Consider the following 103336-nt stretch of genomic DNA (forward strand, 5'->3'; position numbering starts at 1 on the left):
CTCGATATCGACCTGGCGTAACGCCTGTTCGATCATGCCTTGTCGTGTCAGTTGTTGAAGGTGGGAAGGTGTGAGCATGAACGTTTACCCCCCAGTTACCCAACCATAGGCAATAGGAGCGGTGTTTTTTGACCTGTAACGACAAATAAATGCTGGGTGCTTCTCAAGCGCGGGTACCTGCAGGCACCAAAAATCAATCGCATTTTCCGGCAGGCATAATTTTCGGCGTCCATGGGAAAATTCCTTAGCAATTCAACATCGTTCAGATAGTCAAAAAATGACTATACTGAAATTGGCTAGAAAATAATAGCAATCTAGCCTTTTTATGATCTTCCTGGGGAGGTGAATAGGTGTAAGCATTTGATTTTAAGTGATATTTCAGATGAAGCAAAGTGCCACTATACGTATAGGCAAGCGAATCAAGCACTTACGACTAGACAATAAATGGACACAGGCCGCCCTTGCCGAAGCACTGGGGTGTGAGTCGATGACAGTGAGTCGTTACGAGAGGGGCGAATACGCCCCTAGCATCGAGATGTTGGAGCGAATCGCTGACGTCCTGGGCGTGGGACTGGATGCTTTTTTCACGAGCCGGGATCACGCTGAACCAACCGCCGCGAACCTTCGCCACTGCCTATGCGACATTGCCTATCAAGCAGATGAAACGTCGCTGAAAGAAATTATTGGCGCCGCAAAAAGGATCCTGAAGAATCGAGAGCCATAGCAGTACTCGGTTCAATTCACCTAATAGGTGGCGCAAAACACTGAGTAGAGTCAGGCGCGGTTTATTATTTTTTGAAGGTGGTTGTTTAAGCTTTATTAAGTATAGGAACGTATAATGTTATTTCTGTTCCCGCTGCTAGATGAGTGCATCAGAGATGTGTTCGTTGGTATTGATGAACTTTTTTAAAGTTTGGCCTGGCCGGTGTGACAGGTGTCATTAATTGGCGAAGCAAAAACAATGTTTTCAACGAGCTGAACTTTAGTTGACGAGGAAAGAGTCTACAAAGTTCGCCGAAGTCCAGGATGAACAAGCCAAGGCCCTATTGAGTTCGCCTGAGAGAACCGTCTGATAAATCGCTGAATACATTCGACTACCGCGCCAGACGAGCCAGCAGACTGTCGATAAACACTGTTTCTGCGCGACTCATCTTCTGCTCCCGATGCCACAACACATGGATATCCACATCCGCAATCCCCTCGTCCGGCGGTAATCGCCAGAGCAGTCCATTCTGCACATCCTCCGCCACCACATGAATCGGCAGGCAGCCCAGGCCAAACCCGGCGATGACCAGGCGGCGCACTTCTTCCAGGCTGGATGACGACGCCACGATCCGCCCGCTGAACCCCTGCTGATCGCGGAATATGGTCAACGGCGAGAGCATCCCGCCGATCTGGTCGCTGGTAAAACTGACGAAGTTTTCCGACTGCAAGTCCCCTTCGGCCAAGCCGCTGCGGCCGAACAGTGGGTGGTGTTTGCCGCAGAAAAAACCATAGCGCTGGTGCAGGAACAGATGTTGTTCCAGGCGCGGCTGTGGCCGGCGGTTGAGGCTCAGGCCCAGGGTGGCGGTTTTTTCCAGCAGGGCGGCGACGATGTCGGAGCTGCGCATTACCTCGACCTCCAGGTCGACCCGCGGGTGTTCGCGGTGAAAGTCGGCCAGGAACTCATCGAAGGTGTTGGAGTTGATGCGGCTGATCATCAGCAGGCGCACTTTGCCGATCACTTCATCGCCGGGTTTTTGCAGGGCGTTGCTCATCTGCGAGACCTGGCCGTACATCTCGCCGGCGATGGCGAAGATCTGTTCGCCGGCCTCGGTCAGTACGAAGCGCGGGCCACGGCGGGCGATGAGTTGGCAGTCGAGTTGTTCTTCCAGGCGTTTGAGGGCCTGGCTGATGGCCGGCTGAGTCAGGTGCAGGCGTGCGGCGGCGCGGCTGATGCTCAGTTCCTGGCCAATGACGCGGAAGGTGCGCAGCAGGTTCCAGTCCAGGCGGTCGTTGAGCAGCGGGTGAATATCGCGACGGGTTTCGGGCATGGCGCGGCTCAATAATAAGCAGTATTTATAATTGGAATAATAAATAGAAAATTGACTAATCATAGCCCCGCGACGATAAATCACCCTCAACAAGCGCCATCAGAGCGCATGCGTTCGACCTTTCTCCTGCCAAAAAAATAACCAAAGGAGCCCACCCCATGAAGCCTTCCGCTTCGCCCCAGCCTCGCCGTGCTGCGGCCGCCGCTTTCATCGGCACCATGATCGAGTGGTACGACTTTTACATCTACGCCACCGCCGCCGCGTTGGTGTTCGGTCAGCTGTTTTTCCCTTCCGAAGATAAATTGTTCAGCACCATGGCCGCGTTCGGCACCTTTGCCGTAGGCTTTTTCGCGCGGCCGTTGGGCGGCATTGTGTTCGGGCATATCGGCGATCGCATCGGCCGCAAGAAGTCGCTGGTGATCACTCTGGTCATGATGGGCGTGGTCACGGTGTGCATCGGGTTGTTGCCGAGCTACGCACAGATCGGCGTCGCGGCGCCGGTCCTGCTGGTGCTGTTGCGCATCGTGCAGGGCATCGCCGTCGGTGGCGAGTGGGGCGGGGCGGTGTTGATGGCCGGCGAGCATGCGCCAAAGGGCCGCCGCAATTTCTTTGCCTCCTTTGCTCAGTTGGGCAGCCCGGCGGGGCTGATTCTGTCGCTGCTGGCGTTCAGCGCGGTGACCCGTTTGCCCGAAGAAGACCTGCTCAGTTGGGGCTGGCGTCTGCCGTTCCTGGCCAGCGCCTTGCTGTTGATCGTTGGCCTGGCGATTCGCCTGGGGGTGAACGAGTCGCCTGAGTTCCTCGAAGACAAAGCCTTGGCCGAAAAGGCACGGGCGCTCAAGCCGGACCAGGCCCCGGTGATCGAGGTGCTGAAAACCGCCTGGCGCCCGCTGCTGCTGTGCATCGGTGCCAACACCCTGGGCATCGCCGGCGTGTATTTCACCAACACTTTTATGATTGCCTACAGCACTCAGCAACTGGGCCTACCGCGCTCGTTGATTTTGGAGTGCCTGTTCGTCGTCGCCATCATCCAGTTCTGCGTACAGCCCCTGGCGGCCTGGGTCGCGGAGAAGGTCGGCGCCACGCGTTTCCTCTGCGCGATGACGGTGCTGGCGATGGCGTCGCCTTACCCGATGTTCGTACTGGTCAGCAGCGGTGAGGCGCCGTTGATCATCCTCGGCATCGCCCTGGCGGTGGTGTGCATGGCCTCGTTTTATGCGGTGATCGCGGGCTTTGTCAGCGGCCTGTTTGAAACCCGCGTGCGCTACACCGCGATTTCCCTGGCCTATCAGGTGTGCGGTGCGCTGGCCGGTGGCCTGACGCCGTTGATCGGCACCTGGCTGGCCCACGAATACCAAGGCCAATGGTGGCCGATGGCAGTGTTTTACAGCCTGATCGCGGCGGTCTCGCTGGTGAGCGTATTGGCCTTGTCGCGCCGCCACGCCACTGCCCACCGTCTGGAAATGGCCCCTGGTGTTTAATGGAGCGGGTGCAATGTTGAAGATTAAGGGTGAGCGTTTATGGGCCAGCCTGATGGCCATGGCCGAAGTCGGCGCGACCGCGCGCGGCGGCAGTTGCCGCCTGGCGTTGAGCGCCGAAGACCACGCCGGTCGCGAGCTGTTCAGCCACTGGTGCAAGGCCGCCGGGCTGACCTTGAGCATGGACGCCATCGGCAACCTGTTCGCCCGGCGTGCCGGTACGGATAAGGACGCCGCGCCGGTGATGATCGGCAGTCACCTCGACACCCAGCCGGAAGGCGGCCGCTTCGACGGTGTCTACGGCGTGCTGGCCGGCCTGGAGGTGATGCGCAGCCTCGACGACCATGGCATCCAGACCCGCAAGCCGCTGGAAATCGCGGTATGGACGAACGAGGAGGGCGCCCGTTTCACCCCCGCCATGCTCGGCTCCGCCGTGTTCACCGGTACGTTGGCGCTGGACCAAGCCCTGGCCACCACCGATGCCGACGGCATCAGCGTGGCCGACGCCTTGCGCACGCTCGGCTGCCACGGCAAGCGTGCTCTGGGCGGGGCGGTGGATGCGTATTTCGAAGCCCATATCGAGCAAGGCCCGATCCTTGAGGACCACGCCAAGAGCATCGGCGTGGTCAGTGGTGGCCAGGCGATTCGCTGGCTCGATGTGCGGGTCGAAGGGCTGGCCGCGCATGCTGGCACCACACCGATGCCGCTGCGCAAGGACGCGCTGTATGGCGCCGCGAAAATGATCCAGGCCCTGGAATGCCTCGCCATGGATTTCGCCCCCCAGGGCCTCACCACCGTCGGCGAGTTGAGCATTGCCAAGTCTTCGCGCAACACCATTCCCGGTTTGCTGACCTTCACCGTCGACCTGCGCCATCACCGCGACGCCGACATTGAGGCGATGGAGCAGCAGGTCAGGGCGCGCTTGCAGGCCATCGCGCAGAAGCGCGGCCTGAGCGTCACCATCAGCCCTCACTGGATCAGCCCAGCGACGCCGTTCGACGCCGAATGCGTGGCCTGCGTGCAAGCGGCGGTGGACGCCTTGGGTTACAGCCAGCAGCCCATCGTCAGCGGCGCCGGCCACGATGCCATCCACCTCGCACGCTATTGCCCGACGGCGATGATCTTCATCCCCTGCGTCGGCGGCCTCAGCCACAACGAAGCCGAAGACGTACTGCCCGAGGATGTGCGCCAGGGCGCCGATGTTTTACTCAACGCCGTGTTGAAACGTGCCGGCCAAGCCAACTGACCGCCTCATTCAGGACGACTGAAGACGACCTGCCGGGCCGCAGGCAAGCCAGCGCCCACCGGCAGCGTGTTCACTCAGGAGATTCCCATGCAAACATTCTTCCACCCCGAACAACTCCTGCATCATCCGCGCAGCTACTACTCCCGTGGCCAGATGCGAACGCCGCAGGAAGTCCCCGAGCGCGCCCGCAACCTGCTGCGGGCCGCGCAAACCCTGGGGTTTGAGATTGTGTCACCCGAGGACCACGGCCTTGAGCCGCTGCTGGCGGTACACGCTGCGCCCTACCTGACCTTCCTTCAGGAGGCTTACCCGCGCTGGAAGGAAATCCCTGAAGAGTGGGGCGACGAAGTCATGTCCAACATCTTCGTGCGTGAACCCAACGCCCTGCGCGGCATCCTCGCCCAAGCCGCACGCTACCTGGCGGATGGCAGTTGCCCGGTCGGCGAACGGACCTGGCGCTCGGCCTATTGGTCGGCCCAAAGCGCCGTCGCTGCCGCCAAGGCCGTCCTCGATGGCGCGCCCGCCGCCTACGCGCTGTGTCGCCCCCCCGGTCATCACGCGCGCTTCGATGCGGCGGGCGGCTTCTGCTACATCAACAATGCCGCGGTGGCGGCGCAGGTGTTGCGCGAAGGCTTCCAGCGCGTCGCGGTGCTGGATACCGATATGCATCACGGCCAAGGCATTCAGGAGATTTTCTACGACCGCGACGACGTGCTCTACGTGTCGATCCACGGCGACCCGACCAACTTCTACCCGGCTGTCGCCGGTTTTGCCGACGAGCGCGGCAACGCGGCCGGCGAAGGTTTCAACCTCAACCTGCCGATGCCCCACGGTGCCAGCGAGGCGGTGTTCTTTGAACAGCTCGAACTGGCCCTCAAGGCGCTGAAGGACTTTTCTGCGGATGTGCTGGTGCTCTCCCTGGGCTTCGATATCTACGAACTGGACCCGCAAAGCAAAGTCGCGGTGACGCGGGACGGGTTTGCGCGCTTGGGTGAGCACATCCGCGGCCTGGGGTTGCCCTGTGTGATCGTGCAGGAGGGCGGGTATCACCTGGAGACGTTGGACAGCAATGCGCAGGCGTTCTTCAGCGGCCCGCAGGCTTGGGCGAAGTAACCGAGTATCGGTTTTGTGGAGGTGTGATATCTTTGTGCCATCATATGTCGTGACGATCACGGAGGATGGTATGAAGAAGCTGTTATTGGTCGGGGTTTTGGTGGTGTTGGCGTGTAGCCCGTTTTTTGCCGCAGCGTGTCCGAAGGGGACACATCCGGTCGGGGGCACGGGGTCGCACCACAAAGGTGGGACTTGTCAGTAGTCGATGGCTCGACAAGGCGTGTGAAGTCGCGGTTCGAGCGTCAACCCCGTGCGGGTGCGCTTGAGGGCGGTTAACCGATGCCCGCAGCGAAAAGCCTGCTGAACCGAGCGTTCTGCAGGCTTTTTCGTTTCGGATGGAGAGATCAGGTTCTTTCCCGTGTAGGGATTTTTCCGCATACGCAAATCTCCCTGTAATCCTGCATGACTGATCGCAGGCGCACGCGGGGAAATGGATGACGTCTCTAAAGTCCTGATCCTGGCGGCCGAAATGCTCTTGTATGACATCTGATCACTAATAAAAGAGCCTCGAAAAATGTCCTTACGTAGCCTGTCCATCGCCCGTCGCGCGGGCCTGGGTTTTGCCCTGATTGCTTTGCTGGTGGCTGTACTCGGTTTTTTTGCGCTCTCGAACATGGCCAGCATTCGTGAAAGTGCGGTCCAGGTCGAGCGTGGGCTGGTGCCTAAAATGCGTCTGGTCTCGGATATCCGCGAGATCATGTTGCGCATTCGGACCATCTCTTTGCGCATGGCGCTGGACCCGAACCCGGCAAGCATCCCGCAATACCGCAGCCAGATGGACACGCGCAGCCAGGACCTGAGCAAAAAGCTGGCCGACCTCGAGGCCGTGATCGACAGCCCCGAAGTGCGCGCGTTGTATGAGCAGTTCCAGGTCTCGTTGCGCCAATACCAGCAAGGGCTGACCCGCTCGTTTGCGCTGGCCGACCAGCAACAGGGGGCTGAGCTCAACAAGTTGCTGTTGGTGGATATGAAAACCGTGGTCGATGGCTCCGGTGCCCAGCTCAACGCATTGGCCGACTACTACAACGCGCAGATCAACCAACAAGGGCAGGCGGCCGAGGCGCAGTATGGCCGTTCGCGCACGATGGTCTTCGGCTTTGTGCTCCTGGCCGCCTTGAGTACCGTGGCGCTGGCCTGGCTGCTGACACGCAGCATCGTCGGCCCGCTGAGCCATGCGGTGCGGGCTGCGGAAAACGTCGCCCGTGGCGACCTGACCGAAACGGTGGCGGTGACCGGCGACGACGAAGTGACCCGCCTGCTCGTGGCGCTGCAGAGTATGCAAGCCAGCCTGCGCGGCACCTTGCAGCTGATTCGCCAGTCGGCCGGGCAGTTGGCGTCGTCGGCTACCGACCTGAACGGCATCACCGATCAAAGCAGCCGCAGCCTGCAAAAGCAGACCGCGGAAATCGAGCTGGCCGCCACTGCCGTCAATGAGATGACTTCCGCAGCTGACGAGGTGGCGCGCAACGCGGTGTCCACCTCCGAGTCCACGCGGGTGTCCAATGAAACGGCGCGCGAAGGCCAGCATCGCGTGGGCGAAACGGTCAGCGCGATTCAAGCCCTGAGCAGCAACATCGGCGAGACCTCGACCCTGGTGCAACACCTCGCCGAGCAATCGCGGGATATCGGCAAGGTACTCGACGTGATTCGCTCCATCGCCGAGCAGACCAACCTGCTGGCCCTCAATGCCGCCATCGAAGCGGCGCGGGCCGGGGAGTCCGGACGCGGTTTTGCGGTCGTGGCCGACGAAGTGCGCGCCCTGGCGCACCGCACCCAGCAATCGACCCTGGAAATCGACCAGATGGTCAGCGCCATGCGCGCGGGTTCCGACCACGCACTGACCTCGATGCAGTCGAGCACCGCACGCGCCACCGACACCCTGGCGTTGGCGGAAGGCGCCGGCGGCGCCTTGAGCCAGATCACCGATTCCATCGACCAGATTCACCAGCGCAACCTGGTCATCGCCAGCGCCGCCGAGGAGCAGGCCCAGGTCGCCAAGGAAGTCGATCGCAACATCGTCAACATTCGCGACTTGTCGGCGCAATCGTCTTCCGGCGCCGGGCAGATCAACGGCGCGAGCCGGGAACTGGCGCAACTGGCGGTCGCACTGAACGAGGCGGTGGCACGCTTTCAGCTGTAGTGAAGTGCGCCGCGAGTGGCGGCGCGCAGGATGGCGCTAATTCAGCGTCGGTTCTTCCACGATCCTGATATTGACCGCTTGCCACTCGCCCCCCGGCCCCCGTTCCAATTCGTAGGTGACGGTTTGCCCTTCGCGCAGCACCTGACCACCCTGGGCGGTGCTGCTGCGAAAGAAAACGTCCTGTGCATCGTGGGCGGCAGTTTCGCTGCTGATGAAGATTGCAGTCTGTGGAGTCTTTCTGGACATGGCCGTTCTCCATTTTCAGTGCAATACATGGCCCAGGGTGGGCGGGGTGACGCGGTGAGTCGCAGGCTTATCAGCTGATCAATTGGACTTTGTCCGCCTGCATGCCTTTTTCCCCTTTTGTCGTTTCGAAGCTGACTTTCTGTCCTTCTTTCAATGATTTGAATCCAATGCCCTCAATCGCCCTGAAGTGTACGAACAGGTCAGCCCCGCTATCCGGAGTGATGAACCCATAGCCTTTTTCATCGTTGAACCACTTCACCGTACCGTTCTGTCTGTCGCTCATTGTTCGTATCCTCTAAACCCTGATGTCCTACTGCGCACCGACGCAGTGCGACATGCTTAATAAAAGCCCCGCGCCAGCCCGTCGTCAACACTGCGCTAGACCAGCGGTACTGTCATTCCTGACAGGTTCGCAGGCCGTCGAAACGCGCCATACTGCGCAGTTTCATGCTGACAACCTGGCGTATCCGGGCGCCGGTCCTTACGCACATGGCGCCCCGTCACCTGCCATACGATAATGCCCTCCATCCCGATTCCCACTGGCTTCCTACCGTGATCATCAACTTCGACCTCAACGACCTCCAAGCCTTTCGCGCCGTAGTAGACAAGGGTAGTTTTCGCGGCGCCGCCGATGCCATCCGGATCTCGCAGCCGGCGCTCAGCCGGCGCATCGAAAAGCTCGAAACCGCCCTCGACGTGAAGCTGTTCGAGCGCACCACGCGCCGCGTCAGCCTGACCATGGTCGGGCGCGCCTTCCTGCCGCAGGTCGAGCGTATCCTCGACGACCTCGACATCGCGCTGATGGGCATCAGCAACGTCGCCTCCACGCGGATGGGCGATGTGACCATCGCGTGTGTGCCGTCCACCGCGTATTACTTCATGCCTCACGTGATCTCGGCATTCCACAAGCTCTACCCCAAGATTCGCCTGCGGGTGCTGGATGCCAGTGCCGGCGAGGTGTGCAATGCGGTGGAAAGCGGCGAGGCGGATTTCGGCGTGAGTTTCAGCGGCAGCCTGGCCGATGAGGTGGAGTTCGAGTTGCTGTTTCAGGAGCGTTATGTGCTGGCCTGCCGCCGCGATCACCCGCTGGCCGAGCGCGCCAGCGTGAGCTGGGCCGAGGCCTACGAGCATGACTACATCACGGTGGACAAAACCTCGGGCAACCGTTTTCTGCTGGACCAGGCCCTGCGCGGCGTGCGGGTGAAAAAGCCGAGTATTTGCGAGACGCACCACGTGACCACCATGATCGGCTTGGTCGAGGCGGGGCTGGGTGTGGCGATGGTGCCGTCGATTGCCATGCCGGGCACTGAACACCCGATCCTGCTGAGTGTGCCGCTGGTGGAACCGCAGGTGATGCGCAATGTGGGCTTGATCAAGCGCCGCGGGCGGACGTTGCCACCAGCGGCGCTGGAGTTGGAGCGGTTGGTGCGGGAGCTGCCGTTTCGGTCAGCGTGACACCGAGTCCAGGCCGGTGGATTGCACCACCGCTTGCGCCTCGGGCGAGGCCAGGTAGTGCAGCAGCGCCCTGGCCTGCGCCGGGTGTTCGGCGTTGACCGGAATACCCGCGGCGAAGCGCGTCACCGATTGCACGTCTTCAGGGATCTTGCCGACGTAAGTCACCCCCGGCACCGGTAACAGTTCCGCCACCTGCTGCAAGCCCACCTCGTAGTCACCCTTGGCGACCTGCTCGGCCACGGGGATGCGTTCGATCATGGTGCCCTTGGCCGGCATGCCGAGTTTCTTGAACAGTTCCTTCTCGACATACACGCCGCTGGCGCTGTCCGAATACGCCACGGACTTGGCCTTGAGCAACACCGCTTTGAGTTCGGCATCGGTGCCGATGGCCGGTTTGGCCGCGCCTGCTTTCACCACCAGGCCGATTCGCGAATCCGCCAGTTCCACGCGGGACGCTTTGTCGACCTTGCCCTGTTTGATCAGCTCATCCAGGGCGTAGCCGACCATGATCACCACATCCGCGTGTTCGCCACGGGCCAGGCGGTTGGGAATCGCTTCCGGCGCCTTGCCCATGGACGGGCCGAGGACGGTGTCGAGGGTGTCGCCGCTGCGCTGGGCGTATTGCGGGCCCAGCAGCTTGTAGGCAGCGGTGAAGCCACCGGAGGTCATCACCTTGAGTTGTTCGGCCTGGGCCGTCAGTGCCAGGGCACCGAGGGCCAGGGCCGTCAGGGTTTTCGACAGCGCTTTCATTGCGCCGCCTCTTGCATGACCTGCCCGCGGGTATTGGCACGGTGATACAGCGCGAGGGTCGAGCACAGGGCGCACAGGGCGGCGAACATCAACCAGTAGGCCGGCGAGGCTTTGTCGTCGGTGACGTGAATGAACCAGGTGGAGATCGCCGGAGTGAAACCGCCGAAGACCGCAGTCGCCAGGCTATAGGCCAGGGAGAAGCCCGCCACGCGCACTTCCACCGGCATGATTTCGGTCAGCGCCGGGATCATCGCGCCGTTGTACATGCCGTACAGGAAGGAGAACCACAGCAGGGTTTCCAGCATATGCGCAAAGCTCGCAGCGTTTACCACGTAGGACAACGCCGGATAAGCCGTGAGCACCGTCAGCGCGGTCATCGCGACCAGCACCGGTTTGCGCCCGAAGCGGTCGCTCAGGCTGCCGCCGATGGGCAGCCAGACAAAGTTCGAGATCGCCACCAACAGGGTCACCAGCAACGCATCGGACGTGGTCAGTTGCAGCACGGTCTTGCCGAAGGTCGGCGCGTACACGGTGATCAGGTAGAACGCGGTGGTGGTCATGGCCACCATCAACATGCCGCCGATGACCACGGACCAGTTTTTCGCCAGGGTCGCCAGCACTTCACGCATGCTCGGGCGATGTTTGCGGTTGGCGAACTCTTCGGTTTCCTCAAGGTTGCGCCGCAGCACAAAGATGAACGGAATGATCACGCAACCGACGGCGAACGGAATGCGCCAGCCCCAGTCGGCCACGACCGACGGTTGCATCCACACGTTCAGGCCATAGCCCAGCGCGGCGGCGACCACGATGGAGATCTGTTGGCTGCCCGACTGCCAGCTGGTGTAGAAACCTTTGCGGCCGGGGGTGGCCATTTCTGCGAGGTACACCGACACCCCGCCCAGTTCCGCACCGGCCGAGAAGCCTTGCAGCAGACGGCCGAGCAACACCAGCGCCGGAGCCCACAGGCCAATGGTGTGATAACCCGGCACCAGCACAATCAGCAGCGTACCGCTGGCCATGATCGACAGCGTCACGATCAACCCTTTGCGCCGCCCCACATCGTCGATGTAGGCACCCAGGATGACCGCACCCAACGGACGCATCAGGAAGCCCGCGCCGAACACGGCAAAGGTCATCATTAATGACGCAAACTCATTAGCGGCGGGGAAGAACGCGGCAGCGATGTAGGTGGCGTAGAAGCCGAACAGGAAGAAGTCGAACTGTTCGAGGAAGTTGCCCGAAGTAACGCGGAAAACCGCACCAATTTTCGAACGGGCAGAGTCGGGGCGGGTAGGGCTAGTCATGCTTTTGTGTCTCCAGCGTTCTTTTTAAAGTGCTTGTTTCGCTTAAGGCCAAGGATAGTGGCTGACACATTTAGAAATGATAAGTGAATATTTTTGATCTATTGATGCGTTTTGATTATCAGTGGTCGGTGCAGACCCACGGCGGCGTCCTTGTTCTATGCTTGCAGGCGTAACCAATTCTTACGGTCGGGGGTGCCTATGACTGACGAACAGAAACAGCGGGACGAACGGGAGCAGGAGCGACGCAGGCGGCAATTGGAGGAAGAAAAGCCGCAGACCTGGAAGCATCCCGACGACGGCACGGAGCTTTCGGAGCGGGATCGGGAAATTCCGCTGAAACCCTGAAGCGTGATCGGTGGGAGCGGGCATGCCCGCTCCCACATGTGCAACGGGCGTTTCTCGGGAATAGGCAAACTATTTGACATATTTGATTTGTGATCACATATTGGAGGCATAAGAACCACAACACAGGTTTGCCTCATGACAGATGGTCCGCTCCTCCTGCCCACCCTGCGCCAGGTGTCTCGCGATACCTTGCAAGACCAGGTCTACCGCCAGATCCGCGAAGCGTTGATGAGTGGCCGTTTCCAGCCTGGCCAGAAACTCACCATCCGTGGCCTGGCCGAAGCGCTCGGCTCCAGCCCGATGCCGGTGCGCGAAGCCCTGCAACGCCTCAGCGCCGAAAACGCCTTTGAAGTCACCGAAACCTCGCGTCTGCGGGTCCGCATGATGACGGTCGAGCGCCTGCGCGAAATCCGCGATGCGCGGGTTGCTCTTGAAGGCTTGCTGGCCGAGAAGGCGGTATTGCTCCTGAAAAAAACCGACCTCGACGAAATCACCGACCTGTGCCAGCAAATGCAGCACGCCGCCGACGAAGTCGATGTGTCGCGCTACCTATGGACCAACTTCGCCTTCCACCGCCGGATTTACGCAGTGGCCCAGGCCGAGCTGACCATGGCCGCCGTGGAGAATTTCTGGCTGCACATGGGGCCGTGCTTTGCCCTGGTCGCCCCCGATAAAGCTCACCTGCAACGCTCGATGGAGGCGCATACGCGCATCGTCGAAGCCCTGGCCGCCCGCGACGGCGCTGGCGCACGGGCGGCGGTGACCGATGACATCATGCAGGCCGCCGATTCCCTGGCGCGCCTGCTCGTCAAGAACGACCGTTCGCGGTCGTCTGCTTCAGGAGGTAAACGTGCATGAGTGTCCTACAGCGGCTACAGCCCTATCCTGGGTTACGTGTATTGATTTCCGGCGGGGCTGCCGGCATCGGTGAAGTGTTGGCCGCGGCGTACCTGGAGGCCGGTGCCCAGGTGCATGTGTGTGATGTCAGCGAACCGGCCCTGGCGGCGTTTCGCGACAAATACCCAGGCAGCGTCGCCACCCGCGCCGATGTCAGTGATGCCGCGCAGATCGCGGCGGTGTTCGAGGTGCAGCGCGAGCATTTCGGCGGCCTCGACGTGTTGGTCAACAATGCCGGCATCGCCGGCCCCACTGGCGGTATCGACGCGATCAGCGACGCCGAATGGCAAGCCACCATCAACATCAACCTGACCGCGCAATACCGTTTTGCCCACCATGCGGTGCCGATGCTCAAGCAATCGTCCCACGGCCATCTGTTGCATATCGCCTCGGTGGCCGGGCGTCTGGGCTACGCGTGGCGCACGCCGTATGCGGCGACGAAGTGGGCGATTGTCGGCCTGATGAAATCCCTGGCCTCGGAGTTGGGCGAGAGTGACATCCGCGTCAATGCCTTGCTGCCCGGCATCGTCGAAGGCCCGCGCATGGACGCGGTGATTCGCGCCCGTGCCGAGCAGGTCGGCGTACCCGAACCCGAGATGCGCCAGGAATACCTCAACAAAATCTCCCTCAAGCGCATGGTCACCGCCGAAGACGTCGCGGCCATGGCGCTGTTCCTCTGTTCGCCCGCCGCCCGCAACGTGACCGGCCAGGCGATCAGTGTCGACGGTAACGTCGAGTACCTGTAGGACGCGGAGCCAGTCGCCAAGGAAGAACCCAGAGCTGTACCCAGGATTTTTTTCATAAGAATAAAAGTCGGAGAATCGTCATGTCCAAAAAACGTCCTGTGATCATTACCTGTGCCGTGACCGGTGCCATCCATACGCCGTCGATGTCGCCGCATTTGCCCATCACTGCCGAGGAAATTGCCGCCGCCGCCATCGGCGCCGCCGAAGCCGGCGCGGCGATTGTTCACTTGCATGCCCGTGACCCCAACGACGGCCGCCCCAGCCAGGACCCGGCGTTGTTTGCTGAATTCCTGCCGCAGATCAAGGCCGCCAGCGACGTGGTGATCAACATCACCACCGGCGGCGCGCCGACCATGGGCGTGGAAGAACGCCTACAGCCGGTGATGCAGTTCAAGCCGGAATTGGCCTCGCTGAACATGGGCTCGATGAACTTCGGCCTGTACGAAATGCTCAACCGCTTTACCGAGTTCAAGCACGACTGGGAGCGTCCATACCTGGAAGAGAGTGACGACCGGATCTTTCGCAACACCTTCCGCGACATTGCCCACATCCTCAATTCCTGCGCCGAGAACCGCACCCGTTTTGAGATCGAGTGCTACGACATCGGCCACCTCTACACCGCCGCGCACTTCCTGGAACGTGGCCTGCTCAAGCCGCCGCTGTTCATCCAATCGGTGTTCGGCCTGCGCGGTGGCATCGGCGGGCACCCGGAAGACCTGGCGCACATGCGTCGTACCGCCGATCGCCTGTTTGGCGACGATTATGTGTGGTCGATCCTCGGTGCCGGGCGTGGGCAAATTCCGCTGGCGACCATGGGCCTGTCTATGGGCAGCCATGCCCGGGTCGGCCTGGAAGATTCGTTGTGGGACGGGCCGGGCAAATTGGCCGCTTCGAACGCCGATCAGGTACGGCGCATTCGCAGCGTGATCGAAGCCCTCGGCCATCGCGTCGCCACGCCGGATGAAGCGCGGGACATCCTCGGGCTCAAGGGGCGCGACCAGGTCAATTTCTAACCGACGACACGGCCGCGTGCTGGCGCGGCCCGAATCCCGCACAACAACAATAAGGGGATCACACCATGCGTATCGAAGTGCTTGTGGACGTCAAGACCACCCTGGGCGAAGGCCCGGTGTGGGACGTCGAACAACAGCGGCTGTATTGGATCGACAGCGCCGACGGCCGCATCCTGCGTTGCACCGACGACGGCCGCGAACTGCGTGCCTGGGACGTGGGCCAGAAAATCGGCTCCATGGCCCTGCGCCACAACGGCGCGGCGGCCATCGTCGCCTTGCAGAATGGCGTACACACTCTGGACCTGGCCAGTGGCGAACTGGCGCTGATCGAAGACCCTGAACCGCACCTGCCGAACAACCGTCTCAACGACGGCAAGGTCGACCGCCAGGGCCGCTTTGTCTTCGGTTCCATGGACACCCAGGAAGACCGCGCCAGCGCCAGACTCTACCGCCTGGACCCGGACCTGCGCCTGCACACCCTGGACGAAGGCATCATCGTCTCCAATGGCCCGTGCTGGAGCCCGTCCGGGGACACCTTGTACTTTTGCGACACCTGGTCGGGCGAGATCTGGGCCTATGACTACGACCTCGCCAGCGGCAATGTCAGCAACCGGCGCACCTTCGCCAAGGTCGACACCTCGGGTGGCGGCGCCGCGGACGGTTGCACCGTGGACGCCGAAGGTTGCCTGTGGCAGGCCCTGGTCTATGCCGGGAAGCTGGTGCGTTACACCCCCGATGGCCACGTCGACCGGGTCATCCAAATGCCGGTGAAGAAGGTCACCAGCCTGACCTTCGGCGGGCCGAACCTCGACACCCTGTTTGTGACCTCCATGGCCAAGCCGCCGCTGCCGCGTTTTCCGCACGACGGCCAGCAGCGCGGCGCGCTGTTCGCCATTACCGGGTTGGGCGTGCAAGGAATAGCCGAGCGACGGTTCGCCAGCTAGCGCGTGTGTTCGATCAGCAACATTCCTTCGCAACCTTGTGTCAGTGCGCGCCTTCGCGCGCCTGGAGAGGCCCATGGCTACTTTAAAAAAAGCGTCGCTGCGCAGCATTCACCGGCATTCCTGGGTGTCGCTGCTGGTTTGCTGGATGATCTGGATTCTCAACGCCTACGACCGTGAGATCGTGTTGCGCCTGGGGCCGACCATCTCCAAGCATTTCGATTTGTCCGCCGATCAGTGGGGCACCGTGGCCACGGTGATCATGCTCGCCCTGGCCCTGCTGGATATCCCGGGTTCGATGTGGAGCGACCGCTACGGCGGCGGCTGGAAGCGCGCGCGGTTCCAGGTGCCGTTGGTGCTGGGCTACACGGCGATCTCGTTTCTGTCCGGGTTCAAGGCGTTGAGCGGCAACCTCGCGACGTTTATCGCCCTGCGTGTCGGGGTCAACCTCGGCGCGGGCTGGGGCGAACCGGTGGGCGTGAGCAACACCGCCGAATGGTGGCCGGTGGAACGCCGCGGTTTTGCCCTCGGCGCGCACCACACCGGTTACCCGATCGGCGCGATGCTCAGCGGCATCGTCGCCAGCTTTGTGATCAGCACCTTCGGCGAGGACAACTGGCGCTACGTGTTCTTCTTCGCCTTCGTGGTGGCCTTGCCGCTGATGATCTTCTGGGCGCGGTATTCCACGGCCGAACGCATCACCGCGCTGTACGTCGACATCGCCGCCAAAGGCATGACGCCACCGGACAATGCCCCGGCCAGCCAGATCAAGGGCGACGCCTGGCGCACCTTTGTCGCCACCCTGCGCAACCGCAATATCGCGCTGACGGCGGGGAACACCCTGCTCACGCAGGTGGTGTACATGGGCGTGAATATCGTGTTGCCGGCCTACCTCTACAACATCGTCGGGCTGTCGCTGGCGCAGTCGGCGGGGATGAGCGTGGTGTTCACCCTGACCGGGATTCTCGGGCAACTGGTGTGGCCGTCGTTGTCGGACATCATCGGCCGCCGTACCACCCTGATCATCTGCGGGCTGTGGATGGCCGCCAGTGTCGGCGCGTTCTACTTCGCCAGCACCCTGACCCTGATCATCGTCGTGCAGTTGCTGTTCGGCCTGGTCGCCAATGCGGTCTGGCCGATCTACTACGCGGTGGCCTGCGACTCGGCCGAGCCGTCGGCCACCTCCACGGCCAACGGCATCATCACCACCGCGATGTTCATCGGCGGCGGCCTGGCGCCGGTGTTGATGGGCAGCCTGATCGCGATGGGCGGCGGCTGGACCACGCTGCATGGCTACACCGTGTGCTTTTTCGTGATGGCCGGCTGCGCCCTGGGCGGCGCGCTGCTGCAACTGTTTTCCCATCGCCCGCAGGCGTTGGTTGTGCAACTCGAACCCTAGAACAACATTGATGCGCCCCCCAGCCGCGCTGGCGGGGCGCCAAGAGGAACTGCCCGATGACTACCGCCACCCAGGCCCGCGAACCGCAGGTGCTGAACAAATTGATGTTCGCCAAGTTGATGCCCTTGTTGATCATCGCCTACATCCTGAGCTTTCTGGACCGCACCAACATCGCCCTGGCCAAGCACCACCTGGACGTCGACCTGGGCATCTCCGCCGCGGCCTACGGGCTGGGCGCGGGCTTGTTCTTCCTCACGTATGCACTGTCGGAAATCCCCAGCAACCTGATCATGCACAAAGTCGGCGCGCGCTTCTGGATCGCGCGGATCATGGTGACTTGGGGCCTGATCTCGGCGGCCATGGCGTTTGTGCAGGGCGAGACCTCGTTTTACGTATTGCGCTTGCTGCTGGGCATCGCTGAAGCGGGCCTGTTTCCCGGGGTCATGCTCTATCTGACCTACTGGTTCAACCGCGAACAACGCGCACGGGCTACCGGCTATTTCCTGCTCGGTGTGTGCTTTGCCAACATCATCGGTGGCCCGGTGGGCGCGGCGTTGATGCGCCTGGACGGGCTGCTTGGCTGGCATGGCTGGCAGTGGATGTTCCTGCTCGAAGGCTTGCCGGCGGTGGCGTTCGCCTGGGTGGTGTGGCGCAAGTTGCCGGACCGCCCGAGCCAGGCGCCGTGGCTGACGGCGGCGGAAGCGCAGGGTATCGAACAGCGCATTGCCCAGGAAACCGAGGAAGGCGCCGGGGAGGGCGGCCACGCGTTGAAAAACTGGCTGACCCCGCAGATCCTGCTGGCGATCTTTGTGTATTTTTGCCATCAGATCACGGTCTACACGGTGATCTTTTTCCTGCCGAGCATCATCAGCAAATACGGTGAATTGAGCACCATGAGCGTGGGGTTGCTGACCTCGCTGCCCTGGATCGCCGCCGCCTTGGGCGCAGTGTGGCTGCCGCGTTTTGCGACCACACCCACCCGCGCGCGGCGCCTGTTGATCACCGGGTTGCTGACCATGGCGCTGGGGTTGGGCATCGCGTCGGTGTCGGGGCCGGTGTTCAGCCTGCTGGGCTTTTGTCTGTCGGCAGTGATGTTTTTTGTGGTGCAGTCGATTGTGTTCCTCTACCCGGCCTCGCGTCTCAAGGGCGTCGCCTTGGCGGGCGGGCTGGGTTTCGTCAATGCCTGCGGGCTGTTGGGCGGGTTTGTCGGGCCGTCGGTGATGGGCATGATTGAGATGAGTACCGGCAACGCGATGAATGGCCTGAAGGTGATTGCCGTGGTGCTGGTGGTCGCGGCGTTGGCCGCGCTGCGTTTGCGCCAGGGCCAGGAACAGGCGCCGGCCCCTCGGGTCGTTATGAGACCAGCAACGAAATAGGATAACCCGACGCCAAGACCAGGTACGCCACCACCGCCGCCAGGCACAGGCCGACGAATACCCGCAGCAACGTGCGGGCGGTGGGGTGCGCGATAAACTGGATGACCCAGATGCAGAACCCGGCCAGGAGGAAGGCCGCGGCGAGAATAACCAGCACGATAGTGTTCCTGCGACCGTGAAGAGCTGAATATATAGTCGTAAAGCCGCCCAATGAACAGTGCGCGCATAGACGCAGCCCCTCGGGCTTTCTAAACTGCGGCTTGTCGTGGGGAAAGGGCAGGTGCCGATGAATCGCAATGAATTACGCAAGGCCGACATCAACCTGATGGTGGTCTTCGAGGCACTGATGCTCGAGCGCAATGTGACGCGGGTGGCGGAGAAGTTGTTTCTCGGCCAGCCGACCATCAGTTCGGCGCTCAACCGGTTACGCACCTTGTTCAACGATCCGCTGTTCATTCGCGTCGGCCACCGCATGGAACCTACCGCGCGGGCCGAGGAAATCATCCGGCACCTGTCGCCGGCCCTGGACTCTCTTTCATCGGCCCTGAGCCTGACCCACGATTTCGACCCGTCCGTCAGCACCATGACCTTCCGGATCGGCCTGTCCGATGACGTCGAGTTCGGCCTGTTGCCGCCGTTGTTGCGCGCCTTGCGCCAGGAAGCGCCGATGGTGGTGTTCGTGGTGCAGCATGTGGATTACTGGCGGATTCCCGATCTGCTGGCATCCGGTGATATCACCGTCGGCATCACCCAGACCCGTGGCCTGCCGGCGAATGCCAAGCGCAAGTTGCTGCGCCATATCCACCCGCGCTTGCTGCGCGCCGACGCGTCCGACCGGCCGCTGACCCTCGATGAATATTGTGCGCGGCCCCATGTGCTGGTGTCCCACACCGCCAACGTATCCGGGTTTGCCGATGAGTGGCTGGCGGAAATCGGGCGCAAGCGCCATGTGGTGCTGTCGGTGCCGCAATACAGCGCGCTGCCGGCGCTGCTGGCCGGCACCGACCTGATCGCCAGCCTGCCGGACTACACCGCCGAAGCCATGACGCTGTCGGGCAATCTGTTTTGTGAGCCCTACCCATTCGAGACGCCGACCCTGGATCTGTCCATGGTCTGGCTCAGCCATGTGGACACTGATCCGGCCGAGCGCTGGGTGCGTTCGCGGCTGGAGGCGTTCATGAGCGACCGCGGGCTGGCGAAAAAGGTCTGATGCTTTTATCCGTGGTATATCTAGGAATCTTCCTATCGATACTTCGGAGACTCCCATGCCACACCTGCACCTGGAATACACCGCCAACCTGACGCAACTGGACACCGACAAGGCCCTGTTGCGTCTGAACCATGCATTGGTGGCCTCCGGTCAGTTTGGCGCCGAGCTGGATATCAAGAGCCGTTCACTCAAGGTCGAGAGTTTTCGCGTGGGCACTGGCATGAACCCGCGGGGTTTTGTCGCCGTGCGCCTGGCGTTGCTCAGTGGACGCTCGGCGCAGGTCAAGAAGCAGCTGTCAGAAAGCCTGCTGGCCGTGGTGCAGGAACTTGGGCCATGGCCGGAAGGTGTGCAGGTGCAACTGAGTGTCGAATTGCTGGATATCGATCGCGATTCCTACAGTAAGGTCGCGATCGGCTAAGCGCTTCCATCCACCACAACCGTCGATGCGTAAGGTCAGAGTAATCCCTGTTCAGCGCAGACTTTGACCACCTGCTCCCTGAACCAGGTGTTGGCGCTGTCCTGTTCACTGGTTTCGTTCCACTGCATATCCAGGGTGAACCCCGGCAACCCGTGGGGCGCCTCGCAGTGGCCGAACACCGACGCCGGGGCCAGCAGTTTGTGGACGCGGCGGGGCAGGGTCACGATGAAGTCGGTGCCGGTGATCATCTTCAACGCCGCGCCATAGCTGTTGGCCCGTGCGACCACCTGGCGCTTGTGGGCCTGACGCGCCAGCCAGCCGTCGACCATGTTGGTGTCGGAGGTCCACGGCGTGGGAAACACGTGGCGCCGCTCGACGAACGACTGCAGGCTGAACGCCGCCTCGCGGGGCGCCGCACGCTTGTCGAAGACACACACCAGATCATCTTCCAGCAACATCTGGGTCTTGAAGTCTTTATGCGCGCGGTGAAAGTGCGGGCCAAAGCAAATCACCAGGTCGAGGCGGCCTTCGCGCAGGTCGTCGGCAGGGATCTCGGTTTCCAGCTTGCGCACATTGACGATCACCGGCAGGTTCGCGCGGTCGAAGTGTTTCAACAGGCGCGGCAGGATCAGTTGCTCGAAATACTCCGGGGCGCACACGTTGAAGGTCACGGCTTTCTGGGTGGGGTCAAAAGCTTGGCCACCGGCGTGGCACAGGTTGATGCTTTCGAGGATTTTCTGCACATGGCCGTACATGGTGCTGGCCTTGTACGTCGGACGCATACCCGCCCGCGTGTTGATGAACAGCTCATCCTCGAAGCTGGTGCGCAGCTTCTTCAAGCTGTAGCTCACGGTCGACTGGCTGACGAACAGCGTTTCTGACACCTCGGTAACGCTGCTCTGGTCGTAGACGGCGATAAACACCATCAAATCCTGCATATCGAGCTTTCTGAGCAAGTTACTGTTTAGCATCCATTCCATCCGGTAAGCCTTGGCACTGTGGCAGCGCGCGACAAGGGCAAAAGCTTAACGGAACGGGAGTGCCAATAGAAAGCTCTGTAGGGTATTTCAGTGTTGTGCGTGGGACAAAAAGTGTTTGCAACACGACGTCAGCGGATGTGGTCTGCGTAATGCTTCGGATTGAAGCGCGTGACGATCAGCAGCATCACCCCGATCACCGTCGCCAGCGACCACCATGCCCATTCGAAACTGCCCAATTGATCGCGGATCATCCCGGCGATCAGCGGCGACAGGCCGGCAATCAGGTAACCGATGCCTTGCACGAACGCCGTCAGGCTACCGGCGCGGCGCGGGTGGTCGAGGTGGTCGAGGGACAGGATCAAACTCATCGGGAACAGGCCGCCGATGCCCAGGCCGAGCAGGCAGGGCCACAGCAGGCTCAGGTGTTGGGGCGCGAGGATCAGGCCGCAGAACCCGAGGATGATCAGCACCAACAACACGGCCAACGCTCCGCGTTTATCCCGGCGGCGGTTGGCGAGGGCGGGGGTGACCAGGCCCGAGATGACTTCCATCGCGGTGAGGAAACCCAGGAGCAAACCGGCATGCTGTTCGCTCCAGCCTTGTTCTACGTAGTACGGCGCCAGCCACGCCAGTACGCAGGTGTAGGAGGCTGTACCGAGGCCAAAAAAGATCGCCAGCAACCAGGCGCGGCCGTTGCCGAAAAATCCTTCCTGCTTGTCAGAACCTGCCTGGGGCAGAACCGGCAGCGCCGCACGCTGGGCGGACCAGCACACCAGGGCGAGCACGGCCAGCCCCGCCCAGATCGCCAGGCCGATGCGCCAGCTACCGGTCTGCACCAGTACGAACGGGGAGAACGACGCCGCCAGCGCCGCGCCGCCCATGATCGCCGTGACGTACAAGCCCATGAACAATGAAACGTCAGCGCTGAAGCGCGACTTGATCAGCGCCGGCATCACCGCCTGGATCATCGCGATGCCGACCCCCGCAGCGATGGCGCTGACGATCAACTCCAGCGCCGAATCGAGGAACAACCGCGACAGCGTCGCCACGCCGATCACCAGCAGCGACACCGCAATGCTGCGATGTTCGCCGAAGCGCTTGGCCAGGCCCATGCCGAAAAACATCGCCAGGCCCATGGCCATGACCGGCAACATGGTCAGCAGCGCCGCGCTGCTGAAACTCAACGGCACCTCGCCGCGAATCGACGCTAACAACGGCCCTACGGCCGCCATCGACGGGCGCAGGTTAAGCGCGACCAGCACGACGCTGATCATCAGCCATACGGCGGTGGTGGGTTTTGCGTGAACGTTTTCCATGGGCCTGCCTTGAGTGAACAAGGGCGAATCAGGCCACGGGCGGGGTAGTGGGGCAAATGAGAAAGTCGCAGGGGCTATCTAAAAAATGCAGTTAACTGAAATACCGCACATTGGTCCACATTCCATCGGGAGGCTGCGTCGTCAGTTAGACCGGATTACATGCTTGATCTCCTGAAACGTCGCCAGCCCCCAAGGGCCCAGTTCGCGGCCGATGCTGCTCTGCTTGTAACCGCCCCACGCCGTTTGCGGGAAGATCACCTGCGGCGCGTTGATCCACACCATGCCGGCCTGCAAGGCATTGGCCACGCGTTCGGCGGTTTCGTCGTTGCGGCTGACCACGCTGGCCACCAGGCCGAAATCGCTGTCGTTGGCCAGGGCGATGGCCTCGGCCTCCGTGGTAAAGCGTCGTACACACAGCACCGGGCCGAAGATTTCTTGCCGCCACAACGTGCTGTCCAGCGGCACGTCGGTGAACAGCGTGGGGCGAATGAAATAACCCTTCGCCAAGTGCGCCGGGCGCTCACCGCCGCACAGCAAGCGGGCACCGTCCTGCACGCCGCGCTGGATATGCGCCAACACCCGTTGGTACTGGGCGCGGTTGATCAACGCGCCCATTTCCACGTCGTCGGCAAATGGGTCGGCGACGCGAATCCCTTCAGCCCGCGCAGTTAAACGCTGTAGGAATTCATCCGCGAGACTGTCAGCCACCAGCACACGACTGGTCGCTGAACACATCTGCCCGGCGTTGAAAAAGCCACCTCCACAGGCCAGCTCAAGCGCCAGGTCGAGGTCGGCATCTTCCAGCACCAGCAGCGAGGATTTGCCCCCCAGTTCCAGGCTCACGCCCTTGACGGTTTCGGCGGCGCGTTGCATTACCTGCACGCCCACCGCATTGCTGCCGGTGAAGGAAATCTTCGCCACGCGAGGGTCCGCCGCCAGCGGGGCGCCCACGGCCAAGCCGGTGCCGCAGACCAGGTTGAACACCCCCGCCGGGAAGCCGGCCGCGGCGATGATCTGCGCCAGTTGCAACTCCGCCAGCGGCGTCACTTCCGACGGTTTGAGCACCACGCAACAGCCGGCGGCCAGCGCCGGGGCGAGTTTCCAGGCGGTGGTGACCATGGGGAAATTCCACGGCACGATCAGCCCCACCACGCCGCTGGGCTCGCGGCGCAGGCGGGCGCTGAAGGCATCAGTGGGCAGCGCCACCGCGCGGTCTTGCTCTGCGTCCAGCGCCTCGGCGAGACCGGCGTAGTACTCGAAGGTGGCGATGACGTCGTCCACATCGATTCCCGCTTCGAACAACGGTTTGCCGCTGTTGCGCGACTGTATGTGCATCAACGGTTCGCGCTGCTCGCTCACGCCTTGAGCCACTTTGCGCAGCAGGGCGCCGCGCTCGCGGCCGGTGCTCTGCGACCAGCCGACACACGCCGCGCTGGCGGCGTCGACCGCCTGGGTCACGGCGCGGGCATCGCCGACGCTGACCTGGGCGAGTATTTCCTCGGTGGCCGGGTTGATCACGTCCAACACGTCATGGCCCGCACGCCACGCACCATTGATATACACACCGTTTACGACCGCACTCATACCGCTACCTCCTGCATCCAACGTTCTTGGTCGATTTCAATCAGCGTCGGCCCCTGGCGATCCGCGGCGGCACGCAAGGCCACGCGCAGTGCGTCCAGGCCCTGGATGCGTTCGGCGGCGCAACCGAGGGCCGTGGCCACGCCGATGAAGTCCGGCGTGTAAATGTCGACGCCGACCGGTTCGATGGCCCGGTTGACCATGTACTTCTTGATCTCCTCGTAGCCCTGGTTATTCCACAGCAGCACGATGATCGGCGTGCGCGCCTCCACGGCGCTGGCCAGTTCCGGCAGGGTGAATTGCAGCCCGCCGTCGCCGATCAGGCACACCACCGGCTGGCCATCGCCACGCCCCAACCAGGCACCGATGGCCGCGGGCAGGGCATAACCCAGGGTGCCGTAGCCGGTGGACGCGTTGAACCAGCGGCGCGGGTGGTCAAGGTTCAGGGTCAGGTTGCCGCTGTACACCGGCTGTGTGGAGTCGCCCACCAGCACCGCGCCGGGCAGTTCCTCCAGCACGGTGTGGAGCATGCGGGTTTGCGCGCGGGTGGCGGCGTCCCAGGTCGGCGTCAATTCGGCCCACAGGCGGGCGACGCGCTGGGCGCCCCAGGCACTGTGGCGAGGTGCCAGCGGTTGGCGCTGGAGTTCGGCGAGCAAGGCGTCGGCGGCGATCTGCGCGTCGGCCACCAAGGCCAGCTCGGGCGGGTAATTGCGCACGGTCTGGTCGGGGTCGATATCGATGCGCAGCAGTGCGCCGGGAATCTCGAAACCGCCGGCGAAGGTCACGTCGTAGTCGGTCTCCGCCAGCTCTGTGCCGATCGCCAGCACCACATCGGCTTCGGCGACCAGGGCGCGGGTGGCGAGCAGGGACTGGGTCGAGCCGATCAGCAGCGGGTGGGCCGCGGGCAGCAGGCCTTTGGCGTTGATGGTCAGCGCCACGGGGGCGCCGAGGGTTTCGGCCAGGCGGGTCAACGCCGCGGCGGCCTCGATGGCGCCGCCGCCGGCCAGGATCAGCGGGCGTTGGGCGGCGGCGAGCCGTTGGCTCATCTGTGCGACCGCCACTGGCGCCGCACCGGCACGCGCCACGCTGATGGGGGAGGTGCCGAGCAACGCATCGGCGTTTTCCACCAGCACATCCAGCGGGATTTCGATGTGTACCGGGCGCGGGCGCCCTGCCTGGAACAGTGCAAACGCCCGCGCCAGCACGCCGGGCAATTCTGCTGCCGACATCACAGTGTGGGAGAACGCCGCCACGCCGGCGACCAGCGCGCTTTGGTTCGGCAGTTCATGCAACTTGCCGCGCCCGCCGCCCAGCTGGCTGCGCGCCTGCACGCTGGAGATCACCAGCATCGGGATCGAGTCGGCATAGGCCTGGCCCATGGCCGTGGTGATGTTGGTCATGCCGGGGCCGGTGATGATCAAACACACGCCGGGCTTGCCGCTGGTGCGCGCATAGCCATCGGCCATAAAACCCGCGCCCTGTTCGTGGCGCGGGGTGACGTGGAGGATGTTCGAGCGCGCCAGGCCGCGATACAACTCCACGGTGTGGACGCCAGGAATACCAAACACCTGGTCCACGCCGTAGCTTTCCAGGAGCTTGACCAATACTTCGCCGCAGGTCGCCATACATGTCGCTCTCAGGTTGAGGTGAGGCGGTATTGGACCGGCTGGCCCGTAGCGGCAACAATCGATAAAAAGTCATACTAGCCATGTCCTCACGTCATGGCTGCTTGCCCTATGAAACGCCTCCCGCCGCTGCCCGCGCTGCACACCTTTTGGGTCACCGCCCAGTGCTGCAACTTCACCCACGCTGCCGCGCAGTTGCACATCACCCAAGGCGCGGTGAGCCGGCAGATCGCCGGGCTGGAAAGCCATTTGGGCTATGCCTTGTTCCAGCGCCAGGCACGGGGCCTGAGCCTGACCGAAGAAGGCCGCGAGTGGTCGCTGCGGGTGCAGCAGGTCTTCGGCCTGATCGGTGACGCGCTGGAGCAGATCGGCCGCCGCCGCGACACCTTGCAGCTCAAGGCCTCCACCTGCGTGATGCGCTGGCTGCTGCCGCGCTTGATGCAATGGCAGCGGGAGCGCCCGGATGTGCCGGTGGAGCTGACCACGACCGTGGCCTACACCGTGGACTTTCGTCGCGAGCAATTCGATGCCGCGGTGATCTATGCGCCCAGCGCCGAACAGTCGGCCGAGGCTCGGCATCTGTTCGACGAACACCTCACCCCGGTGTGCGCGCCGGCCTTGCTGGGCGCGTTGAATACGCCAGCGGACCTGCAGCAACAGGTGCTGCTGCACCCCACGCGGGACGAGCGGGACTGGGCGTTATGGCTGAACGCGGCGAAGACGCGCTTGAGCAATGTGAGCCAGGGCCATCATTTCGAGACGCTGGATCTGGCCATGACAGTGGCGTCCCAGGGTTCAGGCGTGGCGATTGGCGACAGCGCGTTGATTGGCGAGGATGTGAGCGCGGGGCGCTTGGTGACGCCGTTTGAATTGCGGGTGCCGACGGGGATGGGCTATTACCTGGTGTATCCGCCGGGGACAAAGCCGTCCGCCGGGCTTGACGCGTTGATGGAGTGGTTGGTTAACCAGGCGCAACAGGCGTAACGCTGAAGATCCACCTGTGGGAACCGGCAAGCCAGCTCCCACAGGTTGATCGTGTCGGCTCAGTAGCCGACGGTGAAACGCTGGCGCGAATGCTTCGCTGTTTCCACTTCATCGATCATCGCGATGGCGAAGTCGGCGAAGCTGATCCAGCTGCGGCCTTCGCGGCTCACCAGCAAATCATCCTGGCCCAGGCGGAAGGTGCCGGTGCGCTCGGTTTCAACGAATTCGGCCGATGGCGACAGGAAGGTCCAATCCAGTTCCTGCTCCTGACGCAACGCCTCGAGGAACGTCGCGCCGGCACTGGCTTCAGCCTTGTACGCCTCTGGGAAACCCTCGCTGTCGATCACCCGAGTGCCGCCCGGCAGCAGCAGCGAACCCGCGCCGCCCACCACCAGCAGGCGTTTGACCCCGGCTTTTTTCACCGGGCCGATCACCGCGCTGGCGGGCAGGGTGGCGAAATGCGCCGCGCTGATCACCACATCGCTGCCGCTGATGGCCTGTTGCAAGGCCTCGGCATCCAGCGCATCGACCTGTTTGACGCTGACGCCAGGACGCACGGCGAGCTTGTCAGTGTTGCGCGCGATGGCGGTGACGCTGTGCCCGCGTCGCAGCGCTTCTTCCAGCAGTTGGCTACCGGCGCGGCCGGTGGCCCCAATGATTGCGATCTTGCTCATGACATTCTCCAGTACGGTTAAGGTTTGAAACGCTTCACCACTTCATTTCGCCCTTGGCGACTTTGGCGCTCAGTTCCAGCGAACTTTCGTCGGCGAGGGTCGGGTAACGCTTTTTCATCGCCGCGATCAGGGCGGCGGAGTCCTTGGCCTTGGCGGCTTCTTCGTCAAAGGCCTGGATGTAGTCGGCGGTAAAGGCCACGGATTGCAGCGACGGGTTGCCGAGGAAATGCCCCGGAACCACCGTGCGCGGCTGCAGTTCGGCGATGCGTTGCAGGGTAGCCAGCCAGTCTTTGTGGGACTGCGCGCTCTGAGTATCGGCCATCCACAGGTGGATGTTGTCGGCGACGACCACACCGCCGACCACGGCCTTGATCGACGGCACCCACACAAAGCTGCGTTCCGGCTGCGGGCCGTCGAGGCCGATCACTTCCAGCGGTTGCCCTTCAAGCGTCAGGCGGTGGCCGTCGAGCACCTGCGGCACGATGGTTTTGCCTGGCTTGTCGGCGCCCATTTTCGGGCCCCAGAACGCCAGTTTGCCGGCGACGGTGGCGTTGATGTGGTCGACCACCGCTTGCGGGGCCAGCACCTTGGCGTCGGGGAATGCGGCGGTCAGGGTGTCGAGGCCGAAGTAGTAGTCCGGGTCGCCGTGGCTGATGTAGATGGTCGTCAGGTGTTTGCCGCTGGCGCGGATCTTCTGCACCAGGTGTTCGGCCTGGCTTTTGCCGAACTGTGCGTCGACCAGGATCGCGTCTTTCGCGCCGCTGACCAGCACCGAACTGACCGGGAAGATCGCGGCCTCGCCGGGGTTGTACACGTCGAGGGTCAGCTCGGCGGCGGCCGCCTGGGCGGCGAAGGCCAGGGCGGCGGTCGCCAGGGTCAGGCGCTTGAGGGTGGACAACATCGGGCAACTCCGGCAATCGGTAAGGGATGCACAGAGCTTAGTTGCACCAAACACAACAAAAAATGCGATGCTGGGACATAGTTTGTTTCTAAAATCGGGCAGATCATGGATCGTCTTCAAGCAATGCGCGTGTTTGTGACGGTGGTGGATCTGGGCAGCCAGTCCGCCGCCGCCGACCATCTGGACCTGTCGCGCCCGGTGGTCTCGCGCTACCTGGCCGAGCTGGAAGACTGGGTCGGCGCGCGCTTGCTGCATCGCACCACGCGCAAACTCAGCCTGACGGCTGCCGGCGGGGAAACCCTGCCACGTTGCCGGCAATTGCTGGAGCTGTGCGGCGACATGCAGGCCGCCGTCAGCGAACCGGATGACGCGCCCCGTGGCCTGCTGCGCCTGAGTGTCAGCACCTCGTTCGGCCAGGCGCAGTTGGCCGAGGCCATCGCCGAATACGTCAGGCGCTACCCCTTGGTGACGGTCGACCTGCAGATGCTCGATCGCACGGTCAACCTGGTGGATGAGCGCATCGACCTGGCCATCCGCACCAGCAACGACCTGGACCCCAACCTGATCGCGCGGCGCCTGACGGTCTGTCGCTCGGTGGTGTGCGCGACCCCGGCCTACCTGCTTGAGCATCCGGCGCCGCAAAAGGTCGAAGACCTGGCGCGGCACAACTGCCTGACCCACTCGTACTTCGGCAAAAGCCTGTGGCATTTCGAGGAAGGCGGCGAACACGTTTCGGTGCCGGTCCACGGCAATATCACCGCCAACGAAGCCAGCACGCTGTTACGCGTGACGCTCGCCGGGGCGGGGGTGGCGATGTTGCCCAGTTATCAGGCCGGCGAGCACATCCGCCGTGGCGAACTGGTGCGCCTGTTGCCCGCGGCCGAACCGCGGCAGATGAACATCTACGCGGTGTACGCGTCGCGCAAACACATGCCGTCGGCGCTGCGTAGCCTCCTGGATTTCCTGGTGCTGAGGTTTCCGGAAACGCCGGAGTGGGACCGGGGCCTGTGACCCGACATACAGATGTTGAATGGCGTCCAATAATGGCAACTCGCCCTGGCTGACCTATGCTTTAAACAGCACCGAGTAGGTCCTTCAGAGGTCTGTGCCATGACCGTCAAAACCAGAAAGTACCTGAAAATTTTCATCCTTTGCGCCTTGGTCAGCGCGCTGTACGGCACCGCCGCCTATCGCGTCGAGCAGACCCGCATGCAGCCGAGCTTTGCGATCAGTTGCCATCAGGATCAATGCATTCCGCGCACCGGCAGTTTCAGCGCGTTGCGCTAATGGCCAACCAAGGACGATCCCGCGTTTAATCCTCGGGTGTTTCGGCCTTGAGTCGTTCGCGAAATGCCTTGGGCGAAAACCCGACCCGGCGGCGGAATAGCCGCGAGAAGTTGGTCGGGTCGGAAAAGCCCAATACCTCCGACATTTCATTGATGGTCATGCTGGTGTAGGTCAGCAGGCGCTTGGCTTCCAGCAATTGGCGGTCGTGCATGATCTGTAGCGCGGGTTGCCCACCCAATTCCCGACATGTGCCGTTCAGGTGTGAGACCGAGATACCCAGCTTGTGGGCCAGGTCTTCAATCTTCGGGTGTTCGCGATACTGCTGTTCGACCAATTGGGTAAAGCGCCGGAAATACTCGCGCCCACGCGGTGCCCGCGGGTGGCGGCGCTGGATGGCCTGGCGGCTGATCCACACCAGCAGCACGCTGACCAGGGCGTGCATCAGCATGTCCCGGGCCGGCTGCTCATCGGCGTATTCGTCCTGCAGGCGGGCGAACAGGTTGTTGAGATAGTCGCTGTCCTTGCCTGCCGGGTAACTGCCCAGCACCTGCAGGCCGTCCACCGTTGCGCCCAGCTGCGCTTGCAGGTGGCTGACCAGCGGTGCCGCCAGGGTCAGCACGTAGCCTTCGACATCTTCCGCAAACCGAAACCCGTGCACACACAGCGGCGGCAGCACCTGCAAGGTCGCTTCGTTGAGGGTGGTGCGCTGGCCTTCGATTTCCAGTTGCGCCTGGCCTTGGTGGACGTACAGCAACTGGCACAGATCCGCGTGCCGGTGGGGCTGGATTTCCCACTGGTAGTCCCGGCTGCGTCGGGAAATCGTTTCGCAGTGCAACAAATCCGGCGTCGGCCATTGCTGGTTTTCCCCGTACAGCTTGAACACCGGAATCGCGGAACTGGCAGTTTTGGTCATAGTTTCAATCCGATACTCAGGCAAGTGGTTCGGTAATCGCCCCGATTGGCAAAAAGCGCAGGCTTTGGCGCAGTTTTCACCTTCTTATAGCGCCCACTCAAGTGAAAAATGTCAGCAACAAGACCAATGACAACTCTTTCACCTTATCCGTTCGGGTGAATTTTTCGGGCCATAAAAATAATGAAAACGCTGAAAACTCAAGTCGCCATCATCGGCGCCGGTCCTTCGGGACTGTTGCTCGGCCAACTGTTGCAGCAGGCCGGTATCCAAACCCTGATTCTAGAGCGCCAGAGCGCCGATTACGTGCTGGGGCGCATCCGTGCCGGGGTGTTGGAGCAAGGCATGGTCGACCTGTTGCGCGAGGCCGGCGTCAGCCAGCGCATGGACGCGGAAGGCCTGGTCCATGATGGCTTCGAACTGGCGCTTAATGGCCAACTGACTCACATCGACCTCAAGGCGCTCACCGGCGGTCAATCGGTGATGGTCTACGGCCAGACCGAAGTGACCCGCGACCTGATGGCCGCACGCGCCGCCACCGGTGGCGTCACCTTGTATAACGCGCGTGAGGTGCAACCCCACGGGCTCAAAACTGATCAACCCTGGCTGACGTTCGAACATGAAGGCGAAGCCTATCGCCTGGAGTGTGATTACGTGGCCGGTTGCGACGGTTTTCACGGTGTCGCCCGGCAATCGATCCCGGCCGAGTCGCTGAAGGTCTTCGAGCGGGTGTATCCCTTCGGCTGGCTGGGCATCCTGGCCGACACGCCGCCGGTCCATCCTGAACTGGTGTACGCCAAGCATGCGCGTGGGTTTGCCTTGTGCAGCATGCGTTCGCCGACGCGCAGCCGTTACTACCTGCAAGTACCCGTCGAGGAGTCGGTCGATGAGTGGTCGGACCAGCGTTTCTGGGCTGAACTGAAAACGCGCCTGCCAAGCCAGTTGGCCGAGCAGTTGGTGACCGGGCCGTCGATCGAAAAAAGCATCGCGCCGCTGCGCAGCTTCGTGGTCGAGCCGATGCAGTACGGGCGTTTGTTTCTGCTGGGGGATGCGGCGCACATCGTCCCACCCACCGGGGCCAAGGGCTTGAACCTGGCGGCGAGCGACGTGAGCACGCTGTTTCGCATCTTGCTCAAGGTCTACCGCGAGGGGCGCGTGGAGTTGCTGGAGAAATATTCGGAAATCTGCCTGCGACGCGTGTGGAAGGCTGAGCGGTTTTCCTGGTGGATGACGTCGATGCTGCATCAGTTTCCCGAAGCGGACGGGTTCAGCCAGCGCATTGCCGAGAGCGAACTGGCGTACTTCATCCACTCGCACGCCGGTCGCACCACCATCGCGGAAAATTACGTCGGGCTTCCTTACGAAGCTATCGAATAGCCTGCTATCGTATCGAGCATGCCCGCAGGTCGCCTTTTCCTGCGGGCCTTGCTCGAAGGTTTACCGTGACTCAGCTCAATCAGCCTACTCCAGCCGTACCTGCCGTGCGCAGCATCCTCGTCTCGTTGATGATGGCGATCTTCCTCGGTGCCTTGGACCAGACCATTGTCGCCGTGTCCATGCCGGCCATTTCCGCGCGGTTCCACGACGTCAACCTGCTGGCCTGGGTGATCTCCGGCTACATGGTGGCGATGACAGTGGCGGTGCCGATCTACGGCAAGCTCGGCGACCTGTACGGGCGGCGGCCGATGATGCTGATCGGCATGGGCCTGTTCACCCTGGCGTCGCTGTTCTGTGGCATGGCGCAAAGCATGGAGCAACTGGTGCTGGCGCGGGTGCTCCAGGGCATCGGCGCCGGCGGGATGATTTCGGTGAGCCAGGCGATCATCGGCGACATCATCCCGCCGCGCGAGCGCGGGCGTTACCAGGGCTATTTCAGCGGCATGTACGCGGTGGCCAGCGTGGCCGGGCCGGTGCTGGGCGGTTATATGACCGAGTACCTGTCCTGGCGCTGGGTGTTTTTGATCAACCTGCCGTTGGGCGCCGGCGCCTGGTACGTGGCCCATCGCAGCCTGGTCGGGCTGCCGTTGCCGCAACGCAAGCCGATCATCGATTACCTCGGTACCGTGCTGCTGATCATCGGCTTGAGCGCCTTGCTGCTGGGCGTCACCGAGATCGGCCAGGGCCATGATTGGCGCAATGACTCGGTGCTAGCGTTGCTGGCCTGCGCGCTGGTGGCGCTGAGCATATTTGTCTGGCATGAGCGGCGTGCGCGGGAACCGTTGTTGCCGATGCACCTGTTCGCCAACCGCAGCGCGGTGCTGTGCTGGTGTACGATGTTTTTCACCAGTTTCCAGGCGATTTCCCTGACGGTGCTGATGCCTTTGCGCTTTCAGACCGTGACCGGTTCCGGCGCCGACAGTGCCGCGCTGCACCTGCTGCCACTGGCGATGGGCTTGCCGATGGGCGCCTACTTTGCCGGGCGCATGACCTCGGTGACCGGGCGCTATAAACCACTGATCCTCAGCGGCGCCGTGTTGAGCCCCTTGGCGATTCTCGGCATGGCCTACAGTGCGCCGCAGGCGATGGGGCTGACGGCGATGTTCATGCTGCTGTGCGGCATCGCTGCCGGCATGCAGTTCCCGACCTCGCTGGTGGGCACGCAGAACTCGGTGGACCAGCACGATATCGGCGTCGCCACCAGCACCACCAACCTGTTCCGTTCCCTGGGCGGGGCGGTCGGGGTGGCGTGCATGTCGGCGTTGTTGCTGGCGCTGTTGCAGGACTCCAGCTTTGCCCACCTGGCCAGCGGCGCGCTGGTGGTCGAGGGCGGTTCCGGCAGCGTTTTGCTCGACGGCCTGAACGCCGCCCCAGGCCCGGCGCAGGATGCCCTGCGCGGGGAACTGGCGGTGACGTTCCGGCATTTGCTGATGGTCAGTGCGGCGGTGTCGTTGCTGGGGTTGGCGGCGGCGATTGCGATGCCTGATCGCATGCTGCGCGGCCGTGAAGACAAGGCCCGCTGACGGGCCGGCTGGACATCCAAATGTGCGAGCGGGCTGGCCCGCTCCCAGCGGTTTGACCGCCTGTGCAATTCAAGGGCTGTAATAACCGACCGCCACCATGAAATGCCCGGTTTTGCGCAAATACGCATGCTTGTTCTCGACCTTGCCGGTCACCGGGTTTTTCCAACGGTACTTGTACTCACCCTGATCCTGCTCCGCCATCAACTTGAGGATCGGTGCGCCCACCGGCTTGCCGTCGGGGTCCTTGATCTTGCTGAAGTCGGTGTTGATCAGCCGCAGGTTGGTGCCATGGGCGACATAGCGCCGGGTATCGAGGTCGACCACGAACACGTAGAGATCGTCCTGCAGGAAACCGCCCTGCAATGAGTTGATCGCCTTCAGCGTGCCGGCTTCATCCTTGACCAGCGCCTTGACGGCCTGGTCCCGCAGCGCTCGCGCCTGTTCCGGCGTGGCCCGTGGCAGGTAATAGCCCACCGCGAGGATGCGTTCGCCGACACGCTGATAAAACACATGCTTGTGTTCGATCTTGCCGTCGTTCCAGTTCTGCCAGCGGTAGTCGGCCTGCTGGATGCCCTGGCCTTCCGGCGCCTTGAGCGCGTCCTTGAACGACTGGCGCAAATCCGCCCCGAGCACTTCGGACACATCGCGGCCGATCAAGGCGGAGGAGGGCCCGCCGCTGGCCAGCAACACGCCCTGGGTGTCGACCACGAACACATAGCGGTCATGGTCGACGAACTCGCCCTGGCGGCTGAAGGCGGCGAAGGCCTTGTCGCCATTGCTCTGGTAGTAGGCCAAGGCTTTCCCCAGCAGAGCCTTGGCCGCCTGGGCGTCCTCCTCCGGCAAGGTGGCGGCGTGTACCTGGCTGAAACCCAACAGCAGCAGCCAGCTGAATCGGAGCAGTCGCTTCATTATCCGTGCCTCGTTCTTATAGATGTGAGCACAGCTTAGACGGCTGCGGCTCAGGGCGCCGCCAGCCATTGATTGACGATGCCGTCGTACACCCCGGTGGCCACGCTCAGGTGCAACCACTGGTCGACGTAACTTTTCCAGGCCACATCGTCGCGGGGCAGCAGGAAGGCTTTCTCGCTATATTGCATCTGCCGCTGCGGGTTGACCGCGCACAGCCCCGGCTTGAGTTTCTGCTGGAAGCGCGCCTCGCTGGCGTCGGTGATCATCACATCGGCCTTGCCCGCCAGCAGTTCGTCGAAGATGGTCACGTTGTCGTGCAGGCGCAGTTGCGCCTGGCCCAGGTGCGCCCGGGCGAACACTTCGTTGGTGCCGCCCGCCGGTTCGATCACCCGCACCTGTGGCTGGTTGATCTGCTCGACGCTCTGGGAACGCTGCACATCGGCGCAGCGCACCAGCGGGATCTTGCCGTCGACGCCGAGGGACTGGCTGAAGAACGCCTTTTTCTGGCGTTCCAGCGACACCGAAATACCGCCCACGGCGATGTCGCAGCGGTGCGCGAGGAAGTCCGGCATCAGGCTTTTCCAGGTGGTGGGCACCCAGGCGATCTTGGCGTTGAGGCTCTTGGCCAGGGACTCGGCCATGGCGATATCGATGCCTTCGTAGCGGCCATCGGCACGCAGGAAGGTGTAGGGCTTGTAGTCGCCGGTGGTGCAGACGGTGAGCGTGCCGCTGTCGAGCACGTTGTCCAGGCGCGAGGGGGGCGTGTCCGCGAGGGCGGGTGTCGCCAGACTCACCAATACACACAGGGCTAAAGGAGCTTTCATGCGGTCGAGTCCTTGGGCATGATCGGGCGGCCATTATTTCCAGCAAGATGGTGGGGTGGCAAGGACGGTGAATGTTTAGCCAACGTGCAACCAAACTCCGTCAACCCTGAATTGACGCCCCTGACCCGGCGTGTGACGCTGCCGGGCATCTCCCTCACGGTGATTCGCCCATGGACGGTTACCCCGACACTTACCCCGAGACACTGCCTGGCGTCGTCGCGCCGAGCGGTCCCGCGGATGTCGAGGCGTTGCCCTCCGCGCTGGCTTTCTGGGCCCTGTTCCACTGTCGACATGCGCGCCCACCAGATACCTCTCTCTTACGTTGATCTACCCGATGGATGACGCGCACCTGCGCGCATCCGCCCGGCGGCGCCTGTGCGCCTGCCTGACGCAAACGTATGAGAATTGCCATGAGTGTTTTTGCCAGCCTGCACGAAGCCCGCTCTTTCCTTGAGCAGAACCCGGACATCGAGATGTTCGAGCTGTTTATCCTCGACAACAATGGCGTGCCGCGCGGCAAGTTGCTGCATCGCGACGAACTGCTGGCGGTGTATGAAAGTGGCCGCCCGCTGCCCAGCACGATCCTTGGCCTGACCATCCATGGCGATGACGTGGAAAACTCCGGGCTGGTGTGGGAGGTGGGCGATATCGACTGTCGCGCCTACCCGATCAGCGGCAGTTTGCAGCGCATGCCATGGCGGCTGATTCCGACGGCGGCGGTGCAAGTCAGCATGCACCCCACCGAAGGCTTGCCCGCCACCGTGGCCGACCCCCGGCACGTGCTGGCCAGGGTGATCGACGGGCTCAAGGCCGATGGTTATTACCCGGTGATGGCGGCGGAACTGGAGTTCTACCTGCTCGACCAGAAACCCGACCACAACGGCCGCCCGCAACCGGCGCGCGACATGGACGGCGGCCGCCCGCGTGCGACCCAGGTCTATGGCCTGCGCGAGCTGGAGCAGATCGAACCGTTTCTCGCCGACCTTTACAGCGCCTGCAAACTGCAAGGCATCCCGGCGCGCACGGCAATTTCCGAATACGCGCCGGGCCAGGTCGAAATCACCCTCGAACACCGCACCGATGCCCTGCAAGCGATGGACGAAGCGGTGCGCTACAAACGCCTGGTCAAAGGCGTGGCGCACAAGCACGGGATGACGGCGTGCTTCATGGCCAAACCGTTCGACGACCTAGCCGGCACCGGCATGCACATGCACGTCAGCCTGGCGGACGCCGAGGGCCATAACCTGTTCGCCAGCGAAGCCGCCGACGGTACGCCGCTGCTGCGCCAGGCCGTGGGCGGTATGCTCAGCACCTTGCTCGATTCGCTGCTGATGTTCTGCCCCAACGCCAACTCCTATCGCCGCTTCCAGACCAACAGCTATGCGCCGCTGGCCGCCACCTGGGGCGTCGACAACCGCACCGTCAGCCTGCGTGTGCCGGGTGGTCCGGCGCCGTCGCGGCACATCGAACACCGCCTCTGCGGCGCCGACGCCAACCCTTATCTGGCGGCGGCGGCGATCCTCGCCGGTATCCACCGCGGCATCCGCGAACGACTTGACCCCGGCGCTCCGGTGGAAGGCAACGGCTACGCCCAGGCCAACGCGTTGCTGCCCACCGATTGGCTCACCACCCTGCGCGCCCTGGAAGACTCCAGCTGGGCACGGGAGGCGTTCGGCAGTGAGTTTCTCGGCGTGTACCTGGCGGTGAAACGGGCTGAATATCGGCAGTTCATGGGCGAGGTGGGCGAGCAGGACTGGCGCTGGTATCTGCACTCGGCGTGAACGGATTGACGGTGGTGGTTTTTTCGACCTTTTTTTCACGTTGCACTGGTTAAGCTGCGAATCAAGGTCATTCACTACCGTTCCACTCACATGAGCCCGTGATGTTGTCACCACCACTTTCGTCCATCGAGATTGAATACGCCGAACGCTGTGACCGTGAGCACGCCAGGGTCTGCGGCGATACGCGCCCGCCTGGGCTGCGTCAGCGTCTGGCGGCGTGGCGTGACGGGCGGCTGGTGCGCAATGCCCTCAAGGTCGCCGGCGAGCCCGGTCTGATCCTCGACCTGGCCTGCGGTTCGGGGCGGTTCTGGCCGGTGTTGGCCGAACACGTCAACCGGGTCATCCTCGCCTCGGATAACTCCCAGGACATGCTCGACCATGCCCGCACCCATCACCCGGCGGCGCTGCTCAAGCGGGTCAAGACCTTTCAGGGCTCGGCATTTTCCATCGGTTTGTCGGCGAACGCGGTAGATTGCATTTTCTGTCTGGAATTGTTTCGCCACGTGCCCAGCCGCGAAGGGCGCCAAGCGCTGCTGCAGGAGTTTCATCGGGTCAGCCGCGACACCGTGATCGTGTCGGTCGCCTCCCGGACGCCAGTGGAGGAGGAGTTCTGCCAGGCGGGGTTCCAGGTCCTGAATCACCAGGAGTTCATTCCTGGCTCCAGCGTATGGCGTGTCTACGTTCTACGTAAGATGGGATAACTCCAATCTGTCGGACTATTCTTTACATGCTGTCGGAGTTTTCATGATTGCGTGTGCACTGCGGATGCTCGCAAGTCCCTTCCGCGATATATACTGCGCGCCATTCTTCAAGGGAGAGCCGTGTGGCCATCGATATTCACTGGATCTGCGACAACGATAGCCTCGGCCAGCATTGCGCCGAATGGCAGCAGTTGCCATTCGTCGCCCTCGACACCGAATTCATGCGGGTCGACACCTTTTATCCCATTGCCGGGCTGATCCAGATCGGTGATGGCGTTCGCGCTTACCTGATCGACCCCCTGACCATCGACAACTGGCAACCGCTGGCGGCGTTGCTGGAAAACCCGGCCGTGATCAAAGTGGTCCACGCCTGCAGTGAAGACCTGGAAGTGTTGCTGCGCCTGACCGGCAGCCTGCCAGTGCCGTTGTTCGACACCCAACTGGCCGCGGCTTACCTGAACCTCGGCTTCTCCATGGGCTATTCGCGCCTGGTGCAAGCCGTGCTCGATATCGACTTGCCCAAGGGCGAAACCCGCTCTGACTGGCTGCAGCGCCCGTTGTCCGAGACCCAGGTGAGCTACGCCGCCGAAGATGCGGTCCACTTGGCCGAGGTCTTCATTCGCCTGCGCCCGCGGCTGTCGGACGACAAATACGCCTGGGTCCTGGAAGACGGTGCCGAACTGGTGGCCAACCTGCGCCGCGAAGTCGACCCTTACGAGGTGTACCGCGAGGCCAAGCTGGCGTGGAAACTGTCCCGTGCCCAACTCGCCGTGCTGCGTGAACTGTGCGCCTGGCGCGAGCAGCAAGCGCGTGCCCGTGACCTGCCGCGCAATCGCATCATTCGTGAACACTCGCTGTGGCCCCTGGCCAAATCCCAGCCGGATAACCTCGCCGCCCTGGGCAAAATCGAAGACATGCACCCGCGCACCGTGCGTCAGGATGGCCAGTTTCTGCTGGACCTGATCAAGCGCGCCGGCAGCGTGTCCATGGACCAATGGCCGCCCGCCGTGGCTGAACCGCTGCCGGTGGATGCCGCGACGCTGATCAAGCACCTGCGCGCCTTGGGCCAGGCGCAAGCCGAACGTCTGGAGATGGCGCCGGAGCTGATGCTGCGCAAGAAAACCCTCGAAGCCCTGGTCAAAAGTGGCTACCCCGACGGGCCTTACCAATTGCCAGACTCGCTGCGTGGCTGGCGCCGCGAGTTGATGGGCCAGGCGCTGCTCGACAGCCTGGCCACTGCCGGAGAACAGCCTTGAAACGTATTTGCTCCATCTATCGCAGCTTGAAACGCAACGAAATGTATCTCTACGTGCTGAAAAGCGATGCCCTGGAGCGCGTGCCGGAACCCTTGATGGAAGCCTTCGGCAAGGCCCATCACGCCTTCGACATGGTGCTGACGCCCGAGCGCAAGCTGTCGCGCGAGGACATCGCAGTGGTCCTGGAAAACCTCGAAAAGCAGGGCTACCACCTGCAAATGCCACCGGCCGAGGACGAGTACATCGAACACTTGCCCGAAGAGCTGCTGCGCCGCAACGACCCGATGTGATCGCGGCGTGCCCTGCCCGGGGCGCATTCTTTTCCATGGAATCGTATTAATGGATGGTGGCCGTAAGGATGCGGGCGGCCGTCCGCATTGTTTTTGAAAGGTTTGAACCATGCGTGTTCTGATTGCTGAACAGGATCACCCGCTCTACGCCCGGTTGCTGAGCGAAGCGGCCCCGGACCTCGAGGTGTTGACCAGCGGCGACTCGGCCGAACTCTCGCGCCTGGCTGCCGATTGCCCGGTGTGGCTCGGCCAGCCGGACCTGCTCGCCACCCTGTTGCGCCAGGGGCACCAGCCGCAGTGGCTGCAATCGACCTGGGCCGGCATCACGCCGCTGCTGGCTGACGGCCTGCCCCGCGACTATCGCTTGACCCGTGCGGTGGGGATTTTTGGCCAGGTCATGGCGGAATTTATCCTCACCTACATGCTCGGCCATGAACGCGAAGTCTTGGCGCGCCTGGTCAGCCAGGTCGAGCGCAAGTGGGACAACCGCATGGGCCAGAGCCTGGCGGGGCGCACGGTGCTGATCGTCGGCTGCGGTGATATCGGCCAGCGCGTGGCGCAGTTCCTCGTGCCGTTTGGCGTCAAGCTGTACGGCATCGCCAGCCAGGCGCGCGAGCAGGCGCCGTTTGTCGAAGTGGCCGCGCTCGATCAACTCGGCCGGCTGGTGGGCGAAGCGGACTACGTGATCAACCTGTTGCCCAACACGCCGAACACCCACGACCTGTACGACGCGGCGCTGTTCAAGCAATTCAAGCCGAGCGGGTTGTTTATCAACGTCGGCCGCGGCGTCGCGGTGGTTGATGCGGATCTGGTCGAAGCGTTGAAAGAAGGGCACCTGGCTGGCGCGGTGATCGACGTGTGCCGCCAGGAACCGTTGCCGCAGCGCCACCCGTTCTGGACCGCCTGGGGCTTGCTGCTGACCGGGCACAGCTCGGCGCCGACCTCGCCGTCGATGATGGTGCAACTGTTTCTGGAAAACGTGCGCGCCTACCAGGCCAAGCAAGTGTTGCGCGGTGAAGTGGATTTCGAGCGCGGCTACTGACACCGCGTCGAACCACAGGTGGGGGCTGGCGAGCCAGCTCCCACGTCAGTCCTAGAGACTGAAATCGCCTTGCGAAACCAGCTCGCTCAACGGCTTGCGCGGGCTTGGGGTCTCACGGCCTTGCAGGTACTCGGGCAAGCTCGACTTGTCGCCCAGCTTGCCAATCGCGACCGCCGCATGCAGCGCATAACCCTCGGGAATCTTCAGCTCCTTGCGCGTCAGCGCCTGATCGAAGCCGGCCATGCCATGGCTGTGCCAGCCGCTGAGGCTGGCCTGCAGCGCGAGGTAGCCCCAGGCCGAACCGGTGTCGAAGGTGTGCCACAGCGCCGGGGTTTCTTCGCTGGCGCCGGGGGCGATGAAGTCGGTTTTCGAGGCGATGATCACCAGGGCCGACGCATGCTGCGCCCAGTTGCGGTTGAATTCGTTCAACAGGCCGAGGAAACGCTCCCAGTCCGGCGTGTCACGGCGCGCATAGAGAAAACGCCAGGGCTGCGAGTTGTAGGCCGATGGCGCCCAGCGCGCGGCTTCGAAAAAACTCAGCAGGGTTTCCTGCGGGATGCTCTCGCCGGTAAAGGCGCGGGGCGACCAGCGCTCAGTGAACTGGGGGTTGATCGGGTAATCGGCAGCGCGGGGGTTGGTGCTCATGGGCAGTTCCTGATCGTCAATTCGGCGCTCAAAGCTACTGCGCTCCCGCTAGACTGACAAGTCTTGCAACACCGCCAGTCGTAAGCGCTTGGCCCCAGTGGCCTTGGGCACTAGACTGGCGGCCTTTTCACCCACCGATACCGATGTAGAGCCATGGCCGCCAAAGTCGAACCTTTCTGGATACGCAAAACCCTTGAACACCTCGATCAGGAGGAGTGGGAGTCGTTGTGCGACGGCTGTGGCCTGTGCTGCCTGCAAAAGCTCGAGGATGAAGACGACAACAGCGTCTATTACACGCGCATCGCCTGCAAACTGCTCGACCTGAAAACCTGCCAGTGCACCGATTACCCCAACCGCCGCGCGTCGGTGCCCGACTGCATCCAGCTCACCCCGGGCCAGGCCGACCAGTTCAAGTGGTTGCCGCCCACCTGCGGTTACCGCCTGGTCAGCGAGCGCAAGGACTTGCCGCTGTGGCATCACCTGGTCTGCGGCGACCGTGACGCCGTGCATCACGAACGCATTTCCCAGTCCGGACGCATGCTCCGCGAAGGCAGCGTGCCCGAAGAAGACTGGGAGGATTACCTGATCTTCCGCGCTGGCTGAACAAGGAGCGAGTATGAAGGGGCTGACCCGGCTGGCGGCAAGCCTGGTGTTGCTGGCGCTGAGCACACCGGCGTGGTGCGCGAAGAAAGTCGACCTGGACTATCACGTCAAACTGCTGCCCCAGAGCGATCAGGCTGAGGTGCGCGTGAGCCTGTCCCAGGGTTCGGCGGTGCGCAGCCTGGATTTCGAGCTGGGTCGCGACGGTGACTACAGCGATTTCAAGGCCGATGGCCAATGGAAAGTCAGTGGCCATCGCGGCCTTTGGCAACCCAGCGCCGACAAGGCCAGCCTGACCTACCGTGTGCGCCTCAGCCATGCGCGCAAGCCGGGTATCTATGAAGCGCGCATGACGCCGGGTTGGGCGCTGTTTCGCGGGGAAGACCTGGTGCCGACCGCGCACCTCGACCAGCAGGACGGCGTCGAGCTGGTCTCGCGCCTGGTGTTCGAGCTGCCGACGGGCTGGAAAAGCGTCGAAACCGCCTGGCCGCGTATCGGCAAGCACACCTTCCGGATCAACAACGTCTCGCGCCTGTTCGACCGCCCCACCGGCTGGATGCTCGCCGGTAACCTCGGCAGCCGCCGTGTGCGCCTGGGCGAAACCGACGTCACCGTGGCCTCGCCCAAGGGCCAGGCCACGCGCCGTATGGATGTGCTGACGTTGCTGACTTTCGTCTGGCCGCAGGTGGAAGCCGCGTTCCCGCGTCACCCCGCCAAGCTATTGATTGTCGGCGCCAGCGACCCGATGCGCCGTGGCGCCTTCTTGGCGCGCGACTCGGTCTACCTCAACAGCCGCACGCCGCTGGTCAGTGAAAACGGCAGCAGCCCGTTGATCCGCGAAGTGGTGCATGCCATCGGCCGCTTCAGTGACCATGATGCCAGCGACTGGATCAGCGAAGGCCTGGCGGAGTATTACGCGATCGAGTTGCTGCGCCGTGGCGGCGGGATCACCGATGAGCGCTATGCGGCGATACAGGCGCGGTTGACCCGCGAAGGCAAGGACGTCACCAGCCTGCGTGGCGAGCACGTCAGCGGCGCAACCGTGGCGCGGGCAGTGGTGGTGATGCAGGAGCTGGATCGCGAGATCCGCGTGAAAACCCACAACAAGCGCTCGCTGGATGATCTCGCGCAAGTGGTGATGCGGGCGAACAGCGTCAGCACCCCAGAGTTTGTGCGACTGGCTCAGAGCATCATCGGCGAGTCGTCGGTGGTGTTGGACTCCAAGCTGTTGCGCTGACCCAGAATAAAGGTGGGAGCAAGCCGCCTCCCACATCTGGATCAGCAACAGACAGAAGACTTGGCTCAGCCGGTGGTTTTTGTGGCCTTTTCGGCCCCCGTTTGCGCCTTGGTCTTCAGGTTCTTCAACTCGTCACCGGCCCGCTCGATTTTCGTGCGCAGGCTGTTCATTTCCTGGCGACCTTGTTCCAGCTTGTCCTTGAGCGAACTGTGCCCGGTAAATCCACGCGTCAGCGCCACGCCGCCAATCGCCACCTGGAGCAGCCCGAAAATCCCGCCACGGCGCAGGCCTTTGCCGACCATGATCACGCCGCCGGCCACCGAGCCGATGCGCTCCCAGCCGTGTACGTTCTGCGTGGGGCGGGCCTGGCGTGGGGTGGATTCAATGACAGGTCGCAGGGTTTTGCTGTCGCTCATGATCGGTCTCCAACAAGGGCTAGTGATACGCAACTGACTGTGTGCAGGCGCCGGATGTTCCCGGCAACTCAGTATTTGGGCCCAGAGCGGGTGTTATTGCCCTTGGCCAGGCGGTCGTAGAGCACCACGTTGACGGTGGCGGCGAGGTTCATGCAGCCGGTGGTCGGGATGTACACCACGTCTTCACACCAGTCGCGAATCTCTTTGTCGAGGGAGCCGTCCTCGGGGCCGAAGATGTACAGCGCGCGGTCGGGGTGGGTGTATTCGGGCAGCGGGCGGGCGCCGTCCACCAGTTCGACGGCGACCGGGATGCAGCCCAGCGGCAGGATTTTTCTCAGGTCATCGATGCCGATCAGCGGAATGTCGTGGTGGACCTTCTTGGTGTCGGTGATGAAATCCCGGGCGCGCTCGTAGCGTTTGCCGGTGTAGAACACCGAGGCCACGCCGTAGCAACCGGCGGCGCGCATCACCGAACCGACGTTTTCGGGGGATTTGGGGTTATACAGACCGATGCAGCTGTAGCGTTTATTGCCCACGGGGAAGGGTGCCTTGGAGAAAAGCGGCGATTATACGGGGATTGGTGGGGCTGTGGTCGCTATCGAGCGCTGCGCCGCTGGCACTGCTGCCTTCGCGAGCAAGCCCGCTCCCACATTGGTCCGTGTCCATGCTCTGGAATGCGGTTAAGGGTAGGAGCGGGCTTGCCCGCGAAGAGGGCGGGGCAGCCCGCGCGCAACTTCAGTCGTCTTTTTTCATCAACCCTGCCAACGCCGCGAACGGGTTGTGCGTGGCCTTGGCGATCGTCGGGCTGCTGGTGGAGCCTTCGCCGAAGTACTGCTGGTCGGTGTAGCGCGAGTGCTCGTTGTCGTGGCAGTACAGGCACAGCAACTCCCAGTTGGACCCATCCTGAGGATTGTCGTCATGGTTGTGGTTGCGGTGGTGTACGGTCAGTTCGCTCAGGCGCTTGCCGGCGAACTCACGGGCGCAGCGGCCGCACACGTGGGGGTACATTTTCAGGGCTTTGTCGCGGTAGCCCATTTCCCGGTCGCGCTGGGCATCGGCGAGGATGCGGTCGAGCTTGGCGGTGTGGGAGGGCGGGTTGGTCGAGCTCATCATGGCTCCTGTCTTCGGGTGGTTCACGGATAGGGTTGATTCTAGCCAATCGCGGCGCAATTAGCCCTTGAGCTTTTCCGCAATCCAGATGGTGTGCCGCGTGCCCTTGTTGCCATGGGCGAACACTTGCACTTCCTCGGCCTTGAAACCGGCCTTGCGCAGCTTGTCGCTGAACAGCTTGTCGGCGCTGGCCGACCACACCGCAAGTACGCCCTTGGGGCGCAGGGCCTTGGCGCAGGCGGCCAGGCCACCGGCGGAGTAGAGCCAACTGTTGGCTTTTTGCGTAAGGCCTTCGGGGCCGTTGTCCACGTCGAGCATGATCGCATCAAAGCCCTGGGGCTCGGCTTGCAGCACCTTGGCCACGTCTTCCATGCGGACCACGGTGCGCGGGTCAAGCAGCGGGCGCCCGGCCTTTTCGCCCAAGGGGCCACGGTTCCATTCCACGACACCGGGCACCAGTTCTGCCACCACCACTTCGGCGGTCTTGCCCAGGTGCTTGAGGGCCGACGCGAGGGTGAAACCCATGCCCAGCCCGCCGATCAATACCCGCGAACCGGGGCGGCCGGCGACTTTGCGACAAGGGATTTCTGCCAGCGCGTCTTCGGAGCCGTGCATGCGCGTGTTCATCAACTGGCCGCCGTCGCCGCCCTGGATCTTGATGACAAAGTCCTCGCCGTATTCGAACAGGCACAAGGCACCGCCGTTGTCGGGGATCGGGGTGGTGTCCAGCAGAACGAAACGTTTCATGGAGATCTCATTGGGAAGGGCATTCTTGCGCGGTTGGGAGTAGCCTTACGACATTCCGGTCAGGCCATGGAGCCATCGATGAAGTGCAGCATTCTAACGGTCATTGTGTTGGGCGCGCTCACATTGGGTGTGGCGCAGGCTCAGGAGTTGCAAACCGTACCGGTTGCGCCGGCGCCAACCCCAGGCGCGCCGGGCACCCCCACCCCGACGCTGTATCCGCAAGTCACCCCGCCGGCGGTGCCCAAGACGAACGGCTCGCCGCCGCTGGTGCCTATCGTGTTACCTGCGCCACCGAAGGACCAGACGGTCCCCGGCGTGCCGCCGAACGACAGCAAGCCGAAGACGCCCGGCGGTTAACCGCGTCGAGCCTCCAGCGTTCAGCCAGGACCGCTAAACCAGCCCCAGCGCCTTGAACACAAATGCATATTCGAGCGCTACGTCACGTAATCCCTGGTAACGCCCGCTCATGCCGCCATGGCCGGCCCCCAGTTCGGTCTTGAGCAGCAGCAGGTTGTCGTCCGTCTTGGTGTCGCGCAGCTTGGCCACCCACTTGGCCGCTTCCCAGTACTGCACGCGGCTGTCGTTGTAGCCGGCGATCACCAGCAGGGCCGGGTAGGCCTGGGCGCGCACGTTCTCATACGGCGCATACGCCTTGATGCGCGCATAGACCTCGGGCTCCTGCGGGTTGCCCCACTCGTCGTACTCGGTGACGGTCAGCGGCAGGTCCGGGTCGAGCATGGTGTTGAGCACGTCGACGAACGGCACTTCGGCAATCGCCGCCTGGAACAGCTCCGGACGCTGGTTGAGCACTGCGCCGATCAACAGGCCACCGGCGCTGCCGCCGCTGATCACCAGCTGTTTGGCGCAGGTCAAACCCTGTGCGATCAGGTGTTCGGCGCAGGCGATAAAGTCGTTGAACGTGTTCTGCTTGTGTTCTTGTTTGCCATTGCGATACCAGGCTTCGCCCAGCTCGCCGCCGCCGCGCACATGCGCAATGGCAAACGCGACGCCACGGTCCAGCAGGCTCAGGCGCGCGTGGGAGAACCACGGATCGAGGCTCTGGCCGTAGGCGCCATAGCCGTAGAGGTACAGCGGCGTCGGTTTGCCAAGCTGGTCGCGCTTGACCACCAGGCTGATCGGCACCTGGGTGCCATCGGCGGAGGTTGCCCACAAACGCTGGCTGACGTAATCGTCGGCGTTGAAGACGCCGAGTACCGGGGTTTCCTTGAGCACCTGTTGCGCGCCGCTGGCCAGTTCCAGCTGGCGCACCTGGGCCGGACGGTTCAGGGCTTCGTAGCGCAGGCGGATCTTGTCGCTGGGGAATTCCAGGCTGTTTTGTACGTAGAGGCTGTAGGCAGCGTCAGGCAATTCCACACGATAGGTCGGTAGACCCTGGGGATGCACTTCGATGACCGGCAGGCCGCCGATGCGCAGGCTCAAGGTCATGGCGCCGGCATTCAGGCTCACGCCGTCGAGCATCACCTCATCGCTGTGGGGGATCAGGTTTTTCCAGTCGGCCTGGGTCGGCACGCGGCCGGTGTCGGCGGCGACGAACAGGGCGTAGTTGATGCCGTCGCGGTTGCTGCGGATGAACCAGGTCCACGCGCCGTCGAGCTGGCCGTGGTCGACGTCGTACTCGTGGTCTTCGACCCGTGGCGCCAGGCAGGTGAAGTCCAGGTGCGGCTGGTCGGCGTCCAGCGCCCAGATTTCACTGGTGGTCTTGCTGCCCAGGGCCACCAGCAACTGGCGCTCGGAGCTGGAACGGTAGCAGTGCAGGAAGAAACGCCCGTCGGTCTCGTGGAACACTTCCTGCGCGGCGGTGCCGTCCAGGCGATAGCGGTAGAGTTTGTGCGGACGATGGGTATCGTCCAGTTCGCCGAAAAACAGGGTCAGGCTGTCATTGGCCCAGGTCATGCTGCCGTCGCAGTTATCGAACGCCAGTTCGCTGACTTTGTCGGTGGCCAATTCCTTCACGTACAGGGTGTAGATCTCTTCGCCATTGGTATCGAGGCTGTAGGCCAGGCGCTGATGGTCGGGGCTGATGCTGAACGCACCGAGGGAGAAAAAGCCGCCGTTGGCCAGCACGTTGGGGTCGAGCAACAGCTCCTCGCTGCTGTCATCCACCTGGTTGCTGTCGTCGGCCGGGCGGCGGCAGCGGTAGTGGCGGGCGTATTCGTCGCCGGCGGTGGTGCGCGTGTAATACAGGTACGGGCCCCAGGGGGAGGGCAGCGACAGGTCGGTTTCGAGGATACGGCCCTTGATCTCTTCGAACAGGGTTTCACGCAGCGCCTGTTGCCCGGCGAGTTGGGCTTCCTGCCAGGCGTTTTCGGCTTTCAGGTAATCCATCACTTCTGCGCTGTCACGCACTTGCAGCCAGGCGTAAGGGTCCTGGCCTGGGGCCTTGCGGGCAATCGGGGCGGCAGTGATGGGGGTCGATGGCGGCATGGATCACTCTCTGTCTGGCGGATGGTGGCAGGCATTGCAGCCGCGACACGCAAAAGCCGTTATCATAGCGGCCTGTTTGCCTACCTTGCCATGGACACCATGACCGAGAACGATTATCTGACCGCTTGGGGCCTTTACGCCTTCGCCGCTTTGGGCTGCCTGTTGGTGTGGTGGCGCATGACCCGCTGGATCTGGCGCTGGTTGCGCGAGCCACTGCAATTGCTGATGGCCGTGCTGCTGTTGAGCCCGACCATCGTCGACCCGGTCAAGACCCAGTTCGCGCCGGCCGTGGCGATTACTGCGCTGGACCTGGTGCTCAAGGTCGGTAACAACGCCTGGCGGGCCGTCTCCGATTTGTTCATGTACACGATGATCGCCTTTGGCGTGTACCTCGTGTTTGTGTTGATCCGCTGGCCCATCGAGCGCGCCGCCAATGCCCGCCGTGAGCGCAAGGCCGCCGCTGATGCCGCCTTGGCCGCCGAGCCCGAAGACGATGACGAGCCGTTCCGTCGCCCGGCGCCTGTGGGCGGTATGCGGGTCGAACCGCGCCTTTAACGTTGTCTGCCCTGCAGCGAGAGCCCTGGCATGTGTGAATTATTGGGCATGAGTGCCAACGTCCCCACCGATATCGTGTTCAGCTTTACCGGGCTGATGCAGCGCGGTGGGCGTACCGGCCCCCACCGCGACGGTTGGGGCATCGCGTTCTATGAAGGTCGTGGCCTGCGCCTGTTCCAGGACCCGGCCGCGAGCAGCGAATCGGAAGTCGCGCGGCTGGTGCAGCGTTATCCCATCAAAAGTGAAGTGGTGATTGGCCATATCCGCCAGGCCAACGTGGGCAAGGTGTGCCTGTCCAATACCCACCCGTTCGTGCGCGAGCTGTGGGGGCGTAACTGGTGCTTTGCGCACAACGGCCAATTGGCCGACTTCACCCCGCGCGCCACGTTTTACCGGCCGGTGGGCGACACCGACAGCGAAGCGGCGTTCTGCGACCTGCTCAACCGCGTCCGCGAAGCGTTCCCGGAGCCGGTGGAGATCGAGCAGATGCTGCCGGACCTGATCGCCGCCTGCACCGAATACCGCAGCAAAGGCGTGTTCAACTGCCTGCTCAGCGACGGCGATTGGTTGTTCTGCTACTGCACGACCAAATTGGCCCAGATCACCCGGCGCGCTCCGTTCGGCCCGGCACGCTTGAAAGATGTCGACGTGATCGTCGATTTCCAGGCCGAAACCACGCCCAACGATGTGGTAACGGTGATCGCCACCGAACCCCTGACCGACAACGAAAACTGGACCCGCTACGAACCGGGCCAGTGGAGCCTGTGGCGGCGCGGTGAATGCGTCAGCCAGGGCATTACCGAGTAAGGAAGTCGACTATGTTGCTCAGCTATCTGCGGTTGGTGTTGTTTGCCATTGGCTTGTTGGTCGGTGTGCAAGTGCCGGGGTTCATCAATGACTACGCCAAGCGCGTCGAAGCCCACCTGATCGAGGCCCAGACCGGCCTGCGCGGCTTTGAATCCACCGCGCAACAGTTCTTCAACGGCGACTTGCAGGCCCTGGTCGCCCACTACCGCGCCAGCGACGACCCGGTGTTTCGCAGCGATGCCAACAGCCTCGGCACGTTGTTGGATCGTCAGTTGGCGCTGGACAAGCAATTCCAGGCCATGCAAGGCCCCTGGTACATTCGCGCATTGCAGGTAGCGGTCGCGGCCGACCCGGCGATCCGCCTGGAAACCTGGAACGGCTACAGCTACCAGATCCTGCTGACCCCCGAAGCCATGGGCTGGGGCCTGGGCGGGGCGATGTTGTTGTCGTTCGGCCTGGAGTGCCTGTTCCGCTTGATCGACTGGGTGGTGCTGGGCGGCAAGCGCCTGCGCCAGAGCCGGCCGATCGAAGAGCGTGATTTGAAAGGGCTGTAGAAAGGCCTGTAATGGTGGGAGGGGGCTTGCTCCCACCGTTTTAATCGCGTTACTTCAACTTCATGGGGTCGACCTTTATGGGTTGGACGCCGTCCCGGACACACGCCAAAAATCGCGCCGTTTCACGATAAGTGTCGCTGGGACGGTGGGATAAGTTGCGAGTCTTGTGTAAAAGATCCCACACTACAAAAAAACAAAGCCTACAGGAGCACTCAGCGTGAGCCGTCTGCTATTGAATTGCGACATCGGCGAAAGCTATGGCAACTGGAACCTGGGTCTGGACGCTGAGGTCATGCCGTTCATTGATTGCGCCAACGTGGCCTGCGGCTTCCATGCCGGCGACCCGAGCGTCATGCGCAAGACCGTCGGCCTGGCGCTCAAGCATGGCGTGCTGGTCGGGGCGCACCCGGCGTATCAGGACCTGCAAGGTTTCGGCCGCCGTTCCATGGCCTACACGCCCGAAGAAATCCAAGACCTGTTGCACTACCAGATCGGCGCGCTCGACGGCATTTGCCGCGCCCAGGGCGGACGGGTCAGCTACGTCAAACCCCATGGCGCGATGTACAACGACATGATGGCCAACCCCGCGCAGTTGCGTGCGGTGATCCAGGCCGTTGCCGCTTACGGCGAACTGCCGCTGATGCTGCTGGCCACCCGCGACAACCGCGCGGCCCAGGCGCTGGGCGACGAATACGGTGTGATCCTGTGGTTCGAGGCGTTCGCCGACCGCGCCTACGACAACAAGGGGCACCTGGTTTCCCGCCAATTGCCCGGCGCGGTACACCACGATACCGAAGCCATCATCCAGCAATCCCTGACCATTTCCCGTGGCGAACCCTTGACCGCCAGCGATGGCAGCCCCTTGGTCCTGCGGGCCAATACCTTGTGTGTGCATGGCGATAACGCCAGTTCGGTGGCCTCCGTGCAGCGCATTCGCGAGGCGTTGAAGTGCCAGTGACGCCACGCCTATGGGAGATATCGGGTTACTTGGAAAGGAACCGCATGCCTTCTTCCAGCCCGCGCAAGGTCAGCGGATACATCTGGTCTTCGACCAACTCCCGCACGATCCCGGTCGACGCCGTATAGCCCCAGGTGTCCTTCGGATACGGGTTTATCCAGATCAGCTTCTTGTACTTGGCCATGAAGCGCTGCATCCACACATACCCCGGCTCCTCGTTCCAATGCTCGACGCTGCCGCCGGCCTGGGTGATTTCATACGGCGCCATCGAGGCATCGCCGATAAAGATCACTTTGTAATCGGCGCCATATTTGTGCAGCAAGTCTTGGGTGGAGGTGCGCTCCGACGTGCGGCGCTGGTTGTTCTTCCACACCGACTCGTACACGAAGTTGTGGAAGTAGAAGTACTCCAGGTGCTTGAACTCGGTCTTGCACGCGGAGAACAGCTCTTCGCAGATCTTCACATGGGCGTCCATCGAGCCGCCGATGTCGAACAGCAACAGCAGCTTGATGGTGTTGCGCCGTTCCGGGCGCATCTGGATATTCAGCAAGCCGGCATCGCGGGCGGTGTGGTCGATGGTGCCGTCGATGTCCAGCTCTTCCGCCGCACCCTGGCGCGCGAACTTGCGCAGGCGGCGCAGGGCGATCTTGATGTTGCGCGTGCCCAGTTCCACCTGATCGTCGAGGTTCTTGTACTCGCGCTGGTCCCAGACTTTCACCGCCTTGCCCTGGCGCTTGCCCGCATCGCCGACGCGGATGCCTTCCGGGTTGTAGCCGCCGGAGCCGAACGGGCTGGTGCCGCCGGTGCCGATCCACTTGTTGCCGCCGGCGTGACGCTCTTTCTGTTCTTCCAGGCGTTTCTTGAACGCTTCGATCAACTTGTCCAGGCCGCCGAGGGACTGGATCTGCGCGCGTTCTTCGTCGCTCAGCGAGCGTTCGAACTCCTTGCGCAGCCAGTCTTCGGGGATCAGCGCCTGCAGGTGGTCGTCGAGCTTTTCCAGGCCGTTGAAATAGGCGCTGAAGGCGCGGTCGAACTTGTCGAAATGGCGTTCGTCCTTGACCAGGATCGCCCGGGCCAAGTAGTAGAACTCGTCCATGTCGGCGAAGATCACCCGCTGTTTCAGGGCGTTGATCAAGTCGAGCAGCTCGCGCACCGACACCGGCACCTTGGCTGCACGCATTTCATTGAACAGGTTGAGCAACATGGCAGGCGCCCTTATCGGTTACCGCGACGGCTCATGAACGCCAGGCGTTCGAGCAATTGCACGTCCTGCTCGTTCTTCACCAGCGCACCGGCCAGGGGCGGGATGGCCTTGGTCGGGTCGCGTTCGCGCAGTACCGCTTCGCCGATATTGTCGGCCATCAGCAGCTTGAGCCAGTCGACCAGTTCGGAGGTGGAGGGCTTTTTCTTCAGGCCCGGCACTTTGCGCACGTCGAAGAACACGTCCAGCGCTTCGCTGACCAGGTCTTTCTTGATGTCGGGGTAATGCACATCGACGATCTTCTGCAGGGTGGCGCGGTCGGGGAAGGCGATGTAATGGAAGAAGCAGCGGCGCAGGAACGCATCCGGCAGTTCTTTTTCATTGTTGGAGGTAATGATGATGATCGGGCGTTTCTTGGCCTTGATGGTCTCGTCGATTTCGTAGACGTAGAACTCCATCTTGTCGAGTTCTTGCAGCAGGTCGTTGGGGAATTCGATGTCGGCCTTGTCGATTTCGTCGATCAGCAGGATCACCCGTTCCTCGGCCTCGAAGGCTTCCCAGAGCTTGCCCTTCTTCAGGTAGTTGCGCACGTCATGCACCTTGTCCACGCCCAGCTGCGAGTCGCGCAGGCGGCTGACCGCATCGTACTCGTACAGGCCCTGGTGGGCCTTGGTGGTGGACTTGATGTGCCAGGTGATCAGCTTGGCGCCGAAGGATTCGGCCAACTGCTCGGCGAGCATGGTCTTGCCGGTGCCCGGCTCGCCCTTGACCAGCAGCGGCCGCTCCAGGGTGATGGCCGCGTTGACGGCCAGTTTCAGGTCATCGGTGGCAACGTAGGCCTGGGTGCCTTCGAACTTCATCGGTCATTCCTCGAATTCATCAATGCCCGACTATACCGTGCGGCCCCGGCGACTGTGAACGCAGACGGGTTATTCAGTCTCTGAATGACCAGTCACGCGTGCGCTCAGTCGATCGAAGGCGTGGTCGTTCCCGGGGCCGATCTGCGGGCTTGTAGGAGATTGACTATTGCGATGTCTCCGACGTTCCTCTGACTGGACGCTTTGGAAGACGAGGCATACCCTTGGGGCTTTCTTCAAGCCGCCTCAAGGACCCGTCATGAGCCGCATTTTTGCAGACAACGCGCACTCCATCGGTAACACGCCTCTGGTTCAGATCAACCGCATCGCACCGCGTGGCGTGACCATCCTGGCCAAGATCGAAGGGCGTAACCCGGGTTATTCGGTGAAGTGTCGCATTGGCGCGAACATGATCTGGGACGCGGAAAGCACCGGCAAACTCAAGCCGGGCATGACCATTGTCGAACCGACCTCGGGCAACACCGGTATCGGCTTGGCGTTCGTCGCCGCGGCCCGTGGCTACAAACTGGTGCTGACCATGCCTGCGTCGATGAGCATCGAGCGCCGCAAAGTGCTCAAGGCCCTGGGCGCCGAGCTGGTGCTGACCGAACCGGCCAAGGGCATGAAGGGCGCAATCGACAAAGCCGCGGAAATCCTCGCCAGCGACCCGGCCACCTACTACATGCCAGCGCAGTTCGAAAACCCGGCCAACCCGGCGATCCACGAAAAAACCACCGGCCCGGAAATCTGGAACGACACCGACGGCGCCGTCGACGTGTTGGTGGCGGGCGTGGGCACCGGCGGCACCATTACCGGGGTGTCGCGCTATATCAAGAACACTGCGGGCAAGCCGATTCTGTCGGTGGCCGTCGAGCCGATCGTCTCGCCGGTGATCACCCAGGCGCTGGCCGGTGAAGAGATCAAGCCGAGCCCGCACAAGATCCAGGGCATCGGCGCCGGGTTCGTGCCGAAGAACCTCGACCTGTCGATGGTCGACCGCGTGGAACTGGTGAGCGACGACGAATCCAAGGCCATGGCCCTGCGCCTGATGCGGGAAGAGGGGATTCTGTGCGGGATCTCCTGCGGCGCGGCGATGGCGGTCGCCGTGCGCCTGGCCGAGAAGCCGGAGATGCAGGGCAAGACCATCGTGGTGATCCTGCCGGACTCCGGCGAGCGCTACCTGTCGAGCATGCTGTTCAGTGATTTGTTTACCGATCAAGAAAACCAGGCTTGATGCAAATCAGCGTGAGAGCGGGGGCCTTATGCATAATTGGCCTACCCTCGCGCCGTTTTAAACGCTGATTGTTGGACTGCGCGGGTTTTTCCCGAGGTCCGGAGTGTTTATCATGGCCGGCTGCTACGCCTGGTTTCCCCTCGACGGGAGGTTGTTGGCCAGGCGCTTATTTCCAGGAGTTGCTGCATGACCTTTTCTTTGGCCGCCAAACTGTCGGTGTTGCTGGTGTTTATCGGCAGCACGCTGTACGTACACCTGCGCGGCAAGGCCCGTTTGCCGATGTTGCGCCAGTTCGTCAACCACTCGGCGCTGTTTGCCCCGTATAACGCCTTGATGTACCTGTTCTCGGCCGTGCCGTCCAAGCCGTACCTGGACCGCAGCAAGTTCCCGGAACTGGACGTGCTCAAGGACAACTGGGAAGTGATCCGCGAAGAGGCCATGCACCTGTTCGACGAGGGTTACATCCGCGCCGCCGAAAAGAATAACGACGCCGGCTTCGGCTCGTTCTTCAAGAAGGGCTGGAAGCGTTTCTACCTTAAGTGGTACGACAAACCGCTGCCCTCGGCCGAGGCCCTGTGCCCGAAAACCGTGGCCTTGGTCAGCAGCATCCCCAACGTCAAGGGCGCGATGTTCGCGCTGTTGCCGGGCGGCAGTCACCTCAACCCGCACCGCGACCCGTTTGCCGGTTCCCTGCGTTATCACCTGGGCCTGTCCACGCCGAACTCCGACGACTGCCGCATTTTCGTCGACGGCCAGGAATACGCCTGGCGCGACGGTGAAGACGTGATGTTCGACGAGACCTACGTACACTGGGTGAAGAACGAGACGGAAAAGACCCGCGTGATCCTGTTCTGTGACATCGAGCGCCCGCTGAGCAATCCGCTGATGACCCGCATCAACCGCTGGGTCAGCGCGCAACTGGGCCGCGCCACCGCGCCGCAGAACCTGGACGACGAACGCGTCGGCGGCATCAACCAGGCTTATGCCTGGAGCAAGTCGTTCAGCGACAAGATCAGCAGCGTGGTCAAGCAGTGGAAGCGCAAGCATCCCAAGGCCTACCGCATTGCGCGGCCGGTGCTGGCGGTTGTCGTCTTGGTACTGCTGTGGAAGTGGCTCTTCGGCTGACTTGAAGTTTTAAATGCGGTCAAAACTGTGGGAGGGGGCTTGCCCCCGATAGCGGTGTGTCAGTCATCAGATGTATCGACTGATCCACCGCTATCGGGGGCAAGCCCCCTCCCACATTGGACCTCCATTGCTTTTGAGATCGCCTTATGACGCGATCAACTGGCGCAGCACATAGTGCAGGATGCCGCCCGCTTTGAAGTATTCCACTTCATTGAGGGTGTCGATCCGGCACAGCACGTCGATCTTCTCGCTGCTGCCATCCTCGCGGGTAATCACCAGGGTCAGGTTCATGCGCGGCACGAGCTGCGCGTCGCTGAGGCCCAGGATGTCGATCTTCTCCTTGCCGGTGAGCTTGAGCGCCTTGCGGTTCTGGTCCAGCTTGAACTGCAACGGCAGCACGCCCATGCCCACCAGGTTGGAACGGTGAATGCGCTCGAAGCTTTCGGCGATCACCGCCTTGACCCCTAGCAGATTAGTACCCTTGGCCGCCCAGTCGCGGCTCGAGCCGGTGCCGTATTCCTGGCCGGCGACCACCACCAGCGGTGTGCCGGCGGCCTGGTACTTCATGGCGGCGTCGTAGATCGGCATTTTCTCGCCGGTGGGCACATACAGCGTGTTGCCGCCTTCCTCGCCGCCGAGCATTTCATTGCGGATACGGATATTGGCGAAGGTGCCGCGCATCATCACTTCATGGTTGCCGCGGCGTGAGCCGTAGGAGTTGAAGTCGCGCGGTTCCACGCCTTGTTCGCGCAGGTAATGGCCGGCGGGGCTGTCGGCCTTGATGTTGCCGGCGGGGGAGATGTGGTCGGTGGTCACCGAATCGCCCAGCAGGGCCAGGACGTTGGCGCCGTGGATGTCCTTGATCACTGGCAGCGGCCCGGCGATGTCGTCGAAGAACGGCGGATGCTGGATGTAGGTGGAATCCTTCTGCCACACGTAGGTCGCAGCCTGCGGCACTTCGATGGCTTGCCACTGTGCGTCGCCGGCGAACACCTCGGCGTATTCCTTGTGGAACATACCGGTGCTGACCTGGGCGACCGCGTCGGCAATCTCCTGGCTGCTTGGCCAGATGTCCTTGAGGTAGACCGGATTGCCGTGTTGATCGTTGCCCAACGGTTCGCGGCTGATATCGATGCGTACCGTACCGGCCAACGCATACGCCACCACCAGCGGCGGCGAGGCCAGCCAGTTGGTTTTCACCAGCGGGTGGACGCGGCCTTCGAAGTTGCGGTTGCCGGACAGCACCGACGCCACGGCCAGGTCGGCTTTCTGGATGGCTTTTTCAATCGGCTCGGGCAACGGGCCGGAGTTGCCGATGCAGGTGGTGCAGCCATAACCCACCAGGTCAAAACCGAGCTTGTCCAGGTATTGGGTGAGGCCGGCCGCCTTATAGTAGTCGGTGACCACTTTGGAGCCGGGGGCCAGGGAGGTTTTTACCCAGGGTTTGCGGGTCAGGCCTTTTTCCACGGCCTTTTTCGCCACCAGCCCGGCCGCCATCATCACGCTGGGGTTGGAGGTGTTGGTGCAGGAGGTGATCGCGGCGATCACCACGGCGCCATTTTTCAGGCGATAGGTCTGGCCGTCGTACTCGTAGTCGGTTTCGCCCACCAGATCGGCATTGCCCACGGCCACACCGCCGCCGCCTTCGCTTTCCAGGCGGCCTTCTTCCTTGTTGGTCGGTTTGAATTGCAGGTCGAGGAAGTCACTGAACGCCTGGCCGACATTCGGCAGCGACACGCGGTCCTGCGGGCGTTTCGGCCCGGCGAGGCTGGCTTCGACGCTGCCCATGTCCAGGGCCAGGCTGTCGGTGAACACCGGCTCCTGGCCGGCGTTGCGCCACAGGCCTTGGGCCTTGGTGTAGGCCTCGACCAGTTTGACGGTCTGCGCCGGGCGACCGGACAGGCGCAGGTAGTCCAGGGTCACCTCATCCACCGGGAAAAAGCCGCAGGTGGCGCCGTATTCCGGGGCCATGTTGGCGATGGTGGCGCGGTCAGCCAGGGGCAGGTCGGCCAGGCCGTCGCCGTAGAACTCGACGAATTTGCCGACCACGCCTTTCTTGCGCAGCATCTGGGTGACGGTCAGCACCAGGTCGGTGGCGGTGATGCCCTCTTTCAATTTGCCGGTGAGCTTGAAGCCGATCACTTCCGGAATCAGCATCGACACCGGCTGGCCGAGCATCGCCGCTTCCGCTTCGATCCCGCCCACGCCCCAGCCGAGCACGCCGAGGCCGTTGATCATGGTGGTGTGGGAATCGGTGCCGACCAGGGTGTCGGGGAAGGCGTAGGTGCGGCCGTCTTCGTCCTTGGTCCACACGGTGCGGCCGAGGTATTCGAGGTTGACCTGGTGACAGATGCCGGTGCCCGGCGGCACCACGCTGAAGTTGTCGAAGGCGCTCTGGCCCCAGCGCAGGAAGGCGTAGCGTTCGCCGTTGCGCTGCATTTCGATGTCGACGTTTTGCCCGAACGCGGCGGTGGTGCCGAACTTGTCGACCATCACCGAGTGGTCGATCACCAGGTCCACCGGCGACAGCGGGTTGATGCGCTGCGGGTCGCCACCGGCCTTGGCCACGGCGGCGCGCATGGCGGCCAGGTCGACCACGGCGGGCACCCCGGTAAAGTCTTGCATCAGCACGCGGGCTGGGCGGTACTGGATCTCGCGGTCGGACTGGCGCTCTTTGAGCCAGGCGGCGATGGCCTTGAGGTCGGCGCCGGTGACAGTTTTGTTGTCTTCCCAGCGCAGCAGGTTTTCCAGCAGCACCTTGAGGGACATCGGCAGCTTATCCAGGTCACCCAGGCGCTTGGCGGCTTCGGGCAAGCTGAAATAGTGATAAGTCTTGTCGTCGATTTGCAGGGTTTTAAGGGTTCTCAGGCTATCAAGGGATGACATTACATGACTCCTTATGGTCCGCACGGCTACGGACCTGACGGGACGAACAGAACTATCAAACTAGCCCTGTTTTCAGTAGCTGGCTAATTACTGGACTCTATGGACAGATCCAAGGTTCCGAAGTCAGTTATCATGCGCGCGTTTTCATGACAGACATTGCGATAGCGCAAGTCCGTCGGGTCGCCAGGAGAGTCGATGAACACCCTTTTTATGCACTGCCGCCCGGGTTTTGAAGGCGAGGTCTGTTCCGAGATCGCGGAACACGCCGCGCGCCTGAACGTTTCCGGCTACGCCAAGGCCAAGACCGGCAGCGCCTGCGCCGAATTTGTCTGCACCGAGGAAGACGGCGCCCAGCGCCTGATGCACGGCCAGCGTTTTGCCGAGCTGATCTTCCCGCGGCAGTGGGCGCGCGGGGTGTTCATCGACCTGCCGGAAACCGACCGCATCAGCGTGATCCTCGCGCACCTGCGCGAATTCCCGGTGTGCGGCAGCCTGTGGCTGGAGATGGTCGACACCAACGACGGCAAGGAGCTGTCGAACTTCTGCAAGAAATTCGAAGTCCACCTGCGCAAAGCCCTGCTGAACGCCGGCAAGCTGGTGGACGACCCGAGCAAGCCGCGCCTGCTGCTGACCTTCAAGAGCGGCCGCGAAGTGTTCATGGGCCTGGCCGAGTCGAATAACTCGGCGATGTGGCCGATGGGCATCCCGCGCCTGAAATTCCCCCGCGATGCGCCCAGCCGCTCGACCCTGAAGCTGGAAGAGGCCTGGCACCACTTCATCCCCCGCGACCAGTGGGACGAGCGCCTGCACGGCGACATGACCGGCGTCGACCTGGGCGCGGCTCCGGGCGGCTGGACCTGGCAACTGGTCAACCGGGGTATGCTGGTGACCGCCATCGACAACGGCCCCATGGCCGAAAGCCTGATGGACACCGGCCTGGTGCAACACTTGATGGCCGACGGTTTCACCTTCGTGCCCAAGCAGCCGGTGGACTGGATGGTGTGCGACATCGTCGAAAAACCGGCTCGCAACGCCGCCTTGCTGGAAACCTGGATCGGCGAAGGCTATTGCCGTGAAGCGGTGGTCAACCTGAAACTGCCGATGAAGCAGCGTTACGCCGAGGTCAAGCGTTTGCTCGAGCGCATCGAAGACGGCTTCAAGGCGCGCGGTATTCGTGTGGAAATCGGCTGTAAGCAGCTGTACCACGACCGTGAGGAAGTGACCTGCCACTTGCGTCGGCTGGTGGATGTGAAGAAAACCAAGGCCCGTTAAACTGAGCGCCTGCCGTAGGAGTAATCAATGAGCGATATGACCGACACTGCCGTCGACGGCACCCTCGACGCCACCGGGCTGAACTGCCCGGAGCCGGTGATGATGCTGCACCAGCACATCCGTGACCTGCCGCCTGGCGGCTTGCTCAAGGTGATCGCGACCGACCCGTCGACCCGCCGCGACATTCCCAAGTTCTGCGTGTTCCTTGACCACGAACTGGTGGCTCAGCAGGAACAGGCCGGTACGTACCTGTACTGGATTCGCAAGAAGCTCGACTAAGCCCCCGATTCCTGTAGGAGCGAGCTTGCTCGCGAAAACTAAGCCCCCGATTCCTGTAGGAGCGAGCTTGCTCGCGAAAACCCCGAGAGCGCCACGTCAAACCAGGCAAGCTGCGTTATCGCTGGCGACCTTCGCGAGCAAGCGCGGGTGTGTGCTGCTTAACCCCGCGCCTTGTCCCGGCGAATGCGTCGGCGTGCGCTGCGCGCCAGGCGCACCAGCAACATCCCCGCCGCGCAGCTCAGGCCCACGATCAGCCCCTGCCACAAACCGCTGGGGCCGCTCGCCGCGCCCAGCCAGTCGGTCAGCCCCAGGGCGTAACCCACCGGCAACCCCACGCCCCAGTAGGCAAACAGGGTCAGCACCATGGTCACGCGGGTGTCCTGATAGCCGCGCAAGGCACCGGCGGCGGTGACCTGGATCGAGTCGGAAAACTGGAACAACGCGGAAAACACGATCAGCGTCGACGCCAGGTGGATCACCACCGGGTCCGGGGTGTAGATCGCCGCGATCTGCTCGCGAAACACCAGCATCAGGCTGCAGGACAGGCAGGCATACGCCAGCGCCGTGCCCATGCCGACCCCGGCAGCGAAGCGCGCTTCACGCGGCAGGCCACGGCCGAGGGCCTGGCCGACGCGCACGGTGACGGCCGTGCTCAGGGAGTAGGGGATCATGAACACCAGGGAACTGACGTTCAGGGCGATCTGATGGCCGGAGACCACCGTGGCGCCCAGGCTGCCGATCAGCAGGGCGATCACCGCGAAGATGCTCGATTCGGCAAAGATCGCGATGCCGATTGGCAGGCCGATGCCCAATACGCGCTTGATCACCGCCCATTGCGGCCAATCGAAACGCTTGAACAGTTCGCTGCTCTGGTACGCCGGCCCCCAGCGCGTCCAGCCCGCCAGGCCGAGCATCATCACCCACATCGCAATGCCCGTGGCCCAGCCGCAGCCCACGCCGCCCATGGCCGGCACGCCGAAATGGCCATAGATGAAGATGTAGTTCAGCGGGATATTCAGCGCCAACCCGCACAGGCCCATGACCATGCTCGGGCGTGTGCGGCCCAGGCCGTCGCTGAAACAACGCAACACGTAATACAGGGCAACGGCCGGCATGCCTGCGGCGATGCCGTGCAGGTAGCCCATGGAGGGTTTGATCAGGTCGGGTTCAACCTTCATCGCGTGCAGGATCGGTTCGGCGCTGAGCAGCAGCAGTGACGCGGTGATGCCGACCACCACCGCCAGCCACAGGGATTGGCGCACCAGCGGCCCGATCTCGCTGTAGTGACCGGCGCCATAGCGCTGGGCGACTTTCGGCGTGGTGGCCAGCAAGGTGCCGGTCATCAGCAGGTACACCGGAATCCAGATCGAATTGCCCAGGCCCACCGCCGCCAGGTCCTGCGGGCTGACGCGCCCGGCCATCACCGCATCGACGAAGCTCATCGCGGTGGTTGCCAGTTGGCCGATCATGATCGGCACGGCGAGTGTCAGCAGGCCGCGCACTTCCCGGCTGATGCGGGCGGGACGGGTGAGGGTGGCGGTGGCGGTGTTCACGTGCAGATGTCCAAAGAAGAGCGCAGGACGGCGGATTCTACGCGTTGACGCAGCGGTCAGGAAAAAACCTGTGTTAGCGATTTGTAAGCGATCTTCCAGGCGCCGCAGCGTCCACCTTCGATCTGCGGTGGAACACCGATCGCATCCCTGTACACTGCTGTTCCGCCAAAGGAGCCTGCCATGCTGATTGTTGCCGACGAAAATATTCCGCTGCTCGATGCTTTCTTCCAAGGATTTGGCGAAATACGCCGGGTGCCCGGCCGTTCCATTGACCGCGCCACCGTCGAGCAGGCCGATGTGCTGCTGGTGCGCTCGGTGACCAACGTCAACCGGGCCTTGCTCGAAGGTTCCAAGGTGCGCTTTGTCGGCACCTGCACCATCGGCACCGATCATTTGGACCTCGACTATTTCCAGCGTGCCGGCATTCAATGGTCCAGCGCGCCCGGCTGCAATGCCCGTGGCGTGGTGGACTACGTGCTGGGCAGCTTGCAGACCCTGGCCGAGATCGAGGGCGCCGACCTCAACCAGCGGACTTACGGTGTCGTCGGCGCCGGTGAAGTGGGCGGGCGTTTGGTCAAGGTGCTCAAGGGCCTGGGCTGGAACGTGCTGGTCTGCGACCCGCCGCGGCAGATCGCCGAAGACGGTGACTACGTCAGCCTGGAGCAGATCATCGAGCAATGCGACGTGATCAGCCTGCACACGCCGTTGACCAAGTCCGGCAACGGCTCCACCTGGCACTTGTTCGACCGCGAGCGCCTCAACCGCCTCAAGCCCGGTGCCTGGCTGATCAACGCCAGCCGTGGCCCGGTGGTGGACAACGCCGCCCTGCGCGACGTGCTGCTTTCGCGTGAAGACCTGCAAGCGGTGCTGGATGTGTGGGAAGGCGAGCCCGAAGTGGATGTCGACCTGGCCGACCTCTGCGTGCTGGCCACCCCGCACATCGCCGGTTACAGCCTGGACGGCAAGCAGCGCGGCACGGCGCAGATCTACCAGGCGTTCTGCGCGCATCTGGGCCAGGCGCCGGCGATTGAACTGAGTGATTTGCTGCCGCCGCCGTGGCTGGCCGAGGTCCACTTGAATGCGTCTACCGACCCGGCCTGGGCGCTGGCGACGTTATGCCGCAGCGTGTACGACCCGCGGCGCGATGATGCGGATTTCCGTCGCAGCCTCGTGGGAACGGTGGACGAGCAACGCAAGGCGTTCGATCTGCTGCGCAAGCATTATCCGGAGCGCCGTGAGATCGATGGCTTGAAGGTGCGTATCCATGGGCAATCGGCGCTGTTGTCCGGCATCGTCGAGGCATTGGGCGCTGAGCTGCTGTAGGAACGAGGTCACAAAAAAACCGGCCATCAAGGCCGGTTCTGAAAGAGCGTGGGCGCTTCAGCCTTGCTGGGCAGGCTTGACCAGTCGCTGTTCCAGCTCGCGGCACGCTTGCTGGATCATGTCTTCGGTAATCTGCACTTCGCGGCCTTGGGCGTCGATGACGGAGCAAGGCAGGTATTGCGGTTGGCGGATTACTTCAATCTTGGCATCGCTGCTGTTTTGCAAGGTCATGGCCTGTCTCCTCATCAGGTTGTGTACCAACTTTAACCCCCCCGCGTGACCGAGCTGTTACAACTCCTTGCAAGATCATCGCTTCGAATACTCAGTCCACCAGAAACCGTTACAAATTTCCAGCCGGGTGTTAGACCGATAACCTCTAGGGGGCAGAGTGGGCGGGCATAATTAACCCGACTCATTGTTATTTACCCAAGTTCCCCCAATGTTGTCTGTAGGTTCCGATCTCCCCCTCATCAGGTGATGCCCCCCATGTTCTCAGTCCGACAACGCCGTGCAATTCGCCTGGCCAGCCGCTTCATTGCGCCCTATCGCTGGCAGGCGCTCGGCGCGCTGGTGGCGCTGATCGTCACCGCCGGCATCACCTTGTCCATGGGCCAGGGCATTCGCCTGTTGGTGGACCAGGGCTTCATGACCCAGTCGCCGCACTTGCTCAACCAATCCATCGGCCTGTTCATGATCCTGGTACTGGGCCTGGCCGTCGGCACGTTTGCGCGGTTTTACCTGGTGTCGTGGATCGGCGAGCGGGTGGTGGCGGACATTCGTCGGCAGGTGTTCAACCACCTGATCTACCTGCATCCTGGCTTCTATGAAAACAACCGCAGCTCGGAAATCCAGTCGCGGTTGACCACCGACACCACATTGTTGCAATCGGTGATCGGCTCCTCGCTGTCGCTGTTCCTGCGCAATGCGTTGATGGTCATCGGCGGCATCGTGCTGCTGTTTGTCACCAACCCCAAGCTCACCAGCATCGTGGTGGTGGCGCTGCCGCTGGTGCTGGCGCCGATCCTGATTTTCGGCCGCCGCGTGCGCAGCCTGTCGCGCTTGAGCCAGGACCGTATCGCCGACGTCGGCAGCTACGTGTCCGAGACGCTCGGCCAGATCAAGACCGTGCAGGCCTATAACCACCAGGCGCAGGACGAACAACGCTTTGCCGTGACCGTCGAGGACGCTTTCAGCACCGCACGTAAGCGCATCGCCCAGCGCGCCTGGCTGATTACCCTGGTGATCATGCTGGTGCTCGGCGCCGTCGGGGTGATGCTGTGGGTCGGCGGCATGGATGTGATCAGCGGGCGCATTTCCGGCGGCGAGCTGGCGGCGTTCGTGTTCTACAGCCTGATCGTCGGCAGCGCCGTCGGCACCTTGAGCGAAGTGCTCGGCGAGTTGCAGCGCGCCGCGGGGGCGGCAGAGCGGATCGGCGAGTTGCTGCAGTCGCACAACGAGATCCAGGCGCCCGTCGCCGGCTGCGTGCAATTACCGCCACGCGTCAGCGGCCGCATGGAGCTGCAAGACCTGCGCTTTTCCTACCCGTCGCGGCCGGACACTTACGCCATCGACGGTTTGAACCTGACCATCAACCCCGGCGAAACCCTCGCGCTGGTGGGGCCGTCGGGCGCGGGCAAGTCGACGATTTTCGACCTGTTGCTGCGCTTCTATGATCCCCAGCACGGCCGCATCCTGCTCGAAGGCCAGCCGCTGACCGAACTCGACCCCCAGGACCTGCGCCGTCACTTTGCCCTGGTGTCCCAGAGCCCGGCGCTGTTCTTTGGCAGTGTCGAAGACAACATCCGCTACGGCAACCCGAGCGCCACTCGCGAGCAGGTCGAAGCCGCGGCGCGGATTGCCCATGCCCACGACTTCATCCTGCAAATGCCCGATGGCTACCAGACCCACCTCGGCGACGCCGGCATGGGCCTCTCCGGCGGCCAACGGCAACGCCTGGCGATCGCCCGCGCGTTGCTGGTAGATGCGCCGATCCTGCTGCTGGACGAAGCCACCAGCGCCCTCGACGCCCAGAGCGAACACCTGATCCAGCAGGCGCTGCCACAACTGATGCAGGGCCGCACCACGCTGGTCATCGCGCATCGGCTGGCGACGGTGAAGCATGCGGACCGGATCGCAGTGATGGACCAGGGCAAGCTGGTGGCGATCGGCACGCATCAGCAGTTGATCGCGAGCAACCCGCTGTATGCGCGGTTGGCGGCGTTGCAGTTCAGTGACGGCGTGGAGGAACAGGCTGCGCACTGAAATCACTGCGCATAAAAAATGCCCGCATCCTTCGATGCGGGCATTTTTGTGTATGCGTCACGCTTTATTGATCGTCGAAATACCGCTCATGCCAGTCCACCAACGGCTGTGGCGAATTGAGCTTCTGCCCGTAGATCACCGAATAAGACAGCACGTTCTGCACGTACTGGCGGGTTTCGTCGAACGGGATGCTTTCCACCCACACGTCGAAACTCAGGTGATCGGCGCCGCGCAGCCACTGGCGCACGCGGCCCGGGCCGGCGTTGTAGGCGGCGGAAGCGAGGACGCGGTTGCCGTTGAACTGGCTGTGTACCTGGCTCAGGTAAGCGGCGCCGAGCTGGATGTTTTTATCCGGATCGAGCACCTGGGCTGGGGAGGCCAGCGGGATGCTGAACTTGCGCGCGGTGTCTTTGGCGGTGCCGGGCATCAGCTGCATCAGGCCGCTGGCGCCGACGCCGGAGCGGGCGTCGTCCATGAACGCGCTTTCCTGGCGGGTGATGGCGAACACCCAGCTCGAATGCAGGCCACGCACCTTGGCTTCGCGCACCAGGGTGTCGCGGTGGGCCATTGGGAAGCGGATGTCGAGGTCATCCCAGTACTGCGCCTGGCTGATGGTACGGATCGCCGGGAAGTACCACTTCATGTCGTAGGCCAGCCTGGCCTGGGCGACCATTTCGTCGCGGTTGAAGTGACGGCTGACGTGGTACCACTCGCGGCGGCCATCGACCACCTGGCCCCGCGCATAGAACTCCAGGGCGCGGCGCACGCCGGGGGTGTTGCGCACTTTGTTGATCAGCGCCTGGCTCATCAACAGCGGCTTGTTCATCAGTTGGTACGGCGCTTTGGAGCGGTCGGCGGCGAGGAAACCGTAGAAATCCCGCTCCCGCGACAGGTTCTTGTACAGCACTAGGGCTTGCGGGTTTTTCGGCTCGGCCAGCTCCAGGCTGCGGGCCTGCCAGTAGCGCCAGCGGTTGGTGGTGGCCAAGTCCTGCGGGAGTTTGCGCGTGAGTTGGTAGGCGTCTTCCCAACGGGCCAGGCGCAACAGCAGGCGCAGGCGCCATTCGGACACGGTGTTGTCGCGCAGTTCCGGGTCGTACTTGGTCATCACCTCAAGGGCGCGTGGGTCAAAGCGCTTGGCCAGGGTCAGGCCGATCTCGCGGGCAATCGCCACTTTTTCGTCACGGGAGAAGTGCATGCTGCTGGCATAGCCGTCGAGCATGGCCATGGCCTTGTCCGGGTCCTGGCGCGCCAGGCGGCGAAGGCCCAGGCCCACGGCGTCAGACATGGCCTCGGTGGCCGGCAGGAAGCGCGACGGGTCGCTGAGCATCTCCGGCTTTTGCGCCACGTCCACCATCAGGCGGCCTTGGGCGCCGAGGGTCGGCAGGCTTTTCACCAGGCTGTTGGCCAGCGCGTAGTTGCGGGCTTCGGAGGCGAGCTTGGCGCGGTCCCAGATTTTCTGTTCGGTGAGTTGGCCATCTGCGGCCCACTGCGCGAACGTGGCATCACAGGCGGACGGTTGCGATTTACCGGTCAGCCAGAGTTTTTCGGTGGTTTTGTAGCCTTCGGCCTTCAGATTGTGCGTGAGCTGGAACTGGCCATGCAGGCAATCGAGCTCGACGAAATTGAGCTTGGGGTCGTAGTACTTTTCAAAGGTCTGCCAGTCGCCACGCTCGGCCAGCCAGCGCAACCAACGCAGTTTCATCCAGTTGGCCTGGGGCAGGTCGCCGTTTTTGGCGAGGAATTGTTCGATTTCCTCGTTGCTCGCGGTCTTCAGGCGTGCGGTCAGCTCGTCGTAGGCCAGGTACGGCGTCAGCGGATAGTCGGCCAAGGCCTGGCTGTATTGCATGTAGGGCCCGGTATCGCCCTTGGCCAGGGCGCGTTTGGCTTCATCGTAATATTGACGTTGGGTGGTTATGTCCACGGCCAGGGCGGGTTGAGCGGCAGTGGCAGTAAGAAGCAGACAAGATAAAAAGTTGAAAAGGCGACTGCGCATGAGACGTCCGTGCAGAGAAATCACGACTAGCGCCGGCACCGCCGACACTCATTGCCTCTAGCTTAGCCTTTTGCCAGCGGCCGGTGAAAGCTTTGCCGACCTGTTCGTTCAAGTTCGCCGGAATTGTCTTACAGAACCCACCCGTAGCGAAAATGCCGGCCGCATCCCACCCTCAACTCAGGTAGAATGCGCGCCCAGTTTTTGGAGAAGCGTATGACCCTGCTCAAATTCAGCGATGTGTCCCTTGCTTTCGGCGCTATGCCGTTGTTGGACAAGGTGTCCTGGCAGATCGCCCGTGGTGAGCGGGTGTGCATCATCGGCCGCAACGGCACCGGCAAGTCCAGCATGATGAAGCTGGTAAAAGGCGACCAGAAGCCCGATGACGGCTCTGTATGGCGCGCCCCGGGCCTCAAGATTGGCGAATTGCCGCAGGAACTGCCGGTGGCCGACGGACGGACAGTGTTCGACGTGGTCGCCGAAGGCCTGGACGGCGTCGGTGAGTTGCTTGCGCAATACCATCACCTGGCGCAGAACTGCGTTACCGAAGAAGACCTGGACAAGCTGATGCACGTCCAGCAAGACCTCGAAGCCCGTGACGGCTGGCGCCTGCAGCAACTGGTGGACAGCACCCTGAGCCGCCTGCAACTGCCGGCCGACAAGACCCTCGCCGAATTGTCCGGCGGCTGGCGTCGCCGCGTCCTGCTGGCCCAGGCCCTGGTGTCCGAGCCGGACCTGCTGCTGCTCGACGAACCGACCAACCACCTGGACATCGGCGCGATCGCCTGGCTCGAAGAAGCCCTCAAGGATTTCCAGGGCGCCGTGTTGTTCATCACGCACGACCGGTCCTTCCTGCAGAACCTGGCGACCCGCATCCTCGAGCTGGACCGTGGTGGCCTGATCGACTGGAACGGCGACTACGCCAGCTTCCTGGTCCACAAAGAAGCCACCCTGGCCGCCGAAGAAACCGCCAACGCCTTGTTCGACAAGCGCCTGGCCCAGGAAGAAGTGTGGATCCGCCAGGGCATCAAGGCGCGCCGCACCCGTAACGAAGGCCGTGTACGCGCACTCAAGGCCCTGCGCGTTGAACGCAGTGAGCGTCGCGAGCGCACCGGCAAGGCCAACATCATGCTGGAAACCGCCGACAAGTCGGGCAAGCAGGTGATGGTGCTGGAGAACGTCAGCTTCCATCACCCGGACGGTCCGTTCCTGATCAAGGACTTCTCCATGGTCCTGCAGCGCGGCGACCGTATCGGCCTGCTCGGCGCCAACGGCACCGGCAAGACCACGTTGCTCAAGCTGATGCTCAACGGCCTGCAACCGACCAGCGGTAAAGTGGAAGAGGGCACGCGCATCGACGTGGCCTACTTCGACCAATTGCGTCACCAGTTGGACCTGGAAAAAACCGTGATCGACAACGTCGCCGAAGGCCGCGACTTTATCGATATCGACGGCCAGAGCCGCCATGTGCTGAGCTACCTGGGCGACTTCCTGTTCAGCCCGCAGCGCGCACGCACGCCGGTCAAGGCCTTGTCCGGTGGTGAGCGTGCGCGCTTGCTGCTGGCCAAGCTGTTCAGCAAGCCGGCCAACCTGCTGGTCCTCGACGAACCGACCAACGACCTCGACGTGGAAACCCTCGAGCTGCTGGAAGAGGTCCTGCTGACCTTCAACGGCACTGTGCTGATGGTCAGCCACGACCGGGCATTCCTCGACAACGTGGTCACCAGCACCCTGGTCTTCGAAGGTGAAGGCAAGGTGCGCGAGTACGTCGGTGGTTACCAGGACTGGCTGCGCCAGGGCGGCTCGCCGCGCCTGCTGGGCGTGACCGAGAGCAAGTCCGGCAAGGCCGACTTGACCTCCGCCGTCGTCGCCCCCGTGGCCGCCGCTGCACCGGCGCCGGAAGCCGCGCCTGCCGCGAAGAAGAAACTCAGCTACAAGCTGCAGCGTGAGCTGGAAGCCCTGCCGGGTGAAATCGACGCCAAGGAGCAGCAGATCGCTGCGGTCGAAGCGCAAATGGCTGACGCGGGTTTCTACCTGCGTCCGGCGGCGGAAACCGCCGAGGTCATCGCGTCCCTGGAAACCTTGAACCAGGAGCTGGAAGTGCTGGTTGAACGTTGGGCCGAGTTGGACGCCTGATTGATTCCAGTGCATTAAAAAACCCGGTGTTCATTTCAATGAGCACCGGGTTTTTTATATGAGCTGCAGTCCAATATATGGGAGGGAGCAAGCTCCCTCCCATATTTGGGTCTCGATCGGTCTTACGCGTTCTTTTTCAGCTTCACCGCCAGCACATCACACGGTGCGCCGTGCAGGACGTCATTGGCGGTGGAGCCCAGCAGCAAGGCCAGGCCGTGACGGCCATGGCTGCCGACCACGATCAGGTCGCAGCCCTGTTCCTTGGCCAGGTGATGGATTTCCTGGCGTGGCTGACCATAGGTCAGGTGGCTCTGACCTTTTTTCAGGTTCGGGTACTTGGTGATCAGGCGCTCAAGGCGTTCCTTGGCTTGATCGAATTGCTGCTGTTGCAGTTGTGACAGGTCCATCGGCACGTCGCCGCCAAAGGCCATGGCCATCGGTTCGACGATATGCACCAGGGACAGCTTGGCGGTGGTGCCAGCCAGATCCACGGCGCGTTTGATCACTGGATCGCACTCTTCGGTCAGGTCTACGGCGACCAGAATATGTTCGTATGACATGGGGCGTTCCTCCAGGGGACTGCAATAAGTTCAGTATGGCTGCTTTCAAGCGGATGGGGTTGCGTCAGGTCAAATCCGCTTATCTAAAAAATCGGGAGTACACATATGACGGTCTGGATAGTGGTGTCAATCCTTGCGGTGGTTTTGAGCCCCCTGGCATGGCTGCGCCCGTCGCGCCATCAGAGTGGGCGCATGGCCCTGCGCATGGAGGCGCGCCGCATGGGCCTGGCGATGCAACTGGCGCCCCAGGCGTGGCCGCACTGGCTCAAGCAGGAGCCGCCGAGCCCGTGCGCGCAATACCACCGGCCACGGCGCGGCAAGGTCCCTGCACTATGGAGTTATTGGCAGCTGGAGCCTGGCGTGTGGGTCAACCAGTGGCAGGAAGCCTGCGTGGACGAGCAATTGCTGGCGCATTTTGCGACGCTGCCGGCCAACGTCTACAAAGTCGAGGCAGACCGGCAAATGATCGCGTTGTGCTGGGGCGAGAAGGGTGAGGTGAGCGACCTGCAGGCCATTGATACGTTGCTCAAGGCCCTGGCCTGAACGTCGGGCAATAAAAAGCCCGACATCATCATCGGGCGGGGTTGGCCAGGCAGGCCGGTAAAGCTGTGTGTTTCACGCCGGGTATTCACCCAGGCGTTTTGACTATTCTGTAATGGCTGCCGCAAGCCTAGCCGGATATCCGGATCTGTACAGTCTTTTCCTACGCTGTATTCATTATTGATTTGGTGAATAGTTGAATATTGGCGAAGCGTGGGCCAAGGGTTGGGGTTCTGAAATGACTGGAAAGTCGCGTTTTTCCTAGCGCTTTCGAGCGATTGACAATTGCCCGGAATTGGATGAAGGTGGCGTACCCAAATCAAACGGGCGTATGAATTGAGCGTTTGTCTGTCAGACGTCTCATACAGAATCCCGACTATCGCATTGGCGGGTGTGCCTGGCGCATTGGGGTGAGCATTGACGAAATCATCAATGTCCAACCAGAGGCCAGCGTCCGATGTGTACTGTTCAGCTTCCATATCGTGGAGATCAGTTGATGATTTACGAAGGTAAAGCCATCACGGTTAAGGCTCTTGAAAGTGGCATCGTCGAACTGAAATTCGACCTCAAGGGTGAGTCCGTCAACAAGTTCAACCGTCTAACCCTGAACGAACTGCGTCAGGCCGTAGACGCCATCAAAGCAGATGCTTCGGTCAAGGGCGTGATCGTCTCCAGCGGCAAGGACGTGTTTATCGTCGGCGCCGACATCACCGAATTCGTCGAGAGCTTCAAGCTGCCCGATGCCGAGCTGGTGGCTGGCAACCTCGAAGCCAACAAGATTTTCAGCGATTTCGAAGACCTCAACGTGCCGACCGTTGCCGCGATCAACGGCATCGCGCTGGGCGGCGGCCTGGAAATGTGCCTGGCCGCGGATTTCCGCGTCATGTCGGCCACTGCGAAAATCGGCCTGCCGGAAGTCAAGCTGGGCATCTACCCAGGTTTCGGCGGCACTGTGCGCCTGCCGCGCATCATCGGGGCCGACAACGCCATCGAGTGGATCGCCGCCGGCAAGGAAAACAAAGCTGAAGACGCGCTGAAAGTCGGTGCCGTCGATGCTGTGGTTGCCCCGGACAAACTGGCCGAAGCCGCGCTGAACCTGATCAAGGGCGCCATCAGCGGCGAATTTGATTACAAGGCCAAGCGTCAGCCGAAGCTGGAAAAACTCAAGCTCAACGCCATCGAACAAATGATGGCGTTCGAAACCGCCAAAGGTTTCGTGGCTGGCCAGGCCGGCCCGAACTACCCGGCGCCGGTTGAAGCGATCAAGACCATCCAGAAAGCCGCGAACTTCGGTCGCGACAAAGCCCTGGAAGTGGAAGCGGCAGGTTTCGTCAAACTGGCCAAGACCTCCGCTGCCCAGAGCCTGATCGGTCTGTTCCTGAACGATCAGGAACTGAAGAAAAAGGCCAAGGCCTACGATGAAGTCGCCAAGGATGTGAAACAGGCCGCCGTACTCGGTGCCGGCATCATGGGCGGCGGTATCGCCTATCAGTCGGCGTCCAAAGGCACGCCGATCCTGATGAAAGACATCAACGAACACGGCATCGAGCAAGGCCTGGCGGAAGCGGCCAAGCTGCTGGTGGGTCGGGTTGATAAAGGTCGCATGACCGCGGCGAAAATGGCTGAAGTGCTCAACGGCATTCGTCCTACGCTGTCCTACGGCGATTTCGGCCACGTCGACCTGGTGGTCGAAGCGGTTGTCGAAAACCCGAAGGTCAAGCAAGCGGTACTGGCGGAAGTGGAAGCCCAGGTCAAAGACGACACCATCCTGGCGTCCAACACCTCGACCATTTCCATCACGCTGCTGGCCAAGGCCCTCAAGCGTCCGGAAAACTTCGTCGGCATGCACTTCTTCAACCCGGTGCACATGATGCCGCTGGTGGAAGTGATCCGTGGTGAGAAGTCCAGCGAGCTGGCCGTCGCCACCACCGTTGCCTACGCCAAGAAAATGGGCAAGAACCCGATCGTGGTCAACGACTGCCCGGGCTTTTTGGTCAACCGCGTGCTGTTCCCGTACTTCGGCGGTTTCGCCAAGCTGGTCAGCGCCGGTGTGGACTTTGTGCGTATCGACAAGGTCATGGAAAAGTTCGGCTGGCCGATGGGCCCGGCGTACCTGATGGACGTGGTCGGCATCGACACCGGCCACCACGGTCGCGACGTGATGGCTGAAGGCTTCCCAGACCGCATGAAAGACGACCGCCGCTCGGCGATCGACGCGCTCTACGAGGCCAAGCGCCTGGGCCAGAAGAACGGCAAGGGCTTCTACGCCTACGAGACCGACAAGAAGGGCAAGCAGAAGAAGGTTGCCGATCCGTCGGTCCACGAAGTGCTCGCGCCGGTCATCTATGAACAGCGTGATGTGTCCGACGAGGACATCATCAACTGGATGATGATCGCCCTGTGCCTGGAAACCGTGCGTTGCCTGGAAGACGGCATCGTCGAAACCGCCGCCGAAGCCGACATGGGCCTGGTGTACGGTATTGGTTTCCCTCCATTCCGTGGCGGTGCACTGCGTTACATCGACTCGATCGGTGTGGCCGAGTTCGTTGCCCTGGCTGATCAATACGCTGATTTGGGCCCGCTGTACCACCCGACCGCGAAGCTGCGTGAGATGGCCAAGAACGGCCAGAGCTTCTTCGGTTAAGCGTCCCATACACTTGAGCGAGAATATTTATGAGCTTGAATCCAAGAGACGTCGTGATTGTCGACTTCGGTCGCACGCCGATGGGCCGCTCCAAGGGCGGCATGCACCGCAACACCCGCGCCGAAGACATGTCGGCGCACCTGATCAGCAAATTGCTGGAGCGTAACGTCAAGGTCGACCCGAACGAAGTCGAAGACGTGATCTGGGGCTGTGTCAACCAGACCCTGGAGCAGGGCTGGAACATCGCCCGCATGGCCTCCTTGCTGACCCAGATCCCGCACACCGCGGCCGCGCAGACGGTCAGCCGCCTGTGTGGTTCGTCGATGAGCGCACTGCACACGGCCGCCCAGGCGATCATGACCGGCAACGGTGATGTATTCGTGGTCGGTGGCGTGGAGCACATGGGCCACGTCAGCATGATGCACGGTGTCGATCCCAACCCGCACATGTCGCTGCATGCGGCAAAAGCCTCGGGCATGATGGGCCTCACCGCGGAAATGCTCGGCAAAATGCACGGCATTACCCGCGAAGCCCAGGATGCGTTCGGCCTGCGTTCCCACCAGCTCGCCCACAAGGCGACCGTGGAAGGCAAGTTCAAGGATGAAATCATCCCGATGAACGGCTACGACGAGAACGGTTTCCTGAAACTGTTCGACTACGACGAAACCATTCGTCCGGATACCACCCTGGAAAGCCTGGCCGCCTTGAAACCGGCGTTCAATCCAAAGGGCGGCACCGTGACAGCCGGCACTTCGTCGCAAATCACCGACGGTGCCTCGTGCATGATCGTGATGTCGGCGCAGCGTGCCAAGGACCTGGGTATCCAGCCGATGGCGGTGATTCGTTCGATGGCCGTAGCGGGTGTGGACCCGGCGATCATGGGCTATGGTCCGGTACCGGCGACACAAAAAGCCTTGAAGCGCGCGGGCCTGACCGTCGCCGATATCGACTTCTTCGAGCTCAACGAAGCCTTCGCCGCACAGGCCCTGCCGGTGCTGAAAGATTTGAAAGTACTCGACAAGATGAACGAGAAGGTTAACCTGCACGGCGGCGCGATCGCCCTGGGCCACCCGTTCGGTTGCTCCGGCGCGCGAATCTCCGGCACTTTGCTCAATGTGATGAAGCAAAATGGCGGCAACCTCGGGGTTGCAACCATGTGCATTGGTCTCGGCCAAGGCATTTCCACCGTCTTCGAACGCCTTTAAGCGTTGGGTTGACGGAAGCCGGGGCCCAGTGCCCCGGTTTTTGTTTTTCGGTAGTTTTATTATTTTTTTTTAACAAATTTTGTAAGGTGGCCAGAGCATGAAAGTCGAACCAGGGCTCTACCAACATTATAAAGGTCCGCAGTACCGCGTTTTTAATGTGGCGCGGCACTCCGAGACCGAAGAAGAAGTGGTGTTCTACCAAGCACTGTATGGCGATTACGGCTTTTGGGTGCGCCCGTTGAGCATGTTCCTCGAGTCCGTCGAAGTTGACGGCGAACAGGTCCCACGCTTTGCTTTGGTGCAGGCCGAACCCAGTCTTTTTTCAGGGCAATAACGGCAGGCTGCGCAGAATGCTGCGCTTGACCTCACCCGGTTGCCACTATATATAGCGTTGCCGCGTCAGGCGCCAACTGCCTTTCACTTCTCGAATTCAGGAATTTTCCGATCCATGGGCAAATCGCTGGTCATTGTGGAATCCCCGGCTAAGGCCAAGACCATCAACAAGTACTTGGGCAACGAGTACGTGGTGAAGTCGAGTATCGGCCATATCCGAGACCTGCCCACCAGCGGTTCGGCTAGCGCCAGCAAGGAGCCTGCCGCCAAGCGCGGCAAGGCGGCTGCGGGCGAAGGTCCGGTGCTCACGCCTAAAGAGAAAGCGCGCAAGCAGCTGGTCTCGCGCATGGGTGTGGACCCGGAACATGGCTGGAAGGCCAAGTACGAAATCCTTCCGGGCAAGGAAAAGGTCATCGAAGAGCTGCGCCGGCTCGCCAAAGATGCCGACACCATCTATCTCGCAACGGACTTGGACCGCGAAGGGGAAGCCATTGCCTGGCACCTGCGGGAAGCCATCGGCGGTGATGACAGCCGCTACAAGCGTGTGGTGTTCAACGAAATCACCAAGAAAGCCATCCAGGAGGCCTTCTCCAAGCCGGGCGAACTGGATATCGACCGCGTCAACGCCCAGCAGGCCCGTCGTTTCCTCGACCGCGTCGTGGGTTACATGGTCTCGCCACTGCTGTGGGCCAAGATTGCCCGTGGCCTGTCCGCCGGCCGTGTGCAATCGGTAGCGGTCAAGCTGGTGGTGGAGCGTGAGCGCGAGATTCGTGCGTTCAACCCTGAAGAATACTGGGAAGTCCACGCCGACCTCGGCACCGCCAAGGGCGCCAACGTGCGCTTTGAAGTGGCCCGTGAAAAAGGCGAGGCCTTCAAGCCGCTGAACGAAGCCCAGGCCATGGCCGCGCTGGAGAAGCTCAAGTCTTCCAGCTACAGCATCGTCAAGCGCGAAGACAAACCGACCAGCAGCAAGCCGTCGGCGCCGTTCATCACGTCCACCCTGCAACAGGCCGCGAGTAACCGCCTGGGCTTCGGCGTGAAGAAAACCATGATGATGGCCCAGCGTCTGTACGAAGCCGGCTACATCACCTATATGCGTACCGACTCCACCAACCTGTCGCAAGACGCGGTGGCGATGGCGCGCACGTATATTGAAAGCGAGTTCGGCAAGAAGTACCTGCCGGAGAAGCCGAACGTCTACAGCAGCAAAGAAGGCGCCCAGGAAGCTCACGAAGCGATTCGTCCTTCCGACGCCAACACCGAGCCGAGCAAGCTGAGCGGCATGGAACGTGACGCTGAGCGCCTCTATGAGCTGATCTGGCGCCAGTTCCTGGCCTGCCAGATGCTGCCGGCGCAATACCTGTCCACCACCGTCAGCGTGGGCGCAGGCGACTTCGAGCTGCGTGCCAAGGGCCGTATCCTCAAGTTCGACGGCTACACCCGCGTGATGCCGCAAATCGCCAAGCCAGGCGACGACGACGTACTGCCGGACATGGCCCAGGGCGACACGTTGAAGCTGATCAAGCTCGACCCGTCCCAGCACTTCACCAAGCCACCGGCGCGTTATTCGGAAGCTAGCCTGGTGAAAGAGATGGAGAAACGCGGTATCGGTCGTCCTTCGACCTATGCGGCGATCATCTCCACGATCCAGGACCGTGGCTACGTGGCGCTGCACAACCGGCGTTTCTATTCGGAAAAAATGGGCGACATCGTCACCGAGCGTCTGTCCGAGAGTTTCTCCAACCTGATGGACTACGGCTTCACCGCCGGCATGGAAGAGAACCTCGATGACGTGGCCCAGGGCGAGCGCGACTGGAAGAGCGTGCTCGACGAGTTCTACGGCGACTTCAAGAAAAAACTCGAAGTGGCCGAAAGCCCGGACAGCGGCATGCGTGCCAACCAGCCGGTGATGACCGACATCCCGTGCCTGACCTGCGGCCGGCCGATGCAGATTCGTACCGCGTCCACTGGCGTGTTCCTCGGTTGCTCGGGCTACAGCCTGCCGCCGAAAGAGCGCTGCAAGGCCACCGTCAACCTGGTGCCGGGCGATGAAATCGCCGCCGACGACGAGGGTGAATCCGAATCGCTGGTGCTGCGTGGCAAGCACCGTTGCCCGATCTGCAGCACGGCGATGGATGCCTACCTGTTGGACGAGAAGCATAAGTTGCACATCTGCGGTAACAACCCGGATTGCGACGGCTACGAGATCGAAGAGGGCAGCTACCGCATCAAAGGCTACGAAGGCCCGAGCCTGGAATGCGACAAGTGCGGCAGCGAGATGCAACTCAAGACCGGCCGTTTCGGCAAGTTCTTCGGTTGCACCAACCCGACGTGCAAGAACACCCGCAAACTGCTGAAAAGCGGTGACGCGGCGCCGCCGAAGATGGACCCGGTGAAGATGCCCGAACTCAAGTGCGAGAAGGTCAACGACACCTATATCCTGCGTGATGGCGCTTCGGGGCTGTTCCTGGCTGCCAGCCAGTTCCCGAAAAACCGCGAGACCCGTGCGCCGCTGGTGCTCGAGATCGTGCCGCACAAGGATGAGATCGATCCGAAGTACCACTTCCTGTGCGAAGCGCCGAAGAAGGACCCGGACGGTCGCCCGGCCGTGATCCGCTACAGCCGCAAGACCAAGGAACAGTACGTGCAGTCCGAAGTGGACGGTAAGCCGACCGGTTGGAAGGCGTTCTACGACGGCGGCAAGTGGAAGGTCGAGGACAAGCGCCAGGGCGCTTGATCGGTTAATCTGATAACGCTAAAAGCCGTCTGCATAGACGGCTTTTGCTTGCTGTAGGAGCGAGCTTGCTCGCGAAGGTCGCTAACGATTACACGAAAAACCTGATGCCCCACGGCGCCCCCAGGTTTTTCGCGAGCAAGCTCGCTCTTACATACCAGCATTACGCCTATTCGTTGTGGAGATTGCCGTCATGGCCAACGAACTCTATACCCGTACCAACCAGAAAATTTACTTCGCGGGTTTATCCCTGGAAGCCCTTGGCCGTGCCGAGGAAGGGAAGGAGATGAACGCCATCGCGCTGGTCCAGGCGGGGCGTGAGGCGGCCCTGTTCCACCTGTACGGCGCCTTGCTGGGGCTGTGTCATGAAATCGCCGGGTTCTACCGTTTGCCCCAGGCCGGTTCGCCGCGTGCGGAAATGATCATGAATCGCGAAGTGCTGGACGCCATGGCGATCCCTGAACTCGCCGAACTGGTGGAAATGGCGCAAAGCCCCGACAGTTGGGTGGCACGCCTGCTCAAAGCGCATGCCGATATGTTCCAGCCGCCACGTGTTCCCCATGTGCCCAAGGGCGATGTGACCCAGCCGTTGATCGTGGCGCTGTCGCTGGAAGAGGATGAGCCGAAGCCGTTGAGCCGCGAAGAGCTTGAAGGCTGGCGCCAGGAGCTGAAAAACATGGCGCTGCGGTTTCGTGAAGGTTTGAACGAGTGCTGAGACACGCTCGTTGAGCTGGTGATCATTGCGAGCTGACAGCCAAGGCACCTGCGCAGATGGGTGCCAATCAAAATTGTGGCAGTGGGCTTGCTCTCACTAAGCACCATTCATCCAGCCGTAAAGAAACCTCGCCAGATCCACTGCGAGGCCCGGCAGATGACTGATATAATCCCGGCCTTTCGTGGAGAACAGACTTTTATGCCAACGTCCTTTCTGGAAATTGTTGAATTGCCTGACGGCCGAATCGAGCTGCGCCGGGCTGAGGACGAGGGTTCTCTGGTTATCTTGGACTTTTCCGAAGACGCCAAGGCGTTCCTGCAAGGCCAGCACGTGGAAGTGGCAAAAGCCATGTTGAGCGTTGGCGTACAGATGGCAGGCCGCCTGGCGGAAGGCGAACCGGAGAAAGAAGACGGTCCACGGGTTCTGCACTGAGTGTGGCGTGGGAGCTTGCTCCCGCTGGGGCGCTAAGCGGCCCTGAACATGCGATTGCTGCACCGTCCAATGGGAGCAAGCTCCCTTGCCACAGGGCTAGCCTGCGGCACCTCGAATTACCCCAAACGAATATTCAAGCTCTGCGCATCGCCGGTACGCGCGGCGCTGATCAACTGTTGCTTGGCGTTGGCATTCAGCGGGTTCAACCAGCTCACCACTGTATGGCTGCGGCCCAGGCGCAGGGCTTCGCAGGTCAACTGCTGGGCACTTTGCGCGCCGCGTGGTTGCAGCAACAGGATGCGCTCGCGGTTGAGACCGGCGTCCCGCAGCCAAGCTTGGGTCAGGCTGGCGGGTGGGGCGATCAGCGTCAACCAGCGTGCATCCTGTTCCTCGCTCAGTTCGCGCAGGATCGGCGCCAGCAGGCTCAGGCAGCTCCCGGCCGCACCGCGCAACGACAGCTCACTGAACGCCTCAGGCTCGGCGCACCAGGGCGCCTCGACCGTTTCCTTGAGGATGGGCGCAAGGGGTTGGGCCATGAAGGCCTCGAACAGCGACAGTTGTGTGTGTTGTGGGGTGTGCACGAGCTGCATGATGCCTCCTTTAGCGGCGAATGACGCCGACGCTCAGGCCTTCGATCACCAGGTCCTGGTCTTTCAGGTTGACTTCGATCGGGGCGAACTCAGGGTTCTCGGCCAGGAGCCAGACCTTGCTGCCTTCGCGCTTGAAGCGTTTGACGGTGACTTCATCGCCGATGCGGGCGACGACGATCTGGCCGTTACGGGCTTCACGAGTGGTGTGGACAGCCAGCAGGTCACCGTCGAAAATGCCCACGTCCTTCATGCTCATGCCATGCACCCGCAACAGGTAGTCGGCGCGAGGATGGAAGAAGGTCGGGTTGATGTTGCAGGATTCCTCGACGTGCTGTTGCGCCAGGATCGGCGCGCCGGCAGCGACGCGGCCGATGATCGGCAGGGTCGATTCGTCGGCCTTGGCTTCGAAACCGGGGATGCGAATGCCCCGCGAAGCGCCCGGGGTCATCTCGATCGCGCCTTTGCGAGCGAGGGCCTTGAGGTGTTCTTCGGCGGCGTTGGGGGATTTGAACCCCAGTTCCAGCGCAATTTCCGCGCGCGTCGGCGGGTAGCCGTTGTCGTCGAGGCAGCGCTTGATAAAAGCCAGAATCTCAGCTTGGCGTGGCGTCAGTTTTAGCATGTTGATCGCTCTGTCTTTTTATACAGTGACTGGGATTATATACAGTGGACTGCGCTTGGCAATCATCCTTTTTTGCGCGTCCGCTGGACGGTCATTCGTCAGCCCTCCTACAACGCAAAGACAGCGCTGCCTACAGAGTTGAAAGGATGTGATTAAATAGCGTTCAAATAGATGACTGCCTGGCCGGAAAGCGAACCCACAGGCTTGACAAGACACAAGCTGAAACGTATGTTTCAAACAAGTGTTTGTCAGGCGGAGTAGCCATGGCCCAGTCGGAAACCGTTGAACGCATTCTCGATGCTGCCGAGCAATTGTTCGCGGAAAAAGGATTTGCTGAAACCTCATTGCGGCTGATCACCAGCAAGGCCGGGGTCAACCTCGCCGCCGTGAACTACCATTTCGGCTCGAAAAAAGCCCTGATCCAGGCGGTGTTCTCGCGTTTCCTGGGGCCGTTCTGCGCCAGTCTCGACCGTGAGCTCGAACGCCGCCAGGCCAAGGCCGACCATAAGCCAAGCCTGGAAGAACTGCTGGAAATCCTCGTTGAGCAAGCGCTGGTGGTGCAGCCACGCAGCGGCAACGACCTGTCGATCTTCATGCGCCTGTTGGGCCTGGCGTTCAGCCAGAGCCAGGGCCACCTGCGCCGCTACCTGGAAGACATGTACGGCAAGGTGTTCCGCCGCTATATGTTGCTGGTCAACGAAGCCGCCCCGCGCATCCCGCCGATCGAATTGTTCTGGCGCGTACACTTCATGCTCGGCGCGGCGGCATTCAGCATGTCCGGGATCAAGGCCTTGCGGGCGATTGCCGAGACCGACTTTGGCGTCAACACCTCCATCGAGCAGGTGATGCGCCTGATGGTGCCGTTCCTCGCTGCCGGCATGCGCGCCGAAACCGGCGTGACCGACCAGACCATGGCCGCCGCGCAATTGCGTCCGCGCAGCAAATCGACGCCAATCCCCGCGAAGGTTTGACCGCCCCGGGTGTGCGCGGCCGCCAGCATCCGCTAAGCTAGCCGCCCATGCCGAATTCAGCTATTTACTCGCAACCCATTGTTCTTGCCGCGCCCGCCGCGCCGCGAGGGCAATGGGTTGTGTGCGTTATTTAAGGAAGGTTTATGACTGCTGCCCTGCAAGGTTCTTTGATGGTCGACGTTGCCGGCACCTGGCTGACGGCCGAGGATCGCCACCTGTTGCGCCAGCCTGAGGTGGGCGGCCTGATCATTTTTGCGCGCAATATCGAGCATCCGCGCCAGGTGCGGGAATTGAGCGCGGCGATTCGTGCCGTGCGCCCGGACCTGCTGCTGGCGGTCGACCAGGAGGGCGGTCGCGTGCAGCGCCTGCGCCAGGGTTTTGTGCGCCTGCCGGCCATGCGCGCGCTGGCGGATCACCCTAACGCCGAATACCTCGCCGAACAGTGTGGCTGGATCATGGCCACTGAAGTCCTGGCCGTCGGCCTGGACCTGAGTTTCGCCCCCGTGCTGGACCTGGACTACCAGCGCAGCGCCGTGGTCGGCAGCCGTTCCTTCGAGGGCAACCCCGAGCGCGCCGCGGTGCTTGCCGGGGCGTTTATCCGCGGCATGAACAGCGCCGGCATGGCCGCCACCGGCAAGCACTTCCCGGGGCACGGGTGGGCTGAAGCCGATTCCCACGTTGCGATTCCCAATGACGAACGCAGCCTGGAACAGATTCGCGCCAATGACCTGGTACCTTTCGCACGCCTGAGCCGGCAATTGGCGGCGGTGATGCCAGCCCACGTCATTTACCCGCAAGTCGACGCCCAGCCGGCCGGTTTCTCGCGCCGCTGGTTGCAGGACATCCTGCGCGGCGAATTGCAATTTGACGGGGTGATTTTCAGCGACGACCTGTCCATGGCTGGCGCCCACGTGGTCGGGGATGCGGCCAGCCGTATTGAGGCCGCACTGACGGCGGGGTGCGACATGGGCCTGGTGTGCAACGATCGGGCGGCTGCCGAACTGGCGCTGAGCGCGGCCCAGCGAATGAAGGTCACGCCATCGGCGCGGATCGCACGGATGCGTGGGCAGGCGGTTGCGTCGACGGAGTATAAGCAAGACCCGCGTTGGCTGGTGGCGCTCGGCGCGTTGCGGGATGCGCAGTTGATCGATTGAAACGGCGGCGCGCCTATCGCGGGCAAGCCCGCTCCTACACTTGATTGCGTACATTCTGTCGAAGTGCGGTCGAATGTGGCGGCGCGCTGGCCCGCGAGGGCGATCTAACCGTCAGCGTTTTTCTTGTTTGTTGGGCAGCGGCGCAAACAGCGCCTCGATCTCTTCGTTGCCCAACTGCCAATCCCCGGTGGTCCGCCCGTCCAGCACGCCCGCTGCAAGGTCGGACTTTTCCTTCTGCAGGTGCTGGATTTTCTCCTCCACCGTGCCCCGTGCAATCATCTTGTAGACGAACACCGGCTTCTCCTGGCCGATGCGATACGCACGGTCGGTGGCCTGGTTTTCCGTGGCCGGGTTCCACCACGGGTCATAGTGGATCACGGTGTCGGCTTCGGTCAGGTTGAGTCCTACGCCACCTGCCTTCAGGCTGATCAGAAAGATCTGCAGCTTGCCGCTCTGGAAGTCTTTCACCGGCGTGCGCCGATCGCGGGTCTGGCCGGTCAGCAGCGCGTAGGCGACGCCGCGTTTTTTCAGCTCGAGTTCAATCAGGCTCAGCATCGAGGTGAACTGGGAGAACAACAGAATCCGGCGCCCTTCGGCAAACAGCTCTTCGAGCATTTCCATCAAGCTGTCGAGCTTGCCCGAGCTGCTGCCGCGCGTCGGCAGGGTGGCATCGTTGACCAGGCGCAAATCGCAGCACACCTGGCGCAGCTTGAGCAGCGCTTCAAGAATGATGATCTGGCTGCGCGCCACGCCTTTGCGGGTGATCTCATCGCGGACTTTTTTGTCCATGGCCAGGCGCATGGTTTCGTACACGTCGCGCTGGGCTTCATTGAGCTCGACCCAGTGGATGATCTCGGTTTTCGGCGGTAATTCCGTCGCCACCTGTTCCTTGGTGCGACGCAGCAGGAACGGTTTGATCCGACCGTTCAGGTGCTGCAATCGTACATCGCTGGCGCGTTTTTCAATCGGCACGCGGTAGTCGCGGTTGAAGCTTTTCACGTCGCCCAACCAGCCCGGCAACAGGAAGTGGAACAGCGACCACAGCTCGCCCAGGTGGTTTTCCAGCGGGGTGCCGCTCAGGCACAGGCGCTGCCGTGCGTTCAGCTCACGCGCCGCCTGGGCCGCCTTGCTCGAAGGGTTCTTGATGTACTGCGCTTCGTCGAGGATCAGCACATGCAAGGGCAGGGCGGCGAGTTGCTCGATGTCTTTGGGCAGCAACGCATACGTGGTCAGCAGCAGGTCGTAGTCCTGCAGGTTTGCGAAGTGCTTTTTGCGGGTGGCGCCATACAGCGCCAGGACCTTGAGTTGCGGCGTGAAGTGCGCGGCCTCGTCGAGCCAGTTGGGGATCAGGCTGGTGGGCATCACCACCATGCACGGGCGGTCCAGGCGCCCGGCGATCTTCTCGCTGAGAATATGCGCCAAGGTCTGTAAGGTTTTGCCCAGGCCCATGTCGTCCGCAAGAATGCCGCCCACTTCCAGCTGGCGCAGTGACTGCATCCAGCTCAAGCCCTCCAGCTGATAGGGGCGCAAGGTCGCGTTCAAGCCTTCGGGCGCGACGCAGGTGAAATCCTTGATGTCGCGCAGGCGCTGGGCGAAGGTGCGGATCTTCTCGCCGCCTTCCCATTGCAGCGGCAGGTCTTCCAGCGGGTTGAGGCGGATCGCGTCGGCCTTGGCCAGGCGCAGCGTGGTGGTGCCGGGTTCCTGCAGGTAGAACTCGCCGAGGGTGGCCAGGACGGGTTTCAGGCGGCCGTAGGGCAGCGCCACTTGCAGCGGGCCGTGGCCACCGTTGGGCAGGCCGGGGATGTTGACCAGGATCAGTTCGTCATCGCGGCGGCGTGCGAGTTTTTCCGGGTTGAGGATTTCGGTGTGCGAACGCATCAGGTTGAGCAGGATCGGCAGCAGGCTCAGGCGTTCGCCGTTGACGATGATCCCCAGTTCCAGGTCGAACCAGTCGCGCTCCGGCCCTTCGTCGACGGTGGCATACCAGTCGTCCACCGGGCTCAGGTCGAAGCCGAAGTCGTCGTCGATCTGCAACTCCCAACCTTCGGCCCGCAGTGTCGGCGATGCGTTGAGGGTGAAGTTCAGCCAGGCGCTGTCATTGATCATCTCGAACAGTTCGCCGGCACTTTCCGGCAACGCTTTGCTCTGGCGCGTGGCGATCTTGAAACCGAGCAGGCGCAGTTGTTCGCGATAGCGCTGTTCCAGCTCGGGGTGCCGCTTGATCCGCAGGCTCTGGGTTTCCTGGCGGACGATGATGTCGGCGTTCTTTTGCCCGCTGACGTAGTTGCCCAGATAGTTGAACGACAGCGCCGCACGGTGCTGGATATAGCGCTGCATCTTGCCGTTGCGCGGCTCGAACGCGCTGAACGCGACACTGGCCAGCCACAGGCGCGGCACGGGCAGCACGTCGTCCATCACCACCTGCGGCAGCACCACGCGGTTGTCCAGCACGGCCTGGAGTTTTTCCAGCAGTTCGGCGTCCTGGGCCGCCGCCGGGTAGGCCAGGGTTTCCTGGACCTTGAGCAGCACCGCCGCGATGTGTTTGCAGTTGGTGTGTACCGGGCAGGTGCAGCGGCTGTCCACCAGGATCAGCGTGCCCTTGGCCGATTCGCGCAACGAGATGGTCTGCCGGTAGACGTTGCTGCCCGAGCCTTCGCAACTGGCGATGATGGTGCTGTCGCCCGACTCGACGATGCGTACCCGGTTCTCCAAGGCATAGCGCCGCCCGCGCTCCAGGCTTTGTTCTTTGAAGCGATTGGCCCACGAAGGGGCCAGGGGCTTGGTGAGCGGCGACGTCAGGGGCATGGCGCTGGATCAGTCCTGAAAGTCGACGGGCGGTGCGCTGGGCTGTTTGGCGGTCAACGAAGTGATCTTGATCAGCAGCGCCAGGTGGCCGCCATCCAGGTAGTTGAGCTGGTTGTTCTTGGTCCGCACGTCTTTCTGCGCCAGATGCTCGCTGGCGATGACGCTGCCGTTGCCGTCGAACTGGTTGATCCAGAAGTCCGCGTCGATATCGGTAAAGCGCCCCAGTTGCAGGCTCAGTACACCCTCGAGGGGAAACTGACCGAACTGCTCCCGGCCGTCGGTGATCGCGATTTTTACCGGCTGCTCACCGAGGTTCTGTTCCCAGGCCTTGTGCGCCAGCACCGTGTAGTTGGCGTCTGCGCGGAGTTTGTCGACGATCGTGCCCAGGCGCGCCGGGCTGCTTCTGTCGCCCAGGCGCTCGGCACCGGCATCCCAATCTTCCGGCGCGGCGCGGCTGTTGATCACCGGCTCCGCGTTCTGGCGCACCAGGACCATTTCCACTTGGTACAGGCTGTCGGCAAACGCCGAAGGTGCGAGTACCACTAATAACAAGCTCAGAATGCGAAACACGCGCATTGGGGCGTCCTTCAAACAGATTTCGGGATGAGGCGCTCAAACAGCGCCTCCAAGGTATTGAAGCGTTCTTCGGCACGTTCCATCGGCACCATGAACTTGAACAGCGTAGCCCCTTCGAACTTGTACCGGTTGGGCTGGCCCTGGATCAGCTTGATCAGCACCAACGGGTCCACCGGCGTCTGCGCTTCGAACTCGATGCGCCCGCCCTGCGGCCCCGCGTCGACCTTCTTGATCCCCAGTTGCTCGGCCTGCAATTTGAGCAGGGTCAGGCGCACCAGGTTCTTGGTCGGTTCCGGCAACAGGCCGAAGCGATCGATCATCTCCACCTGCAGGTCCTTGAGGCCTTCTTCGTCGGTGGCCGAGGCGATGCGCTTGTACAGGATCAGTCGCGCGTGGACATCCGGCAGGTAGTCTTCGGGGATCAATGCCGGCAAGCGCAGGTTGATCTCCGGACCGCCGCCCAGGGGTTGGTCGAGGTTCGGTTGCTCGCCCTTGCGGATGGCTTTCACTGCGCGTTCGAGCATCTCCATATATAAGGTGAAGCCCACGGCCTGGATCTGCCCGCTCTGGCCGTCGCCGAGCAGTTCGCCGGCGCCACGGATTTCCAGGTCGTTGGTGGCCAGCACAAAGCCGGCGCCCAGGTCCTGGGTGTTGGCGATGGCTTCCAGGCGTTTTTCCGCATCGCCGGTGATTTGCTGGCGCGGTGGCGTCAGCAGGTAGGCGTAGGCCTGGTGGTGACTGCGTCCGACGCGGCCGCGCAGTTGATGCAGTTGTGCCAGGCCGAACTTGTCGGCGCGCTCGATGATGATGGTGTTGGCGCTCGGCACGTCGATGCCGGTCTCGATGATGGTCGAGGCGATCAGCACGTTGAAGCGTTTGTGGTAGAAGTCGCTCATCACCTGTTCGAGGTCGCGCTCGCGCATTTGCCCGTGGCCGATGGCGATGCGTGCTTCCGGCACCAGTGCGGCGAGGTCGGCGGCGCATTTCTCGATGGTTTTCACATCGTTGTGCAGGTAATACACCTGCCCGCCGCGCAGCAATTCGCGCAGCAGCGCTTCCTTGACCGTGCTGTTGTTCTGCTCCATCACGAAGGTGCGTACCGACAGGCGCCGCGCCGGTGGAGTGGCGATGATCGACAGGTCGCGCATGCCCGACACCGCCATGTTCAGCGTGCGCGGAATCGGCGTGGCGGTGAGGGTCAGAATGTCGACTTCGCTGCGCAGGGCCTTGAGCTGTTCTTTCTGACGCACCCCGAAGCGGTGTTCTTCGTCGATGATCACCAGGCCCAGGTTCTTGATCTTCACATCGTCCGACAGCAGCTTGTGGGTGCCGATCACGATGTCGATCTTGCCCTCTGCCAGGTCGGCGACGGCGGCGTTCACTTCCTTGGCGGATTTGAAACGGCTCATCACTTCGACGGTCACCGGCCAGTCGGCAAAGCGGTCGCGAAAGCTGTTGTAGTGCTGCTGGGCGAGCAGGGTAGTCGGCACCAGGATCGCCACTTGCTTGCCGCCATGCACCGCGATGAAGGCGGCGCGCATCGCCACTTCGGTCTTGCCGAAGCCCACGTCGCCGCACACCAGGCGGTCCATCGGCTTGGGCGCGAGCATGTCGGCGCGCACGGCTTCGATGGTGGTTTGCTGGTCCGGGGTTTCTTCGAAGGCAAAGCCGGCGCTGAACGTGGCGTAGTCGGCTTTCGGGTCGGCGAACGCATAACCCTCGCGGGCGGCGCGACGGGCATAGATGTCGAGCAGCTCGGCGGCGACGTCGCGCACCTGTTCGGCGGCCTTGCGCTTGGCTTTCTGCCAGGTCTCGGAACCCAGGCGGTGCAACGGCGCCAGGGCGTCGTCGCTGCCGGTGTAGCGGGCGATCAGGTGCAGGTTGGCCACCGGCACATACAGCTTGGCGCCTTCGGCGTATTCCATGGTGAGGAATTCGGCGGCCTGGTTGTCGATTTCCAGCGTTTGCAGGCCCAGGTAGCGGCCGACGCCGTGGTCGATATGCACCACCGGCGCGCCTTCGCGCAGTTCGGTGAGGTTTTTGATCACCGCGTCGTTGTTGGCGTCGGCGCGTTTTTCGCGGCGACGGCGCTGCATCACCCGTTGCCCGAACAGCGGGCTTTCGGCGATCAGCGCCAGGGCCGGATCGTCCAGCAACAGGCCTTCATCCAGCGGCGCAATGGTGATCGCCAGGCGCTCTTTGCCGGCGACGAAGTCCGGCCAGCTGTCGACGGTTTTCGGGCGCAGCTTCAGGCGTTCCAGCAGCTCCAGCAGCACTTCGCGGCGCCCGGCCGATTCGGCGGTAAACAGCACGCGCCCGGCGAAATCGCCGAGGAAGTTGGACAGCGCTTCGAGCGGCTGGCTGGCCTTGGCTTCAATCGCCAGGTTCGGCAGGTTTTGCGCGGGGAAGCGCGTGCGGCCGCTGCCTGCGTCCACATCCTCTTGGCTGGCGACCACGCGCGGCCAGTTTTTCAGGCGGGCGAAGCAGTCTTCCACCGGCAGGAACAGTTCGGCGGGCGGTAATAAAGGGCGGGACGGATCGACGCGACGCTCTTCATAGCGGTTGCGCACGTCGCTCCAGAAGTTTTCCGCCGCCTGCTCGATGCCCGGCAGCGAGAACACCTGGGTGTCCTGGGGCAGGTAGTCGAACAGGGTGGAGGTTTCGTCGAAGAACAGCGGCAGGTAGTACTCGATACCGGCGGGGGTAATCCCGCTGCTCAAGTCCTGGAAGATCGGGCAGCGGCGGAAGTCGACGTCGAAGCGTTCGCGAAAGCGCGCCTTGAAGCGCGTCACCGCGTCTTTCTGCAGTGGGAATTCCCGTGCCGGCAGCAGTTTGATCGACTCGACTTTGTCGATGGAGCGCTGGTTTTCCGGATCGAAGGTGCGCAGGGTCTCGATTTCGTCATCGAACAGGTCGATGCGGTACGGCAACTTGCTGCCCATCGGGAACAGGTCGATCAGCGCACCGCGCACCGCGAATTCGCCGTGCTCGTACACCGTGTCGACGCAGCGGTAGCCGCTGGCTTCCAGGCGTGTACGCATTTGCTCCACGTCGAGCTTCTGGCCGATATCCAGCACCAGGCTGCTGCCCAGCAGGAACTTGGTCGGCGCCAGGCGGTGCAGCGCCGTGGTGATCGGCACCACCAGCACGCCGTGGACCAGTTCCGGCAGGCGGTACAGGCTGGCGATGCGCTGGGAAATGATGTCCTGGTGCGGCGAGAACAGGTCGTAGGGCAGGGTTTCCCAGTCGGGAAAATGCAGCACCGGCAAATCGGGGGCGAAGAAGCTCAGCTCCTGCTCCAGCCGTTCGGCGCTTTGGCTGTCGGCGGTAAGCAGCAGGGTAAAGCGCTTGGCTGCGCTGGCAGCCTCGGCGATGGCCAGGCTCAGGGCGGCACCGGGCAAATTGCCCCAGTGCTGTTTACCTGCCGCGGCAGGGAGTTGCGGTAGACGCAGAACGGGCACGGAAGGTTGAGCTCCAAGCGTTGCGACAAAGTCGGTAATTGTAACGGCCCGAGGTGCCGCCTGTCAGTTGCTGACTGAGCCTATTACGGTTTGCGGGAAATGTGGTGGCTAAGACAAACAATGGCGCGTTTTGACTCAATATGTAGTGCCAAAATGTATATAGTTTTCGGAGGGTTACGGACAAGTCGTGCTGCCCGCTCCACTAGTGGCCTTCTGGAACCCGCGTATTTACTGGGCTGCAGCGAGGTGGCTTTTTTGGGTAAGCGCTTTTTGTTGTAGGACGCGCATTGCTCCGGGGGCGGCCGGGCGGCATAATGTAGCCCCTTTTTTCAGCCCCTACATGTGGAAGGTTCCCGTGACTCAGAAGCCCGACCAGTGTCTTGGTGAATGGATCGACCGTGAAGCACTCGCTGAAGCGATGATCCCGCTTATCGGTCAGCTGTACCGCAATAACAATGTGGTGAGCTCGATCTATGGCCGCAGTCTGATCAACCAGTCAGTCATCGCGATTCTCAAGGCGCATCGCTTTGCTCGCCATCGTTCGACCAACGACAGCGAACTCTCCGTCCACGAAACATTCCCTCTGCTCAAAGCCATGAGCGAGCTCAAGCTCGGCGCGGCTTCGGTAGACCTGGGCAAGTTGGCCGCCAAGTTCCGCGCTGAAGCCAACGGCCGTTCCGTCGAGCAATTCGTGCGTGAAGAAATGGCCGACGTGGTCGGCAAGCAGAACGCCTCCGCCCGTAAAGGCACTGACGTTGTGCTCTACGGCTTCGGTCGCATCGGCCGCCTGCTGGCACGCATCCTGATCGGTAAAACCGGCGGCGGCGACGGCCTGCGCCTGCGCGCCATCGTGGTACGCAAGGGCGCCGAGAACGACCTGGCCAAGCGCGCGAGCCTCTTGCGTCGCGACTCGGTACACGGTCCGTTCAACGGCACCATCGTCATCGACGAAGAAAACAACACCATCACCGCCAACGGTAACCTGATCCAGGTGATCTACGCGAAGAACCCGACCGAGGTGGATTACACCCAGTACGGCATCAAGGACGCCCTGCTGGTGGATAACACCGGCGTATGGCGCGACGCCGAAGGCCTGGGCCAGCACCTGACCTGCCCGGGCGTTGCCCGCGTTGTCCTGACCGCGCCTGGCAAAGGCAAGCTGAAGAACATCGTTCACGGCATCAACCACACGGAAATCACCGCTGACGACAAGATCGTGTCCGCCGCTTCCTGCACCACCAACGCCATCGTGCCGGTGCTGAAGGCAGTCAATGACAAGTTCGGCATCATCAACGGTCACGTCGAAACCGTTCACTCGTACACCAACGACCAGAACCTGATCGACAACTTCCACAAGGGCAATCGCCGTGGTCGCAGCGCCGCGCTGAACATGGTGATCACCGAGACCGGTGCCGCCACCGCTGCCGCCAAGGCCCTGCCTGAGCTGGCCGGCAAGCTGACCGGTAACGCGATCCGCGTGCCGACGCCTAACGTGTCGATGGCCATTCTCAACCTGAACCTTGAGAAAGCCGCTACCCGCGACGAGATGAACGAGTACCTGCGCTACATGGCGCTGCACTCCGATCTGCATAAGCAAATCGACTTCGTCAACTCCCAGGAAGTGGTCTCCACCGACTTCGTTGGCTCGCGCCACGCCGGTGTGGTGGACGCGGAAGCGACCATTACCCAGGACAACCGTGTTGTGCTGTACGTGTGGTACGACAACGAGTTCGGCTACAGCTGCCAGGTCGTTCGTGTGATGGAAGACATGGCTGGGGTCAACCCGCCTGCATTCCCGCGCTAAGCGTTCAGGTTGAATGAAAAAGCCCCGACTGGTTCGGGGCTTTTTTCTGCCTGTGGGTTTCGGCTGTGTGGGAGGCATCGCGCGCAAGCCCGCGCCTACAGGGGCATGCATTTTTTCAGGCGATACGCCGTCAACTGTGGCCGGCCAAGGTGAGACGATCCGCCTCATTGGTGAGCGCCGGGAGTGCGAACATCAGCCATAAACAGATAACGGCATGCCGCATAATGGGCGGTCCTGCCAGGGTGTGTGCCTGCGGGTTAATTCACTTTTCGACGGCGATCAGGTTTATGGGCAATCTGCGACAGATAGCGATGGTGTGCGGTTTTGCGGCGCTGGCCGGCTGTGGCGGCGATACGCTGGAGCAGTTTGGGGGGCCGACCATGGGCAGCACCTATTCGATCCAGTATGTCAGAAGCTCGACGGCACCTACGCCGAAAGAGCTGCAGCGCCAGGTGGAAAAAATCCTGGGGGATGTCGACCGACAGATGTCGACCTACCGCAGCGACTCGGATATCGAGCGTTTCAACAATCTGCCGGCCAATAGCTGTCAGCCGATGCCTGCGCCGGTGCTGCAACTGGTGCGTACCGGCGAGCAACTGTCCCAGGCCAGCGCGGGTGCGTTCGACCTGACGGTGGAACCGCTGCTGAACCTGTGGGGGTTCGGGCCCCAGGCCCGGCAACTCAAGGTGCCGGACGCCGCGACGCTGGCCGAGGTGCGTCAACGGGTCGGTCACCAGCATCTGCGCATCGACGGCGAACAGCTGTGCAAGGACGCCGCCGTCGAGGTCGACTTCAACAGCATTGCTGCCGGTTACGCGGTGGATCGTATCGCCGAGCTGTTGAGCGGCTTGGGTATCCATCACTACCTCGCCGAAGCCACCGGCGAACTCAAGGCTGCCGGCCACAAACCGGATGGTTCGCCCTGGCGCGTCGCGCTGGAAGAGCCTCGCGATGACCAGCAGGTCGCCGAAAAAATCATCCGCGTAGACGGCTTTGGTGTGTCCACATCGGGTGACTATCGTAATTATTTCCAGCAGGGTGGTCGGCGCTATTCCCACACCCTGGATGCGCGGACCGGCGCGCCGATTACCCATCAACTGGCATCGGTGACAGTGTTGCACCCGTCGGCGCTGATGGCCGATGGGTTGTCGACGTTGCTGTTGATCCTTGGGCCGGAGCAAGGCTGGGATTACGCCGAACAGCACCAGATCGCCGCGTTTTTTGTGCAGCGCGAGGGGGATGTTTTTGTCACGCGCAGTAATCAGGCGTTCGAACAGATGACCGCTGTGAAACCGTAATCCACGCTGTGTAGTAAAGGCAAAACTGGCCTACGACGCGACCAAGGGTTAATGTGCGCGGCGTTGAGCCTTATATAGACTGTGCCCCGGTTCACACACTTGAGCCAAATTGTCCTTCATGACCGCTGGCCGCGGCATGATTTAGCCAGGCGTCAAACCGCGCGCCTGGCCTGTTCTGAGGAGTACGCATGGCTGTCTACAACTACGACGTGGTAGTACTGGGTTCCGGCCCGGCTGGAGAAGGTGCGGCGATGAACGCCGCGAAGGCAGGGCGCAAGGTGGCAATGGTCGATAGCCGTCGCCAGGTCGGCGGAAACTGCACCCACCTGGGTACCATCCCGTCCAAGGCCTTGCGTCACTCAGTGCGCCAGATCATGCAGTTCAATACCAATCCGATGTTCCGGGCCATTGGCGAGCCGCGTTGGTTTTCGTTCCCGGACGTGCTCAAAAGCGCGGAAAAAGTCATCGCCAAGCAGGTGGCGTCGCGGACCGGCTATTACGCCCGTAACCGTGTCGACCTGTTCTTCGGCACCGGCAGCTTCGCCGACGAGCAAACCGTCGAAGTGGTCTGCTCCAACGGCGTGGTCGAGAAGCTGGTGGCCAAGCACATCATCATCGCTACCGGGTCGCGCCCGTATCGCCCGGTGGATATCGATTTCCTCCACCCGCGTATCTACGATAGCGACACCATCCTCAGCCTGGGCCATACCCCGCGCAAACTGATCATCTATGGCGCCGGCGTGATCGGCTGCGAATACGCCTCGATCTTCAGCGGCCTGGGGGTGCTGGTAGAGCTGGTGGACAACCGTGACCAGTTGCTGAGCTTCCTCGACTCGGAAATTTCCCAGGCGTTGAGTTATCACTTCAGCAACAACAACATCACCGTGCGCCACAACGAAGAGTACGAGCGCGTCGAAGGCCTGGACAACGGTGTGATCCTGCACCTCAAGTCCGGCAAGAAGATCAAGGCCGACGCCTTGCTGTGGTGCAACGGTCGTACCGGCAACACCGACAAGCTGGGCATGGAAAATGTCGGGGTCAAGGTCAACAACCGTGGCCAGATTGAAGTGGACGAGAACTATCGCACCTGCGTGTCGAATATCTACGGTGCCGGCGACGTGATCGGCTGGCCAAGCCTGGCCAGCGCCGCCCATGACCAGGGCCGTTCGGCCGCCGGCAGCATTGTCGACAATGGCAGCTGGCGCTATGTGAACGACGTGCCGACCGGGATCTACACGATTCCGGAGATCAGCTCGATCGGTAAGAACGAACACGAACTGACCAAGGCCAAGGTGCCTTACGAAGTGGGCAAGGCGTTCTTCAAGAGCATGGCGCGTGCGCAGATCGCCGGCGAGCCGCAAGGCATGCTGAAGATTCTGTTCCACCGTGAAACCCTGGAAGTCCTCGGCGTGCATTGCTTCGGCTACCAGGCTTCGGAGATCGTCCACATCGGCCAGGCCATCATGAACCAGCCGGGCGAGCAAAATACCCTCAAGTATTTCGTCAACACCACGTTCAACTACCCGACCATGGCGGAAGCCTATCGGGTCGCGGCCTACGACGGCCTCAACCGGCTTTTTTGAGCGGCTCCGGCCGGTGGCCTGAGCCGGCCGGGGAGACCGATTTCAGTAATTCTCGAGCGTGGCAGTGGCCAAACCGGGAAAGTCTGTAATCAGGCTATCTACGCCGAAGTCGGCGAGCCTGCGCATCAGCGCAGGTTCGTTGACTGTCCACACCGACACGTGCAATCCCTGGCGCTGGGCTTTTTCCAGACGCTCGGGGGTACACAACGTCCAGTTCAACGCCAGAAACTCACAGCCATAGTTTTGCGCGACCTTCAGCGGGTCGAGCCAGGCGTATTCGGCCACCAGCCCGCGCGACAGGTCCGGGGTGAGTTCCACCGCCGCTTTCAACACTTCCCGTGAGCTTGAGGTCACTGTGACCTTGTCCATGAGGCCGAAACGCACGGCCATTTCCCGGATCGCCAGCACGGTGGTCGCGGCGCGGGTGCGCGAGGCGCTTTTGACTTCCAGTTGCCAGTGATCGAAGTCGCACTTTTCAAACAGTTCTTCCAGGCGCGGGATCGGGCAGGGGTTGATCCAGCCGGGGCCGCCTTTGCGGGCGTCCATCTTCACCAGGTCTACCGCCGAATACTCGACGACTTTGCCGCGCCGGTCGGCGGTGCGCTTGAGGGTCGGGTCGTGGATGACCATCAGTTCGCCGTCCATGGACAGGTGCAAATCCAATTCGCAACGGCGTACACCGTGCTTGAGGCACTGCTGGAAGCTGGTCAGGGTGTTTTCTGGTGCTTCGCCTTTGGCACCGCGGTGGCCGTAGATCAGGGTCACAGTTGCTCCTTTGCGCCAGGTCGTCTGGCGGGGTGAATACGAATTCAGGTGTCTTTGGCGTCGCTCTGTTCCCGCGCCAGGCGCCGTTGCTGCGCCTGTTTCTGCAGGATGTAGCGCGCCAGCAGTTGGCGTTGGGCGTCGGTCATCGATTCGAATTCCGTGCCAATGGCAAAAGCGCCGCCCTTGGCATCGCAATGGGTGACCCGCGCCCGTAACAGCAGGCCCAGCGCCTGGGGCATCAGCACCAGCTTGACCGCCAGGTGGGCGTCGAGTGCCAGGGGCGTCGGGTGCTGGAAGTCGATGCCGCCTTCGGAAATGATCACCGGCTGCGGTGCGCCGACTTCATCCAGCAGGCCGCGCGCCATGATCTGGCTGAGCAGATCCAGGCGTTTGTTCTGGATTCGGAGGAGGGCGGCCAGGCTGCGATCTTTCTCGCTGAGCTGGCGCAACAGGTGTTGGGCTTCGAATTCGCTCAGGTGCAGTTCACTGAGTAGATTGAATAGCGGCGAATCATCCAGCAACACTTCCTTGCTCGCCGCTTCGGGGGCGGACAGGCTTTTGATTTGAAGTGCGATCATGTCGTCGATACGGTAGTATTCGCGGCGTTCTTCTTCATCTAATGTCGACATGGCGAACCCAAAGTAGCGGTAATGGTCTGAGTGTAAAGCTGCTTACCAGACCCCGCCACCGGGACGTCTTCTTTTCCTCCGAACAAGCCCCGACATGTTCAGACCTCTCTTCGTATTTATTGGCACGCGTTATACCCGTGCAAAGCGTCGCAATCATTTTGTGTCGTTCATTTCCTTGACCTCGATGATCGGTCTCGCCCTTGGCGTGGTCGTGATGATCGTGGTGTTGTCGGTGATGAACGGCTTCGATCATGAGATGCGTACCCGCGTGCTGGGCATGGTGCCCCACGCGACCATCGAGTCGGGTGAACCGATCAGCGACTGGCAAAGCCTGGCCGACAAGGTCAAGCAGAACCCCAAGGTCGTGGCCGTGGCGCCGTTCACCCAGATGCAAGGGTTGCTGACCAATGACGGCAAGGTGCAGAAAATCCTGCTCAATGCCATCGACCCGGTCCAGGAGCGCAAGGTCTCGATCATCGACAAGTTCATGCTGCAGGGCAAACTCGACGACCTGGCGCCCGGCAGCTTCGGTATCGTCATCGGCGACAAGGCCGCGGCCAAGCTCGGCGTGGGCATCGGCGACAAGCTGACCTTCGTCGCCCCGGAAGTCACCGTGACCCCGGCCGGCATGTTCCCGCGCATGAAGCGCTTTACCGTGGTCGGCACCTTCCACGTCGGCGCTGGCGAGATCGACGGCTACCTCGGCCTGACCAACCTCACCGACCTGGCGCGTCTGCATCGCTGGAAGCCGGACCAGGTGCAGGGCCTGCGCCTGAAGTTCAACGATTTGTTCGACGCCCCGCGCGGCGCCTGGGAAATCGCCCAGCACCTGGGTGAAAACCAGTACTACGCCCGCGACTGGACCCGTACCCACGGCAACCTGTACCAGGCCATCCGCATGGAAAAAGCCATGATCGGCCTGCTGTTGCTGCTGATCGTCGCCGTGGCGGCCTTCAACATCATCTCCACCCTGGTGATGGTGGTGAACGACAAGAAGGGCGACATCGCCATCCTGCGCACCTTGGGCGCCACGCCGGGGCAGATCATGGCGATCTTCATGGTGCAGGGCACGGTGATCGGCGTGGTCGGCACCTTGATCGGCACCGCGCTGGGCATTCTGGCTGCGCTCAACGTCAGCGCTGCCATCGCCGGCCTCGAAACCCTGATCGGCCACAAGTTTCTCAATGCCGACGTCTACTTCATCGATTACTTGCCGTCCCAGGTTCAGGCCCAGGACGTGCTGATGGTGGGCGGCGCTGCGTTGGTCCTGAGTTTCCTTGCCACCCTGTATCCAGCCTGGCGCGCGGCACGTACCCAGCCAGCACAGGCCTTACGTTATGAGTGAATCGGGCATGAGTGAAAAAGCAATCCTGAGCTGCCGCAACCTGGGCAAGTCCTACGAGGAAGGTCCGGAATCGGTGGTGGTGTTGTCCAACCTGCAACTTGAGCTGCACCCCGGCGAGCGCGTGGCGATCGTCGGCAGTTCCGGTTCCGGCAAAAGTACCTTGCTCAACCTGTTGGGCGGCCTCGATACGCCGTCCCAGGGCAGCGTGTGGCTGGCCGGCGAAGAACTCTCGGCCCTCGGCGAAAAGGCCCGCGGCCAACTGCGCAACCGTTCGTTGGGTTTCGTGTACCAGTTCCACCACCTGTTGCCGGAGTTCACCGCCCTGGAAAACGTGTGCATGCCGCTGCTGATCGGCAAGACCGCGATCCCAGAGGCGCGCCAGCGTGCCAAGGCTTTGCTGGAGCGCGTTGGCCTCGGCCATCGCCTGGAGCACAAACCGGCCGAATTGTCTGGCGGTGAGCGCCAGCGTGTGGCGATTGCCCGTGCCCTGGTGAACAACCCGGGCCTGGTGATGCTCGACGAGCCGACCGGCAACCTCGATTCCCACACCGCCCAGGGCATCAAGGACTTGATGCTCGAACTGAGCACCCAGATGCGTACCGCGTTCCTGGTGGTGACCCATGACATGAGCATGGCTCGGCAGATGGACCGCGTACTGCACCTGCAGGAAGGTCATCTGGTCGCCATCTGACCTGTTTCAAGCCCGGTGCATGGCGCCGGGTTTTTTCATTTTTTCAGGCGGTGCAAGCGAATGTTCAGACCGTTATCGATTTTCATCGGCACGCGCTATACCCGCGCCAAGCGCCGCAACCGTTTTGTTTCGTTTATCTCGATGACCTCGATGATCGGCCTCGCCCTGGGCGTGCTGGCGATGATCGTGGTGTTGTCGGTGATGAATGGCTTTCAACGCGAAATGAGCTCGCGCATCCTCGGCATGGTGCCTCACGCCACCATCGTCGGCGTGAACCCGATCGACAACTGGCAGCCGGTGGCCGCGGCCGCGATGAAGAATCCCGAAGTGACCGCCGCAGTACCGTTCACGCAGATGGACGGTATGTTCTCCTACAAGGGCGCGATGCAGCCGATCGAGATCAGCGGCGTCGACCCGGCCCAGGAAGGCAAGGTGTCGATCGTGGCCCAGCATATCGTCCAGGGCAAACTGGAAGACTTGAAGCCCGGCGAGTTCGGCGTGGTGGTCGGTGAAATCACCGCGCGGCGCTTTCGCCTGAACGTGGGCGACAAGCTGACCCTGATCGTCCCGGAAATCAGCAGCGCGCCGGGTGGCATCACCCCGCGCATGCAGCGATTGAACGTGGTCGGTATCTTCAAGGTCGGCGCCGAGCTGGACGGTTCGATGGCGTTGATCCATATGGCCGACGCCGCAGAAATTCAGCATTGGCAGCCGAACCAGGTGCAGAGCGTGCGGCTGGCGGTGAAGGACTTGTACGCGGCGCCCAAGGTCTCGGCGGACATCGCCGCCAGCCTCGGTGCGGCCTACAAGGCGGATGACTGGACCCACACCCAGGGCAGTCTGTTCAGCGCGATGAAGATGGAAAAAACCATGATCGGCCTGCTGTTGCTGATGATCGTCGCGGTGGCGGCGTTCAACATCATTGCCACGTTGATCATGGTGGTGAACGACAAGGGCGCGGACATCGCGATCCTGCGGACCATCGGCGCCACGCCACGGCAGATCATGGCGATCTTCATGGTGCAGGGCACGGTGATCGGTATCATCGGCACCCTGATCGGCGGTGTGCTGGGCGTGATTGCGGCGCTCAACGTCAGTGAGCTGGTGGGTTGGCTGGAGCGCGTGAGCGGGCAGCATATCTTCAGTTCGGACGTGTACTTCGTCAGCAACCTGCCCTCGCAATTGCAGGGTGGGGATGTGCTGCTGATCTGCTCGGCCGGGTTTGTGTTGAGCTTTTTGGCCACGGTTTACCCGGCGTATCGGGCGGCGAAGATCGAGCCGGCGCATGCCCTCAGGTATTCGTAGGATTTAAGACCGCTATCGGGAGCAAGCTCCCTCCCACATTTTGAATGTATTCACAGATCAAAATGTGGGAGGGAGCTTGCTCCCGATAGCGCCGGCACAGCTTGCATCAACCCCCCCTGGCAACTCGATCACAAACCGCGTCCACCCCGGCTCAGACTCGCAATAAATCCGCCCGCCATGCGCCCGCACAATCGACTGGGTAATCGCCAGCCCCAGCCCCGCGTGTTCACTGCTGCCTTCATGCCGCGCCGGGTCGGCCCGGTAGAAGCGGTCGAACAACCGCGGTAACACCTCCGCGGGAATGCCTTCGCCACTGTTCTCCACTGTCAGCGTCACGCCTTGTGCGCCCTGCGCCAGATGCACCCGTACTTCGCCGCCCGCGGGCGTAAAACGCAGCGCGTTATCCAGCAGGTTCGACAATGCCCGGCGCAACATGCCGCGATCGCCGGTTGTGTGAGCCATACCCTCGCGCACCAGGCTGACGTGCGCGTCTTCCGCCAGCAAGACGAAGAACTCCAGCAGTGCGTCCACTTCGTCCGCGAGCTTCAACGGTTCGCGCGTGGGCGCCAACAGCCCGTGATCGGCCTTGGCCAGGTACAACATGTCGTTCACCAACTGCGCCATCCACTGCAACTCTTCCAGATTGCTGTGCAGCGCCTCGCGGTAATCCTCCAGCGGGCGCGGCTGGGTGAGGATGACTTGGGTGTGGGTCAACAGGTTCGACAGGGGCGTGCGCAGTTCGTGGGCGATATCGGCGGAGAACGCCGAGAGGCGCTGGAACGCGTCGTCCAGTCGGCCCAGCATGGCGTTGAAGGCCTGGGCCAGTTCCGCCAGTTCCACCGGCATGCCCTGCTCGGGCAAACGCTGGGTCAGGGAGTGGGCCGACACGCTGGCGGCCACTTCGCCCATGCGCCGCAACGGTCGCAGCCCGCTGCGCGCCGCCCAGGCGCCGAGCAGCGCGGTGGCCAGGGCCGAGAGGCTGACTGTGAGCCAGATCAAATGCTGCATGCGTTGCAGGAAGTGCTGATGGTGGGTGATGTCGAGCATCAGGCTCAGTTGCGGCGAGTCGGGTTGGCCCGGCCTTAGCGGCGCGTTGTACACGCGGTAGTCGATGCCGGCGTTTTGCAGGCTGTGCAGGCCGGGCGACTCGGGCAGGACAATGGCCGGCGCGCCGTCAAACCAGCGCTGGCCGGCGGCGGTGATGCGTACTGCGAGGTCGGGCTGACGATTGAGCTCGGCGCGCAGTTGCGCTTCGCGCTGGGCGAATAGCTGCGGTGAGTCGACGCCCTGCAAGGTGCTGCGCAGCGCCACCAGTTTGCTTTCGAGCAGTTGCTGGTCCAGCTCGACAAAATGCGCCTCGCTGGCGCGGTTGAACAGCACGCCAGCGAGCAACGAGACCACCGCGGTGCAGGCCGCAAACAGCAGGGCCAGGCGGCTGGCCAGGGACAGACGCTTGATCAACTGCATCGTTCCTCCAGCACATAACCCATGCCGCGCACGGTGTGGATGAGTTTATTGGGGAAGTTGTCGTCGATTTTCAGGCGTAGGCGGCGGATCGCCACTTCGATGATGTTGGTGTCGCTGTCAAAGTTCATGTCCCACACCTGGGACGCGATCAGCGACTTGGGCAGCACTTCGCCCTGGCGCCGCAGCAGCAGTTCGAGCAGGGCGAACTCCTTGGCGGTGAGGTCGATGCGCTGGCCGTCGCGCTCGACGCGGCGGCGGATCAGGTCCAGGCGCAGGTCGGCCAGTTGCAGGGTGGTTTCCTGCGGTGCGCTGCTGCCACGGCGCAACAGGCTACGCACCCGCGCAAGCAGTTCGGAGAAGGCGAACGGCTTGACCAGATAATCGTCGGCGCCCAGTTCCAGGCCGTGTACGCGGTCTTCCACTGCGTCGCGGGCGGTGAGAAACAGCACCGGGACGTCGAGGCCGGCGCTGCGCACGGCCTGTAGGATCTGCCAACCATTGCGACCGGGCAGCATCACATCGAGGATCAGCAGGTCGTAATCGCCGGTCAGCGCCAAGTGTTGGCCGCTGGTGCCGTCGGCCACCAGCTCGGTGGTAAAACCGGCTTCGGTCAGGCCTTGGCGCAGGTAATGGCCGGTTTTGGGTTGGTCTTCGACGATCAGCAGTTTCATGGGCAGCTCTTGGCGGCGGGTCACTTCAGGCTTTATACCGTGGTGGCCAGGGGAGGGGCGCAACCTGACAAAGTTGTAATCTAGCAGTCAGCTGGCTGGCAGCGCTGCAATCTTAGAGTGGTCCTCAGACTGATCCCACACCTTTGGAGAATTGAGATGGCATTGCGTACCCCCTTGTTGTTGGCGGGCTGCCTGTTGGCGTTGAGTGTCGGAGCAATGGCCGGCACGGCCCACACCTATGCATTCGGCCAGCCGGCATCTGCCGATAAGGCCACGCGCACCGTGGAAGTGGTGCTGCAGGATATGTCCTTTTCGCCCAAGTCCCTGGACGTAAAGGCCGGTGAGACCGTGCGCTTTGTACTGGTCAACAAAGGCCAGTTACTCCATGAGTTCAACCTGGGCGATGCGGCCATGCATGCGGAGCATCAGAAGCAAATGATGCAGATGCAGGCCAGCGGCATGCTGAACGCCACCGGCATGGGCAAGATGGACCACGGCGCCATGGAGCACGGCGATATGGGCAATATGGGCAATATGGGCGGGATGAAGCACGATGACCCCAACAGTGTTCTGGTCGGACCGGGTAAAACCGCTGAGTTGACCTGGACCTTCAGCAAAGCCACCGGGTTGGAGTTTGCCTGCAATATTCCCGGGCACTACCAGGCGGGCATGGTCGGCAAGATCAACGTCGATTGAGCCGCTGCGGCAACTGACGGTGTCGATGCGGCGGTTGTTAGAGGCGGGGGCAAAGGCTGGTAGACTGGTGGGGTTAATTTAGCCAGGTTTCCGCCATGCATCCCGCAGCCGAACATTCGCCGCTGGGCAAGTCCAGTGAATACATCTCCACCTACACCCCTTCGTTGCTGTTCCCGATTCCGCGCGCCGCGAAATGGGCCGAGCTGGGCCTGAGCGCCGAGACCCTGCCGTACACGGGCGTGGATTTCTGGAACTGCTTCGAACTGTCCTGGCTGCTGCCGTCGGGCAAGCCGGTGGTGGCCATCGGTGAGTTCAGCATTGCGGCCGACTCGCCGAATATCATCGAGTCCAAGTCCTTCAAGCTGTACCTCAACTCGCTGAACCAGACCGTGTTTGCTGATACGCAAAGTCTGGAGGCGACGTTGCGCACCGACCTCAGCGCTGCTGCCGGCAAGCCGGTGGGCGTGCGCGTGCGCAGCCTGGCCGAGGTTGAAGCCGAAGGCGTGGTGGCGTTGCCGGGAGTGTGCATCGATGACCTGGATATCAGCGTCAGCAACTACGAACATCCGCGTCCGGAACTGCTGCGTTGCGATGACTCGCGCATTGTCGAGGAGAGCGTGTACAGCCACCTGCTCAAATCCAACTGCCCGGTCACTAGCCAGCCCGACTGGGGCAGCGTGGCCGTGCAATACCGCGGCGCACAGCTGGATCACGCCAGCCTGTTGGAGTATCTGGTGAGCTTTCGCCAGCACTCGGACTTCCATGAGCAGTGCGTGGAGCGGATCTTCCTGGACCTGCAGCGCCTGCTGAAGCCGGAGAAGTTGACGGTATATGCGCGGTATGTGCGGCGGGGTGGGTTGGATATCAACCCGTATCGCAGTACTGAGGCGGTGCCGTTCCAGAACCTGCGCCTGGCGCGCCAGTAACCTTTACACAAACCCAATGTGGGAGGGGGCTTGCCCCCGATAGCGGAGTGTCAGTCACAGTCTCTGTGTCTGACCCACTGCAATCGGGGGCAAGCCCCCTCCCACATCGCACAGCTGGATCACGCCAGCCTGTTGGAGTATCTGGTGAGCTTTCGCCAGCACTCGGACTTCCATGAGCAGTGCGTGGAGCGGATCTTCCTGGACTTGCAGCGCCTGCTGAAGCCGGAGAAGTTGACGGTATATGCGCGGTATGTGCGGCGGGGCGGGTTGGATATCAACCCGTATCGCAGTACTGAGGCGGTGCCGTTCCAGAACCTGCGCCTGGCGCGCCAGTAACCTTTACACAAACCCAATGTGGGAGGGGGCTTGCTCCCGATAGCGGAGTGTCAGTCACAGTCTCTGTGCCTGACCCACTGCAATCGGGGGCAAGCCCCCTCCCACATTTTGGTTCTGTGCTTGGTTTGGGCTCGGGTTAAATGCCGATGTTGCCCAGGGTGATCACGATATTGCGCAGCGTCCCGGCAATGCCCGGGTGGTCCAGCTCGAAACCTTCTACCGCCCGGTTCACATCGTCGGCGATGCTGGGCGGCTGGGTGGCGGGTTCCAGTTCAAGTTGTACTTCAAACTTGGCCAGCAAGGCTTCCAGCGCTTCACGTTTTTCGGGTGGCAGCGGTGGTTCCTGGTCCAGTTGCTCGCGCAGGATGTTGACCTGTTCTTGCAGTTTTTCGCGGGCAGGCATGGTGTTGTTCCTTTTATCGATAGGCACTGGCATAGACCACGGCACGCCGAGAAAGGTCTACGAGAGGAGCTGTAGATTAATCTACCGGCGCCGTCTGTGCATGATCTCTATCAGGGCTTTTCGCCTTTGAGCTGGCGCAGGCTGATGTCTGCCAGGCAGGTGCCGAGCTCGCCGAGGTGATCGATCACCGAATGCACCCCCAGCCCATACAGCGCCACGGTGGCCTTGCCGCGTTTGTATTCGCGTTGTTGGTCGGTCAGTGCCTGCCATTGCTCGGGCGCCAGGCCGCACAGCGAACCGCAGGACGCCAGGCCGATAGTCCACAGCCCGGCATTCAGGCCCGATTGCAGCAGGCGCGGCTCGCCGCTGACCAGCACGCAGCCTTCCAGGCGTTCGATGTTCAATTCCATCAAGGCTTGCCAGCATGCATGTGGGGCGGGCCAGCGGATGGTTGAGGGCGCTGCGGCCCTGAGCCAATCGGGCAACGCGGCGGTCAGTGGGGCTGTTACCGAGGGCGGCAGTTCATCCAGCCAGGCGCAGGGCACGCCTTGTTCCTTGAGGCTGCGCAGGACCTTCAGCGCACCTGGCGTGGCTTCGGCGTGTGGGGAGGGTGAATCGGTGCGCGCCTGGGAACCGAAATCGACCAGGCAGCCACTCAGGCCAAACAACACGGCGGTCAAGGTGGGGGCAGTGGCGACGGCAATCTCGGCGTGAGGCATTTCGACATCCCTGAAATAGCTACGACGCTATCGAAGTGGCGTGACAAGTCCGTGACAGTTTGTAGGAATTTTGTACATTTTCCGTATGTCGTTTCCTGGCAGCTGCCTAAAAGGACACTTCCGTCATATACTGGCGCCTTATTCAGGGCATAGCGCCCATGACAGACTATTCAAGGAGCAAAAGCTATGCGCTGGAGCCACTACTTCGCTCAGTTTTCGGTGTGTGCCGCTATCCTGATGGCCCCTTTCGCCGCACAGGCTGCGTCGGAAGATGATCCATGGGAAAGCATCAACCGCCCGATCTTCACCTTCAACGACACCGTTGATACCTACGCCCTCAAACCATTGGCCCAAGGCTATCAGTTTGTGACCCCGCAATTCGTGCAGGACGGCGTGCACAACTTCTTCCGCAATATCGGCGATGTCGGCAACCTGGCCAACAACGTGCTGCAACTCAAGCCACACGCGGCCGGCGTGGACACTGCCCGCCTGTTGATGAACACCACCTTCGGCGTGCTGGGCTTTATCGACGTCGGCACCAAAATGGGGCTGCACCGCAGCGATGAAGACTTCGGCCAGACCCTCGGTTACTGGGGCGTCGGCAGCGGTCCTTACGTGATGCTGCCGCTGCTGGGCCCAAGCACCCTGCGCGACGCACCGTCCAAATACGTGGACAGCTACACCCAACCGTACCGCTACATGAACGACATCGGCTGGCGCAACAGCACCTTCGGCCTGAACATCGTCGACACCCGTGCCAGCCTGCTCGACAGCGAGAAGTTGATCACCGGCGACAAGTACACCTTCATCCGCAACGCCTACCTGCAGAACCGCGAGTTCAAGGTCAAGGACGGCAAGGTTGTCGACGACTTCTAGGTCGAGACCTCTTGAAACGAAAAAAGGCGACCATGTGGTTAATGCCGATCAGTTAAGCCTTCTCGCTTGACCTTTGGCCGCAAAAAATCAAAATCCGATGCCTACACTGGCATCGGATTTTTTTATGCGTCTCGCTCGGGCACTGGAACTGACCCACAACATC

Annotated in this window: 96 protein-coding genes and 3 pseudogenes (1 of these 99 running past the window's edge); 59 read left to right on the top strand and 40 right to left on the bottom strand. The window is 62.3% G+C overall.

Features of this window, described 5'->3' with window-relative positions:
• Positions 1-84: pseudogene (locus tag TU80_RS17230) on the bottom strand (EAL domain-containing protein); its annotated part reaches 711 nt to the left of the window's first position; the annotation flags it as partial.
• Between the two features lie 298 nt (positions 85-382).
• On the opposite strand from TU80_RS17230, the gene TU80_RS34000 reads away from it, so the two are divergent.
• A complete protein-coding gene (locus tag TU80_RS34000) occupies positions 383-724 on the top strand; it encodes a helix-turn-helix domain-containing protein (protein WP_057004978.1) in 342 nt (113 codons plus the stop codon).
• A gap of 370 nt (positions 725-1094) precedes the next feature.
• Here TU80_RS34000 and TU80_RS17240 read toward each other — a convergent pair whose 3' ends face one another.
• Positions 1095-2033, bottom strand: coding sequence for a LysR family transcriptional regulator (locus TU80_RS17240; protein ID WP_057004979.1), 939 nt, complete (start codon positions 2031-2033; stop codon positions 1095-1097).
• A 158-nt stretch (positions 2034-2191) separates the two neighbouring features.
• Here TU80_RS17240 and TU80_RS17245 point away from each other — a divergent pair, with 158 nt between their 5' ends.
• The 5 genes and pseudogenes from TU80_RS17245 to TU80_RS34010 all read left to right on the top strand — a co-directional run bounded on the left by TU80_RS17245 (position 2192) and on the right by TU80_RS34010 (position 8007).
• A complete protein-coding gene (locus TU80_RS17245) occupies positions 2192-3511 on the top strand; it encodes an MFS transporter (protein ID WP_046384359.1) in 1320 nt (439 codons plus the stop codon).
• Between the two features lie 13 nt (positions 3512-3524).
• Complete coding sequence (locus TU80_RS17250; protein WP_057004980.1) at positions 3525-4754, top strand: Zn-dependent hydrolase; 1230 nt, start codon at positions 3525-3527, stop codon at positions 4752-4754.
• A gap of 87 nt (positions 4755-4841) precedes the next feature.
• Positions 4842-5867 carry a histone deacetylase family protein gene (locus TU80_RS17255; protein WP_057004981.1) on the top strand — a complete coding sequence of 342 codons (1026 nt, stop codon included), beginning with the start codon at positions 4842-4844 and terminating at the stop codon, positions 5865-5867.
• A 514-nt stretch (positions 5868-6381) separates the two neighbouring features.
• Positions 6382-7149, top strand: a pseudogene (locus TU80_RS34005) (MCP four helix bundle domain-containing protein); the annotation flags it as partial.
• Entirely contained in the window at positions 7144-8007 is an 864-nt protein-coding gene (locus TU80_RS34010) for a methyl-accepting chemotaxis protein (protein WP_370737569.1), read from the top strand. The pseudogene TU80_RS34005 and the gene TU80_RS34010, both read left to right, overlap by 6 nt.
• 36 nt (positions 8008-8043) lie before the next feature.
• Here the strand turns inward: TU80_RS34010 and TU80_RS17265 are convergent, their stop codons facing one another.
• Complete coding sequence (locus tag TU80_RS17265) at positions 8044-8253, bottom strand: cold-shock protein (RefSeq protein WP_046384355.1); 210 nt, start codon at positions 8251-8253, stop codon at positions 8044-8046.
• A 70-nt stretch (positions 8254-8323) separates the two neighbouring features.
• A complete protein-coding gene (locus TU80_RS17270; protein WP_057004983.1) occupies positions 8324-8536 on the bottom strand; it encodes a cold-shock protein in 213 nt (70 codons plus the stop codon).
• Between the two features lie 269 nt (positions 8537-8805).
• Between TU80_RS17270 and TU80_RS17275 the strand changes: the two genes are divergently transcribed.
• A complete protein-coding gene (locus tag TU80_RS17275; protein ID WP_017848714.1) occupies positions 8806-9708 on the top strand; it encodes a LysR family transcriptional regulator in 903 nt (300 codons plus the stop codon).
• On the opposite strand, the gene TU80_RS17280 is transcribed toward TU80_RS17275, so the two are convergent.
• Positions 9700-10458, bottom strand: coding sequence for a substrate-binding domain-containing protein (locus tag TU80_RS17280; protein WP_017848715.1), 759 nt, complete (start codon positions 10456-10458; stop codon positions 9700-9702). The two genes, TU80_RS17275 and TU80_RS17280, sit on opposite strands and share 9 nt — an antisense overlap.
• On the bottom strand, positions 10455-11762 hold the full coding sequence (gene tcuC, locus TU80_RS17285) for an MFS transporter (RefSeq protein WP_057004984.1): 1308 nt from the start codon (positions 11760-11762) through the stop codon (positions 10455-10457). The genes TU80_RS17280 and tcuC overlap by 4 nt, the downstream gene beginning before the upstream one ends.
• 198 nt (positions 11763-11960) lie before the next feature.
• Between tcuC and TU80_RS33085 the strand changes: the two genes are divergently transcribed.
• From TU80_RS33085 to TU80_RS17315, 7 genes are all read left to right on the top strand, one after another.
• Complete coding sequence (locus tag TU80_RS33085; protein WP_017848717.1) at positions 11961-12107, top strand: hypothetical protein; 147 nt, start codon at positions 11961-11963, stop codon at positions 12105-12107.
• A 135-nt stretch (positions 12108-12242) separates the two neighbouring features.
• The gene (locus TU80_RS17290; RefSeq protein ID WP_046384352.1) at positions 12243-12965 is read left to right on the top strand and encodes a GntR family transcriptional regulator; all 723 of its coding nucleotides are present in this window, start codon (positions 12243-12245) and stop codon (positions 12963-12965) included.
• Positions 12962-13750 (top strand): SDR family oxidoreductase, encoded by a 789-nt coding sequence (locus TU80_RS17295; RefSeq protein WP_026140238.1) that lies wholly within the window; start codon positions 12962-12964, stop codon positions 13748-13750. Before TU80_RS17290 ends, TU80_RS17295 begins: the two co-directional genes overlap by 4 nt.
• 80 nt (positions 13751-13830) lie before the next feature.
• Positions 13831-14763 carry a 3,5-dioxohexanoate:acetyl-CoA acetone transferase gene (gene kce / locus TU80_RS17300; protein ID WP_017848720.1) on the top strand — a complete coding sequence of 311 codons (933 nt, stop codon included), beginning with the start codon at positions 13831-13833 and terminating at the stop codon, positions 14761-14763.
• Between the two features lie 65 nt (positions 14764-14828).
• Positions 14829-15707 (top strand): SMP-30/gluconolactonase/LRE family protein, encoded by an 879-nt coding sequence (locus TU80_RS17305; RefSeq protein ID WP_046384350.1) that lies wholly within the window; start codon positions 14829-14831, stop codon positions 15705-15707.
• Positions 15708-15780: 73 nt separating this feature from the next.
• Positions 15781-17103, top strand: coding sequence for an MFS transporter (locus TU80_RS17310; protein ID WP_017848722.1), 1323 nt, complete (start codon positions 15781-15783; stop codon positions 17101-17103).
• Positions 17104-17159: 56 nt separating this feature from the next.
• Positions 17160-18479: an MFS transporter gene (locus tag TU80_RS17315; RefSeq protein ID WP_057004985.1), complete on the top strand. Its 1320-nt coding sequence runs from the start codon at positions 17160-17162 to the stop codon at positions 18477-18479.
• Here TU80_RS17315 and TU80_RS17320 read toward each other — a convergent pair.
• The gene (locus TU80_RS17320) at positions 18457-18636 is read right to left on the bottom strand and encodes a hypothetical protein (RefSeq protein WP_017848724.1); all 180 of its coding nucleotides are present in this window, start codon (positions 18634-18636) and stop codon (positions 18457-18459) included. The two genes, TU80_RS17315 and TU80_RS17320, sit on opposite strands and share 23 nt — an antisense overlap.
• A gap of 129 nt (positions 18637-18765) precedes the next feature.
• On the opposite strand from TU80_RS17320, the gene TU80_RS17325 reads away from it, so the two are divergent.
• Positions 18766-19689, top strand: a complete 924-nt coding sequence (locus TU80_RS17325) for a LysR substrate-binding domain-containing protein (RefSeq protein ID WP_046384347.1) — start codon at positions 18766-18768, stop codon at positions 19687-19689.
• A gap of 55 nt (positions 19690-19744) precedes the next feature.
• Positions 19745-20107, top strand: coding sequence for a 5-carboxymethyl-2-hydroxymuconate Delta-isomerase (locus TU80_RS17330; protein ID WP_017848726.1), 363 nt, complete (start codon positions 19745-19747; stop codon positions 20105-20107).
• Between the two features lie 35 nt (positions 20108-20142).
• Here the strand turns inward: TU80_RS17330 and TU80_RS17335 are convergent, their stop codons facing one another.
• From TU80_RS17335 to TU80_RS17350, 4 genes are all read right to left on the bottom strand, one after another.
• Positions 20143-21078: a LysR family transcriptional regulator gene (locus tag TU80_RS17335; protein ID WP_032804835.1), complete on the bottom strand. Its 936-nt coding sequence runs from the start codon at positions 21076-21078 to the stop codon at positions 20143-20145.
• A 137-nt stretch (positions 21079-21215) separates the two neighbouring features.
• Complete coding sequence (locus tag TU80_RS17340) at positions 21216-22403, bottom strand: cyanate transporter (protein WP_057004986.1); 1188 nt, start codon at positions 22401-22403, stop codon at positions 21216-21218.
• 141 nt (positions 22404-22544) lie between these two features.
• Positions 22545-23987, bottom strand: a complete 1443-nt coding sequence (locus TU80_RS17345) for an aldehyde dehydrogenase family protein (protein ID WP_057004987.1) — start codon at positions 23985-23987, stop codon at positions 22545-22547.
• Positions 23984-25609 carry a 5-guanidino-2-oxopentanoate decarboxylase gene (locus TU80_RS17350; protein ID WP_057004988.1) on the bottom strand — a complete coding sequence of 542 codons (1626 nt, stop codon included), beginning with the start codon at positions 25607-25609 and terminating at the stop codon, positions 23984-23986. Before TU80_RS17350 ends, TU80_RS17345 begins: the two co-directional genes overlap by 4 nt.
• Before the next feature lie 111 nt (positions 25610-25720).
• Between TU80_RS17350 and TU80_RS17355 the strand changes: the two genes are divergently transcribed.
• Positions 25721-26593 (top strand): LysR substrate-binding domain-containing protein, encoded by an 873-nt coding sequence (locus TU80_RS17355; protein WP_057004989.1) that lies wholly within the window; start codon positions 25721-25723, stop codon positions 26591-26593.
• A gap of 59 nt (positions 26594-26652) precedes the next feature.
• On the opposite strand, the gene TU80_RS17360 is transcribed toward TU80_RS17355, so the two are convergent.
• On the bottom strand, positions 26653-27267 hold the full coding sequence (locus TU80_RS17360; RefSeq protein WP_057004990.1) for an NAD(P)-dependent oxidoreductase: 615 nt from the start codon (positions 27265-27267) through the stop codon (positions 26653-26655).
• Positions 27268-27301: 34 nt separating this feature from the next.
• Positions 27302-28168, bottom strand: coding sequence for an MBL fold metallo-hydrolase (locus TU80_RS17365; RefSeq protein ID WP_046384342.1), 867 nt, complete (start codon positions 28166-28168; stop codon positions 27302-27304).
• Between the two features lie 105 nt (positions 28169-28273).
• Here TU80_RS17365 and TU80_RS17370 point away from each other — a divergent pair, with 105 nt between their 5' ends.
• Together TU80_RS17370 and TU80_RS33090 are read left to right on the top strand one after the other, a co-directional pair.
• Positions 28274-29179 (top strand): LysR family transcriptional regulator, encoded by a 906-nt coding sequence (locus TU80_RS17370; RefSeq protein ID WP_032804836.1) that lies wholly within the window; start codon positions 28274-28276, stop codon positions 29177-29179.
• Between the two features lie 99 nt (positions 29180-29278).
• Positions 29279-29455: a hypothetical protein gene (locus tag TU80_RS33090; RefSeq protein ID WP_164887019.1), complete on the top strand. Its 177-nt coding sequence runs from the start codon at positions 29279-29281 to the stop codon at positions 29453-29455.
• Positions 29456-29480: 25 nt separating this feature from the next.
• On the opposite strand, the gene TU80_RS17375 is transcribed toward TU80_RS33090, so the two are convergent.
• The gene (locus TU80_RS17375; protein WP_046384341.1) at positions 29481-30368 is read right to left on the bottom strand and encodes a helix-turn-helix domain-containing protein; all 888 of its coding nucleotides are present in this window, start codon (positions 30366-30368) and stop codon (positions 29481-29483) included.
• Between the two features lie 189 nt (positions 30369-30557).
• On the opposite strand from TU80_RS17375, the gene pobA reads away from it, so the two are divergent.
• Positions 30558-31742 carry a 4-hydroxybenzoate 3-monooxygenase gene (gene pobA / locus TU80_RS17380; RefSeq protein ID WP_169850587.1) on the top strand — a complete coding sequence of 395 codons (1185 nt, stop codon included), beginning with the start codon at positions 30558-30560 and terminating at the stop codon, positions 31740-31742.
• Between the two features lie 65 nt (positions 31743-31807).
• Positions 31808-33325 carry an MDR family MFS transporter gene (locus tag TU80_RS17385; protein ID WP_057004992.1) on the top strand — a complete coding sequence of 506 codons (1518 nt, stop codon included), beginning with the start codon at positions 31808-31810 and terminating at the stop codon, positions 33323-33325.
• A 69-nt stretch (positions 33326-33394) separates the two neighbouring features.
• On the opposite strand, the gene TU80_RS17390 is transcribed toward TU80_RS17385, so the two are convergent.
• A complete protein-coding gene (locus tag TU80_RS17390; RefSeq protein ID WP_057004993.1) occupies positions 33395-34234 on the bottom strand; it encodes a cache domain-containing protein in 840 nt (279 codons plus the stop codon).
• A 50-nt stretch (positions 34235-34284) separates the two neighbouring features.
• The gene (locus TU80_RS17395) at positions 34285-35058 is read right to left on the bottom strand and encodes a transporter substrate-binding domain-containing protein (RefSeq protein ID WP_057004994.1); all 774 of its coding nucleotides are present in this window, start codon (positions 35056-35058) and stop codon (positions 34285-34287) included.
• A 410-nt stretch (positions 35059-35468) separates the two neighbouring features.
• Here TU80_RS17395 and TU80_RS17400 point away from each other — a divergent pair, with 410 nt between their 5' ends.
• From TU80_RS17400 to TU80_RS17420, 5 genes are all read left to right on the top strand, one after another.
• Positions 35469-36839: a glutamine synthetase family protein gene (locus TU80_RS17400; protein WP_046384337.1), complete on the top strand. Its 1371-nt coding sequence runs from the start codon at positions 35469-35471 to the stop codon at positions 36837-36839.
• 101 nt (positions 36840-36940) lie between these two features.
• A complete protein-coding gene (locus TU80_RS17405) occupies positions 36941-37540 on the top strand; it encodes a class I SAM-dependent methyltransferase (RefSeq protein WP_046384336.1) in 600 nt (199 codons plus the stop codon).
• A gap of 122 nt (positions 37541-37662) precedes the next feature.
• Positions 37663-38796, top strand: a complete 1134-nt coding sequence (gene rnd, locus TU80_RS17410) for a ribonuclease D (RefSeq protein ID WP_046490395.1) — start codon at positions 37663-37665, stop codon at positions 38794-38796.
• Positions 38793-39086 (top strand): YcgL domain-containing protein, encoded by a 294-nt coding sequence (locus TU80_RS17415; RefSeq protein WP_017848744.1) that lies wholly within the window; start codon positions 38793-38795, stop codon positions 39084-39086. The genes rnd and TU80_RS17415 overlap by 4 nt, the downstream gene beginning before the upstream one ends.
• 109 nt (positions 39087-39195) lie before the next feature.
• Complete coding sequence (locus TU80_RS17420) at positions 39196-40128, top strand: D-2-hydroxyacid dehydrogenase (protein WP_017848745.1); 933 nt, start codon at positions 39196-39198, stop codon at positions 40126-40128.
• 51 nt (positions 40129-40179) lie between these two features.
• Here TU80_RS17420 and TU80_RS17425 read toward each other — a convergent pair whose 3' ends face one another.
• On the bottom strand, positions 40180-40773 hold the full coding sequence (locus tag TU80_RS17425; RefSeq protein WP_017848746.1) for a nitroreductase family protein: 594 nt from the start codon (positions 40771-40773) through the stop codon (positions 40180-40182).
• 153 nt (positions 40774-40926) lie between these two features.
• Here TU80_RS17425 and TU80_RS17430 point away from each other — a divergent pair, with 153 nt between their 5' ends.
• Together TU80_RS17430 and TU80_RS17435 are read left to right on the top strand one after the other, a co-directional pair.
• A complete protein-coding gene (locus tag TU80_RS17430; RefSeq protein WP_017848747.1) occupies positions 40927-41376 on the top strand; it encodes a YcgN family cysteine cluster protein in 450 nt (149 codons plus the stop codon).
• Between the two features lie 13 nt (positions 41377-41389).
• Entirely contained in the window at positions 41390-42610 is a 1221-nt protein-coding gene (locus tag TU80_RS17435) for a hypothetical protein (protein ID WP_057004995.1), read from the top strand.
• 65 nt (positions 42611-42675) lie between these two features.
• Here TU80_RS17435 and TU80_RS17440 read toward each other — a convergent pair whose 3' ends face one another.
• The 4 genes from TU80_RS17440 to TU80_RS17455 all read right to left on the bottom strand — a co-directional run bounded on the left by TU80_RS17440 (position 42676) and on the right by TU80_RS17455 (position 44883).
• Positions 42676-43026 (bottom strand): YgaP family membrane protein, encoded by a 351-nt coding sequence (locus TU80_RS17440; RefSeq protein WP_017848749.1) that lies wholly within the window; start codon positions 43024-43026, stop codon positions 42676-42678.
• A gap of 68 nt (positions 43027-43094) precedes the next feature.
• On the bottom strand, positions 43095-43562 hold the full coding sequence (locus TU80_RS17445; RefSeq protein ID WP_017848750.1) for an RNA methyltransferase: 468 nt from the start codon (positions 43560-43562) through the stop codon (positions 43095-43097).
• Positions 43563-43761: 199 nt separating this feature from the next.
• Positions 43762-44136 carry a YajD family HNH nuclease gene (locus TU80_RS17450; RefSeq protein WP_003210675.1) on the bottom strand — a complete coding sequence of 125 codons (375 nt, stop codon included), beginning with the start codon at positions 44134-44136 and terminating at the stop codon, positions 43762-43764.
• Positions 44137-44196: 60 nt separating this feature from the next.
• The gene (locus TU80_RS17455) at positions 44197-44883 is read right to left on the bottom strand and encodes a spermidine synthase (protein WP_017848751.1); all 687 of its coding nucleotides are present in this window, start codon (positions 44881-44883) and stop codon (positions 44197-44199) included.
• 78 nt (positions 44884-44961) lie between these two features.
• On the opposite strand from TU80_RS17455, the gene TU80_RS17460 reads away from it, so the two are divergent.
• Positions 44962-45240 carry a hypothetical protein gene (locus TU80_RS17460; RefSeq protein WP_017848752.1) on the top strand — a complete coding sequence of 93 codons (279 nt, stop codon included), beginning with the start codon at positions 44962-44964 and terminating at the stop codon, positions 45238-45240.
• Positions 45241-45273: 33 nt separating this feature from the next.
• On the opposite strand, the gene TU80_RS17465 is transcribed toward TU80_RS17460, so the two are convergent.
• Positions 45274-47328 carry a S9 family peptidase gene (locus TU80_RS17465; RefSeq protein WP_057004996.1) on the bottom strand — a complete coding sequence of 685 codons (2055 nt, stop codon included), beginning with the start codon at positions 47326-47328 and terminating at the stop codon, positions 45274-45276.
• A gap of 21 nt (positions 47329-47349) precedes the next feature.
• On the opposite strand from TU80_RS17465, the gene TU80_RS17470 reads away from it, so the two are divergent.
• The 4 genes from TU80_RS17470 to TU80_RS17485 all read left to right on the top strand — a co-directional run bounded on the left by TU80_RS17470 (position 47350) and on the right by TU80_RS17485 (position 50202).
• Positions 47350-47883 carry a hypothetical protein gene (locus TU80_RS17470; RefSeq protein WP_017848754.1) on the top strand — a complete coding sequence of 178 codons (534 nt, stop codon included), beginning with the start codon at positions 47350-47352 and terminating at the stop codon, positions 47881-47883.
• 30 nt (positions 47884-47913) lie between these two features.
• A complete protein-coding gene (locus tag TU80_RS17475; RefSeq protein WP_026140241.1) occupies positions 47914-48690 on the top strand; it encodes a class II glutamine amidotransferase in 777 nt (258 codons plus the stop codon).
• Positions 48691-48701: 11 nt separating this feature from the next.
• Positions 48702-49244, top strand: a complete 543-nt coding sequence (locus tag TU80_RS17480) for a DUF2937 family protein (RefSeq protein WP_017848756.1) — start codon at positions 48702-48704, stop codon at positions 49242-49244.
• 217 nt (positions 49245-49461) lie between these two features.
• A complete protein-coding gene (locus tag TU80_RS17485) occupies positions 49462-50202 on the top strand; it encodes a 5-oxoprolinase subunit PxpA (protein WP_046384331.1) in 741 nt (246 codons plus the stop codon).
• Between the two features lie 25 nt (positions 50203-50227).
• On the opposite strand, the gene TU80_RS17490 is transcribed toward TU80_RS17485, so the two are convergent.
• Positions 50228-51406 (bottom strand): vWA domain-containing protein, encoded by a 1179-nt coding sequence (locus TU80_RS17490; RefSeq protein ID WP_057004997.1) that lies wholly within the window; start codon positions 51404-51406, stop codon positions 50228-50230.
• A gap of 11 nt (positions 51407-51417) precedes the next feature.
• Positions 51418-52263: an AAA family ATPase gene (locus tag TU80_RS17495; protein WP_017848759.1), complete on the bottom strand. Its 846-nt coding sequence runs from the start codon at positions 52261-52263 to the stop codon at positions 51418-51420.
• A gap of 256 nt (positions 52264-52519) precedes the next feature.
• On the opposite strand from TU80_RS17495, the gene cysK reads away from it, so the two are divergent.
• Positions 52520-53494, top strand: a complete 975-nt coding sequence (cysK, locus tag TU80_RS17500) for a cysteine synthase A (RefSeq protein WP_017848760.1) — start codon at positions 52520-52522, stop codon at positions 53492-53494.
• A 186-nt stretch (positions 53495-53680) separates the two neighbouring features.
• A complete protein-coding gene (locus tag TU80_RS17505) occupies positions 53681-54619 on the top strand; it encodes an aspartyl/asparaginyl beta-hydroxylase domain-containing protein (RefSeq protein WP_017848761.1) in 939 nt (312 codons plus the stop codon).
• 144 nt (positions 54620-54763) lie between these two features.
• Here TU80_RS17505 and acnA read toward each other — a convergent pair whose 3' ends face one another.
• Positions 54764-57505 carry an aconitate hydratase AcnA gene (gene acnA, locus TU80_RS17510; RefSeq protein ID WP_057004998.1) on the bottom strand — a complete coding sequence of 914 codons (2742 nt, stop codon included), beginning with the start codon at positions 57503-57505 and terminating at the stop codon, positions 54764-54766.
• A 195-nt stretch (positions 57506-57700) separates the two neighbouring features.
• Here acnA and rlmM point away from each other — a divergent pair, with 195 nt between their 5' ends.
• Positions 57701-58777 carry a 23S rRNA (cytidine(2498)-2'-O)-methyltransferase RlmM gene (gene rlmM / locus TU80_RS17515; RefSeq protein ID WP_046490414.1) on the top strand — a complete coding sequence of 359 codons (1077 nt, stop codon included), beginning with the start codon at positions 57701-57703 and terminating at the stop codon, positions 58775-58777.
• Positions 58778-58804: 27 nt separating this feature from the next.
• A complete protein-coding gene (tusA, locus tag TU80_RS17520; RefSeq protein ID WP_017848764.1) occupies positions 58805-59056 on the top strand; it encodes a sulfurtransferase TusA in 252 nt (83 codons plus the stop codon).
• 158 nt (positions 59057-59214) lie between these two features.
• On the opposite strand, the gene TU80_RS17525 is transcribed toward tusA, so the two are convergent.
• Positions 59215-60609, bottom strand: coding sequence for an MATE family efflux transporter (locus TU80_RS17525; protein WP_057004999.1), 1395 nt, complete (start codon positions 60607-60609; stop codon positions 59215-59217).
• Positions 60610-60789: 180 nt separating this feature from the next.
• On the opposite strand from TU80_RS17525, the gene pdxB reads away from it, so the two are divergent.
• Positions 60790-61932, top strand: coding sequence for a 4-phosphoerythronate dehydrogenase PdxB (gene pdxB / locus TU80_RS17530; protein ID WP_017848766.1), 1143 nt, complete (start codon positions 60790-60792; stop codon positions 61930-61932).
• A 57-nt stretch (positions 61933-61989) separates the two neighbouring features.
• Here the strand turns inward: pdxB and TU80_RS33095 are convergent, their stop codons facing one another.
• Entirely contained in the window at positions 61990-62163 is a 174-nt protein-coding gene (locus TU80_RS33095) for a PA1571 family protein (RefSeq protein WP_017848767.1), read from the bottom strand.
• A 246-nt stretch (positions 62164-62409) separates the two neighbouring features.
• Between TU80_RS33095 and TU80_RS17540 the strand changes: the two genes are divergently transcribed.
• Positions 62410-64194 (top strand): ABC transporter ATP-binding protein/permease, encoded by a 1785-nt coding sequence (locus TU80_RS17540; RefSeq protein ID WP_169796389.1) that lies wholly within the window; start codon positions 62410-62412, stop codon positions 64192-64194.
• A 64-nt stretch (positions 64195-64258) separates the two neighbouring features.
• Here TU80_RS17540 and TU80_RS17545 read toward each other — a convergent pair whose 3' ends face one another.
• Positions 64259-66187 (bottom strand): transglycosylase SLT domain-containing protein, encoded by a 1929-nt coding sequence (locus tag TU80_RS17545; RefSeq protein WP_057005001.1) that lies wholly within the window; start codon positions 66185-66187, stop codon positions 64259-64261.
• Positions 66188-66400: 213 nt separating this feature from the next.
• Between TU80_RS17545 and TU80_RS17550 the strand changes: the two genes are divergently transcribed.
• Entirely contained in the window at positions 66401-68320 is a 1920-nt protein-coding gene (locus tag TU80_RS17550) for an ATP-binding cassette domain-containing protein (protein ID WP_017848770.1), read from the top strand.
• A 122-nt stretch (positions 68321-68442) separates the two neighbouring features.
• On the opposite strand, the gene TU80_RS17555 is transcribed toward TU80_RS17550, so the two are convergent.
• Positions 68443-68880 carry a universal stress protein gene (locus TU80_RS17555; protein WP_046384324.1) on the bottom strand — a complete coding sequence of 146 codons (438 nt, stop codon included), beginning with the start codon at positions 68878-68880 and terminating at the stop codon, positions 68443-68445.
• 105 nt (positions 68881-68985) lie between these two features.
• Between TU80_RS17555 and TU80_RS17560 the strand changes: the two genes are divergently transcribed.
• The 7 genes from TU80_RS17560 (at position 68986) to TU80_RS17590 (ending at position 77483) form a co-directional block, all read left to right on the top strand.
• A complete protein-coding gene (locus tag TU80_RS17560; RefSeq protein ID WP_017848772.1) occupies positions 68986-69423 on the top strand; it encodes a hypothetical protein in 438 nt (145 codons plus the stop codon).
• Between the two features lie 493 nt (positions 69424-69916).
• Positions 69917-72064 (top strand): fatty acid oxidation complex subunit alpha FadB, encoded by a 2148-nt coding sequence (fadB, locus tag TU80_RS17565; protein WP_057005002.1) that lies wholly within the window; start codon positions 69917-69919, stop codon positions 72062-72064.
• Between the two features lie 29 nt (positions 72065-72093).
• Positions 72094-73269, top strand: coding sequence for an acetyl-CoA C-acyltransferase FadA (gene fadA, locus TU80_RS17570; protein WP_026140242.1), 1176 nt, complete (start codon positions 72094-72096; stop codon positions 73267-73269).
• A 97-nt stretch (positions 73270-73366) separates the two neighbouring features.
• Positions 73367-73603 (top strand): DUF1653 domain-containing protein, encoded by a 237-nt coding sequence (locus TU80_RS17575; protein ID WP_010563748.1) that lies wholly within the window; start codon positions 73367-73369, stop codon positions 73601-73603.
• A 114-nt stretch (positions 73604-73717) separates the two neighbouring features.
• Entirely contained in the window at positions 73718-76339 is a 2622-nt protein-coding gene (gene topA, locus TU80_RS17580; RefSeq protein ID WP_046384322.1) for a type I DNA topoisomerase, read from the top strand.
• Between the two features lie 190 nt (positions 76340-76529).
• On the top strand, positions 76530-77051 hold the full coding sequence (locus TU80_RS17585; RefSeq protein WP_017848776.1) for a DUF6586 family protein: 522 nt from the start codon (positions 76530-76532) through the stop codon (positions 77049-77051).
• A 198-nt stretch (positions 77052-77249) separates the two neighbouring features.
• Complete coding sequence (locus tag TU80_RS17590) at positions 77250-77483, top strand: hypothetical protein (protein WP_017254451.1); 234 nt, start codon at positions 77250-77252, stop codon at positions 77481-77483.
• 116 nt (positions 77484-77599) lie between these two features.
• Here the strand turns inward: TU80_RS17590 and sulA are convergent, their stop codons facing one another.
• Together sulA and lexA are read right to left on the bottom strand one after the other, a co-directional pair.
• Positions 77600-78073: an SOS-induced cell division inhibitor SulA gene (gene sulA / locus TU80_RS17595; RefSeq protein ID WP_017848777.1), complete on the bottom strand. Its 474-nt coding sequence runs from the start codon at positions 78071-78073 to the stop codon at positions 77600-77602.
• A gap of 10 nt (positions 78074-78083) precedes the next feature.
• On the bottom strand, positions 78084-78692 hold the full coding sequence (lexA, locus tag TU80_RS17600; protein ID WP_003172575.1) for a transcriptional repressor LexA: 609 nt from the start codon (positions 78690-78692) through the stop codon (positions 78084-78086).
• Between the two features lie 263 nt (positions 78693-78955).
• On the opposite strand from lexA, the gene TU80_RS17605 reads away from it, so the two are divergent.
• Together TU80_RS17605 and nagZ are read left to right on the top strand one after the other, a co-directional pair.
• Positions 78956-79663 (top strand): TetR/AcrR family transcriptional regulator, encoded by a 708-nt coding sequence (locus tag TU80_RS17605; protein WP_046384321.1) that lies wholly within the window; start codon positions 78956-78958, stop codon positions 79661-79663.
• Between the two features lie 143 nt (positions 79664-79806).
• Positions 79807-80817: a beta-N-acetylhexosaminidase gene (nagZ, locus tag TU80_RS17610; protein ID WP_046384320.1), complete on the top strand. Its 1011-nt coding sequence runs from the start codon at positions 79807-79809 to the stop codon at positions 80815-80817.
• 111 nt (positions 80818-80928) lie between these two features.
• On the opposite strand, the gene TU80_RS17615 is transcribed toward nagZ, so the two are convergent.
• The 3 genes from TU80_RS17615 to mfd are packed head-to-tail and all read right to left on the bottom strand — an operon-like array spanning position 80929 to position 87659.
• Positions 80929-83622, bottom strand: coding sequence for a DEAD/DEAH box helicase (locus TU80_RS17615; protein WP_046384319.1), 2694 nt, complete (start codon positions 83620-83622; stop codon positions 80929-80931).
• A 9-nt stretch (positions 83623-83631) separates the two neighbouring features.
• Entirely contained in the window at positions 83632-84198 is a 567-nt protein-coding gene (locus TU80_RS17620) for a CsiV family protein (protein ID WP_017848781.1), read from the bottom strand.
• 11 nt (positions 84199-84209) lie between these two features.
• Complete coding sequence (gene mfd / locus TU80_RS17625; protein WP_026140243.1) at positions 84210-87659, bottom strand: transcription-repair coupling factor; 3450 nt, start codon at positions 87657-87659, stop codon at positions 84210-84212.
• A gap of 340 nt (positions 87660-87999) precedes the next feature.
• On the opposite strand from mfd, the gene TU80_RS17630 reads away from it, so the two are divergent.
• The 3 genes from TU80_RS17630 (at position 88000) to sthA (ending at position 92344) form a co-directional block, all read left to right on the top strand.
• A complete protein-coding gene (locus TU80_RS17630) occupies positions 88000-89463 on the top strand; it encodes a glyceraldehyde-3-phosphate dehydrogenase (protein WP_046384318.1) in 1464 nt (487 codons plus the stop codon).
• 287 nt (positions 89464-89750) lie between these two features.
• On the top strand, positions 89751-90761 hold the full coding sequence (locus TU80_RS17635) for an FAD:protein FMN transferase (RefSeq protein ID WP_090234783.1): 1011 nt from the start codon (positions 89751-89753) through the stop codon (positions 90759-90761).
• 188 nt (positions 90762-90949) lie between these two features.
• Positions 90950-92344, top strand: coding sequence for a Si-specific NAD(P)(+) transhydrogenase (sthA, locus tag TU80_RS17640; RefSeq protein ID WP_046384317.1), 1395 nt, complete (start codon positions 90950-90952; stop codon positions 92342-92344).
• A 42-nt stretch (positions 92345-92386) separates the two neighbouring features.
• Here the strand turns inward: sthA and TU80_RS17645 are convergent, their stop codons facing one another.
• Together TU80_RS17645 and TU80_RS17650 are read right to left on the bottom strand one after the other, a co-directional pair.
• Positions 92387-93109 carry a glycerophosphodiester phosphodiesterase gene (locus tag TU80_RS17645; RefSeq protein ID WP_057005003.1) on the bottom strand — a complete coding sequence of 241 codons (723 nt, stop codon included), beginning with the start codon at positions 93107-93109 and terminating at the stop codon, positions 92387-92389.
• Positions 93110-93153: 44 nt separating this feature from the next.
• The gene (locus TU80_RS17650; RefSeq protein WP_046490432.1) at positions 93154-93738 is read right to left on the bottom strand and encodes a PilZ domain-containing protein; all 585 of its coding nucleotides are present in this window, start codon (positions 93736-93738) and stop codon (positions 93154-93156) included.
• 94 nt (positions 93739-93832) lie between these two features.
• Here TU80_RS17650 and TU80_RS17655 point away from each other — a divergent pair, with 94 nt between their 5' ends.
• From TU80_RS17655 to TU80_RS17665, 3 genes are read left to right on the top strand one after another with little or no spacing between them, the layout of a single operon-like run.
• Positions 93833-95083: a lipoprotein-releasing ABC transporter permease subunit gene (locus TU80_RS17655; protein ID WP_046384316.1), complete on the top strand. Its 1251-nt coding sequence runs from the start codon at positions 93833-93835 to the stop codon at positions 95081-95083.
• A gap of 7 nt (positions 95084-95090) precedes the next feature.
• The gene (gene lolD, locus TU80_RS17660; protein ID WP_017477213.1) at positions 95091-95774 is read left to right on the top strand and encodes a lipoprotein-releasing ABC transporter ATP-binding protein LolD; all 684 of its coding nucleotides are present in this window, start codon (positions 95091-95093) and stop codon (positions 95772-95774) included.
• A gap of 60 nt (positions 95775-95834) precedes the next feature.
• A complete protein-coding gene (locus TU80_RS17665; RefSeq protein ID WP_046384315.1) occupies positions 95835-97079 on the top strand; it encodes a lipoprotein-releasing ABC transporter permease subunit in 1245 nt (414 codons plus the stop codon).
• Between the two features lie 57 nt (positions 97080-97136).
• Here TU80_RS17665 and TU80_RS17670 read toward each other — a convergent pair whose 3' ends face one another.
• Complete coding sequence (locus TU80_RS17670) at positions 97137-98540, bottom strand: heavy metal sensor histidine kinase (protein ID WP_057005008.1); 1404 nt, start codon at positions 98538-98540, stop codon at positions 97137-97139.
• Entirely contained in the window at positions 98537-99217 is a 681-nt protein-coding gene (locus TU80_RS17675) for a heavy metal response regulator transcription factor (RefSeq protein WP_046384314.1), read from the bottom strand. Before TU80_RS17675 ends, TU80_RS17670 begins: the two co-directional genes overlap by 4 nt.
• A gap of 156 nt (positions 99218-99373) precedes the next feature.
• Between TU80_RS17675 and copI the strand changes: the two genes are divergently transcribed.
• The 3 genes and pseudogenes from copI to TU80_RS17690 form a co-directional block, all read left to right on the top strand.
• Positions 99374-99913: a copper-resistant cuproprotein CopI gene (gene copI / locus TU80_RS17680; protein WP_057005004.1), complete on the top strand. Its 540-nt coding sequence runs from the start codon at positions 99374-99376 to the stop codon at positions 99911-99913.
• Positions 99914-100008: 95 nt separating this feature from the next.
• The gene (queF, locus tag TU80_RS17685) at positions 100009-100839 is read left to right on the top strand and encodes an NADPH-dependent 7-cyano-7-deazaguanine reductase QueF (protein ID WP_046490437.1); all 831 of its coding nucleotides are present in this window, start codon (positions 100009-100011) and stop codon (positions 100837-100839) included.
• Between the two features lie 114 nt (positions 100840-100953).
• Positions 100954-101175, top strand: a pseudogene (locus tag TU80_RS17690) (NADPH-dependent 7-cyano-7-deazaguanine reductase QueF); the annotation flags it as partial.
• A gap of 136 nt (positions 101176-101311) precedes the next feature.
• Here TU80_RS17690 and TU80_RS17695 read toward each other — a convergent pair.
• Positions 101312-101578 carry a DUF4404 family protein gene (locus TU80_RS17695; RefSeq protein WP_057005005.1) on the bottom strand — a complete coding sequence of 89 codons (267 nt, stop codon included), beginning with the start codon at positions 101576-101578 and terminating at the stop codon, positions 101312-101314.
• Positions 101579-101688: 110 nt separating this feature from the next.
• On the bottom strand, positions 101689-102297 hold the full coding sequence (gene pcrP / locus TU80_RS17700) for an HAD superfamily inactivated hydrolase PcrP (protein WP_046384311.1): 609 nt from the start codon (positions 102295-102297) through the stop codon (positions 101689-101691).
• Between the two features lie 237 nt (positions 102298-102534).
• Here pcrP and TU80_RS17705 point away from each other — a divergent pair, with 237 nt between their 5' ends.
• A complete protein-coding gene (locus tag TU80_RS17705; protein WP_371928131.1) occupies positions 102535-103173 on the top strand; it encodes an MlaA family lipoprotein in 639 nt (212 codons plus the stop codon).
• Positions 103174-103336: the final 163 nt, after the last annotated feature.

The organism is Pseudomonas veronii, assembly GCF_001439695.1.
GTDB lineage: Bacteria > Pseudomonadota > Gammaproteobacteria > Pseudomonadales > Pseudomonadaceae > Aquipseudomonas > Aquipseudomonas veronii.

Bases quoted from the DNA above. Each gene is read 5' to 3' on its own strand.
- TU80_RS34010 (WP_370737569.1), top strand. From the start codon at position 7,144: ATGCAAGCCAGCCTGCGCGGCACCTTGCAGCTGATTCGCCAGTCGGCC.
- TU80_RS17635 (WP_090234783.1), top strand. From the start codon at position 89,751: ATGGGCAATCTGCGACAGATAGCGATGGTGTGCGGTTTTGCGGCGCTG.
- TU80_RS17495 (WP_017848759.1), bottom strand. From the start codon at position 52,263: ATGAAGTTCGAAGGCACCCAGGCCTACGTTGCCACCGATGACCTGAAA.
- pdxB (WP_017848766.1), top strand. From the start codon at position 60,790: ATGCTGATTGTTGCCGACGAAAATATTCCGCTGCTCGATGCTTTCTTC.
- TU80_RS17375 (WP_046384341.1), bottom strand. From the start codon at position 30,368: ATGACCAAAACTGCCAGTTCCGCGATTCCGGTGTTCAAGCTGTACGGG.
- fadA (WP_026140242.1), top strand. From the start codon at position 72,094: ATGAGCTTGAATCCAAGAGACGTCGTGATTGTCGACTTCGGTCGCACG.
- TU80_RS17655 (WP_046384316.1), top strand. From the start codon at position 93,833: ATGTTCAGACCTCTCTTCGTATTTATTGGCACGCGTTATACCCGTGCA.
- TU80_RS17575 (WP_010563748.1), top strand. From the start codon at position 73,367: ATGAAAGTCGAACCAGGGCTCTACCAACATTATAAAGGTCCGCAGTAC.
- lolD (WP_017477213.1), top strand. From the start codon at position 95,091: ATGAGTGAAAAAGCAATCCTGAGCTGCCGCAACCTGGGCAAGTCCTAC.
- TU80_RS17630 (WP_046384318.1), top strand. From the start codon at position 88,000: ATGTGGAAGGTTCCCGTGACTCAGAAGCCCGACCAGTGTCTTGGTGAA.
- TU80_RS17470 (WP_017848754.1), top strand. From the start codon at position 47,350: ATGGTGGCAGGCATTGCAGCCGCGACACGCAAAAGCCGTTATCATAGC.
- lexA (WP_003172575.1), bottom strand. From the start codon at position 78,692: ATGCTAAAACTGACGCCACGCCAAGCTGAGATTCTGGCTTTTATCAAG.
- fadB (WP_057005002.1), top strand. From the start codon at position 69,917: ATGATTTACGAAGGTAAAGCCATCACGGTTAAGGCTCTTGAAAGTGGC.
- TU80_RS17505 (WP_017848761.1), top strand. From the start codon at position 53,681: ATGACCTTTTCTTTGGCCGCCAAACTGTCGGTGTTGCTGGTGTTTATC.
- TU80_RS33085 (WP_017848717.1), top strand. From the start codon at position 11,961: ATGACTGACGAACAGAAACAGCGGGACGAACGGGAGCAGGAGCGACGC.
- copI (WP_057005004.1), top strand. From the start codon at position 99,374: ATGGCATTGCGTACCCCCTTGTTGTTGGCGGGCTGCCTGTTGGCGTTG.
- kce (WP_017848720.1), top strand. From the start codon at position 13,831: ATGTCCAAAAAACGTCCTGTGATCATTACCTGTGCCGTGACCGGTGCC.
- TU80_RS17330 (WP_017848726.1), top strand. From the start codon at position 19,745: ATGCCACACCTGCACCTGGAATACACCGCCAACCTGACGCAACTGGAC.
- nagZ (WP_046384320.1), top strand. From the start codon at position 79,807: ATGACTGCTGCCCTGCAAGGTTCTTTGATGGTCGACGTTGCCGGCACC.
- TU80_RS34000 (WP_057004978.1), top strand. From the start codon at position 383: ATGAAGCAAAGTGCCACTATACGTATAGGCAAGCGAATCAAGCACTTA.
- TU80_RS17545 (WP_057005001.1), bottom strand. From the start codon at position 66,187: ATGCGCAGTCGCCTTTTCAACTTTTTATCTTGTCTGCTTCTTACTGCC.
- TU80_RS17460 (WP_017848752.1), top strand. From the start codon at position 44,962: ATGAAGTGCAGCATTCTAACGGTCATTGTGTTGGGCGCGCTCACATTG.
- rlmM (WP_046490414.1), top strand. From the start codon at position 57,701: ATGAACACCCTTTTTATGCACTGCCGCCCGGGTTTTGAAGGCGAGGTC.
- TU80_RS33090 (WP_164887019.1), top strand. From the start codon at position 29,279: ATGACCGTCAAAACCAGAAAGTACCTGAAAATTTTCATCCTTTGCGCC.
- TU80_RS17435 (WP_057004995.1), top strand. From the start codon at position 41,390: ATGAAGGGGCTGACCCGGCTGGCGGCAAGCCTGGTGTTGCTGGCGCTG.
- TU80_RS17370 (WP_032804836.1), top strand. From the start codon at position 28,274: ATGGATCGTCTTCAAGCAATGCGCGTGTTTGTGACGGTGGTGGATCTG.
- TU80_RS17465 (WP_057004996.1), bottom strand. From the start codon at position 47,328: ATGCCGCCATCGACCCCCATCACTGCCGCCCCGATTGCCCGCAAGGCC.
- TU80_RS17265 (WP_046384355.1), bottom strand. From the start codon at position 8,253: ATGTCCAGAAAGACTCCACAGACTGCAATCTTCATCAGCAGCGAAACT.
- TU80_RS17480 (WP_017848756.1), top strand. From the start codon at position 48,702: ATGTTGCTCAGCTATCTGCGGTTGGTGTTGTTTGCCATTGGCTTGTTG.
- queF (WP_046490437.1), top strand. From the start codon at position 100,009: ATGCATCCCGCAGCCGAACATTCGCCGCTGGGCAAGTCCAGTGAATAC.
- TU80_RS17295 (WP_026140238.1), top strand. From the start codon at position 12,962: ATGAGTGTCCTACAGCGGCTACAGCCCTATCCTGGGTTACGTGTATTG.
- TU80_RS17395 (WP_057004994.1), bottom strand. From the start codon at position 35,058: ATGAAAGCTCCTTTAGCCCTGTGTGTATTGGTGAGTCTGGCGACACCC.
- TU80_RS17425 (WP_017848746.1), bottom strand. From the start codon at position 40,773: ATGAGCACCAACCCCCGCGCTGCCGATTACCCGATCAACCCCCAGTTC.
- TU80_RS17665 (WP_046384315.1), top strand. From the start codon at position 95,835: ATGTTCAGACCGTTATCGATTTTCATCGGCACGCGCTATACCCGCGCC.
- TU80_RS17290 (WP_046384352.1), top strand. From the start codon at position 12,243: ATGACAGATGGTCCGCTCCTCCTGCCCACCCTGCGCCAGGTGTCTCGC.
- TU80_RS17245 (WP_046384359.1), top strand. From the start codon at position 2,192: ATGAAGCCTTCCGCTTCGCCCCAGCCTCGCCGTGCTGCGGCCGCCGCT.
- TU80_RS17590 (WP_017254451.1), top strand. From the start codon at position 77,250: ATGCCAACGTCCTTTCTGGAAATTGTTGAATTGCCTGACGGCCGAATC.
- sulA (WP_017848777.1), bottom strand. From the start codon at position 78,073: ATGCAGCTCGTGCACACCCCACAACACACACAACTGTCGCTGTTCGAG.
- TU80_RS17560 (WP_017848772.1), top strand. From the start codon at position 68,986: ATGACGGTCTGGATAGTGGTGTCAATCCTTGCGGTGGTTTTGAGCCCC.
- TU80_RS17305 (WP_046384350.1), top strand. From the start codon at position 14,829: ATGCGTATCGAAGTGCTTGTGGACGTCAAGACCACCCTGGGCGAAGGC.
- TU80_RS17455 (WP_017848751.1), bottom strand. From the start codon at position 44,883: ATGAAACGTTTCGTTCTGCTGGACACCACCCCGATCCCCGACAACGGC.
- TU80_RS17350 (WP_057004988.1), bottom strand. From the start codon at position 25,609: ATGGCGACCTGCGGCGAAGTATTGGTCAAGCTCCTGGAAAGCTACGGC.
- TU80_RS17675 (WP_046384314.1), bottom strand. From the start codon at position 99,217: ATGAAACTGCTGATCGTCGAAGACCAACCCAAAACCGGCCATTACCTG.
- TU80_RS17255 (WP_057004981.1), top strand. From the start codon at position 4,842: ATGCAAACATTCTTCCACCCCGAACAACTCCTGCATCATCCGCGCAGC.
- TU80_RS17430 (WP_017848747.1), top strand. From the start codon at position 40,927: ATGGCCGCCAAAGTCGAACCTTTCTGGATACGCAAAACCCTTGAACAC.
- pcrP (WP_046384311.1), bottom strand. From the start codon at position 102,297: ATGCCTCACGCCGAGATTGCCGTCGCCACTGCCCCCACCTTGACCGCC.
- TU80_RS17550 (WP_017848770.1), top strand. From the start codon at position 66,401: ATGACCCTGCTCAAATTCAGCGATGTGTCCCTTGCTTTCGGCGCTATG.
- TU80_RS17475 (WP_026140241.1), top strand. From the start codon at position 47,914: ATGTGTGAATTATTGGGCATGAGTGCCAACGTCCCCACCGATATCGTG.
- TU80_RS17325 (WP_046384347.1), top strand. From the start codon at position 18,766: ATGAATCGCAATGAATTACGCAAGGCCGACATCAACCTGATGGTGGTC.
- topA (WP_046384322.1), top strand. From the start codon at position 73,718: ATGGGCAAATCGCTGGTCATTGTGGAATCCCCGGCTAAGGCCAAGACC.
- TU80_RS17620 (WP_017848781.1), bottom strand. From the start codon at position 84,198: ATGCGCGTGTTTCGCATTCTGAGCTTGTTATTAGTGGTACTCGCACCT.
- TU80_RS17695 (WP_057005005.1), bottom strand. From the start codon at position 101,578: ATGCCTGCCCGCGAAAAACTGCAAGAACAGGTCAACATCCTGCGCGAG.
- TU80_RS17390 (WP_057004993.1), bottom strand. From the start codon at position 34,234: ATGAAGCGACTGCTCCGATTCAGCTGGCTGCTGCTGTTGGGTTTCAGC.
- TU80_RS17270 (WP_057004983.1), bottom strand. From the start codon at position 8,536: ATGAGCGACAGACAGAACGGTACGGTGAAGTGGTTCAACGATGAAAAA.
- TU80_RS17555 (WP_046384324.1), bottom strand. From the start codon at position 68,880: ATGTCATACGAACATATTCTGGTCGCCGTAGACCTGACCGAAGAGTGC.
- TU80_RS17240 (WP_057004979.1), bottom strand. From the start codon at position 2,033: ATGCCCGAAACCCGTCGCGATATTCACCCGCTGCTCAACGACCGCCTG.
- TU80_RS17250 (WP_057004980.1), top strand. From the start codon at position 3,525: ATGTTGAAGATTAAGGGTGAGCGTTTATGGGCCAGCCTGATGGCCATG.
- TU80_RS17585 (WP_017848776.1), top strand. From the start codon at position 76,530: ATGGCCAACGAACTCTATACCCGTACCAACCAGAAAATTTACTTCGCG.
- TU80_RS17400 (WP_046384337.1), top strand. From the start codon at position 35,469: ATGAGTGTTTTTGCCAGCCTGCACGAAGCCCGCTCTTTCCTTGAGCAG.
- TU80_RS17310 (WP_017848722.1), top strand. From the start codon at position 15,781: ATGGCTACTTTAAAAAAAGCGTCGCTGCGCAGCATTCACCGGCATTCC.
- TU80_RS17490 (WP_057004997.1), bottom strand. From the start codon at position 51,406: ATGTTGCTCAACCTGTTCAATGAAATGCGTGCAGCCAAGGTGCCGGTG.
- acnA (WP_057004998.1), bottom strand. From the start codon at position 57,505: ATGTCATCCCTTGATAGCCTGAGAACCCTTAAAACCCTGCAAATCGAC.
- TU80_RS17280 (WP_017848715.1), bottom strand. From the start codon at position 10,458: ATGAAAGCGCTGTCGAAAACCCTGACGGCCCTGGCCCTCGGTGCCCTG.
- TU80_RS17405 (WP_046384336.1), top strand. From the start codon at position 36,941: ATGTTGTCACCACCACTTTCGTCCATCGAGATTGAATACGCCGAACGC.
- TU80_RS17650 (WP_046490432.1), bottom strand. From the start codon at position 93,738: ATGTCGACATTAGATGAAGAAGAACGCCGCGAATACTACCGTATCGAC.
- TU80_RS17365 (WP_046384342.1), bottom strand. From the start codon at position 28,168: ATGTTGTCCACCCTCAAGCGCCTGACCCTGGCGACCGCCGCCCTGGCC.
- cysK (WP_017848760.1), top strand. From the start codon at position 52,520: ATGAGCCGCATTTTTGCAGACAACGCGCACTCCATCGGTAACACGCCT.
- TU80_RS17335 (WP_032804835.1), bottom strand. From the start codon at position 21,078: ATGCTAAACAGTAACTTGCTCAGAAAGCTCGATATGCAGGATTTGATG.
- TU80_RS17450 (WP_003210675.1), bottom strand. From the start codon at position 44,136: ATGAGCTCGACCAACCCGCCCTCCCACACCGCCAAGCTCGACCGCATC.
- TU80_RS17355 (WP_057004989.1), top strand. From the start codon at position 25,721: ATGAAACGCCTCCCGCCGCTGCCCGCGCTGCACACCTTTTGGGTCACC.
- sthA (WP_046384317.1), top strand. From the start codon at position 90,950: ATGGCTGTCTACAACTACGACGTGGTAGTACTGGGTTCCGGCCCGGCT.
- TU80_RS17540 (WP_169796389.1), top strand. From the start codon at position 62,410: ATGCCCCCCATGTTCTCAGTCCGACAACGCCGTGCAATTCGCCTGGCC.
- TU80_RS17605 (WP_046384321.1), top strand. From the start codon at position 78,956: ATGGCCCAGTCGGAAACCGTTGAACGCATTCTCGATGCTGCCGAGCAA.
- TU80_RS17705 (WP_371928131.1), top strand. From the start codon at position 102,535: ATGGCCCCTTTCGCCGCACAGGCTGCGTCGGAAGATGATCCATGGGAA.
- tcuC (WP_057004984.1), bottom strand. From the start codon at position 11,762: ATGACTAGCCCTACCCGCCCCGACTCTGCCCGTTCGAAAATTGGTGCG.
- TU80_RS17440 (WP_017848749.1), bottom strand. From the start codon at position 43,026: ATGAGCGACAGCAAAACCCTGCGACCTGTCATTGAATCCACCCCACGC.
- TU80_RS17315 (WP_057004985.1), top strand. From the start codon at position 17,160: ATGACTACCGCCACCCAGGCCCGCGAACCGCAGGTGCTGAACAAATTG.
- TU80_RS33095 (WP_017848767.1), bottom strand. From the start codon at position 62,163: ATGACCTTGCAAAACAGCAGCGATGCCAAGATTGAAGTAATCCGCCAA.
- tusA (WP_017848764.1), top strand. From the start codon at position 58,805: ATGAGCGATATGACCGACACTGCCGTCGACGGCACCCTCGACGCCACC.
- TU80_RS17360 (WP_057004990.1), bottom strand. From the start codon at position 27,267: ATGAGCAAGATCGCAATCATTGGGGCCACCGGCCGCGCCGGTAGCCAA.
- TU80_RS17340 (WP_057004986.1), bottom strand. From the start codon at position 22,403: ATGGAAAACGTTCACGCAAAACCCACCACCGCCGTATGGCTGATGATC.
- TU80_RS17615 (WP_046384319.1), bottom strand. From the start codon at position 83,622: ATGCCCCTGACGTCGCCGCTCACCAAGCCCCTGGCCCCTTCGTGGGCC.
- TU80_RS17420 (WP_017848745.1), top strand. From the start codon at position 39,196: ATGCGTGTTCTGATTGCTGAACAGGATCACCCGCTCTACGCCCGGTTG.
- TU80_RS17345 (WP_057004987.1), bottom strand. From the start codon at position 23,987: ATGAGTGCGGTCGTAAACGGTGTGTATATCAATGGTGCGTGGCGTGCG.